This window comes from Nonomuraea sp. NPDC050547, assembly GCF_044457345.1.
In the GTDB taxonomy this organism is placed as follows: Bacteria; Actinomycetota; Actinomycetes; order Streptosporangiales; family Streptosporangiaceae; genus Nonomuraea.
The window spans coordinates 108557-221889 of sequence record NZ_JBITGW010000007.1 but is presented as its reverse complement, the minus strand read 5'-3'; the positions used below and the strand labels follow the sequence as shown (position 1 = coordinate 221889).

Here is a 113333-nt window from a genome sequence, read left to right as displayed (position 1 = left end):
ACCAGGACGAACAGGGCCTCGGCTACCTCAACGGCATCACCGTGGGAGTCTCCGACACCGACGACGACGGCCGCTACGACACGGGGGTCTCCCCGTACTTCGACACCGTACTGAACAGCGTCTACCGCGCCGCAGCCTCCTACTGGACCGGCCGCATCACCTGAAACGCCCGGCTACCGGCCGCGGGTTGAGTGGGCCGGTCGGCTCCGCGTGCCCTGCGGGGGCAGTCGTACTTGACCGGCTGCACCGGGGATGCTGTCCGAGTTTGCGGCCCGTTCTTGTGGGCGCGCCACGTGGGGTGAACATGAGTCTCCGATCCAAGCCCCGCAACAGTCGCTACCCGCCCGGTGCCGCCATCAGTACCACCCGGTCAACCTCGACATCGAACCCAAGATCCGGATGACCGGGAGAGCCTTCCGCAGACATCCATACGGACTTCCCGAGACGCTGTCCGATCAGCCGGAACACGTCCACCAGGACGTCCAGCCGCTCCTGTCCATGCAGCTCTCTGAGATCAACATCGAAGTCGATGGACTCAACCTGATACATCCGGAAGATCAGGAGTACCTCGGGGATCGGCCAGACCCTCAGCTCGGGCGTTGCGCTGAACTCGGATGCGCCACCCGCGGCCATATCGGCAGCCGAAACCTGCTCGGTCGGCTCGCCATCCAGCGAGTAGGCGTGCTGCCAACCCTGCGTCTGAACGAGGTCCAGCAGCATCTGCCAGTCCTCGACAGACGTCCCTTCTACGACCACATCAGGCAACGCTCCGCTGATTTCGGGGTCGAAGAGAACCTTCACGTCATCCCACAACAGGTCGGGCACAGCATTCATCATCTCTTGAGGTTTTGCCTATGGCACGTCAGGTGGGGTCCGGCGACGTTCGGGTGAGGAGGCTTATGTCGATGGGAAGTAGTAGGCCGTCGAGGTAGGGCCTCGCCCAGCGGGGCAGCGCCGCGAGTATCCGTTCGAGGTGTCCGCGCGGATCTTCCCAAGAGCATCCATCGCATGAGCACGTTGGTGGAAGTTCGGTGGCGGTGCCTGGGATTACGTCCTGTGTCCAGGCGAGAAGCGCAGCTGCCACCTCACCAGGTCTCAAGGTGGTGTGTTCCAGAGCGATCACCGCGGCCATGGGCCGGCGTGTTAGACCGGGGACCTGATGTATGGAGGGCCTGTGGGTTCCGCACGGCAACCTTCGTTGGGGTCTCGGTCGCGTTGTCGTTTGCCTTGCCCCGCCACAAGGACTTGCCTTCAGGGTCGGAGCGCTCGGCTTCGCGGACATGTCGTACGGCGAGGCCACCGACTCGATCCCATGATGGTCGCCGACCTCGCCCTCTGAAATGGCCTTGCCCTCTGAAGTGACTGATGGCACGGTGGCCGACTATGAGCAGGAGACGCTACGTCGCTAGAGGCGTTTCCGGCGGCTATCGGATCTGGGACAACAAGGGGCGCCGCTGGTGGGGTGACCTCTATGAGCTATGTCCTGATGATCTGCTCGGCGAGCTTAACGGCGCCCGGGACCACGACAGGATCACAGCGCTTCTCAAGCGCTACCGGGCTGAGAAGCGGTAGTCGCAGGCGATGGGAAGGTGCTGATCGCGGCTGCCTTTGGCTGATCCCGGGTGTAGCTCGAGCGCCGGCGCCCCTAGCCATGGCTGCCGAAGGCGGCTATGGCGTCTGCTGTCGTGTCGTACAGCACGAACGGGAGTGCCGCCTCGTGGAAACGTTCGGCCAGGTCCGGTGGTGCGGCGGCGACTACCAGCCATCCGGCCCCGGACCAGGCTTGCTTTCCGGCGGAGATGAGGGCGCTGACTGTCGTCTCGTCCCATTTCGTCATGTCGGTTACGTCGAGCACCACGCATGCGGGAGGGGGAAGCAGGTCCATTACTTCTTGAAGCCGCATCGTCGGCTCAGCTTCTCTGCCGAACGCGCCGACGAGTCGCAGGACGGTGCAAGTGCCGTGATCAACTCGCTGGACATCGGACATCGACAACTGCCTTCCGCTCGGCCGCCTTTGCGTTTCATTGTGCCGCCACTGGGGCCTCCTTGACTGCTGGATGATCGATGGCGTTGAGGACTCAAGCGGAAAAGGCTGATTCCTTGTCGCCGTCGCCCCGGAATTGGCCGAGTAGCGCAGGGTTTGCGGTGTCATGTTCTTAATGTCCGGGATGCTTTATTCGTGAGTGGCTTTCGGTTCGGCGCGGAATTTCGGGGGAGGACGCGCCGTCGTCAGCTGGCGTCCGTGCCCGAGCCGATGCGTCTCCTGCGGACAACTGGCCCCGATTTGCCTCATCGGTGGCGGGTGCCCGCGGACCGTGCCAATGCAGAGTCGGTTGCGCGGGCTGTGGGCATTATCCAGAAGTGTTGTCCACAGGGTGTGGAAAGTGTCTGTTGTTGAGCCCGCTGTCAGTGGATGGGGTGGCGTCCTGGTCTTGAGGCTGGTCAGGCGGTGCCGGGGTGACCTGTTTTTCCGGGCAGGCCGAAGTGCTTGATGGTGTGGATCGCGACCGCTTCTGCCGACAGGGCGGTGTTGTCGATGCGCAGGTAGTCGTCTCGGCCGTCGAACTCGCCGTTGGAGTTGAGGCGGTATTGGGCGTCGGCGTCCAGCAGGTGCTGTCTTGAGCGGGCGAGGTCGCGTTTGGAGGGCTTTTCGGCCAGGCGGAGTTCTCCTTGGTTTCGCTCCAGGCGCGCTTCTTGGGTGGCGGAGAGTTCCAGGTAGAGAATTCGGCTGCCGTTGTCGCGGAATGGAGCGGTGTAACCTTCCAGTTCGGCTTGGTCTTCTGGGACGTCGAAGGCCCAGGCATAGGTGAAGATCAGGCCGGGTATGCTACTGGCGGCCACCTCCTCGAATATTCGCCTGCGGAACTCTCCTACGAGTCTTCCGAAGGGCTCTGTGCCGAAATCGAAGAAGCGCAGCACCGGCTCGATGGACAGGTGGTTGTGGAACAGCTTGTAGCCGGTCCGGCCGGCGATTTCAATGCCGACGGTCATCTTGCCGACCGCGGGTGGTCCGACAATGCACAGCAGAGTGGGGCCGCTCGATTCACTGGTTTCTCTCATCGCCGCCACGGTAGGCAGGGCAACCGGTGTTCAGCAACAAGAATTCTCGGGGAAGGCTGTTGAGCCTCCATGGTCAGTCGATCCAGTGGAACCAGGCATCGAGCACCGTTTCCACCCGGAGGCGCGGGTCCAGGGGAAGGGCGAGTATCCGTGAGCCGAGCAAGGCGATGCCGTGCCGATTCAGCACGTGCCGGAGTTCCCGGCATTCCTCTTCCATCCGGGGAGGTCGCCATCCGCGACCTGCGGCAGTTGGGGCGGCTGCTCCACCGGCCCAGGCTCCTGCCGTGCTCGCCAGCTCATCCTTCACGGCCCGTTGAAGAGCTGAAAGATCAGTCGGTTCTGTACTCATGCCCAGAGGTGACGGTCTCCGGTGCTGTCCAGCTCTTACGGCATCGTGCCAAGCCGTACCCACGCGGGAAGGAGTCGCGCGAGGCCGGAGACCGTACCCATGAAGGTCAGCCTCTGGTCTCAACCCAGACGCTGATCGTGGTGTGGGGGGTGATCCGGGTGAAGGAGACGGATCCCACGGGGGCCCACGGGCCCTCGATCGCGATGAGGCCCACCTCTGGGGAGAAGTGTCGCTGGACGACGTGGATGCGGTGTTCGCCGGTGCCGCCGGTGCAGGTGCTGGACGCCGAGGCTGAGCTGAGCTGGTACGTGCATCCGGTGGGGGTGGCCATGGCCGGTGTGGCCAGGCCCACGATCAGGGCTGCGGACAGCCCGGCCGTGGTTGCGACCCATTTTCGTAGATTCATGCATGGCTCCTCTGGGCCTGCTGAATGTTGGCGTCCAGGATTCGCCTGGGGACCTCTCTGAGATTTCTTTAAGGAAAGTTTCCTAAGAGGTCAGGAGGGGCAGATGTATTTCTTGATCGCGTTGTTGATGCGGTTCCCCTTCGCCGCGCCGAACCCCTTCGGGTGATCAGGGGAGGTGAAGCGCTTGTCCACCTGGATGAGCGCGTCCATCCGCACCTTCGGCCACTGCTGAAGCCACGGGCACTGGTTGCGCGCCCGGTCCACGGCCTTCTGCTCGTCGCCGTGCACGATGTCCCGGTCGATCGTGTCCAGTTCGCGGATGTAGCCGGCCCATGCCTCCGGGCCCGGAACCGGCGGGATACGAACGTTTTGAGAAGCACGGGGAGGAGCCGGGGCACCGGCGCAACCTGAGATGAGCGCCGCGATGGCGATCGTGGCAACGGCCAGGCGCATGGAAGGCTCCTTAGGCGGGGCGTTCTATCCTGGCAGCTTGGTAACGTCGCCGACCATGCGGATCCTTGTTCTTGGCGGCACGTCCTTCGTCGGCCGGGCCATCGTGGAGGACGCCCTGCGGACGGGTGCCGAGGTGAGCCTGTTCGGGAGGGGGAAGACCGGGCAGGAGTTGTTCCCGTCGGCGATCCGGTACAGAGGGGACCGGGACGTCGGCGACTACGCCGCGTTGCGCGACGGGACGTGGGACGCGGTGGTGGACGTCAGCGGCTACTTCCCGCGCCACGTGGAACAGGCGATGGAAGCGCTGGAAGATCGGGTAGGCCGGTATCTGTTCATCTCCAGCCATGCCGTCTACCAGCGCACGGGCGTGGGACCTGGCTCGGATGAGGACACTCCGAGAAGGCCGCCGTTGCGCGAGGCCGAGGAGATCGACGACGACACCTACGGCCCGCTCAAGGTCGCGTGCGAGGACGCCGTCATGGCCAGGTACGGCTCGCGCGCCACGATCGTGCGACCGGGCAAGGTGGCCGGGCCGTACGACCCGTCGGACATGTTCACCTATTGGGTACGGCGGGCCGCGCAAGGCGGCCGGGTGGCGCTCCCCGCGGACCCCGGGCAGCCGATCCAGATCGTCGACTCGCGCGACCTGGCCCGCCTGGTGGTGCGGTTGCTCGCCGACGAACGACCGGGCGCGTTCCACGCGGTGGGTCCGGCCGAGCCGACCACGCTCGGCGGGCTCATCGAGACCTGCGCGCGGGTGGCGGGCAGCGAGGTGGAGATCGTCCCGGTTTCGCCCGAGTCGGTGCCGCCGTTCTTCCCCCTCGTACGCCCGAACCGGGCCTCACAGCAACGCAGCCCGGCCAAGGCCCGAGCGGCGGGCCTGCCCGCGACCCCGCTGGAGACGACGGCGGCCGACGTCCTGGCGTGGGATCGCGAGCGCGGCGAGCCGCCGCTGCGCAGCGGGTTCACGGCGGCCGAGGAACAGGCCGTGCTGGCGGAGGCCACTCCCCGGTGACCCGGGCAGCGGCCTCCCGAAAGCCCACTCCGAAAGAAGACCGCTCCGGAGAAAGCCGCTCCGGAGAAAGGCCGCTCCGAAGGGTCAGCCGCAGTGCTCGAACGGGCTGGTGTACGCGCTGCTGCCGACCGAGCCACCCCACCTGACGCACTGCTTGGCCGCGTTCGACCGGACCGGACCGGCGTAGTAGCCGTAGTTGCCCGAGTCGGCGGCACGGCGTTCGCCCTGCGGTTCGAGGAAGGCCGACACCGCCGACGCCGTGCCGAGGCTCGTCGACTTCATCGTCACGACGCAGTTGTTGCCGTTGCCCGCGTTGTAGAGCAGGTAGGTACGGCCGCCGGTGAGCGCGGCGGAGTCGATGACCGCGTAGCCGCTGCCGCAGGCCTTCTCGGGGGTGTACGGGTTGGTCGGGTTGGGCGGGTTGCCGCCGCCACCGCAGCCGTTGGTGCTGCTGACGGGCCTCCTCTGGCCCAGCGACACGGTCACGCCCTCCACGGTGGGGCTGGTGTCCATCGCACCGCCGGAGGTCCGCTGCTCGTAGTGGAGGTGCGGACCCTTGGAGCCGCCGGTCGAGCCGACCGCCCCGATGACGGCGCCCTGGCCGACGCTCATCGAGCCCCCGGCGCCCCGGACCATACTCGACAGGTGCGCGTACCGGGTCCTGCTGCCGTCACCGTGGCGGATTTCGACCCACTTTCCGTAACTGACGCCGCCCGCGTCGTGGAAGTACGCGGTCCCGGCGGCGGTGGCGCGCACGGTTTCACCGTTGATGTCGTCGCCGTTGTGGTTCTGCCAGTCGATGGAGCCCCCGGGGTTGTGGTTCGGGGTCCAGTTATTGGCGCTGAAGGTCTTCCCGCAGTTGAACGGGCTCTTGTGGGACACGGCCAGGACACTCGCGTCCTGTGCCGAGGCAACCTGGGGGATCGTCGCGACAGCGAGCGCGCATAACGCGGTGACGGTCGCGGACTTGAGGAGCTTCGGCCAGGTGGTGGGCATGCTCACCTCTCTGAAGGCGCATTTCGGGGGGTGCGGTCCCCCGATATAGATCATGAAGATAGTGGCGAAGGTTGTCTTCATTCAATCTTTGTCGAATGAAATTTTGCGGCTCTTAATCTTGGTGTCGTACGCCATAAACACCTGGAGAGATTGACCAGCTACGGACGGTCTCGTACGTTCCATTCAGCGCGTTGGACGTATCGCCAGGAGGCGACCTCAATGGAACAGTCCAGCACCACATGGCCCTGGCCGGACCTGCCGCCCGGCCCCCTCGGCTCACCTTCGCCCGACCTGCCCCGCCGGCACGCCGAGGCTCCCCTGGAGCCGACGACGATGCCCAGTGGCGACAAGATCGTGATGGCCGTCCGGTACGAGGACGTCCGTACCCTGATGACCTCGCCGTCGTGCAGCCGGAACCTGCGGACCCCCGGCCTGCCCAGGATGGTCAGCGGCACCAGCGTGGACGACGACCCCGCCGCCCTCATCAACCAGGACCCGCCGGAGCACACCCGGTACCGGCGCATCATGCAGGGCACGTTCACGCCCCGGCACATCGAGCGCTGGCGTCCGCGCGCCGCGGCCATCGCGAACGAACTGCTCGACCGGGCGGGCGCGGACTTCGACGTGGTGACCGGCTTCGCGCTGCCGCTGCCCGCCCGGGTGATCTGCGAGATGCTCGGCGTCCCCATGGACCGCTTCGAGCAGTTCCGCGGCTGGACCGAGACGTTCCTGTCCACCTCCGACGCCGACGCCGAGGCCAGGGGCGTGGAGTTCGCGGCGTTCCTGGACTATGCCCGCGAGCTCATCGCCGCCCACCGGGCCGAGCCCGGCGACGATCTGCTCGACCTGCTCATCGAGGCCCGCGACGAGGGCGACCGGCTGAGCGAGGACGAGCTGACCAACATGGTGTTCACGCTGATCCTGGCCGGGCACGAGACCACCGCCTCGATCATCATCAGGGGCGTGTTCCGCCTGCTGAGCCATCCCGAGCAGTACGGGCACCTGGTGGCGTACCCCGGACTGCTGGAACCCGCGGTGGAGGAGATCCTCCGCTACGAGGGGTCGGGCGGCAACGGGCTCCTGCGGCTGGTGACCAGGGACCTGGAGCTGTCCGGCGGGGTCGTGCCCGGCGGTTCGGTCGTGCTGCCCAACCCGTCGGCCGCCAACCACGACCCGTCCGTGTACGCCGATCCCGGCCGGTTCGACATCCGGCGCTTCGCCACGTCCCCGCCTCATCCGCATCTGTCCTTCGGGCATGGGACGCACTACTGCCTGGGCGCGAACCTGGCTCGGATGGAACTCCAGGAGGCCTTCCGCGCGCTGACCGGGCGGCTGCCCGGGTTGCGGGCGACGGAGGATCTGGCGTCGGTCCGGTGGAGCTCCGACGGGCTGATCTACCGGCCGCTGCGGCTGGGGGTGAGCGCTTGAGCAGGTGGCCCCAGATCCACCCAGAGGGAACGCAGCCCCCGAAGGCGGTCGCTTCGTGTCCAGACCGGAGGGCGTCCGGGGGCGCGGGAGAAGGAGGGGAAGCGGGCCAGCAGCGCGCTGAAGGCGATCTCCGCCTCCATCCTGGCCAGCGGCGCGCCGAGACAGTGGTGGATGCCGTGGCCGAACCCCAGGTGGCCGGAGGCGGGCCGCCTGACGTCGAGCAGGCCGGCCTCGGTGAAACGGGCCGGATCCCGGTTGGCGGCCAGCAAGGACACGTGGACGACCTCGCCGGCCGGGATCTTGACGCCGCCATAGGACACCGGCGCGGTCGTCACCCGGAGGCTCGCCTGGCCGACCGGGCCGTCGAAGCGCAGGAACTCCTCGACCGCGCCCGGGACCAGGGACGGGTCCGCGCGTAGCGCGGCAAGCTGGTCGGGATGGTCGAACAGGGCGTTGAGGGCGTTGCAGATCAGGTTGACGGTGGTCTCGTACCCGGCGACGAGCAGCAGGAACGCCGTGGCGATCAGCTCCCGCTCGGTGAGGGCGTCGCCCTCGTCGCGGGCCTGGACCAGCGTCGACAGCATGTCCTCGCCCGGGTCGGCCCGCTTGGCGGCGACCAGTGCCGACAGGTAGCCGACCATCGCGGCGGTCGCCGCCGCCTTCTCCTCGGCGGGCGCGTGGCCGATCAGCGCGTCGGTCCAGGCCTCGAAGTCGCCGCGCTCGCCGGGGACGATGCCGAGAATCTCGCAGATCACCGTGATCGGCAGGGGCCCCGCGAAGCGGGCCATGAGATCGACCACCCCGCCGTCCCGGGCGAGGCCGTCCAGAAGCGATTCGGTGATCTCGACGATCCGGGGGCGGAGCGCGTCGATCGCCTTCGGGCTGAACGCCTTGGCCGCCAGGCGGCGGAGCCTGGTGTGGTCGGGCGGATCGCAGTTGATCATGTTCTGCGTGAGCCACTGACCGCTGATCATCGCACGCGCGCCGTGCCGGGCGAGCGCGGCCTCGACGTTCGCGTTGGCCTTGGACAGCGCGGGATCGGCCAGCGCGGCCCGCCCCTCGGCATAGCCGGTGATCAGCCAGCCCGGCGTGCCGCCCGGCGCCTGATCCATCCAGAGCACCGGGGACTCGCTCCGCCAGGCGAGGTAGCGGGAGTGCGGATCGTCGTAGAACGCCTCGTCCATCACGGCAGGACCTGGGTGGTCAGGGGCGCCTTGAAGGGGAGGACGAAGAGAGGGCCGGTGACCACCGCCTGTTCGCTTCCCGGTCCGAAGGGGAGGTCGGCGATCTGGCGGCAGGTGCCCCGGTCCTCGATTCCGAAGATCGGGCGGCCGTCGCGGCCGATGTTGAAGCGGCCGGTCAGGGAGATGCGGTCGCGGACCCTTCCTCGCTCGTCCACGAAGAAGCCGTGGATGGGAGCGGTCGCGGAGAAACCACGCCGGCCCTGGACCTCCTGGACCAGGTCGGAGATCAGGAAGCGCAGGGTGCGGCCTTCCGCGTCGGTGACCGTGCCTTCCAGTTCGCCCAGGAACGGGGTGAAGAGGCCGGGGGCGGCCGTGGCGAAGCCGTCCGGGTACGGCTGGGGCCGCTTGGCGAGCTGGGAGATCCGCCACATGCGTTTGAAGGTGCCGGTCCGGATGGTGTACGTGCCGTGCTCGCACACGAACGGGCGCAGGGTGCGGCCGGTCAGGTCGATGGTCTCGCGGACGATCGGGTTACCGGTGCCGGGGTCGCCGAACCGGTCCTCGTCCACGCGTACCGACAGTCTGTGGGGCGTGAGTTTCAGGACGAAGCCGGGGCCTACGGCTCTGACCTGGTGGGCGTTCTCCTTGATGGTCAACCCCGGGGCGCCCGGCTGAGCGGGGAGCGCCAGTGCAGTGAGCAGGGTGACGGTGATCCGTAAGACCATGGGTCCTCCCTCGCGACCGCGCGATCACTTCAGCGTACTAGTCGCCGCCCGGCAGGACGAGGCCGTTGTCGTAGGCGAAGATCGTGGCGTGCAGGCGGTCGCGGACGCCGAGCTTGGCCAGGATGGCGGCGACGTGGTCCTTGACGGTGGCGGCGCTGATGCCGAGCTTCGCGCCGATCTCGGCGTTGCTGTGGCCTCGGGCCACCTCTGCGAGGACGTCGTTCTCCCGGGGGGTCAGCGCGGCGAGCGCCTCGGAACGGCTGGGCGGGCGGTGGCGGGCGAACTGCTGGATCAGGCGGCCCGTGACGGCGGGGTCGAGGAACGACTGGCCGGTGGCGGTCAACCTGACGACCTCGATGACGCGGCCGGGCTCGGCGTCCTTCAGCAGGAAGCCGCAGGCGCCGGCGCGCAGGGCGGAATACACGTATTCGTCGAGGCCGAACGTGGTCAGGACGACGACGCGGGAGCCGGGCAGCGCGGTGGTGATCGTCCGGGTGGCGGACAGGCCGTCGGTGCCGGGCATCTTGATGTCCATCAGGATGACGTCGGGACGCAGGTCCTCTGCCAGGGCGATCGCGGCGGCGCCGTCGGCGGCCTGGGCCACGACAGTGATGTCGGATTCGGCGGACAGGACGGCCGCGATGCCGGCGCGTACCATCGCGTGGTCGTCGGCGAGCAGGACGCTGATCATGACGGCAGCCAGACGCGGACCTGGGCGCCCCTGGCGGACACGGCGCCGCCGGCGGCTTCGGCGACCATGCGCAGGCGGCGGGTGGCGCGGCCGGCCGGGGCGGACAGCTCTACGCCTTCGGGCAGGTAGGTGACGGTGAGCGGGGCGTCGTGACCGAGGAGTTCGCGGGCCGCCCAGAACGCCGTCGCCTCGACCGCGCCGTGCATCTGACGCCGTTCGCCGACGCTGGTGACGAGCACGCCCCGCCGTACGGCGAGGGCGTCGATGCCGGCCAGGCACGGCGGCGGGTCGTCGTCGGCGGGACGGCGGAGTTCGCCGAGCAGGTCCCGCAGCGCGTTGAGCGCGGCCCGCGACCGCGCGGCGACGACGGGCAGGTCGTCGCCCGCGGCCACGAGCGCTTCGGCGTGCCGCAGCGCGGTCGCGCGCAGCCGGGCGGCGACACGGGCGCGCTCGGCCAGCGCCGCCCGCTCGCGCAGCCGGCCGTGACGGGCGGCGGCCCCGTCGCGGCGGCGCGCCCTCCCGGCGGCGAGCAGCACACCGGCCGCCCAGGCGATCCCCACCGGGACCAGCACGAACGCGCTCAGCAACACCCACGCGGCGAACCGGTTCCCGACGATCCCCGGCCCCCAGGCCAGCGCGGCGCCCATCGCGGAGCCCACGGCCAGCGGCGCGAGCACGCCGCGCGGGCCGCGGGCCACGCCGATGCCGTAAACCATGATCAACTCGATCCAGCCGCACCACAGCACGAGGTCCCCGCCCGGGGTGATCGGCCAGCCGGCGACCCGCGCCAGCTCGATCAGCGGGTACAGGGACAGGGTCACGGCGAGCGCGGGTATCGGGCGCGCGAGGTGCCAGCGCAGGGGGAGCGCGTGCAGGATCAGCAGGGGTACGAGCAGCGCCAGTTCCTCGGCCAGCAGCGGAACGTCCCCCGGATCGGGCACCAGCAGCCCGCCCACCGGGATCCCGACGCCCAGGACCACCGGCGCCCAGTTCCGGACATGCTCGCTCCACCACCGCCCCCGCCGGAGGCCGCCGCCGCCGAGCGGCAGCACGGCACGCACCCGCCAGCCGCGCGCCATGGGACCCGCTGCGGGACCTGCTGTGGGGCCCGCTGTGGGGCCCGCCTCCAGCGATCCGCCCGCGGCCGCGGCCTCCGAGCGCAGAACCGCCAGGCCGCAGCCGCTCCCCGCGTCGAACGCGCCGCCTCTCCCCTGGTCGGTGACGGTGACGACCAGCCGCCCGCCGTACCCTCTGACCAGCACCTCGACCGGGACGCCTGGCGCGTGACGCCGGCTGTTGGTCAGCGCCTCGCGGACGATCCGCACCGCCAGCGCCGCGATCGGCGGCGGCGCGTCCTCGGCGTCCCTGCGGTAGGAGACCCCGCGCTCCGGCCATTCGGCGACGAGCGCGTCCAGGTCGGCCAGACGCGCGTGGTCCGCGCGGGCGTCGAGCGCGGCCAGCCTGGTCAGCTCCGCGACGACAAGCCGCCCTTCCCGTACGGCATGCGCCCCCGCCTCAGCCGTCATCCGGTCATCGCGCACATGCAGCGCGGACGAGGCGCCGATCATGATGCCGGTCAGCCGGTGGGCGGCGGTGTCGTGAAGGTCGGCGGCCAGCCGGTGCCGCTCGGCCTCGGCCGCCAGACCGGGCACCGCCGCGGCGCCCGAGGCGTACGCGGCGAACGCGCGCCTCCTGGCTCCGTGCGTCCGTGCCGACCTGCCCAGCGCCCAGCCGGCGGCGCTGAGACCGGCGGCCAGGAAGGCCACCCCGGCGACCTGGTCGGGAGTGCCGCCCTTGGCCAGGGTCACGGTTGTCGCGCTCGCCGCGGCCAGGGCTACGAACCAGAGGACGACGCGGGCCGTACAGGAAAAGGACAGTCCCGCCACCACCGCGACGGCCGCGAACGAGCCTGCCCACCACACCGTTCCAGGATAGGGATATCTTGGCGGGCCATGTCGCCAAGATCGTGGTTATGGTGGGGCGTCGCCGTTGTGCTCACGCACACGCACCTGATCTTCGCCACCCCCTCCGGCGGCATCGGGTGTGCCGGGATCGGCCTGTATCAGGTGGTCGCCGCCGAGCTGTGGTCGATCGCGGACTGGGTTCCGCTGGTCTGGTACTCGGGGATACCGGCGGTCGGACTGGTCGTGGTGACGTGCTGGCTGTGGGAGCCGTGGACCGCCCGGCAGATCGTGCGGTGGCTGGCGGCGTCGCTGCTGCTCTTCTTCGGCCTTGAGCAGTTCGGCTTCCTCGTGGATCTGTTCTTGAGCCCGGGATGTCTGGACATGTGGGGCTGGTCGGCGTTCACCCGCCTCGACCTGCTTCCGCCGCTGGCGGCGTTGTGCATGATCGCGGCGGTCCGCGCCCCCGGGCGGAGGCTCCTGAACGTCCGGCGGTTGACGCTCCTGGCGGTGGTAGGGGTGTTGGCCCTGGTGCCCACGGGCGACCTGGGGCCCGGGCGGATCACCACCGACCGCGAGGGAGCCGAGGACGAGCGGGATCGGGAGTTCGAGCGATGGGAGGCCGACAGCCGGCGGGCCTGCGACCGGGGCAGGCACCGGCCGAAGGTCAAGCCGGTGGTCGCGGGCCGGCAATGGATCCTGTCGGAAGCCGGGCTCGCGGTGTTCGAGGAATCCGCGGATGAGGGCCTGGCGTTCGAGGTGGCCGGGGACTATCCGGTCTGCGTCACCACCGAGGCGTATCGCCAGGCTCCTCCGCGGGAGTCGCGTGGGTGGGAGCGGGTCAAGGAGGTCGCCTACGTGAGCCCGAACGGCGCGATCGTGGTGCACGATCCCTTGGCGGGGCCGTCGGGGCTGCCGAACCTGGCGATCGCCGGGCCTGGACGTTACCGGGTGCGGACGCACTACCGGATCGCGCACGACGACGGGGTGGGGCATCTGCTGGTGATCGTGTTCCCTGAGCGGCGGTGAGCCCCGGGGCGGGTGCCTCGGGGCTCACCAGGTGGGACCGTTATCGCTCGTAGTGCTCGTGCAGGGTGACCGAGCGGTACTCGTGGGTCCTGTTGATCCTGGCGTCGACCAGCCAGACCTTCGCGTACACGTCGTCCTTGTTGTCGGTCCAGGAGTTGTCCTCGTCGAGGCGGCTGCCGCCGACGCGGATGTCGAACTCGGCGCTGAGGCCGCCGGACCAGGCGGAGACCCAGCTGACGGGGACGGAGAAGAGCGCGTTGTCGAAGGCGGGGTCCTCGCCGAACGTCTTGGCCGAGAACGGCTCGCCCGGCGCGTCGATGATGGCCTGGGCGTCGCTCTGGCTCATGGTGACGTCGATGCCGATGTGCACGTCGTAGATGCCGGGACCGGCTTTGGTGATGCCCAGGCAGATGACGGCGTTCTTGTCGGTCCTGCAGGACTGGGCGTTGGCCGGGGGTGCGACGAACAACATCAGCGTGGCGATCGTGGCTGTCAGGACGCTGATCGCGGCGACCAACCGGCGGCTCATGGTGGTGATCAAGGGTTCTCCTCGGGATGGTGCGCCCCGCTCTCGTGGCGGCGCGCTCATCCCGTAGGGCGTGACATCGCCGTTCCATCGGGGTGGAACGGCGCATGGCACACGCCGGACGTCAGCTGACGAGCAGCAGCGACTTGCCGACCGTGACGCGTTCGGCGAGGGAGGCGTGGGCGTCGGCGGCGCGTTCCAGCGGGAACGTGGCGCCGATCCGTGGCGTGATGACGCCCTTCGCGGCGAGGTCGAGCGCCTGGGCCAGCACGTCGCGGACCTCGTCCTGCTCGGGCGGGCCCGCCTCCAGCGCGTTGTGGACACGGACCTTGCGCCGCTCGGCGAGTTCCGGGTCGATCGTGGTGAACTCCCCGCCGGAGGTGCCGTAGGTGACGAACCGCCCGCCCTCGGCGGCCGTCTCGAACGCCGCGAGCCCGAGCGCCCCGCCCACGCCGTCGAAGACGAGGTCGACGCCGCCGGTGGCCGCGCGTACGCGCTGCCGCCAGTCCTCGGCCGAGTAGTCCACGACGAACTCGGCGCCCAGCTCGCGGGCCAGGTCCAGCTTCTTCTCGCCCCGCGCGGCCGCGGCCACCCGGGCCCCGGCGTCGCGGGCGAGCTGCACCAGGAGCGACCCGGCCCCGCCCGCCGCCGCGGTGACCAGAACCCACTCCCCCTTCACGACCGCCCCGTCACGGGCGAGCAGCAGCGCCGTCACCCCGTCATGCAGTACGGCCGCCGCCTCCCGGAAACCCAGCCCGTCCGGGATCTCGACCACCTCGCCCGCGGCGGCGGCGATCCGCTCGGCGTACCCGGTGGACGACCTGGCCACCACCCGCCGCCCTGTCCACGACGGGTCGACGCCCGCGCCCACGGCCGACACCACGCCCGCTCCGCCGCCGCCGGGCACGTAGGGAAGGTCGCGGGGGAAGAAGTCCGCGCCCCAACCGGCCCGCAGCAGGGTGTCCAGATAGATGACGTCGGCGACGGCCAGGTCGACGACCACCTCGCCCGCGCCGGGGACCGGGTCGGGCGCCTCGACGGGCGTCAGGACTTCGGGGCCGCCGAACTCTCGCACATGAATGGCTCTCATGCCCCTACCCTTCAACCTCCAGCATGATTGAGGTCAAGTCAGGCGCGTGAAGAGGCCGTCCAGCAGCGACGAGAGGCCGAACTCGAAGGCGTCGCCGCCGGTGGGGTAGTCGGGCTCCAGGCGGGCCCGCAGGCGGGGGAAGCGCTGGGCGGTCTCGACCATTTCCGTCATCGCCTCGTCCATCCGCTTCTCCTCGTCGGCGCCCGCGCGGCGCACCTTCGCGCGCAGGGCCGACTCGGCCGCCTCTCCCTGCGCGGCGCCGATCACGAACATCAGGATCGACGCGGCGACCCGGTCGGCGTCGGGCGCGGCGAAACCGGCCGATTCGTGGACGGTCAGGCAGTGCTCGTCGTAGCGGGCCTTGTTGGGGCCGTAGATGACGTGGGTGCTCATGGCCGGGATCAGCCAGAAGTGGCGGACGATCATCTCGTGGGCGCCGCGGGCGAGTTCGGCGGCGGCCTCGCGCCAGCCCATGGCGGCCGGGTCGGGCAGCCCGATCTCGCCGAAGACGTGGTCGGCGGCCAGCTCGACGAGCCGGTCCTTGCTCTTGACGTGGTAGTACATGGCGGTCGCGGCCGAGTCGAGCTGGGCGCCGAGCCGCCGCATGTTCAGGCCGGCCACGCCCTCGGCGTCCAGGACCTCGACGGCGGCCAGGACGATCTGCTCTTTGGTCAGCGACATACCGCCATCATATTGCACTTAGTTCAACAACGCCTTAGGGTTTTACTAAGTTCAAAATGAGGAGACTTCCATGAACGCCCGTATCGCCGCAGCGGTGATCCAGCTACTGACCGTGGTCCCGTTCCTGCTGGGGATCTACTCCGTGACCTTCTACGGCGCCGCCGCCCAGCGAGCCGCCGAGACCGAGATGGCCCGCCAGAACCAGCCCCTGGAGCTGCTGACCCGGAACGGCATCAGCTTCGCCGGCAGCGAGGGCCTGGCGATCGTGATCATCGTCATCCTGGTGGCCCTGGCGCTGCTCAACCTGACCGGCAGGCGGATCGGCCGGATCCTGTCCTGGATCTTCCAGCCGATCCTGCTCGTGCTCGGCGTCGTCATCATTCCCGGTCAGGTGTTCACGGCCCGCTTCCTGGAGCCGGTGCTGCCCGGCGTGGACACGCACGCGCTGGTCGCCGCGGCCCTGGACGCCATGCCCGCATGGGCGACGGCCGCGAGCTGGGCCAAGCTCGTGCTCACCACCGCCGGCTCGATCGCCGTCGTGGTGCTGCTGATCCGGGCGGCTAAAGCCACTTCGCGGTAGGCCAGGACTCCAGTTGCCAGGCGCTGTCCCAGAACATCCACTCGAACTCCGCCGCCTTCACGAAGGCCGCCCGCATCTGCTCCAGGAGCGCCGGGTCGGCCTCGGCGGCGAGGCGGTCGGTGATCTGCTTGGCACGGGTGACCGACGCGGCGTACTCGGGGTCGGCGTAGGTGGCGATCCAGGCGCGGTACGGATGGGTCTCGGAGCTGCGGCCCACCAGCGCGGTGCCGACGTCCTCGTAGATCCAGAAGCAGGGCAGCACCGCCGCCGCCAGCACCGGGTACGGCGCCGACAGCGCGGTGGCCTGCAGCCAGGAGGAGTAGCCGAGGGCCGTCGGCGAGGTGGGCACGCCGGTCAGGTCGGCGGCCGTCAGGCCGTACTGCTCGATGTAGCCCTCGTGAAGGGTGCGCTCGGCGGCGATGGCGTCGTGGGCGGCCTGCGACCAGAAGGCCATCTCGTCCGGGTCCGCCGCCCTGACGGCCGCGGTGGCCAGGGCCTTGGCGAACGCCTCCAGGTAGCGGGCGTCCTGGACGATGTAGAAGGCGAAGCGCTCACGGGAGAGCGTGCCGTCGCCCAGGGCGGTGTTGAACGGGTGCTCGTGGATGGCCCGCAGCAGGCCGGCGGTTTGGTTCCAGGCGTCGTCGGTGAACACGACAGTCCCTTCGCTAGTCCGAACTAGATCAGGTTCGACGGGTTTGGATCTCAGCCCTTGGCGGGCACCCCGCGTCGCGCGCTCACAGTAACAGCCGCCAGTGCGGTGAGGCCCATCAGGAGGGCGCCGAACCACAGGGCGCCGGTGATGGCCAGGTTGTCGGCCACGATCCCGCCGAACGCGGCGCCGAAGGCGATGGCCAGGTTGAAGACGGTGGTGTTCAGCGCGGTCGCCGCCTCGGCCGAGGGTCCGGCGCCCTTCAGGATCCAGGTCTGCACGGCCACGGGGGCGCCGCCGTAGGCCAGGCCCCAGATCAGCAGCAGGATCGAGCCGGTCACCGGCGTGGTCCCGGCCAGCGGGAAGATCACCATGATCACGGCCAGGGTCACGCTCAGCGTGACGACCCGGCGCCGGACGTCCCAGGAGGAGCCGACGAAGGTGCCGACGACTCCGGCGACGCCGAAGCCGAGCAGGACCGGGCCGATCAGGTCGGCGGGCACGCCGGAGACGTTCTGCAGGATCGGGCTGATGAAGGTGAAGGCGGCGTACTGGCCGCTGACCACGAGGAACGTGGAGATGACGGCGGCGCGTACGACCGGGTTGCGGAACTGGCGTGGCAGTTCGCGCAGGCGGACGGGGGCGGTGGCGGGAATCCTCGGCAGCAGCCACAGCAGCGCGCCGACCACCAGGAGGGCCAGCACGCCGACGGCGGCGAAGGCGACCCGCCAGTCGGTGAGCCCGCCGATGAGCGTCCCGGCCGGGACGCCGAGCACGTTCGCCGCGGTCGCGCCGCCGAAGGCCAGCGAGGTGGCCCGCGCGACATGACGTTCCGGCACCAGCCGTACGGCGATGCCCGCCGCGAGCGCCCAGAACCCGCCGATCCCGATGCCGACCAGGAACCGGGAGGCCAGCATGACGCCGAAGTTGGGCGCCACCACGGAGACCGCGTTGGCCACCACCATCAGGCTGAGCAACCCGATCAGCACGGTACGCCGGTCCAGCCGCCCGATCGCCACGGGCAGCAGGGGCGCGGTGGCGGAGGCGACCAGGCCGGGCACGGTCACCATGAGCCCGGCGGCGCCCTCGGAGATGTCCAAGGAGCCGCCGATGGCGGTGAGCAGGCCCACGGGCAGCTGCTCCACGGTGACCATGGCGAACGTGCCCACGGCCACGGCAGCCACGGCCAGCCATTCCTTCAGTGAGACCTCTTCTTGCGTGACGATGGACACGCTGATCACCTCTCATTGATAATCTCAACGTTGAGATATCATCACTTTATTGTGTGAACGTCAAGTCTATGAACGCTAAGAGGTTTCGCATGAGTGACGCGGTGGACATGCTGCTGGCCCAGTGGAAGAGGGAACGCCCCGACATCGACCCCTCCCCGATGGGGGTCATCGGCCGAGTCTCCCGGCTCAGCCTGCTGTTCGGCGGCGAGCTCAAGGCGTTCTTCCAGGAGCACGGGCTGGAGCGGTGGGAGTTCGACGTGCTGGCCACGCTGCGCAGGTCCGGCGCGCCGTACGAGCTGAGCGCGGGGGAACTGCTCAAGGCGGCCATGGTCACCTCGGGCGCGATCACCAACCGGATCGACCGCATGGAGGCCAAGGACCTCGTCGAACGCGTCAGGGCCAGCGGCGACCGCAGGTCGGTGCGGATCCGGCTCACGCCGCAGGGTCTTGAGCTGGTCGACCGGCTCGTCGGGGCGCACGTGGACAACGAGGACCGCCTGCTGGCCGCCCTCGGTCCCGCCGAGCGCGATCAGCTGGCGGGGCTGCTGCGCACCTTGCTGGAGTCGCTGGGAGACACCAGCCTGGTAGAATGAAGATGGAGAAGGCCGCTTCCCGTGATCACGGGGGCGGCCATGCTGCGTTCATGACCTTTCTCAGCCAGCTCGCGCGCACCGAGCGGTTCACGCTCGGCCGGCCGTCCTCCTTCACCGTCTCCGCCGACGGGCGTACCGTCTTCTTCCTGCGTGACAGCAGTCTGTGGGCGCATGCCCAGGGCGAGGAACGCCTGGTGGCGGGGCCCGGCATCACCGCGTACGCGGCCGACGACGACGGCCGGGTCCTGGCCTTCGAGCGCGACGGGCAGCTGTGCACGGCCGAGGGCGCGCTGCCCTCCGCGGAACCGGTGCGCGCCCCCCGGCCCGACCCCACGGGCGAGCGCGTCGCCTACGTCAGCGCGGGCGCGCTCCGGGTCATCGGCGTGGACGGCGACGGCGACCGGGCCGTGGCCGAGCCCGACGGGCCCGAGGTGACGTGGGGGCTGCCCGAGTACGTCGCACCCGAGTCGATGGGGCGGCGCGAGGGCTTCTGGTGGGCGCCCGACGGGCGGCGGTTGCTGGTGGCGCGGGTGGACACCGCGCCCGTCCAGCGCTGGCATCTCGCCGATCCGTCCGACCCGTCCCGGCCGTCGCGCTCCTTCCCCTATCCGGCCGTGGGGACCGCCAACGCCGACGTGACGTTGTGGATCGTCGATCTCGACGGCACACGGATCCGCGTCGAGGCCGACGACGAGTACCTGACCGCCGCGGGCTGGGACGCGCACGGGCCCTACGCCGCCGTGCAGAGCCGCGACCAGCGCCGGGTCCGGATTCTCGCCGTCGATCCCGCCACCGGGCGGACGGAACTGCTGGCCGAGCAGCGTGACGCCGCCTGGGTGACGCTGGTGCCGGGTCTGCCGCGCCGTACCGGGAAGGGGGTGTGGCTCACGAGCGACGACCGCGACGACACCCGCACCCTCCTGTACGGCGGGCGGCCCGTCACCCCGCCCGGCCTGAACCTGCTGGCGGTGCGGTCCGTGGACGGCGAGAGCGTGCTGTTCACCGCCACCGACGAGCCCACCGAGACCCAGCTGTGGTCTTACCACCCGGACGCCGGCCTGGAGAAGCTCGGCCCGGCCGGACTCGACGACACCGCGCGCGGCGGCACCACGGTGATCGGCGCCAGGATCCGCGCCAGCGGCGAGGAGATCGTCTCCCACGCCGAGAAGCCGGTGCTCGACCTCCGGATGCGCCTGCTCAGGCTGGGCCCGCGCGAACTGCGGGCGGCGCTGTTCCTGCCGTCGTGGCACCGGGAGGAGGACGGGCCGCTGCCGGTCCTGGTGGACCCGTACGGCGGACCGGCCATGCGCAAGGTGACCGCCGAGCCGTTCTGGGCCACCTACGTCTCGCAGTGGTTCGCCGAGCAGGGCTACGCGGTGCTCGCGGTGGACGGCAGGGGCACGCCGGGCCGCGGCCCCGCCTGGGAGCGCGCGATCCACCTCGACATCGCCCAGCCGGTGCTCGACGACCAGGTCGAGGGCCTGCACGAGGCGGCGAAGCTGGAGCCGGCGCTCGACCTGGGCCGGGTGGCGATCCGCGGCTGGTCGTTCGGCGGCTTCCTGTCGCTGGTCGCGGTGCTGCGCCGGCCGGACGTCTTCCACGCGGCGATCGCCGGCGCGCCCGTCACCGACCAGCGCATGTACGACACCCACTGGCGCGAACGGCACCTCGGGCAGCCGCACGAGCACCCGGAGGCCTACGACCGGTGCTCGCCGCTGCTGGAGGCCGACCGGCTGACCAGGCCGCTGCTGCTGATCCACGGGCTGGCCGACGACAACGTGGTGGCCGCGCACACGCTGCGCCTCTCGGCCGCGCTGCTGGAGGCCGGGCGCCCGCATGAGGTGCTGCCGCTGACCCGTGCGGGGCACCGGCCGACGGCCGAGTTCCTGCTCGCGCACCAGCTCGACTTCCTGCGCCGCGCGCTGCCCGCCGAAGGTTTTCGTTGATCGGAAATTGTCGGACTGGTCGGGTAAATTCCCGTTCACTGATCGACCGATACCAATCTTGGAGGTCGTCCTTTGAACGCGGACAGACCCGCGTGGGAGCAGCTCAGCGCGTTGCGGGTGGTATCACCCATTCAACCGCGCAAGCTGGCTAAAGTGCCCTTCGTCGAGATGGCGGAGGGCCGGCTGCAAGGTGTGGTGTCCAGCGGTTCCGACATCGAGCGGGTGTACGTCTCCTCGATCACCGCCGGAACCCACGGCTACAACTGCAGCACCAACAACAACCGGCCCTGCGGCGGGCTGCGCGGCGCGCCGTGCAAGCACCTGCACTCGCTGGTCGACGAGGCCGTCCTGCAGTACGGCCTCGATCAGGTGGCCCGCTACCTGCGCGTCGAGGGCGAGCGCGCGGGCGACCTGGTGCGCAACCTGGACGGCGGGCACGAGTCCATCCCCGCCGCCGTGGTCTTCAGCCGCTTCCTGCGGCACCTGGCCTACCTCGAACTGCCCGCCACCGGCGAACCGGTCGCCGAGATGCACTGGTTCCCCTCGCTCGGGGCGGTGAGCTGATGCTCGCCACGCAGCTCGCGGCCCTGCGCGAAGGCCCGCAGCCCGGACTCGACGAGGCGCTCGGCCTGGTGGCCGGCTTCGACGACGCGCTGGCCAACGGCTTCGCCCGCCTGGGTGAGGAGCGCGCGGAAGCGCTGACCGCGCTCGCCGGCGCGGTCGCCGCCACTCCCCTCGGCCCCCTGGCCGCGGACGCCGCCGGGAAGCTCACCGCGGGCTCGATCGCGGAGGAGCACCTGACGGCGCTGGCCGGAGCGCGCACCACGCTGCTCGGCGCGGTGCACGACGCGCTGCTCGCCCGGCTCGACACCGCGCTCGGCCGTACCCGCGCGCCCTGGAGCGGTGCCCAGCCCCCCGCCGCCGACCCGCTCACCAGCGCCTGCCGCTCCTGGCTGGCCGAGCTGGCCATCACCGGCTGGCGCGGCGTCGACCACGAACTCGCCTCCTCCGCCGACCAGGCGATCCAGGGCATGCTGGCCGAACCGCGGCTGCGCCGGGCGGGCGTCCTGCTCGACGGCCTCGCCGCGGAGCTGCGCGCCTCCTCCCCGGTCGGCGCGATGGAGCATCTGCCCGTGCGCCGCTGGGCCGACCTGTGGGCGCGCGCCCTGCTGCTCACCCAGACGGGCGCGGTGGAGGGCGCCGAAGAGGTCTCCGGCCGGCTGCTGCCACTCGGTGTCGACATCCACGAGCACGGTACGGCCGCGCAGATCCAGCTCCACGCGATCCTGGAGCCGCACGGCCGCCTGGTGCGCACCAGCGTGTCCGCGGCCAAGGTCGACACGATCGCCGGGCCGTTCGTGTGGCAGCTGTTCCAGGACTACCCCGTGCTGACCGGCGCGCTGGCCAAGCACCTCAGCCTGGAGATCACCGGCATGACCCTGCTGCCCAGCGGCGACCTGCTCTGGCAGGAGGCCAAGGCCGGCGCGGGCGCCTACAGCGACCCGTTCGCCACCGCCCGGGTCCAGCTCGGCGGAGCGAGCGCGCCGGCGGTGCCGCCGCTGGACCGCCACCCGGTCCGCGTCGCCGAGCCGGTGTTCGTCGAGGGCTACAAGAGCGACGGGGCCGTGATCCGGCTCGACGGCGCCGAGCTGCCCTTCGACCTCGACCGGCTGCCGCAGTCGGGGCCGCTGACGCCCCAGCTGCTCAAGGCGTCCACCGCGTGCATCGGGCTGATGCGCTGGGACGGCGGGGGATGGCGGCTGCAACCGCTGGCCGTACAGGCGAGTGTGAAGAAGGAGCCGGTGGCCGCGCACAACGGCGACTGGGCGCAGGGACCCACCGACCAGAAGGTGCTCAAGAGCGGCGCCAAGGCCGGCGACCCCGTCTCGGTGCTCAAGGAGCGAGCGGGACGGTTGTTGCGCAAATGAGCGAAACCCGACGTCAGATCCTTTACTGGCGCCTGCTGGCACGCGTGTTCGAGGGCGAGGAGCAGCCGTCTCTGGAGAAGGCCAGCGTCGCCATCGTCGACGACCTCGGGCTGCCGCCCGCGCTGCTCGACCCGGGCGTGTCCATCGACAACCTGGTGCAGCGCCATCCCGAGCTGGCCGACAGGCTGCGCAAGCTGGACGGCGACGAGGTGACCAACGCGGCGCTGGTGTCGAAGCTGCTGCTCAACACGTTCGCCATCGGCAACGGCACGGTCAGCGCCACCCAGCTGGCCGGGTGGAAGCAGGACGCCGGATGGCTGCAGGAGGCGTTCGGCGGCGAGGCGGCGGGCGAGCTCGGCAAGGTCGAGGCCGACCTGGTCAGGCGCATGCACCTGCGCGAGGTGCTGGCCGACCCGCAGCTGGCCAAGCAGCTCACGCCCAGCATGTCGCTGATCGAGCAGCTGCTGCGCGACAAGGCGAACCTCTCCGGCGTGGCGCTGGCCAACGCCAAGGCGCTGATCCGCCGGTTCGTCGACGAGGTCGCCCAGGTGCTGCGTACACAGGTGGAGAAGACCAGCGCGGGCACGATCGACCGGTCGGTGCCGCCGAAGCGCGTCTACCGCAACCTCGACCTTGAGCGCACGATCTGGAAGAACCTCACCAACTGGAGCCCCGAGGACGAACGGCTCTACGTCGACAAGCTCTTCTACAAGCAGACCGCCAAGCGCACCACCCCGGCCAAGATGATCGTGGTCGTCGACCAGTCGGGCTCGATGGTGGACGCGATGGTCAACTGCACGATCCTGGCCTCGATCTTCTCCGGGCTGCCGAAGGTGGACGTGCACCTGGTCGCGTACGACACCCGGGCGCTCGATCTGACCCCGTGGGTGAACGACCCGTTCGAGGTGTTGCTGCGCACCACGCTCGGCGGCGGCACCAACGGCACGGTCGCGATGGCGCTGGCCCGCCCGAAGATCACCGATCCGCGCAACACCGTCATGGTGTGGATCTCCGACTTCTACGACAACCGGTCGCTGATCACGGACTTCGAGGCGCTGCACAAGTCGGGCGTCAAGTTCATCCCGGTGGGCTCGGTGAACAGCTCGGGCCACGCCAGCGTGGACCCGTGGTACCGCCAGAAGCTCAAAGCCCTCGGCACACCGGTCATCTCCGGACACATCCGCAAGCTCGTCAACGAGCTCAAGACTTTCCTGAACACCTAGGAGCCTCCGTTGCTGCGTGCCCCCGCAGAGATCAAGTTCGCCGAAGAGCTCGACTACCTCGAGTCGATCGACACCTCCCCGAAGCCGTTCTCCTGGCGGCTCAGCCCGCGCATGGTGCGCATCTTCGTGCTCGGCTCCGACCGCGCCGACGGACTCGACCGCGACATCCCGCAGAAGTGGTTCGGCGACCGCAGCTTCGTCGAGCGCAGCGTCGTCACGCTCGCCTCCGACCGCGGCCTGCTGCTCATCGGCGACCCCGGCACGGGCAAGAGCTGGCTGGCCGAGCTCCTGTCCGCGGCGATCTCGCGCAACTCCACACTGGTCGTCCAGGGTACGGCCGGCACCACGGAAGACCACATCAAGTACTCCTGGAACGTCTCCATGGTCATCGCCAAGGGCCAGTCCAAGGAGTCGATGATCCCCTCGCCCATCATGACCGCGATGGAACGCGGCGTGATCGGCCGCTTCGAGGAGCTGACCCGCTCCACCAGCGACGTGCAGGACGCGCTGATCTCGATCCTTTCGGAGAAGTACGTCTCCATCCCCGAGCTGCCCGATGACGACAACATCGTCTTCGCCCAGCCCGGCTTCTCCATCATCGCCACCGCCAACAGCCGTGACCGGGGCGTCAACGACCTGTCCTCGGCCCTGAAGCGCCGGTTCAACTTCGTGCGCATCCCCGTGGTGACGAACAAGAAGAGCGAGGCGGAGATCGTCCGCTTCCGTACCGAGGAGCTGCTGCGCAGGCACCAGATCGAGCTGGAGCTGCCGCCGACGCTGCTGGACATCCTGCTGCAGAGCTTCGCCGACCTGCGCGCCGCCGCCGCCTCGGCCACCAGCGACGACGAGAAGCTGGAGTCGGCGCTGTCCACCGCCGAGCAGATCGGCGTGCTGGAGGACGCCATCCTGCACAGCCAGTTCTTCGGCGACAACACGCTGAAGGCGGCGACCCTGGCCAGTTCGCTGGTCGGCTCTCTGGCCCGGCGCAGCCCCGAGGATCTGGCGATTCTCAACAAGTACCTGCACGGCGTCATCGAGCCGCGCAGTAAGAAGGACGAGGGCGGGCCGTGGAAGGAATTCCTCGACGGCGGCCGTGAGGCGATCTCCACCCTGTCATGAACCCCTTCGACCCCCTGCGCGAGCAGCTCGCGAGCGCCGCGGAGACGTTCGGCGCCGGTCTGATCGACGACGTCGAGCAGGCGCTGCGGACCGATGTGGAGATCTTCCCGGTCTGCCACCACTCGCCGGCCTCCGGGCTGGCGATGGTCCGGCGGCTGAGGGAGAAGCAGCCCAAGGTCATCTACCTGGAGTTGTGCGAAGACCTGCGACCCGTCCTGGACGAGCTGCACAACTGCAAGCTCCCGGTCGCGCTGCAGGCCTTCGCCACCGACATCGACGGCTTCCCGAAGGAGTGGGCGCCGCTGAGCGTGGTCGCGCCCATCACCGAGTCGTCCGCGGAGTACCAGGCCATCGCCTACGCCCTGGACACCCCGGGCGTGGAGATCGTCCTGGTGGACCGGTCGGTCGACCACGTGTTCCAGTGGGAGCCGCGGGCGGAGTCGGCCGACGTCGGCATCGAGATCGGCGACCTGCGGCCCGGCTTCGCCGCCCTGGAGGAGCACCTGCTCCACCACGGCAAGGTGCGCCACTGGTCGGAGTGGTGGGACCAGTACGTCGAGCAGCCGCTGTCCGGCGCGGACTACGAGACCTACCGCCAGGTCATGGTGCTCATCGGCAGCCTGTTCCGCCGCATCAAGCCCGGCGGCAACGAGGTGGACGAGGACCGCGAGCGCTACATGTGGACCAGGATGCGCGAGCACCTGGCCGCGACCGGCGCCGACCCCGCCGACTGCCTGTACGTGTGCGGTGCCTTCCACGCCGCCAGCCCGGTCATGGACGAGCACCTCGACATCAGCCCGCGCACCAAGACGAGCTGGCTCTACGGGCTCATCCCCTCCAGCCACTCGGCCATCGAGAACCAGTTCGGCCTCGCGCCGGGCTCGGTCTCGATCGCGGCCGCGACCTGGGACAAGTCGCTTAAACGGCACGGCCTGGCCTCCTACCAGCTCGGCTCCAAGCGCAAGGGCAAGGCGCCCGCCCCGGTCGAGTCGCAAGGGCTGCACGCCTTCCTCACCCAGCCGCCCGTCCTCGACGGCTTCGACGAGGCGGAGCTGCTCGGGTGGTGCGTCGAGATCGTCCGGCTGGCCAGGCGCAACGGCTACCTGGCCAGCACCGCCGACGCCATCGCGGTGTTCGAGACGTCGATCCTGCTCGCGGGCATGCGCAACAGGAAGCGGCCTACGCCGTACGACTTCCAGGACGCCGCGGTCACCTGCATCGAGAAGGACGTCGTGCCCGGCCGCAGGGACGTACGGCGGCTGGTCGGGATCATGCTCGGCGGCGACAAGGTCGGGCAGGTCGGCTACGACTCGCTGCCGCCCCTGGCCAGAGACGTCCTCGACCGGCTCAAGCCGCTCGGGCTCGACCTGGAGAAGCGGACCATCCAACGGGCCCTGATCGACCTCGACGCCCAGCCCGAGCTCGAACCCTGCTCCCACCTGCTGTGGATCCTGCGCAGGCTCCTGCCCGACGACGCCGTCCGGCCCATCATGGGCTCGCGCCGGCTCGGCGAGCGCTCCCACCAGGAGAGCTGGGACCTGTCGATCGGCCGCAACCAGCGCTCGATCATCGAGCTGGGCTACGAGGGCGTCACCATCGAACAGGTCCTTGAACAGCGGCTACGGCGCGCGGTCTGGGACCCGAAGGCGACCGCGTCGGCGGCGCTGGACGCGGTCGAGGACTCCATCCTCTACCTGGGCAGCAGGCGGTTCACCGACGAGCTCGGGGCCCGCGCCATCCAGTTGCTGTCCGGCGAGCGCACCGTCGACGACGCCCCCGACGTGCTACGGCGCATCCGCCGCCTGCTGGCCCACTACCGGGCCACGGAGCCGGAGCTGCCGGAGTGGGCCAAGGCGTTCGTGACCACCGGGTACGCGCACTACTGCACGTTGCTGCCCACGGCCTTCGTCGAGGAGGAGACCGGGGTCCGCCAGGTGGGCGCGATGCTCGGGTTCCTGTTCACGATGGAGAGCCTGGCGTTGTCGCTGGGCTGCGACCGGGCTCAGCTTGAGCTGGCCGTACAGCAGTCGCACCCCACGGTGCCGGCGAAGGTGGCGCTGCTGTGGACGGCGCGCTACCAGCTCGGGCTGCTCAGCATGGCCGAGCTGCGGGAGCTGGTCGGTGAGCTGCTCGGCAGCCCGCTGGTGGTGCCGTCGGTGCCGCAGTACGTGAGCGGGTTCGTGCAGGCGCTGGAGTCGGCGCCCGCGCTGGCGCCGTTCGTGGTGGAAGTGTTGTCCAGGGCGTTCGGGCAGTTGCCCGACGACGTGCTGCTGCCCTGGCTGCCCAAGCTGATCACCGCCCTGCGGGAGCAGGCGCCCGAGCTGGTGCCGGTGCTGGTTCGTGAGGCCGAGCGGACGTTCCCCGCCCGGCTGGGCGAGGTGGACTCGTTCACGCCGCCGTGGCTGGCCAAGCCTTCGTCGCGCAAGGCCGTGGCGGCTTCCGGGCCGGTCAGTGAGTTGCTGGCCGCGCATCCGGCGACCGGGGCGGCGGTCGGGGAGCTGCTGGGATGTGAGCCGGTCGCCGACCTGAACGCCGAGATCGGCGCTCTGCTGGCGGCGTACCCGGAGACCGGGGTGGCTGTCGCGGGCGTTCTGACCTGACCACCCGCGCGGAAGCGGCCGGGCTTCGGCCGGCCGCTTCCGTCAGTCGTCCGCCGCCGGCCCCCGGCCGGGCAGGTCGGCGCCCGCGACCGTGCAGGTCAGCGCGGCCACCTCGGCGGCGAAGGCGGCGGCCGCGCGGGCGGTCTCCAGGTCGAGCCGGTCCAGGCGGCCGCCGAGATGTCCGTGCAACCGGTGCAGCAGCCCGGCGGTGAACGCGTCCCCCGCGCCCACCGTGTCCACCACCTCGACCGGTACGCCGGGCACCACGACCCGCTCGCCGTCCAGTGACACCATCGCCCCGGCGGCGCCCCGGGTCACCACGACCAGGCGTACGCCCTGCCCGTGCCATCGGTCGCAGGCGGCCTCCTGGGAGGTTCCCGGCAGCAGGAAGGCCAGATCCTCTTCGCTGAGCCGCAGAATGTCGGCGCCGCCGGGCAGTCGCTTCAGGTAGGCCTCTCGACCGGCGAGGCCGGGCCGTACGTTGGGATCGATGGAGATCGTCGCGTACGGCGCCGCGGCCGCCACGAAGTGGGCCACAGCCTCGCCCCCAGGCTCCTTGACCAGCGCCAGCGACCCCGTGTGCAAGCACGACGCTTCGCCGAGCCGATCGAGCCCGAGCTCGGCCCTGCTCCATTGAAAATCCGCCGCCCCGTCGGCGTGGAAGGAGTAGACGGCCCGCCCGGCCGCATCGAGCGTGGCGACGGCCAGCGTGCTCGGCTCGGCGGCGTCCACCACCCCGGAGACATCGACCCCGGCCCCGACCAGCCGCTCCCTGAACAGCCGCCCGAACACATCACCAGAAATCCGCCCCAGAAACCGAGTGGGCGTCCCCAGTCTCCCCAGCGCCACCGCCGTGTTGGCCGGACCGCCCCCCGGCAGCACCCGAAGCGCCGGCTCCCCGCGGACCGCCTCACCAGAGAACGCGTCCGCCACACACTCCCCCAGCACCGCGATCACCGAACCTCCCAGGACCGTCAGAGCGAAACTACTGCCTGTTGGAGAAGACGAGCACGGCCACGACCGCCGCGAGCACCACGAGCAGCACCAGCGCGCTCTGGGCCGCCGCCGTCCAGCCCCGGTCGGCGGCGGCCAGGAAGACGGCGCCGGTCAGCGTTCCGCCCAGGACGCCGCCGGTCTCCTGGGCGGTGCCCAGCACTCCGGCCGCGGCGCCGGCCCGCTCCCTGCGTACTCTCGCCAGGACGGCCGAGATCAGCGGGGACATCAGCAGGCCCATCCCTGCCCCGACCACTCCGAGCGCCGCCGCTATCAGGTACGGCTCGCCCGCGCCGACCGCCCCGCGCACCAGTACCAGACCGGCCACGATGGCCAGTGCTCCGGCCACCGGGCGGCCCCGGCGCAGGGAGGCCACGAAGAAGCCCGCGTTGAGCGCGGTGAAGACCATCCCGGCGGCCAGCGGCCCGAGACCCAGGCCGTCCTGCAGGTAGACGGCCAGGACGAACGACAACCCCGCCGACCCGCCGAACAGCAGGGCCACGGCCACCAGCCCGCGCGCGAAGCCCGGCTCTCCGAACACGCGCAGGTCCAGCAGGGGTTCGGGGCGCGTACGCTGGCGGGCCACGAACGCCGTGAGCAGGGGCGCGGAAAGGGCGAGCAGCAGCCAGGTCCACGGCGGCCAGCCCAGTTCCGGCCCCTGCACCAGCGGCAGCACGATCGCCGCCAGCCCACCCGCGACCAGCAGCGCTCCCGGCACGTCCAACGTCCGCCCCGCAACCGCCGGAGCGGAGGCCGGGAGCTCGGGGAGGACGATCCTGGCCGCCAGCAGGGCGGCGACGCCGATGGGCAGGTTGATGAGGAAGACCGCGCGCCAGCCCAGCCCGCCGAGGTCCGCCGCCATCAGCAGTCCGCCGACCACCTGCCCGCTGACGCCGGCCACGCCGGTGGCGGTGCCGTACCAGCCGAAGGCCCGAGCGCGGTCGGCGCCGGGGTAGAGGGCGCCGATCAGCGTGAGGACCTGCGGCGCCAGGAGAGCGGCCGCGCTCCCCTGCACGACCCGGGCCACGATCAGCGCGAGGATGCCCGGTGCCGTACCGGCGGCCACGGAGGCCAGCGTGAACAGCGCGAGCCCGGCCATGAAGATCCTGCGCGCCCCGTAAAGGTCCCCGAGGCGGCCGGAGATGATCAGCCCGGCGGCGTAGGCCAGGCCGTACCCGCCGAACACGAGCTGCGTCGCGGCGGGACCGGCGGCGAGGTCGGTGCGGATGGAGGGGATGGCGACGTTGGCGATGAAGAAGTCGAGCGTGGTCACGAACACCGCGACCAGCACGACGGGCAGGGGCAGCCAGCGGCTGGGGCTGCGCACGGCTGGGCTGGCGAGGACCACGACGGCTCCTGGGGCGAGAGGGATGAGCGGTGGTTGAACACCAGCCCGGTCGAACCGGTTTCACCCTGCTCCCAGCCGGTTCCGATCCCCTGCCGATCCGCTACGGATGCCGCATAATCTCCCCGTAATGCCGAATCTTCACCTCTTCGCCGCCCGTATCGCGCCGGTCATCGACGCCGCCCACGTCAACCTTCACGCCGCCGCCCGCCCCGGCTTCGAGCACCCGGCGTTCACCCCGGGCTTCCTGGTCGACCTGCGCTCCACGCTCCCCCTCCGTCCCCTGACCCGTGCCGGCCTGTCCACGATCTACCGCTACACGAAGCCCGCGGACCTGGCGGAAGAAGTGGCCGTCCACCTGGCCCAAGGCACACTCAAAGAAACGGACGCCCTCCACCCGACCCCCAAGACCACCGCGTTCATCAGGGCCCTGTACGCCCACCACGAAGCCACCGCCGCCAGGATCTGGCCCGACGTGACGCGCCTGGCCGCCCAGGTGGCCCGCGTGCTGGCCGCCGCCCCCAGGCGACCGGGCGGCGCGCTGGAACTGATGGCCCCGCCCTACGAACCACCCGGCGCCGCACCGGGTCTCCTGCTGTTCAACCGCCTGGCCGTGCTCCGCTACAGCCGGGCCGACGCCCACGCCGCCGCCTGGCGGGCAGCGGGCCTCACCGCCGGGGAGGTGGTGAACCTGCGGGAAGGCCCCCTGCACGCCGAGATCGAACACGCCACCAACGTGGCGGCGGCCGAGCCGTACAAGGTCCTCACGGACGGGGAGCGCGACGAACTCCACACCGGTCTGAGCGCGCTGATCTGACTCAGTGCAGCCCTTTCTTCCCGAGGGCCCAGAAAGGCTTGACCTTGATCGAGGTACGGGCCCAGTTCCGCTCGCGCACCAGAAAATCGCGGACCATCTGGCAGGTCTTCGCCTCACCCGCCACGTAGGCGGCGCCGGTGTTGCCGGGCAGTTCCAGCTCGGCCAGCCCGGCCAGCAGCACGGTCGAGGACACGGCGGGGACACCGCGCCGGTGAACGCGCCGCAGCGGGTGCTCGCCGGGCATCGGCAGGTCGTGCTCGGCGCTCTCGCTCTCCAGCACCCCGTACACCTCCGCCGCCGGCCCGAGCTCGCGGATCATCGGCCCGAACGCGGCGCTCGCCGTCTCCTCGCCGACGAACACGTGGAACGGCGCCTCGCGGGTGAAGAAGTCGCCCTGCGGCCACCACAGCGTGACGGCCGAGCCGGGCTTGGTCTCGCGGGCCCAGACCAGGCCGATGCCGTCACCGGGATAGTCGTGCACGCGCAGCTCGATGGCGAGCCCGTCGAGCTCCCAGATGGTGTACGTGCGCAGCGTCTCACCGGGCCGCAGGATTCCGGGGACCGACAGCGGGTCGGTGATCTGGACCCTGACGTGCTGGCCCGGCCGGTACGGCAGGCCGATCGGCGCGCTCGCCACCAGCCGGATCCGCCGCATCGTGGGCGTGACCAGCTCGTTGTGGGTGACGGTCGCCTCGACCGTGTAACGGGCGAAGTATTTCCGCATCACGCCTCCTTAATAGCGATAGGCTAACTTAGAGCTATTAAGCAAACATAGATGCTCTAGGATGTCAATGTGGCAACGACAAGGCGGGACAGACTCCGGCAGGCGACACTGGCCGAGATTCACGCGGCGGCGCGGCGGCTGCTGGTCGAACAGGGATCGGGCGCGGTCACGATCAACGCCGTCGCAAGGGAGGTGGGGATGAGCGGCCCCGCGCTCTACCACTACTACTCCGGGCACGACGAGCTGGTCGGCGCCGTCACCGCGGGCTTCTTCCGCGAGGTGGCCGAGGTGATGGAGACCACCCGCGACCGGCACTCGGGCGAGCCGCTGGAGACGCGCATCCTGGAGACGTGCCACGCCATGCGCACGTGGGCGATCACGCACCCGGCCGAGTTCGGCTGGATCTTCGCCAGCCCGCCGAGCCCGCCCAACAAGCTGCCGGAATCACCCCGATACCAGGCCGCCCACCGCTTCGAACAGATCTTCAGCGGCCTGGTCACGGAGTTGTGGCAGACCAGGCCCTTCCCCGTGCCCAACCTGGCCGACCTGCCGCCCTCCCTGCAGGAGCAGCTACGCGACTACTCGGCCGCCATCGGCGGCGCGCTGCCGCCCGAGGCCGCGCACGTCTTCCTGTCCTGCTGGATCCGCCTGTACGGCCTGCTGTGCATGGAGGTCCTTCACCAGCTCGACTTCGCCTTCACCGACCTGTCCCCGGTCTACGAGGAGTGCCTGCGCGAGCTGGGCGAGAGGCTCGGCTTCCGCTAGCCGAACACCTCGTCACGGGCCAGGTCCAGCGCGGTCAGCACGGCGCCCTGCAAGACGGCGTTGCCCTCGACCGTGCTCGGCCGCACCCGGGTGGGCGCCGGCGAGCGCAACGCGACCTGCTCCTCGACCAGCGCGGCCAGCTCCTCGCCGCCCTCCCGGCCGATGCGTCCGCCGAGCACGACCAGTCCGGGGTCGAGCACGGCGACGACCGCGAACACGCCCCTCGCGACGCGCTCGGCCAGGCCCGTGCCGTCCTCCAGCGCGACCTCGACCGCACGGCAGAGGGTCGGGTCGTGCATGCCCAGGTCGAGCGTGCCGATCTCGCCGGCGCCGCCGGACATGCCCCTGCGCAGCTTGCCGCCCAGGACGATCGCGCCGCCGACGCCGTCGTCCAGCCACATGAGCACGAAGTCGGCGACGCCGCGAGCCGAGCCCTGCCGGTGCTCGGCGATGGCCGCCAGGTTGGTCTCGTTCTCCAGGACGACCTGGACGCCCAGGCTCCGCCGTAGCTCGCCGAGCAGGCCGGGATGCCAGCCGCGCACGCGGTAGTCGCTGGTCAGCGCGCTGGTCTCCGGGTGGACGAGGCCGGGCGAGCCGATCACGACCGCCTGCAGCCGCCGCCCGCCCGCGGCCTGCGCGACCGCTCCGGTGATCGCCTCGTACAGGTCTTCAGAAGGCTCCCGTACGGCGGTGCCGACCTCACGCCCGGTCAGGTCGGCCACGGTCACGCGCAGGCCGGTCCAGCGGATGTCCACCCCGGCGACGTGCGCGCGATCGGCCACCAGCCCGTAGACCCGGGCGTTCGGCCCGCGCCGGTCCTCGCCCGACTCGCCGGTGACCTCGATCAGTCCGGCCGAGCGCAGCCGTTCGACCAGGTCGGAGACCGTGGGCCGGGACAGGCCGGTGATCTCGCGCAGCTGTGGAGCGGTCAGCGGGCCGCGTTCGAGCAGCAGGTCGAGGGCGAGCCGATCGTTGATGGCGCGCGCCATGGCCGGGGTCGCGGTCTTCACGGGCCCATGATAGCCACGCGCTCTTTTCATCAGGAAGGCTAACTGTTAATTTCTCGTCTGTGACCAACCATCGCGCCATCGCTCTCGTGTTCGCCACCCACGGGGCCGTCGCGGGCAGCCTGTCCACGCGGATCCCCTGGCTGCAGGACCACTTCGCGCTCACTCCCGGCATGCTCGGGCTCGTGCTGCTCTGCCAGCCCATCGGAGCCTTCATCGGGATGCCGATGGCCGGCCGGTTGGCGTACCGGATCGGCGGGCGGCGGGCCACGCGCATCCTCATCGCGCTGTGGTGCGTCCTGGTCCTGGCGCCCGTGATCGCGCCGGGGCCCGGGTGGTTGTTCGGGGCGTTCCTGCTGCTCGGCGCCGCCGCGGGCACCAGCGACGTGGTCATGAACGCGCACGCCGTCGTCCTGGAGCGCAGGCTCGGCCGCTCCATCATCGCCGGGCTGCACGGCCTGTGGAGCGTCGGCAGCCTCGCCGCGGGCGGGCTCGGCGTGCTCGCCGCCCACCTGGGCATCGACGCCCGGCTGCATCTGGCGGCCGTCGCCGTCCTGCTGCTCGGGCTGAGCACCGTCGCCGGGCGCGGACTGCTGGCCGACGAACCCGCCGCCGCCGGCGAGCCGGCGCCGCGCAGGTTCGCGCTGCCCACGCGGGCCATCGCGGCGATCGGGCTGGTCGGCTTCTGCGGCACCTTCGCCGAAGGCGCCTCCGCCAACTGGGCCGCCGTCTACGTCACCCAGGTCACCGCCGCCGCACCCGCCGCGGCGGCCGCCACCTACACGGTCTTCATGCTCTTCATGGCCGGGACCCGGCTGCTCGGCGACCGGATCGTCGGCCGGTTCGGCGCGGTCGGCGTCGTCCGCGCGGGCGGGATCGTCGCCGCCGTCGGCGGGGTCCTGGTCGTCGCCGGTCGCACGACCTGGGTGTGCGCCGTGGGCTTCGCGCTGATCGGGATCGGGGTCGCGGTCAGCGCACCGCTGGCCTACGCGGCGGCCGGCCGTACCGGGAGCTCGCCGGGCGAGGGCGTGGCGGGCGTGACCACGATCACCTACCTGTCCAGCCTGATCGCGCCCGCCGTGATCGGCGGGGCCGCGGACGTCCTGTCCTATCCCGCGGCCTTCGCCCTGATCATCGTGGCCGTGCTCCTCATGGGCGTCCTGGCCGGCGCGCTGCGCCCCGCCCCCGCGCGGGAGCCGTGCCCGTCCTAGCCGAGCACGGGGAAGTTGGAGCGGAAGACGCCCTCGGGGTCGCGGGCCCGCTTGATCGCCCGCAGCCGCTGGAGCGTCTGCGCGGAGAACGCCGCCGCCGCGCTCTCCCCCGACGCCACGAAGGTGAACGGCTTGCGCCCCGGCACCCGCTCGCCCAGCGCCGCCACGAGGCGCTCCTGCTTGTCCCGCGACGCCGCGGAGAGCTGCGGGTCGATCGCCAGACCGAGCAGATAGAGCAGGTACGGCTCCGCCACCCCGCCACTCGCGCCTTCCCCGCCCCTGGCCAGTGCCCCGCCCAGCTGCCTGACCTGAACGTTGATCAGCGGGTCGATCGGCTCGGCGAGCAGGATCGCCACGGCCTCGTCGTCGAGCCCGGTCAGCAGCTCGCCCCGCGAGACGCCGGGCGACGGGTTCGTCGGCTCGTTGGTGATGGAGCCCAGCTCCGCGGTCGGCAGCGGCCCCCGGCTGTCGGACAGCATCCCGCCGATCTCCTCGAACCTGCGCAGCAGCCGCCGCCCCTCCTCCGCCGAGCCCAGGAAGGCGGTGCTGATCCCGGCCATGGGCGGCGCCGAGGGGAACTGCACCCGGTTCAGCCAGATCGACAGCTCGTCGGGCGCGTAGGTCACGACCTCGCGCAGGGCGGCGAACACCTCGGGCGCGCGCTCGTCCGGCCACATCATGCTGCCGCCGTAGAGCTCCGGCTCCGGGTAGAGCGCGAACTCGACCGCCGTGACCAGCGCGAAGTCCCCGCCGCCGCCGCGCAGCGCCCAGAACAGGTCCTGGTCGGAGTCGGCGGTGACCCGGGCCGGCGCGCCGTCGGCGGTCACCACGTCGAAGGCCAGGACGGCGTCGGCGGCCAGGCCGTACTTCCTGCTGAACCAGCTGAGGCCACCGCCAAGCGTGTAGCCGGTGACGCTGACCAGCGGCATGCTGCCCGCGAGGCCGGTCAGGCCGTACTCGCCCGCCGCCGCCTGCACCTGGCCCCATCGCGTGCCCGCGCCCACGCGGGCCAGGCGGCGCTCCGGGTCGATCTCCACCCGGTCGAGCGCGGCGGTGCGCAGCAGGATCACGCCGTCGGTGTTGCCGGACGCGCCGTGGCCGCTCGGCTGGGTGGAGATGGTCAGGCCGGCCTGGGCGGCATGCCGTACCAGGGAGGCGACGTCGTCGGCGTCGGCGGCGTGCGCCACAGCGGCGACCGGCTGGTCCACTGCGGAGTTCCAGGGCTTGCGGGCCTCGTCGAAGTCCTCGTCGCCGGGGAGCAGCACCTGGCCCTTGATCACGTCACGCAGATTGCTCTTCATAGTCTCTATGACGTAACCAGCGGGGTAATAGTGACCGTCTGGACCTAAGATTTACCCATGTCGGCTGGCGAGCACGTCCCGGGCATCGATCCACACACGCCGAGCGTCGCGCGAATGTACGACTATTTCCTCGGCGGGAAGGACAACTTCGCCGCCGACCGCCAGGCCGCCGAGAAGATCGTGCGGCTGGTCCCCGAGATCACCGAGATCGCCCGCGCCAACCGCGACTTCCTCATCCGGGTGGTCCGCGTGCTGGTCGAGGCGGGGGTGCGGCAGTTCGTCGACATCGGCGCCGGTCTGCCCACGCAGCAGAACGTGCACGAGGTCGCGCTCGGCGCCGCCCCCGACTGCCGCATCGCCTATGTGGACAACGACCCCATCGTCCTCACCCACGCGCGCGCCCTGCTGGCCGACAACACGCGGACCATCGTCATCGACGCCGACCTCAGGCGGCCCGAGACGATCACCGGCCATCCGGAGATCCGCGCCCACCTCGACTTCGAGCGGCCGGTCGCGGTGCTGCTGTTCGCGATCCTGCACTTCGTCCCGTCCGACCTGGAGGCGGCCTCGATCGTGACCCATCTGCGCGCGTCGATGGCGGCCGGCAGCTATCTCGCCATGTCGCACGGCTATGCCGGTGACCTGGCCACCGAGACCGTCCGCGCCGGGCAGGCCGTCTACCGGTCGTCCTCGACGGGCTCCGTGGTCCCGCGCGGCGCCGACACGTTCGGCTCCTACTTCGACGGCCTTGACCTGCTGGATCCCGGCGTGGTCCCGGTCGACGCCTGGCGTCCCGAGTGGGAGGAGCACAAACCCGACTTCGGCAAGCCGGGCCTGCTCGGCGGCGTGGCCCGCGTGCCCTCAGCCGGATAGCCGCACCAGCACCGCGCTCACGGCGGCGAGCAGCACGGCGGCGACCGCCAGCGCGGCGGCGTCACCCACGCGCAGGTGCAGGAATCCGCCGATCAGCGCGCCGGTGAACATGGCCAGGATCGAGACCGCCCGCCGCCGGTTGGCGGTGCCGGGCGAGTCGGCGACCAGGCCGGTCAGCGTGGTGGTCAGCACCGTGGTGGTCATGTCGGGGATGCCGGTGTGGCGTACGGAGGCGTTCTGGATGCCCATGCCCAGTGCCAGCAGCACGATCACCACCGCGTCCGCCCCGGGCCCGGCCAGCACGAGAACGGCCGCGACGAGCAGTCCGAGATGCACCAGCGTGAACGCCGCGAACGACACCCCGCGCGCCACCCGCCCCGTCGCCCACGCCCCGAGCGCGAACGACGCGATGGCCAGCGGCGAGGCCCACAGGCTCGGTTCCGTGACCCCCGCCAGCGCGAACCCGACGAACACCACGTTGCCCGTCATGTTGGCCACGAACACGTTGCCCAGGCCGAGAAAGCTGACCGAGTCCACGATCCCCGTCACCACGGTGAGGACGACGAGCATGGCGGGCAGGACTCCGCGCTCCTCGCCGGGGAGCAGCCAGGCGGCGGCACTCTTCATCGCACCGCAGGCTAACCCCGCGCCACCGCCCGCCCGCGCCCCGACACGCGCTTGACCCCGGCCTGGTCGAGGCCGGGGTCAAGGATTCATCCTCAGTGGGTGGGCGTCAGCTCCCGCTCGGGAGCGGCGGGAGCTTCGGGAGCGGCGGCGGGCTTGCGGTCCCGGATGACCAGGACGGCGAGCAGGGCGGCCGCCGCGACACCGATCGCGCTCAGCGTGAAGGCGCTGGACATCGCGGTGGTGAAGGCGTCCCGGGCGGCGGTGGCCAGACCGGCGTCGCCGATGGCCAGGGCGTCGCCGATGGAGCTCTTGGCCGCGGCGGGGGCGCCGGCGGGCAGCGCGCCGGTGTAGCCGGAGGTGAGGATGCTGCCCAGGACGGCGATGCCGAGCGCGGCGCCGGCCTGCTGGATGGTGTCGTTGAGCGCGGAGCCGACGCCGGCCTGCTCCGGCGGGACGGTGCCCATCAGCGCGGCGATCGCGGCCGGCATGGCCAGCCCGCCACCGGCGCCCAGGACGAACAGCGCGACCGCCGTCAGCACGAAACCGGAGCCGGAGCCCAGGGAGGCCAGCAGGACGAAGCCGCCGGCCATGACCAGCATGCCCCCCGCGATCAGCGGCCGGTTGCCGATCTTGGCGCCCAGCCCGGCGCCGAGCCCGTTGAACACCAGCGAGGCGATGGCCATCGGGATGAAGGCCATACCGGCCTCGGTGGGCGTGTAGCCGAGCACGTACTGCAGGAACTGGGTCAGCACGAGCAGCAGCCCGCCGTTGCCGACCTGGACGAGGGTGAGGGAGAAGCTGGCGCCGGAGAAGGTGCGGTTGCGGAACAGAGCGAGCGGGACCATCGGGTACGGCGTCCGCAGTTCCCAGATCACGAAGGCGGCGAGCGAGACGACGGAGGTCACGAGGCTGACCCAGTTGAGGCCGTGCGGGAGGTCGATGATGGTCCAGACCAGGGTGACCATGCCGACGGCCGACAGGATCGCGCCGAGCGGGTCGGCCTTGGTGGCCGGGCCGCGGGACTCGGGCATGAGGACGAGCGCGGCGACGATGGCGATGGCGGCGATGGGGACGTTGATGAGGAAGACCGCACCCCACCAGAACCAGGCGATCAGCGCGCCGCCCAGGACGGGGCCGCCGACCAGGCCGAGCATGGCCACGGCCGACCAGGCGCCCATGGCCTTGCGCCGCTCCTCCTCGTCGAAGACGACGATCAGGATGGACAGCGTGCTCGGCATGATGAGCGCGCCGCCGATGCCCATGACGGCGCGGGCGGCGATCAGCGTGCCCGGGTCGGTCGCGAAGGTGGCGGCCAAGGAGGACAGCCCGAACAGGGCCAGTCCGATGATCATCACCCGGCGGCGGCCGAACCGGTCGGACAGACTGCCCGCGGTGAGCAGGAGACCGGCGAAGACCAGGATGTAGGAGTCCAGGATCCACTGGGCGTCCTGCGCGGTGGCGCCGAGGTCGACGGCCAGCGGCGGGATGGCCACCGTGAGGACCATGTTGTCGATGACGAGCACGAGTGTGCTCAGGCACAACACGATGAGGATGAGCCACCTGCGGGGGTTGCGGGCGTCCATGGGGTTGCCTCCAGCTGCGAAGTACGTCGTTCCCGTATGCGAACACTGTACCCACAGAGAACGGTGTGCGCAACAGGCGTCAGCCTTGGGCTTTGATCCGGCGCCAGCCTCCGGCCCGGTTGTTGGCGATGATCTGCCGGAGCATGGCCAGCAGGGCGGGCCTGTTGATCGGCTCGCCCTGCCGTACCGAGATCATCCTGGCGGTCTTGTTGCCGTGGCCCGCGGTGATGATGCCTTCGGGGTCGGGCACGATCGCGCCGTCGTACAGGAACACGTTGACGTGGTTCTTGGCCGCCAGCAGCGCGCAGACGTTGCCCTGCAGCACGAAGTACGGCAGGACGGTGCGCTTGACCGTCTCACTCAGCTCCGGGTCGGCGGCGTGGGCGAGGTCGCGCACCTCCTGGCAGATGGCCTGCTGCCACTCGGGCAGGTCATCGATGTAGGCGTCGACTCGCGGGTCACGGGTGTAGGACATCGTTCCTCCTCAGGTACGTCTTCACCCGGGACGTAGAAGCCGACGCCCCGTTCTCGACATGCTTCAGGCAAGCTCTTCGCGCAGGATCGCCAGCGCCCGCTCGACACCGGAGACGTCACGGCCACCGGCCACCGCGCGGCGTGGGTCCTTGCCGCCCGCGCCGCCGCCCACCGCACCGGCCGCCCGCCGGGCGATCTCCGGCGCGCCGGAGCCGCCCTCGGCCAGGTCGACCGAGAGCGCGACCGTCCTGCCGTCAGGCGAGCCGACCAGGCCGACCGCGCGAACGCCTGCCGCCAGCACCTCGCCGGCCAGGTGCCGCAGCGCCGCCTGGTCGCGCCCGTCACACCGGCGCACCACGACGCCGCCCTCGGCCCCGCGCGCCATGGCCGTCGCCAGCTCCCTGTCCAGCTCGGCCGCCAGCCTCCGGCGCTCGCGCTCGGCGCCGCGCGCGGACTCCCGCAGGCGCTCGATGCCGTCCGGCACCTCGCCCGGCTCGCTCTTGAGCAGGCGCGCGGCCGTACGCAGCAGCGCGCGCTGCCCGCTGGCCTCCTCGAACGCCGCCAGGCCCACCCGCGCCTCCACGCGCCGCAGGTTGGCGCCGATGGACGACTCGGCGGTGATGAGCACCTGGCCGATGTCGCCCAGCCGGGAGACATGGGTGCCGCCGCACAGCTCCATGGAGTGCTCTCCGGCCTTGACCACGCGCACGACGTCGCCGTACTTCTCGCCGAAGAAGGAGATCGCGCCCGCCCGCTTGGCTTCCTCGTAGCCGACTCTGGTGACCTCGACCGTCTGGTTGCCGAGGACCTCGGCCGCGATCAGCGCCTCGACCTCGTGGATCTGGTCGTCGGTGAGCGGCGCGTGGTGGTTGAAGTCGAAGCGCAGGTAGTCGGGGGCGACCAGCGAGCCCTGCTGCCGCACGTGCCCGCCGACGACCTCGTTGAGCGCCCAGTGCAGCAGATGGGTGCCGGTGTGGCTGCGCCGCAGCGCCGCGCGCCGGTCCCGGTCGACCTCCAGGCGCACCCGCTGGCCCGGCTCGAACGTGCCCTCCGCCACCTCGACCAGGTGGCGGATGACGCCGGGGACGGGCGCGTCGGTGTCGAGCACCCGGCCCCGGCCGGTCGGCCCTCGGACCTGGCCGGTGTCGCCGATCTGGCCGCCGCCCTCCGGGTAGAAGGGGGTGGCGTCGGCGTACAGCTCGGCGCGGCCCCTCTCGATCATGGTGACGCGCAGCAGGGTGGTGTCGGCCTCGGTGACCTCGTAGCCCAGGAATTCCGTGGTGCCGGACTCGTCCAGGACCTCCCGGCCGGTGCCGCTCGTGGTCGCGGCCTTCACGACTCTCGCGCCGGCCCGCTGGCGTTCCATGGCCGCGGCGAAGCCGTCCTCGTCCAGGGTCAGCCCGCGCTCGGCCGCGACCTCCCTCGTGAGCTCGATCGGGAAGCCGTGGGTGTCGTGCAGCAGGAAGGCGACCTCGCCGGAGATCTCCTCCCGCCCGGCCAGGCCGTCGAGCAGCCCGAGCCCCTGGGTGAGCGTCTCGTGGAAGCGGTGCTCCTCACGCTCCAGCGTCTCCTTGACCCGGTCGATCGTGCCGGCGAGCTCCGGATATCCCTGGCCCATGACCTGCGCGACCGCTCCGGCCATCCGCGGCAGCACTCCGGAGCGCGCCCCGGCTCGGCGCGCGTGCAGGGCCGCCCGCCTGATGATGCGGCGCAGCACGTACCCGCGCTCCCCGTTGCTCGGGACGACGCCGTCGGCCAGCAGAAACGTCATCGACCGCGCGTGGTCGGCGACGATGCGCAGGCTCACGTCACGCCCCTCGTCCATCCCGTACGGCCGGCCGCACGCCTCCTCCGCCGCCGAGATCAACCGCCGCAGCACATCGGTCTCGAACACCGACGAGCCGCCCCGCAGGATCGGCAGGATGCGCTCAAGCCCCGCGCCGGTGTCGATGTTGACCTGCGGCAAGGGCCGCAGAGAACCGTCGTCGAGCCGGTTGTAGGTCATGAAGACGAGATTCCAGATCTCCACGAACCGATCCTCGCCGCCGTGCGCGGGCCCGCCATCGGGTCCGAGCTCGGCGCCCATGTCGTAGAAGATCTCCGAGGAGGGCCCGCACGGTCCGGTGGGCCCCATCTCCCAGAAGTTGTCGCCGGTGAGCCGCTGGATCCGCGCGAAGGGCACCCCCGCGACCTCCCGCCACAGCTCGGCCGCCTCGCCGTCGCTCTCGTGCACGGTCACCCACAGCCGGTCGGGATCGATGCCGAGCACCTCGGTGAGGAAATCCCATCCGTATTCGATGGCCGTGCGCTTGAAATAGTCGCCGAAGCTGAAATTGCCGAGCATCTCGAAGAACGTGAGATGGCGCCTGCTGATGCCGATCACGTCGATGTCGTCGTGCTTGCCGCGGACGCGCACGCATTTCTGCGCGGTGGTCACCCGGCTGAAGCCGGGCCGTTCCTCGCCCAGGAAGTACGGCAGGAAGGGCACCATGCCCGCGTTGACGAAGAGCGGGGCGGCCGCGTGTGCCGGGATGAGACCTGCCGACGACCGGCGCTCGTGGGCGCGCGCGGTGAAATAGTCCAGGAACGCTGACCTGAGCCGGTCGGCGGTCATCGGCATTTCCGATCTCCCTTTTCGCTCGCTGATTTTCCGCCGAAGGTAGCAAGGCGAAGCCCGGGAACTCCTCTGGTTTTCCGGCTGTCGACGCCCATGCCTTGACGCCCTAGGGTTGATCCGTTGACAACCCCTGTGGAGGACAGATGTCGCTGGCACGACTCGCCTTAACCGCAGCGGCGACGGGCTCGCTGGTCGCGCTCGTGGCCACCCCCGCCTCGGCTGCCTCGGCCGACCGGCCGCCGAAGACGACCAAGGGCCCGTGCGCCTACACCCAGACGCCCGACGAGCCGCCGGCCCGCCGGGTGCACCTGCCGCCGGACCCGCGCCGTACCCCCACCCGGCCGGTCTCCGCCGTCCTGGAGACCAACCACGGCGACATCCGCCTCACACTCGACCCGGTCAAGGCGCCGTGCACCGTCCAGAGTTTCGTGCACCTGGTCAGGCACCGCTTCTACGACCGCACCTCCTGCCACCGCCTGACCGCCTACGACCGGCTGAAGGTGCTGCAGTGCGGCGACCCGAGCTTCACCGGCGAGGGCGGACCCGGCTACAAGTACAAGGACGAACTGCCGACCGACCTGCCGCCGTGGCCCGGCGATCCGACGGGGGTGCGCAAGACGTACGCGCGCGGCCTGCTGGCCATGGCCAACGCCGGGCCCAGCACCAACGGCAGCCAGTTCTTCCTGGTCATCGGCGACTCCGGGCTGGCGCCCAACTACACGGTCTTCGGAACCGTCGACGGCCCCGGCCTGGCCGCCCTCGACAGGATCGCGGCCGGCGGCATCCAGCCCACCCCGGGCGGCCCGACCCCGCCCGTGGACGGCAAGCCTGTCCTCCCCGCGGACATCAGGGACGCGAGGATCAGCCGCCGCTGACACCGGTCCTGCCGCGTTGGGGCTGCACCGGTACAGCCCCAACGCCGAGCTCTACCTGCGGACGTAGACGGTCTCCAGGGCCAGGAAGAGCTCGGCCGCCTGCCGCGGATGGTCGACCGAGCGGCCGGTGAGCTCCTTCACCCGGCCCAGCCGGTAGCGGACGGTGTTGCGGTGGCAGAAGAGCGCCTGCGCGGTACGCGCCGTCGAGCCGCCCTCCGCGAACCACGTGTAGGCGGTGGCCAGGAGGGCGTCCCGGTCATCGGCGGGCAGGTCGAGCAGCCTGCCGAGCACCCTGTGCGCCAGGTCGTCGGCGGTCTCCAGGCTGCTGGCCACCAGCGTGGCCACGGGGCGGTCGCCGTAGTGGGAGACGCCTTCGGCGCCCGCCGCCAGCGCCAGCCTGGCCAGCCGCAGCGCCGCCGCGGTCTGCGAGATCTGCTCGTAGGCGGGGCTCACCCCGTAACGTCCTCCCGTCAGCACGGGAAACGCCGCGTTCTCCGGCAGCGGCAGTACGGCCAGCCGCTCCGTCGGCAGGTGCCGCCACACCGCGGCGACCGGCATCCCCGCGGTGACCTCGGCGGCGATCACGTGGAAGCGCCCCCGGTGCGGCAGCCCGAGCGCGTCGGCGCTCTGCCGGATCCGCACCGGGTCGGTGCCCAGCAGGGCGTCGAAGAGCACGTCCCGATCCCGCCTGGCCCGCTGGTCGCGCTCGGCCTCCACCTCGCGGTAGGCGGTCCTGATGGCCTCCGACATGAGGTCGAGCCCGAGCCACATCTCACTCGCGCTGGCGATGAGGATCGCGTGCTCGTCGTCGCCCGCCTCGGCGACGAAGCTCTCCCACAGGAACTGGGTGCCCACCCGGTAGCTGTGCAGCAGCGCGGCGAGCGGCACGCCCCGCTCGGCGCGGCGGCGGGCGTTGGCCTCGGTGGAGGCGGTCGAGATCACCGCGCCCCCCGACAGGTGCGTGAGCGAGAGCCGCAACTGCTCGGCGCAGACCGCGGCCAGGTCGTCCGGCGGCACCACGGCCAGTTCGGCCTCCGCGGCGCGCACCCGTCTGGCCAGCTCGCCGCCCAGTTCCTCCACCCGCTCCAGCAGCCGCGCGCTCAGCGCCGCGAACCTGGGATCCACTCGCTCATTGTGCCACGACACAATCTGCCGAACCGGATTCGCGACCGGTGAACGTTGCCCGCCGGTGATCGGCGAGACAGGCTGGTCGGGTGGCCTATTCCGACTTTCAGCTCGAGATCTACCTCAACGGCCTGACCGGCGCGCTCCCGCCGTACTCGGTGGACCCGGCCAAGCTCCAGGAGGCCGCCCGCAGTCTGCTGGAGGAGGGCCCCTACTGGTACGTGGCCGGCTCGGCCGGCAGCGGCGAGACCGACGCGGCCAACCGGGCGGCGTTCGTGCGGCGCGCGATCGTGCCCAGGATGCTGCGCGAGACCACCGAGCGGGACCTGAGCACCGAACTGTTCGGCCGTACCTATCCCGCGCCGCTCGCGCTGGCGCCGATCGGCGTGCAGTCGATTGTGCACCCGCACGGTGAGCTGGCGACCGCTCGCGCCGCGGCCTCGCTGGGGCTGCCGACCATCCTGAGCACCGCCTCCTCGCACACGCTGGAGGAAGTGGCCGAGGCGGGCGGGCCGCGCTGGTACCAGCTGTACTGGCCGCACGACGACGAGGTCACGCTCAGCCTGCTGGATCGGGCCCGCAAGAACGGCTACGACACGCTCGTGGTCACCCTCGACACCTTCACGCTGGCCTGGCGGCCCAACGACCTCGACCGCGCCTACCTGCCGTTCCTGCGCGGGACCGGGCTCGCGATCCCGCTGTCCGATCCGGTCTTCCGGTCCCGGCTGGAGCGGCCCGTCGAGGAGGACCTCAACGCCGCGATCATGACGTGGGCGCCCATGTTCAACGGCCGCGCCCACACCTGGGACCAGCTCCCGCTCCTGCGCGACAACTGGGACGGGCCGATCGTCCTCAAGGGCGTCCAGCATCCGGACGACGCCCGGCGCGCCGCCGACGCGGGCATGGACGGTGTCGTCGTCTCCAACCACGGCGGCCGCCAGGTGGACGGCGCGCTCGGCTCGCTCGACGCGCTGCCCGGGGTCGTCGCGGCGGCCGGCGACGGGCTGACCGTGTTGTTCGACTCCGGGATCCGGTCCGGGGCGGACGTGGTCAAGGCGCTCGCGCTCGGGGCGCGGGCCGTACTCCTTGGCCGCCCTTACGTCTGGGGGCTGGCGTGCGGCGGCGAGGACGGCGTGCGGCACGTCGTGCGCGCGCTGCTCGCCGACCTCGACCTCACTCTTGGCCTGGCGGGCTTCCGCACACCGGCCGAACTCGACCCGTCGATCCTGGAGGAACGATGAACCTGGAGCCCATCCCGACCGACCAGTTGTCCTTCCCCCTGCCGGCGAAGTTCGACGACGTGGCCGACGAGCGGCGCCACCGACAGGAACGCCTGGTCGCCGCGCTGCGGCTGTTCGGCCGCTTCGGCTTCGAGGAGGGCGTCGCCGGGCACATCACCGCCCGCGACCCGGAGCACACCGACCATTTCTGGGTCAACCCGTTCGGCATGACCTTCAAGCACATCAAGGTCAGCGACCTCATCCTGGTCAACCACGAGGGCCAGGTCGTCCACGGCCGCCATCACGTCAACCAGGCCGCGTTCGCCATCCACGCGATGGTCCACCAGGCCCGCCCCGACGCCGTCGCCGCCGCGCACTCACATTCCGTGTACGGCAAGGCCCTGTCCTCACTCGGCGCCATGCTGGAACCGCTCACCCAGGACGCCTGCGCCTTCTACGAGGACCACGGCCTGTTCGACGACTACACCGGCGTCGTGGTGGAGACCGAGGAGGGCCGCAGGATCGCGACGGCGCTCGGCTCCCACAAGGCCGTCATCCTGCGCAACCACGGCCTGCTGACCGTGGGCGACTCGGTGGACGCCGCCGCCTGGTGGTTCATCACGATGGAGCGCTCGTGCCAGGCGCAGCTGCTGGCGAAGGCCGCGGGCCCGACCGTGCAGATCGACCACGACCAGGCCAAGCTCACCCACGGCCAGATCGGCAACGACTTCGTCGGCTGGCTCAACTTCCAGCCTCTCTACGAGCAGATCATCCGCACCGATCCCGACCTTTTCGACTGATTTTTCGCCTTAAGATCACCACATCGTCACTCGCCTCCGGGCCGCCGTCGGCCGATACCGCTTCGGCCGGACGGCGGCCGTCATCGTCACCCTCTACCTGACCGCCGCGACCGCCGCCGGGGTGCACGCCGTCGTGTCCGGCGACCTTCGGGTGCTGTCGATGGCCACGCTCTGGGTCGGCCCCTTCGCGGTGGCAGACTGGCTGGGGCCCGTGCTCGCCGGGATCTGCGGACTCAACGCCTGGGCGCTGTGGCAGGTCCTGCGCGGTCCGGCGCTGCCGCGCGCGGCGAACCTGCCGCCGAGCGTGGTCTGGCTCCGGCGCCTGATCTACGCGGGCATCGTCGGCGACCTGGGCCTCTGGGAGCTCGTCGAAGAGCTGTCCGACACCGTGGAGGACTTCGCGAACGCGGGCCTGTGGGCCGCCACGGTGATCCTGCTACTCCACGTCATCTCCGGGATTCCGGTGTGGTTCCGTGCCGTCGCCATCGCGCTCTGCCTGGTCGACCTGGTGCCGCTCCCCCTCGGGAACGAGCCCGCCGGAGTGATCGACCTGCTCGCGGCGCCGGGTTTCGCCTGCATGGTGATGATCCTCATCGGGCAGCGCCGCGACAGTCGCTGGAGCGGCGCCACGATCGGCATCGGGCAGCTCAGCCTCGTCGCCCGGCTGGGCCTGCCCGTGCTCACCCTTCTCCCCCGCTCCGAGAACCTGCTGTTCGGCGGCGTCGGACTCCTGTTCAGCGCGCTCTACGTTCTCTCCACGGTGTGGCTGGCGCGTACCGCGCACGAGCTCGCCCGTCCCGCCGCCGTGAGGCCGGCGACCGGCCGCCCCTCACGGCTGGCCGTGGCGCTCGCGCTCGCCCTGCCGCTCGTCGTGGTCGGCACCGAGGAAAGTGCCAGGTTCAGCTTCACCGCCGCGCAAGAGCCCTGCCCCTCGTACGCGAGCACCCGTCCGGAGGACCGGCGGCGCGCCTTCCTCTGCCTGGCCAGGACCGGCGACATGTTCCCCGCGGACCAGCCCGACCAGCGCGTCCTCGCGCACGGAACGGACATGTGCGCGTTGCCCCAAGCCAAGGACCGCGCCGAGCGGCTCCGGCTGGCAGGCGGTGCGGCCGAGCCGCACGACCTCGCCGCCGCCCTGAACTTCCTGTGCCCGGCCGTCGTCCTCCGGCAGAAGGCCGACGAGGTACTCGAACAGGCCGAGCAGCTCAGGCAATACCAGGTCCGGGAGGCCGCGTGGCAGGCCGAGATGGCCAGGATGAACGCCCACTGCTCCGACCCCTGGCCGAAGGTGCGGGCCGAACGGCAGGGCACCGCCGCGTACATGCTGTTCGAAGGCGGCGGCTACGACGTCTACGACGAGATCGAAGCCCCGGGCGGCGACTTCTTCAAGGCCGTCGACGACGGCTTCATCGACGCCGTGGGCAGCAGTGCCGCCATCACGACGTTCGGCGAGAACGAGCCGATGTGCCTCACGCTCAAGGCCTTCGGCAAGGCGCCGCCGCTCCGGCTCAAGGGCTGGGACAGGGTGGTCGAGGTGGGGATCGCCAGCCGTACCGGCCGGTTGGGGGTGGCGCGATACTCCGAGGGCGGCGACAGCGGCGCGCTCGGCCCGCTCCCGGACCTGGCCGCGGGTCCGGGCCGGTACCGGATGCGCGTGTACGCCCGCGAGCTCGCATGGGAGGGGAAGGAAGCCGACGCCCCCGACGAGGAACACCTGATCGTCGTCTACCCCGGCAGCTCCATCAAGAAGATCGCCCACGTCCCCTGGTCATGACGGGGTGCGCAGGCTGGTCATGATGCGGTCGAGGGCGGCCAGGTCGCCGGGGTCCAGGGCGAGCATGGAGCGTGGCGGGCGGGCCAGGATGCGCTCGGCCGCCTCTGCGGCGGCCGTCCCCTCCGGGGTGAGAGTGACGATCTTGCTGCGCCGGTCGTCGGGAGAGACGCTGCGGGTCACGTAGCCGCGCTGCTCCAGATCGTCCACCATCAGCGTGGTGTACGGCTTGTCGGTCGACAGGTCGGCGGTCAGCTCCCGCATGGTCTTCGGCCCGGCCAGCAGCCGGCGCAGCGCCTTGACCCGGAAGAAGCTCACGCCGAGCGTCTCGGCCACCTCCTTGCGACGGTCCTCCTGCCGCAGGACGAGGTCGTACATGGCGGCCCAGACGCGGGCCACCGCCTCCTGGTCGGGGGTGTCGTTCATGGGGCGTCCGCCGTTCTGTCGGGAGCTTGGGCGAGCCGTTCGGCGGTACGGGCGGCGCTGCGGCGGGCCCAGCCGGTCGTGGTCAGGATACCGAGCAGCACGATGGCCGCCCCGCAGCCGACGATGACCCACCAGCCGATACGGCTGGCCGCCGGGAACCCGGCCGCGAACGGTCCGGCCACCGCCGACGTGACCAGGGAGCCGATGACCGCGACACCGAGCGACTGGCCGATCTGGCGGCTCGTGGACGCCACGGCCGCGGCCACACCGGCCTGGGTACGCGGCATGCCGGACACGGCGGTGTTCGTGATCGGCGCGTTCAGCATGCCGAAACCCACCCCGAACAGCACGTACGCGGCCATGAGCCGCCAGGTCGGCGTGTCCGCCGCCAGCCCCGTCATGATCAGGCCGCTGGCCCCCATGGTGGCCCCCGCCACCAGCAGCGGGACGCGGGTCCCGGCGTTCCCGACGATCCGGCCCGACAGCGGCGAGCAGACCAGGGTCAGCCCGGCCATGGGCAGCGTGTAGAGGCCGGCCTGCAGCGCGGACAGGCCCAGCACGTCCTGCAGATAGAGCGTGTTCACGAACAGGAAGCCGGCGAAGGCGGCGAACCCGCACACCGCGATCACCGTGGCCCCCGCGAACGGCGCACTCCGGAAGAAGCGCAGGTCGATCAGGGGTTCGGTTCGGCGCAGCTCGTACGGCACCAGACAGGCCAGCGCCAGCGCCGCGACCGCGAACCCACCGAGCGTCCGCGGCGACCCCCACCCGGCCGCCGGCGCCTCGATGAGGGTGTACGTCAGGACGGCCAGCATCACGATGACCAGCACCTGCCCGACCGGGTCCACCCGGCGCGGGCGCGGCGCCCGCGACTCCGGCACGAACCGCGCGCACAGGAAGAACGCGGCCACCCCCACCGGGATGTTGATCCAGAAGATCGCCCGCCACCCGGCCGAGTCCACCAGCGCGCCGCCGACCAGCGGCCCCAGCGCCATGCTGATACCGACCACGCCGCCCCACACGCCGATGGCCCGCGCCCGCTCGCGCGGCTCGGTGAAGGTGTTCGTGATGATCGACATGGCCACCGGGTTGAGCATGGAACCACCGACGGCCTGCAGCGCCCGAGCCGCGATCAACCAGCCGAGGCCGGGCGCGAGCGAGCACATGAGCGAGCCGAGCGTGAACAACGCCAGCCCCATCTGGAACGTACGGCGCCGGCCGACCCGGTCACCGGTCGAGCCGGCCAGCATGAGCAGGCTCGCCAGCACCACGGTGTAGGCGTCGATGATCCACTGCAGACCGGAGACGGAGGCGTTCAGGTCGCGGCGGATGGCGGGCAGCGCGACGTTCACGATCGTGTTGTCCAGGCCGACGATGAACAGACTCATACAGCAGATCGCCAGGACGAGCATCCGCTGACGGGGGCTCAGCGCGAGGGCGACGGGCGTCCTACTGGTTATAGGCATACAACGATTATATTCGCATAACTAAATATCCGGCTCACCGGACCCGCCAGTCCTCCCTCCGCGGCGGATAGGCGAAGGTCTGGACGTCGGCCCAGTCCTCCCCGACGACGCGGTAGTCGTGGGCGGCCTCGCCGGCGGCGTGGCCGCGGCCGACGTCGAGCCGGTCGGCGACCGTCCAGACACCGTCGACCTCGTGCTCCACGGTGTAGAAGAACTCGTTGAAGCCCGAGGCCGACACGGACGTGTTGACGATGGTGAGCGAGTCCCGGCCCGTGGTCAGATGCGGCGGGAGCGTGACGATCTGGTCGCGCCACTTGTAGACGGCGTCTTCGAGCAGCGGCCGCCACTCCGCGGCCGGGGTGCCGTTGACGGTGATCGTGGCATGTTGCAGGCCGACGCCCACGTCCAGCCGGCGGACCAGCCGCACCCCCGTGCTGGCCGGGTCGACGCGCACGGTGAACCGGCTCGACCCGCCACGGGGGAACGAACGGCCGTCGTCACTGACGATGTGGGAGACGCCCACGAAGTGGCCGGGCACCCCTCCGGACGAGCCGCGCTGGGGAGTCCCCCGCTGAGCCATGACGCCGAGGCTGATCGCCACCGTCGCCACGGCCATCGCGGCCAGCAGCCCGGCGCGCCGCCACCGCCGGGCCGTCCCCACACGCACAGGTGAGACCGGCGGCTCGGCGTTCGCCCCCGGGGGCAGCCGGCCGACCCGCACCCGGTCCCACGCCTGTTCCCACGCCGGAAGCTGGGAATCGGGAACCCGGCACCCCCGCAGGAACGCCACCATCACCGCCTTCTTGGGGAAACGCCGGCCGGCCAGCATGTCGGCGCACGTGGTGCGCGGCAGCCGCGCACCACCCGCCCTGTCCGCCCGCGTCTCCAGCTCCCGAAGGGACATGTCGGCCCGCGCGAACTGCTCGGCCAGCAGCTTCACCAGGTCCTCGTGACAAGTCACCGACTCCGGCCCGCTCATCGTCCCCGACCCTCTCCCCATCGCCAGCAACCACAGAAAGTGTACGAGCGATCGCCGAACGTGTCCGGCGTCTCGGGTGCGACGCGGCATGGGCGGAGGTCGTCCGGCGGTGTCCCACCGAAGCTCGACCCGTCAGGTGAGTCCTGCGGCCTATGTGAGCCCTACCGCCGGGGCCGCGGAGTCCGGCACCCCCGCGTAGTCGGGCAGCTCGACGCCGTTGATCGCGCGCCCGACCAGCTCGGCGAACCATTCACCGGCGAAATCGGGACCCGGCTCGGCGTCCGGCCCGGGTACCTCGCGGCTGCGGGCGTTCAACCGGGCGATCTCCTGGTTGGCCTCGACGAACGAGCGCATCCGCGCCTCGTAGCGGGCGAACCCGGTGGCGGGATCCCACCCGGCGGCGGCCAGCTCGCCAGCCAGCACGTAGGCGCCGACCAGCGCCACCCCGGTGCCCTGCCCCGACATCGGCGAGGAGCTGAACGCCGCGTCCCCGAGCAGCCCCACCCGTCCACTCGACCAGCCGTCCATCACCACCTGGGCGACCTGGTCGAGGTAGAAGTCCGGGGTGTCGTCCAGGTGCGCGAGGATGTCCGGGGTCAACCAGCCCAGGCCCGCCATCCGCTCACGCAGCAGGGTCTTCTGGGCCGCGACGTCACGGTGGTCGACGTCGAAGCCGGCCGAGGCGAAGTAGAACATGGCCATCGCCCGGGTGGCGTCCTGGATGGGCCGCAGGAGGGCGGAGCGCCCGGACTCCTGATCCTGGTACTCGAGCAGCCAGCGGTCCAGCCCGAACTCGTTGGGCACGCTGTAGAAGGCCAGCACGTGCCCGAGATGGCGGAGGAACCGCTCATGCGGCCCGAAGACCATCGCTCGCAGCGCCGAGTGCAGCCCGTCGGCCCCGACCACCAGGTCGAAGCGCCGCCGGTCGCCGCCCGCGAAGACCACGTCGACCCCGTCCGCGTCCTGGGCGAGCTCCGTGATCCGGTCGCCGAAGACGTACTCGACGCCGTCGCGGGTGTCGTCGTAGAGCACCCGGGACAGGTCCCCGCGCAGGATCTCGATGTCCGCGATGAACCCGTCGCCACCGTGGTCGTCGGCGCGGAAGGTCTCCAGCACGTGCCCGTCCGCGTCCACGGTGTGCGCGCCGGCGGTGTCGGTGCACGCCGCGCGCACCGCCGCGTCCAGCCCCATACGCTCGATGACCTCCCTGGCGATCCCGCGCGCGTCCACCGCCTGCCCGCCGGGACGCAGCTCGGGAGCCCACTCCACCACGGTCACCTCGGCCCCCCGCCGGCGCAGCCAGTGGGCCAGCGCGGGCCCCGCGATGCTCGCCCCCGCCACCAACACCCTGGGACCGGAGTCGTCGACGCTCATCACTGCCTCCATGCTGTCGGTGTGTCCAGCCGTATAGACCACGGACCCGCACAAAACTCATCGGCACGCCCGAAATCCCGCGCCCAGAAGTGCGCGATACGGCTCAGTTCTGCCAGCGGTAGAGGTCGCGCAACAGGGAGATCTCGCCGCCGTGATGGATGAGCTCCCTGTTGACGTGCAGGACGATGCCCTCCATGGGACGCCGCTCGGGACCCACCGGGGGCGGAGCGTCCAGGTCGGCGTCCGAGAGTTCGCGGACCCCCGCGTTCCATCTCCCGTACATCTCGTCGAGCTGCTTCAGCGCCTCGTCAGCGGTTCCCGCGTAGGGGAAGGTCTGGGAGTCGACGTCCTGGCCGCCGAAGTGCCATCCGACCCGATAGCCCAGGCACGAGACGATGATGTGCGCCAGCCGCCAGGCGATCGTGGTCACCGGCGCCGGCACCGGGTCAGGGGACCCGAAATCCATGGTCCACCCGCCCGAACCCAGCGGCATCGGTGCGGCCGAACTGCCCTGTGGGCGGATACTCCAGCAGCCGCGCACCGGCTCCCAGAAGTACTCCTCGTCGGTCAGACCGTCCAGCCGCGGCCGCAGGTTCGAGCGCCAGTACCAGTCCAACTGCTCCGCGAGCCGCTCACTCCTTGCCATTTCCGCACCCTACAAGCCACGGAGACCTGGGCTGCGCTGAAAAGTCTTGACGTATCAAATGAACGGTCTTTTAATTCGGACATGGGCCGCATCGCCGGCGTCACCGCCGCCGAGACACGTCAACGGCTGCTGCACGCCGCCGCCGAGGCGTTCGCCGAGCGCGGGTACGACGGGACCCGGGTGGCCGACATCGCCGCCGCCGCCGGGGTCAGCAACGGGGCGCTCTACGCGCACTTCGGTTCCAAGGCCGACCTGCTCGTGGCCGCCCTGCGCGCGCACGGCCCGCGACTGCTGGCCGAGTTGCTCACCGCCGAGCCCGACCGGTCGATCACCGATCTGCTCCTCATCGTCGGCGGCCGCCTGCCCGAGCGGCGCGAGGCCGCGGGCTACCTGATCGTCGAAGCCCTGGTGGCCGCCCGCCGGGACGAGGAGCTGGCCAGGCCCATGCGCGGGTACGTCGGCGAGCGCGCCGACTGGCTGGCCGGGCTGGTGGAGGCCGCCCAGCACGCCGGGGAGATCGGGTCCGACCTGTCGCCGGACGCCCTCGCCCACTTCTGCCTCCTGCTCGCGATGGGCAGCGCCCTGATCACCCCCGACCTGCACGCCGTCGACGCCGGGGAGTGGGCCAAACTGCTCTCCCGCGTCGTGACCGCGCTAGGAGCACAGGAGCACAAGCAGTGAAAGTCCACATCAACGCCGAACGATGTCAGGGTCACGGGCGCTGTTACGACCTGTCGCCCGAGCTGTTCACCGAGGACGACGAGGGTTACGGGCAGGTCGCCGGCGACGGCCTCGTGCGGGGCGCCGACGTGCCCGCCGCCCGGCTGGCCGCGGCCAACTGCCCGGAACGCGCGATAGCCGTACAGGAGGCGTGAGATGACCGTCGACGACCGCTTCACCCCCGCTGCGGACGACCGGCAGGACGCCCCGCTCGAAGGCACCCGCAACGAGATCATCACCGGCCCCGTCGCCGACTGGGCGACCGATTTCTCCCACACTGAGGGGGAATGGGCGGCTGATCCGTACCCCATCCAGGATGATCTGCGGCAGCGGTGTCCCATCGCGCACACCGAGCGGTTCGGCGGCGGATGGCTGCCCACCCGCTACGAGGACGTCGCCGCGATCGCCTACGACACCGAGAGCTTCTCCTCGCGCTCGATCATCATGAGCAATTTCCGCCCGCCCAAGGAGATCGCGCCCGTGGGCGGCGTGCCGCCGATCTCCTCCGACCCGCCCTTCCATCACGACGCGCGCAAACTGCTGCTGCCCGCCTTCACCAAGACCGAGGTGGGCAAGAGGGAGGCGGCGACCAGGGCGTTCTGTCATTCGCTGATCGACGCCATGGAGGGCCGGGAGGTCGTGGACGTCGCCCGCGACTACGCCCAGCACATCCCGGTACGCGTCATCGCCGACATGCTCGGTTTCCCGGTGGAGGACGGGCCCAGGTTCCGCGAGTTCATCGAAAGCGCGCTGGAAGGCGTCAACCTGCCGCCGGACGAGCGCGTCGCCAACATGGGCCGGCTCTTCGACTATCTGCTGGTCCAGATCCGCGACCACGTCGACCGCCCGCGTGAGGACCTGACCACCTTCCTCATCGACGCCGAGCTGTACGGCCAGAAGCTCTCCCCCGACCACGTCGCCGGCACCATGGCCCTGCTGCTCATCGCCGGCATCGACACGACGTGGAGCGCGATCGGCGCCTCCCTATGGCACTTGGCCAAGACCCCAGCCGACCGCGAACGCCTGGTCGCCGAGCCGGAGCTGCTGCCGACCGCCATGGAGGAGTTCCTGCGCGCCTACGCGCCGGTGACCATGGCCCGGCTGGTGAAGGAGGACCTGAGCTGGAACGGCGTGGAGATGAAGGCGGAGGACTGGATCCTGCTGTCGTTCCCCGCCGCCAACCGCGACCCCGCCTACTTCGAGCGCGCCGACGAGGTCGTGATCGACCGCGAGGTCAACCGGCACGTCGCCTTCGGCCTCGGCATCCACCGCTGCGTCGGCTCGCACCTGGCCCGCATGGAGCTGCGGATCGCGCTTGAGGTGTGGCTGGAGCGCGTCCCGTCCTTCACGCTGGCCGATCCGGAAGCGGTCACCTGGGCCACCGGCCAGGTCCGCGGCCCCAGAACCCTTCCGATCCGGCGCCTCTGATCACGGGCGCCGCGGCCGGAGTGTGCTCTCGACGAAGTCGTGGACCAGGTGGGCCATGCGCTCGTAGGACATCCACTGCCGGTCCAGGACGGCGGCCTGCCCAAGCCCGTCGAGCAGCCCGATCAGCTGCTCGGCGATGGCGTTCACGTCGCGGGCCGGCCTGAACTCGCCGGACCGGACTCCCTCCTCGATCACGTCGAAGAAGTACTGCCGGAACCGGGTGGCCATCGGCAGGTCCGCACCGGGCAGCCTGCCGCGCATGGCCACGTGGAAGTACTCCAGCCACAGGACGAACTCGTCCCGCTCGGCCCCGTTGGTGGGGATGGCCAGCGCGATCAGGCCGGCGAGCTTCTCGGCGCAGCTCGCCGGCTCCGCCATGATCGCGTCGCGCAGCCCCGACGCCTTCTCATGGGCCTGCCGCAACGCTTTGAGCAGGATCTGGTCCTTGTTCGCGAAGTAGTAGTGGACGACGCCGGTGGAGACGCCCGCCCGCGCCGCCACGGCCCGCACGGTCGTGGCCTCAAGCCCCTCCTCCACCACCACGTCGCGCGCCGCCGCGAGCAACTGCTGCTCCCGCGACGGCGCGGCCGTTTCCGTCCTGGGCTCGGGCGGCTCCTCGCCGGTGTTCCAGACCTCGCCGAGCGCGTCCAGCCCCGCACGCTCCTGGCGCACCTTCTTCAACAACCTCCAGGCCGTGGCGTACGGCAGGCCGAGCTCGCGGGCCAGATCGGCGGCCCCGACACCCCGCCTGGCCCGTTCGCGCCTGATGACCGCGAACCAGGTGGCGAGGGGTGTGGACGAACCGTGAAAGACCGTGCCCGCGGTCGGGCTGACCTGGTGCCCGCAGGTGGCGCAGCTGTAGGTCCGGCGCCCGTGGAGCCGGTGGAATCCCCGTAGTTCACCGCAGACCGGGCACTCGGCGTGCTTGCCGTCCGGGCTGAAGCGGGCCCGCCAGAGCCGGTCGAGGATCTCGTCCTCGGACATCCGTCACTCCCTGAAGATATGAATCCGCGCTGACTACTTGTCCAAGATATTCCTTGACAAGCACCGCAGGCGTATTTAAGTTCCTGGACACATAGTCAAGCAGGTTATTCATTTATGCACGTATACCTGCTCAGGTGAAGGAAGCCAACCATGCAAAAGGTGAACTGCGCGGTCGTCGGACTGGGCTGGATGGGCAGGATCAGGGTCGCCGCCCTGCACGCCAGCGGAGCCGCACGGATCGTCGCCTGTTGCGACCTCGACCCCGAGACGGCCGCGGGACTGCCGGAGGGCGTGCGCTTCTCGACCGACGCCATCGAGACCGTCACCTCCGGCGACGTCGACGCGGTCTTCGTCAGCACGCCCGACGGCCGGCACCGGGAGCCGGTGATCGCGGCACTGCGCGCCGGCAAGCACGTGTTCTGCGAAAAGCCGGTGGCGACCACGCTCGCCGACGCCGACGCGATGGTGGCCGCCGACCCCGGAGGGCGCCTGGTCGTCGGGCACTCCCTGCGGGCCGACAGCCGGTATCTGGCCGTGCGGGCGGCGACGGACGCGCTCGGGCCCGCCGTACACACGGTGACCAGGCGGAACTGGCCCGCGTCAGAGGGGCGGCGGCAGCAGGGACAGACGTCACTGGCCCTCTACCTCGCGGTGCACGACTTCGACGTGCTGCAGTGGATCGTGGGATCGCCGATCGTCGAGGTCAGCGGGGTCGCCTCGCGCACGCCCGTCCCCGGCCTGGACGAAGGCGGCGCGCACTCCATCGTCGCCACGCTGCGCTTCGCCAACGGCTGCGTCGGCGCCCACGAGACCTCCTGGGCACTGCCCGACCAGGCCGGCCTGGACCAGGGTGACCACGCCCTGTCCTACGTGGGCGTGAACGGCAACGCGTACCTGACCGAGCGAGACCACGGCGTCGTGGTCCACGGCGACGCCGCCCAGTTCCCCGACGCGCTGAACGGCGAGGTCTTCGGCGTCCAGACCGGGATGTACGTCAACGAGGTCGAGCGGTTCCTCGCCACCGTCCGCGAGGGCCGCCCGCCCCTGGTCACCGGGGAGGAAGCGCGCGGCGCCCTGGCCGCGGCGCTCGCCCTGGAGCAGTCCCTGCGCACGGGCCGCCCGGCCGGGGTCGCGGCATGAGCGCCGACGTCCGGCACCTGATCGGCGGGCGGAGCGTGGCCTCCGCCGACGGGGCCACGTTCGAGACCGTCGATCCGGCCACCGGGTCCAGGCTGGCCACGGTGGCGCTCGGCGGCGTACCCGAGGTGGACGCCGCCGTGAGCGCGGCCGGAGCGGCGGGCGAGCGGGACGACTGGCGGCGGCTGCCGCCCGCCGAGCGGGCGCGGCTGCTGCGCGCCCTGGCGGAGGTCGTGCGGAGCGAGGCGGAGTCCATCGCCGTCACCGAGTCCCGCGACAGCGGCCACCCCATCGAGGACGCCCGCGCGGACGTCGCGGTCTGCGCCGAGATCCTCGAGTACTACGCCACGCTGCCGGAGAACGTCCGCGGGACCAGCTATGCCGAGCAGCCCGGCTTCCTCACCACCTCCCGCCGGGAACCGTACGGAGTCGTCGCGGCGATCGCGCCCTGGAACTTCCCGTTCTTCTTCGCCGTCACCAAGACCGGCCCCGCCCTGGCCACCGGCAACACCGTCGTGCTGAAGATGGCCGAGCAGACGCCGCTGACCGCCGCCATGTTCGGCGAGCTGTGCTCGCGCGCCGGGTTCCCGCCCGGCGTCGTCAACGTCGTCAACGGCGACGCATCGACCGGCGCCGCGCTGGTCGCGCACCCCGGCGTCAGCAAGATCACGTTCACCGGCTCGACCGAGGTCGGCACGCTGATCCAGCGGTCCGGGGTGAGCTGCCACCTGGAGCTCGGCGGAAAGACGGCCAACATCGTCACCGCCCACGCCGACCTGGAGACCGCCGCCGCGGCCTCGGTGTTCCATGCCTTCTTCAACGCCGGGCAGGTGTGCACGGCCGGGTCCCGGCTGCTGCTCGCCGAGGAGATCGCGGAGGAGTTCCTGGAACTGTTCCTTCGCGCCACCGCGAAGGTCGTGGTCGGCGACCCGATGGATCCCGCCACCCAGATGGGCCCGCTGGTCAGCCGCGAGCACCGCGACGGCGTCGAGCGGGCCGTCGACGCCGCGCTCGCCGAGGGCGCCTCGATCGCCTACGGCGGCGGCCGTCCCCGCCAGGAGGGCGCGTTCCTCCAGCCCACCGTGCTCGACGGCGTCACCCCGTCCATGGCGGCGGCGCGGGAGGAGATCTTCGGCCCCGTCGTGTCGGTCCTCAGGTATCGCGACCTGGACGAGGCGGTACGCGTCGCCAACGACACCGTGTACGGCCTGGCCGCCACCGTCTGGACCGACCGCCTCGACGAGGCCGTCGAGCTCACCGACCGGCTCCAGGCCGGCATCGTCTGGACCAACGCCCCCTTCCGCGACCACGCCCACGTCCCCTACGAAGGCCACAAGGCCTCCGGCCGCGGCGAGGAGGGCGGACTGGAGACCATCCGCGAGTTCACCAAGCTCAAGGTCAACTACCTGGCCCACCGGGCCCAGCCCTCGCCCTGGGAAGCACCATGACGCTGGAACGACGCAGCATCGACATCATCCCCGCCGACGAGCGGACCGGCCGGCCGCGCGACCTGTTCAGCATCTGGTTCGCCGCCAACATCGGCCCGCTGACGTTCGTCACCGGCGGCATCGCGCCCCTGGTCTACGGGCTCGACTTCTGGTGGAGCCTGATCGCGCTGCTCGTCGGCCTGCTGCTGGGCGGGCTGGCCATGTCGCTGCACAGCGCCCAGGGGCCTCAACTCGGGGTGCCGCAGATGATCCAGAGCCGCGGCCAGTTCGGGGTCCGCGGGTCGCTCATCGTCCTGGTCGTCGTCCTGATCATGTACGTCGGCATCTACGCGGCCAACATCGTCTCCGGCGCCCAGTCCGTCAACGCCGTCCTGCCCGCGGTGCCGATCTGGCTGCTCTCCGCGCTGTTCGCGGTCGTCGGCCTGGTCGTGTGCGTGGTCGGCTACCAGCTGATCCACCTCATCGGCCGCGTCATCACCGCGGTGTCGGTCGCGACCGTGGGCGTGCTGGTCGTCGGCATGGCCGTCATGGGCAACGTCCCGGCGACCGTCTTCCAGATCGGCCAGCCGACCCTGCGCGGCTTCCTGGGCACGATGGCCGTCGGCGCGCTGTGGCTGATCGCGTTCGCGCCCTACGTGTCGGACTACTCCCGCTACATGCCCGCGCGGACCGCCAGCCTCCGCTCCACCTTCTGGTGGACGTACGCCGGCGCCGTCCTGGGCGGCATCGTCCCGATGGCCGTCGGCGTCATCGTCTCCATCGCGGTCCGCGGCGACGTCCTGACCGGGATGCCACAGGTGCTCGGCGGCCCGTTGAGCACGGTCGCGCTGCTGAGCTTCGCCGCGGTGATCATGCACTTCAACGCGATGAACCTGTACGGCGCCGTGCTCGCGGTCGTCACCATCGTGCAGACCTTCCGCTCCCGCTGGCTGCCCGGCACCCGCGAGCGGGCGGCGATCGGCGCGGCGATGGTCGCGGTGGCCTCGTTCGTCGCCCTGCTGATGTCGGACGACTTCGTCACCGGCTTCACCAACCTGATCATCCTGCTGCAGTACGTGTTCATCCCCTGGACCGCGGTCAACCTGGTCGACTTCTACCTGGTCCGCAAGGGCCGGTACGCCGTCGAGGACTTCTTCCTGCCCGACGGCGGCCGGTACGGCATGTACGACAAGCCCGCCCTGATCGCCTACACGGTCGGGATCCTGGTGGAGATCCCGTTCATGAGCACCATCCTCTACACCGGCCCTGTCGCCGCGGCCCTGTCCGGCGCCGACATCAGCTGGATCGTCAGCCTCGCCGTCACGATCCCGCTCTATCTCCTGCTGGCCCGCACCCGATCGGCCGACCTCGCACCGGCGGTCTAACGGCCGGTGGTTTCGCGCGTGAGCCAGCTGCCGACGGCGGCCATCGCCGTACCCCCGCTGTCGGCGTCGATGCGCTCGGCGAGGTCCGCGATCGTGACCTCGCCGAGCGCCCGCGCCCAGGCTTCCTCGGCGGCCGCCATCGCGCGGGCGATCGCGCAGGGCCGCTCACACCGCTCGGCCGGAAGGGCCAGCGGCCCGCGCTGACGGATCTCGGTGCACCGGTAGGCGGGCTCGGTGCCGTCGATGGCTCGCACCACCTCCAGCGCCGAGATCTCAGCCGCTGGCCTGGTCAGGGAGTACCCGCCGACCTGGCCCGCCGTGGAGCGCACGATGCCCGCCCGCGACAGCGCCTGCAGATGCTTGGCGAGGTAGGCGGGCGGGGTGCCGTGCAGTTCCGCGAGCCGGGCGGCGGGCACGGGCTCGCGGCTCTGGCTGAGCGTGACGCAGCTGTGCAGCGCCCACTCCACCCCGTTGGACAACTTCATGGTCCCCATCTTACGGACATTTTCTGTCCGAGTTGTGTGATAGAACTCGGATAGAAAATATCCGAGATCAATGGAGGCTGGACGATGGGCAAGCAGACGCTCGGCATGGCCGGGCTGGCGATGTTCGTGGCGGCGGCCAACCTGCGGCCGGCGATCGCCGCGGTCTCGCCGCTCGTGGACCGCATCCGCGCCGACCTGGACCTGACCGCGACCGCCGTCGCGCTCCTGACGACCATCCCGACCCTGGCCATGGGCCTGTGCGCGCCACTCGCCGCCCTGGCCGGCCGGCGTCTCGGGCTTCAGCGCGGTGTACTGCTCGGCCTGGCCCTCATCACCCTGGCCACGGCCGCCCGCGCCGCCGGCTCGTCCACCTGGCTGCAGCTGAGCTGCGCGGCGGCGGTCGGAGCCGGGATCGCCATCGCCCAGACACTGCTCCCCGCCGTCGTGAAGACCCGCTTCGCCGACCGCGCCGGCCTCGCCACCGGGGTCTACACCGCCGGGCTCGGCGCGGGCGGCGCCGTCGCGGCCGGGGTCAGCGCTCCCCTGGCCGGCTTCCTGGGCTCCTGGCCGGGCGCGCTCGCGTCCTGGTCCCTGCTCGCCCTCGCCGGCACGGCCGTCTGGACGGCGTCGCGGCGCTCCCTGGCCCTGTCCGACGTGACCGCCCCCGCCGGCCCCGCCACCAGCGGCCTGCCGTGGCGCAGCGCCGTGGCCTGGCGGGTGACCATCCTGTCGGCCGCCAACTCCGCCCTGTACTACTGCGAACTGGCCTGGATCGTGCCCCTCCTGCGGGAGAGCGGCGCCGGTGGCGGGGGCCTGCTGACCGTGATGATCGGCATCCAGGTGGCGGCGATGCTGGCCGTACCCGCACTGCTGGGCGAGCACCGAGACCGGCGCGTAGGACTGGCGCTGACCGCCACCCTCACCGCCATAGGCTTCGCCGGCCTGTCCCTCGCCCCCGCCACGGCGACCTGGCTGTGGATAGCCGCCCTGGGCGTCGGCCACGGCGGCCTGTTCACGCTGATCCTCACGCTCCCCGTGGTCCTGAGCCACGACGCCGCGCAGGCCGGCCGCATCAGCGCGATGGCCTTCTTCATCGGGTACGGCTGCGCCGCCCTCGCCCCCGTCCTCGTCGGCGCCCTGCGCGACACCATGGGCGACTTCCGCCTGGCCTTCGGCGCCCTGGCGGCGGTGACGGCGCTGACCCTCATCCCCGTGGCCAGGTTGAGTAGGGGGATGCTCATGCCGGTAGGAGCCCAGCGCCCACACGATGAGACCTAGAAACCACGAAAGGGACACATCATGACCAGCACCAAAGAACAGACCCGCGTTCCCCTGGGCACGGACGACCGCGCGCGGGTCAAAAGGCTCACCGAAGAGGTCAAGAGCCGCCTCTACGAGGTGAGCCTCATCATGGGCCGCACCCTGGACCGCGACTTCCCCGCCGACTCACTGGTCAAGTACGAGCCCAAGCAGAGCACCCAGGCCGACGACGGCCAGACCATCGAAGTCGTCGTCATCGCCCTGCCCGACGGCACGTTCGCCTGCCTCCAGGACCCACCCGGCATCTCCGTCTACCCCTGCTGAACCCCGCACACGCAAAGAGCCGCCTCGTGATCGAGAGCGGCTCTGTTTGTGCTGATGGGACTGGGTGGGGCTACCAGGACTTGAACCTGGGACCTCTTCCTTATCAGGGAAGCGCTCTAACCGTCTGAGCTATAGCCCCGCGCACACCGAACGTTATCGCATCCGCCGAACGGGTGCGAACCGGTTGTTCGGACGAGGAAAAGCTTACCGTGCCCGGCCCACTGCTTGCGCCGCCCCCATCGACGAATCACGGGGGCGGCGAAGACAAGCGGTGGCTACTCGGCCTCGCTGAAGGTCACCTCGACGCCGCCCACCAGATCGGAGGCGATGTTGTAGATGACCGCGCCCAACGTGGCCAGCGCCGTGATCAGCACGACGTTCACCGCGCCGATCAGCGCCGTGTAGCCCAGGATGCGCACCGGCTCGAACCAGGAGGCGATGTTGATCGGGATGGAGTTCTGGCCCTGCTCGCCCTTGCCGAGCTGGTTGACCAGGTCGACCAGCGAGTCGAACACGCCCAGGGCCGACAGCACGCCGTACAGCACGGCGACCGCCACGAACAGCACCACGAAGCAGACCAGGGACACCACGAAGCTGAACTTCATGGCCGACCAGGGCTCGATCCGGCGCAGGACCAGGTGGGCCTTGCGCGGCAGCCTGGCCCCGGCGGCGCCCCCCGCGGACTTCTTCTTGGTAGGTAGCTCGATCTTGGGCGGCGGAGGGGGAGCCTCGGTGGCGAGGGACGGCCGGATGCGGACCGTGTCATTACCCTCCGCGGGAGCCGGGGCCTCCGGTGCCCTCTGCTCTTCCTTGACCGAGTCAGCGGTCTCCGCCGGCGTGTTCTTCTGAGGCTGCTGCTGCTGGCCGTTCTCGCGAACGACCGGCTTGGTCTTGGCGGGACCACCCTGGGCGGCGCTCATCCGTTACTCTCCTCCCCCGTCTTCCTCTGCCTCGACCGAAGCCTCCAACGACTCGGCGTTTCGGGCGAGAGCCACCACGCTGTCGCCTTCGGCGAGATTCATCAAGCGCACTCCCATGGTCTGGCGGCCGGACTGCTTGATCTGCCCGGCACTCGTCCGGATCACCCCGCCCGCTGACGTGATCGCGAAGACCTCGTCCTCCGGGTTGACCATGACGGCTCCAACCAGCTTGCCACGTGCGCTGACAATTTTCGCCGTCAGCACGCCCTTACCGCCACGGCCCTGAACTGGATACTGGTCCACGGGCGTCCGCTTCGCGTACCCAGCCTTAGTGGCAATAAGCACATCTTGACCGTCTGCGATGCGATTCATGGCGAGAAGTTCGTCGCCTTCGAGGAACCTCATCCCGATGACACCGCTGGTCGCGCGGCCCATCGGGCGCAGCGCGTCGTCCGAGGCGGTGAACCTGATCGACTGCGCCCCCTTCGACACGAGCAGCAGATCATCCTCCTCCGACACCAGCCGGGCGGCGATGACCTCGTCGTCGTCGCGCAGGTTGATCGCGATGAGGCCGCCGGTCCTGGGGGAGTCGTACTCCTCCAGGCGGGTCTTCTTCACCAGGCCGCTGCGTGTTGCCAGCACCAGGTACTGCGCGACGTCGTAGTCACGCAAATCCAGAACTTCCATGACTGTTTCGTCGGGCTGCATGGCAAGAAGGTTCGCAAGATGCATGCCCCGCGCGTCCCGTGCCACGTCAGGCAGCTCGTACGCCTTGACCCGGTACACGCGCCCCTTGTTCGTGAAGAACAGCAGCCAGTGGTGCGTCGTGGTGACGAAGAAGTGGTCGACGATGTCGTCCTGGCGCAGCTGCGCGCCGCGCACGCCCTTGCCGCCGCGCTTCTGCTGGCGGTACAGGTCGGTCTTGGTGCGCTTGGCGTAGCCGTCGCGCGTGATCGAGACGACCACGCCCTCCTCGGCGATGAGGTCCTCGATCGACATGTCGCCGTCATAGGCGATGATCTCGGTACGCCGCTCGTCGCCGAACTTGTTGACGATCTCCGTCAGCTCTTCGTTGACGATCTCCCGCTGCCGTGCCTCGCTGGCCAGGATCGCGTTGTACTCGGCGATCATGGTCATCAGCTGGTCGTACTCGTCCTGGATCGACCGGCGCTCCAGGGCGGCGAGCTTGCGCAGCTGCATGTCGAGGATGGCCTGCGCCTGCACCTCGTCGATGTCCAGCAGCGACATCAGGCCCTGCTGGGCGTGCGAGGCCGACTCGGACGCGCGGATGAGGGCGATGACCTCGTCCAGCCGGTCGAGCGCCTTCAGCAGCGCGCGCAGGATGTGCGCGCGCTCCTCGGCCTTGCGCAGCAGGTAGCGCGTCCGGCGGACGATGACCTCGATCTGGTGGGCCACGTAGTGCCGGACGAACTGGTCGAGCCGCAGCGTACGCGGCACGCCGTCGACCAGGGCCAGCATGTTGGCCCCGAAGGTGTCCTGCAGCTGGGTGTGCTTGTAGAGGTTGTTCAGCACGACCTTGGCGACCGCGTCGCGCTTGAGCACGATCACCAGACGCTGCCCGACCCGCGAAGAGCTCTCATCGCGTACGTCGGCGATCCCCGTCAGCTTGCCTTCCCGGACCAGCTCGGCGATCTTCAGCGCCAGGTTGTCCGGGTTGACCTGATAGGGCAGCTCGGTGACGACCAGCGCCTGGCGGCCCTTGCCGTCCTCCTCGACCTCGACCACCGCGCGCATGGTGATCGAACCGCGGCCGGTGCGGTAGGCGTCCTCGATGCCCCGGCGGCCCACGATGAGCGCGCGGGTCGGGAAGTCGGGCCCCTTGACCAGCCCGATCGCCGCTTCGAGCAGCTCCTCGTCGGGGGCGTCGGGGTTCTCCAGGTACCACCTGACCGCGGCCGCCACCTCGCGCAGGTTGTGCGGCGGGATGTTGGTGGCCATGCCGACGGCGATGCCGCCCGAGCCGTTGACCAGCAGCTGCGGGAACCGCGCCGGCAGGACGTCCGGCTCCTGCGACTTGCCGTCGTAGTTGGGGCGGAAGTCGACGGTGTCCTTGTCGATGTCGCGCAGCATCTCCATGGCGATGGGCGCGAGCTTGCACTCGGTGTAGCGCATCGCCGCCGCCGGGTCGTTGCCCGGCGAGCCGAAGTTGCCCTGGCCGTCGACCAGCGGGTAGCGCAGCGACCAGGGCTGCGCCAGCCGTACCAGCGCGTCGTAGATCGACGTGTCGCCGTGGGGATGGTAGGTGCCCATCACGTCACCGACGACGCGCGCGCACTTGAAGTAGCCGCGATCGGGACGGTAGCCGCCGTCGTACATCGCGTAGAGGACCCGGCGGTGCACCGGCTTGAGGCCGTCGCGGACGTCAGGCAGCGCACGGGACACGATGACGGACATCGCGTAGTCCATGTAGCTGCGCTGCATCTCGGACTGGATGTCCACCGGCTCGATGCGCTCAGCCGGGAAACTGGTGTTCACTTCCGTCACAGGTGGTGATCCTTATTCTGGCTAAACGTCGAGGAAGCGGACGTCGCGGGCGTTACGGATGATGAAGTCGCGCCTTGCTTCGACGTCCTCGCCCATCAGCACGCTGAACAGGTCGTCGGCCTGCGCGGCGTCGTCGAGCGTGACCAGGCGAAGCAGCCGGGTCTCCGGGTTCATCGTGGTCTCCCAGAGCTGGCCGGCGTTCATCTCGCCGAGACCCTTGAAGCGCTGGACGTTGTCGCGCGGCCGCGGGTCGGGCTTGCCCGCGTCGATGCCGGCCTGGATGACCGCGTCGCGCTCGGTGTCGGAGTAGGCGTACGAGGCGTCGTCACCGCTGCGGTTCCACTTGATCTTGTACAGCGGCGGGCAGGACAGGTAGACGTGCCCGGCCTCGATCAGCGGCCGCATGAAGCGGAACAGCAACGTCAGCAGCAGCGTGTTGATGTGCTGACCGTCGACGTCGGCGTCGGCCATCAGGATCACCTTGTGGTAGCGCAGCTTCGAGATGTCGAACTCGTCGTGCACACCCGTGCCGAGCGCGGTGATGAGCGCCTGGACCTCGTTGTTCTTGAGTACCTTGTCGATCCGGGCCTTCTCCACGTTGAGGATCTTGCCGCGGATCGGGAGGATCGCCTGGTAGCGCGAGTCGCGCCCGCCCTTGGCGGAACCGCCGGCCGAGTCGCCCTCGACGATGTAGAGCTCGCACTTCTCCGGGTCGTTCCACTGGCAGTCGGCCAGCTTGCCCGGCAGGCCGCTGCCGGACTCCAGCAGCGACTTGCGCCGGGTCAGGTCGCGGGCCTGGCGGGCGGCGACGCGGGCGCGCGCGGCCTGCAGCGACTTGTTGATGACGTCCTTGGCCTCGCCCGGGTTGCGCTCGAACCAGTCGCGCAGGTGGTCGTTGCAGGCCTTCTGCACGAACGACTTGGCCTCGGTGTTGCCCAGCTTGGTCTTGGTCTGGCCCTCGAACTGCGGGTCGGCCAGCTTCACCGAGATGATCGCGGTCAGGCCCTCGCGGACGTCCTCGCCGGAGAGGTTCTCGTCCTTGCCCTCCTTGAGGAACTTCTGCTCGCGCGCGTAGCGGTTGACGATCGACGTCAGCGCCGCGCGGAAGCCCTCCTCGTGGGTGCCGCCCTCGGCGGTGTTGATGACGTTGGCGAAGGAGTAGACCGACTCCGAGTAGGAGTTGTTCCACTGCATCGCGATCTCGACCGAGATGCCGTCGCCCTCTTCCTCGAACGCGATGATCGAGGCGTGGGCCGGCTCCTTCTTGCCGTTGAGGTGCTTGACGAAGTCGGACAGGCCGCCCTCGTAGAGGTACTCGACCTGGTGCACCTCACCGTTGATGTGGTCCGGCCGCTCGTCGGTGAGCGTGATCGTCAGGCCCTTGTTGAGGAAGGCCATCTCCTGGAAGCGGCGCGAGAGCAGCTCGAAGTTCCACGTGGTGGTCTCGAAGATCGTGCCGTCAGCCCAGAAGGTGATCTCGGTGCCGGTGTCGTCGGTCGGCTCGCCCTGCTGGAGCGGCGCCAGCGGCTTGGAGTTCTCCAGGCGCAGGTGGTGGTAGTAGCCGTTCTGCTTGACCACCACGTCCATGGCTGTGGACAACGCGTTGACCACGGCGGAACCCACGCCGTGCAGACCGCCGGAGACGGCGTACGAGCTGCCGTCGAACTTGCCGCCGGCGTGCAGCGTGGTCAGGACGACCTCGACCGCGGAACGCTTCTCGACGGGGTGGATGCCCGTCGGGATGCCGCGGCCGTCGTCCACGACGCGCACGCCGTTGTCGGCGAGCAGGGTGACGTCGATGTGTTTGGCATAACCCGCGAGGGCCTCGTCCACAGCGTTGTCCACGATCTCCTGGACAAGGTGGTGCAGGCCGCGCTCGCCGGTGGAGCCGATATACATACCCGGGCGCTTGCGGACCGCCTCAAGCCCTTCGAGTACGGTGATTGAGCTAGCGTCGTAGGACAAGTGCGAAATCCTCCTGCCGCGGACACGCGGCTGGGTAAGCAGTCAACTGCGAGCTGCCCCTGCCGTGCCCGTCACCGTCGTGAGTGCCCCGATGCGCGGTCACCCGGGGGAGTCGGCTTGCTGCCGGGGTGACACGCAAGCGGACGTGTCCGGAATCCGCTTTCATTCTACCGGCTCGGAGCGCCGAAGGTGGCATTGAACGCGCCTGTGATGCTCTCTAGCTCGTTTTCCCCCCGCTTAAGCATCCCCCCTTTGCGTGGGGGGCTCATCGCGTCTGTGGCTCTCTGATCGCCCGGAGCGGGCTAGCCATAGGTGTCTCCGGGGCCCCGGCTGCCGGTCACGCGCAGGCCGCCGCTGGGACGTGGCGCGTTCTGCGGACCCCTGACCTTCACTTTTGTGACCGTGTTGTCACCGAGCTCCTCGTTCAGCCTGCGTACGAGGGTGCGCGCGAGCATCCTGACCTGCGTCGCCCACGCTGTGGAGTCGGCCACGACGAGCACCTCGCCGTCCTCGAAGGACTCCGGTTTGGTGTGCGCGGCGAGATCGGTGCCGACGATGTCCGCCCAGCGACCGAAAACCCCGCCGACCGCCGCGGAGCGCTCCCAGCCGCGGTCGGACAGCAGATCCATGATGGCCCGGCCGAAAAGCTGGGGATCGCCTGCTCCACGCGACGGCCCCGCGGCCCTGCGGCGCGGCTCGCGCCGGGGGAGCTGGCCGCGCTTGGCCGCGTCCGCCTTGGCCTGGGCCAGCTTCTCCCTGGCCATCGCGGCGCCACGCGCCGCCGGGTTCTCCTCATCGGACACGGCTCACACTCCCCTCGGCGACGTCATAGCGGGCTCCGACCAGCTCGCCGGGCACGTCGTCGTCCACAGCCGCCGTGATCAGGACCTGCTCCGCCGGCGCCACGATCTCGGCCAGCCGGCGCCTGCGCTGGGTGTCGAGCTCGGCGAAGACGTCGTCCAGGATCAGCACCGGATCGCCGCCGTCGGCCTTCAACAGGTCGTAGGCGGCCAGACGCAGCGCCAGCGCGAACGACCACGACTCGCCGTGGCTGGCGTAGCCGCGCGCGGGCAGCTCGCCGAGGCCGAGAACGAGATCATCCCGGTGCGGGCCGACGAGCGTGACCCCCCGTTCCAGCTCCGCGGAGCGCACCTCTTGTAGCCGCTCGCGCAGCCGCTCTTCAAGGGTTTTCCCCAAGTCTGTGGATAACGTCTGTGTATCAGAAGATCCACGTCCGCCGGGCTCTTCGCCCTCAGGATCATCCCCACCTGTGGACAACGTGCTGCGGTACGACAGGGTCGCCGCACCGCTCGCCGGGGCCAGCGCGGCATAGGCTCCGGCCGCCAGCGGCCGCAGCGCCTCCACGAGATCGAGCCGCGCCTGAAGCAACTCGGCGCCGTGCCGCGCGAGATGCGCGTCCCAGACCTCCAGAGTGCTCAGGACGTCCCCGGCGCCCGCCGACGCGAACGCGGTGTCGCTCTCCGCCCGCCGGGCGCTCCTGGAGCCTCTGCGGGCCTGCGCGGCCGTGCGCAGCAGCGCGCCGCGTTGCTTGAGCACCCGGTCGTAGTCGGCCCGCACCGCCGCGAACCGCGGCGCCCTGGACACCAGCAGGTCGTCGAGGAAGCGCCGCCGTTCCGACGGATCGCCCTTGACCAGCGCCAGGTCCTCCGGCGCGAACAGCACCGTGCGCAGCAGCCCGATCACGTCCCTGGGCCGGGAGACGGGGGAGCGGTTCAGCCTGGCCCGGTTGGCCTTGCCCGGGTTGATCTCCAGCTCGACCAGTGCCCGCCGGTCATCCCTGTGTACGGCGCAGCGGACGATGGCCCGCGCGGCGCCCTGCCGTACCAGGGGAGCGTCGTTGGCGACGCGGTGGCTGGAGTGCGTCGCCACATAGCCCAGGGCCTCGACCAGGTTGGTCTTGCCCTGGCCGTTCGGCCCCACGAGGGCGGTGATGCCCGGCTCCAGGCCGAGCTCCACCGACGCGTAGGACCGGAAGTCGGTCAGCGAGAGATGGGCGACATGCACCCAAGGAAGGTTAGTGGGCCACACCGGTCCCTGGGGTCACCGCCGTGCCGCCTGTGGAAAACCTAACCGGCTTCCTTGGGCGGCTTGACATCGGCGCCGGGGGAGTCCGCTCCCTTTTCGTCCGAGCCCGCTGTCCCGGTGACCGCGTGGCCGCCGAACTGGTTGCGGAGGGCCGCCACGACCTTCATCGCCGGAGAGTCGTCCTGGCGGGAGGCGAAGCGGGCGTACAGCGCGGCGGTGATCACCGGCAGCGGCACGGCGTGGTCCACAGCAGCCTGCACCGTCCACCGGCCCTCGCCGGAGTCCTGTGCATAACCCTTGAGCTCGTCCAGGTGCTCGTCGTCGTCGAGCGCGCGGACCATCAGGTCGAGCAGCCACGAGCGGATGACGGTGCCGGTGCGCCAGCTGCTGAAGCTGCCGCGCACGTCCTTGACGACGTCGGAAGCCTCCAGCAGCTCCCAGCCCTCGGCGAAGGCCTGCATCATGCCGTACTCGATGCCGTTGTGGACCATCTTGGCGAAATGACCCGCGCCCACCTCGCCGGCGTGGACGAAGCCGTCCTCGCCCTCCGGCTTGAGCGTCTCGAAGATCGGCATGACCTTGTCCACATGGGACTTCTCACCGCCGCACATGAGGGCGTAACCGTTCTGCAGCCCCCAGACGCCGCCGCTCACGCCGCAGTCGACGAAGCCGACGCCGCGCTTGGCCAGCTCCTCGGCGTGCTTCTGGTCATCCACATAGTGTGAATTCCCGCCGTCGACGACGATGTCGCCCTCGGCCAGCAGTTCGCCCAGCTCGTCGACGGTCTGCTGGGTGGGCGCGCCCGCGGGCACCATGACCCACACCACGCGCGGCGCCTGCAGCCGCTCGACGAGCTCCTTGAGGCTCCCCGCGTCGCTGACGGACGGGTCGCGGTCGTAGCCGACCACGTCGTGGCCACCGCGGCGGAGCCGCTCGGCCATGTTGCCGCCCATCTTGCCGAGTCCGACCATGCCGATCTGCATTGGTTGAATCCCCCTTGTCAGGCTTCCATCATTTCAGCTCGACAAGCGGATGGGCATGATCAGGTATCGGTAGTCGGGCGCCGCATCGCCATCCACAGGCTTGCCGCCGGTGAGGATAGCGGGCTTGGTGGACGTGGTCATCTGGAGCCTGGCCACGTCGGAGTCGATGGCGCCGAGTCCTTCGAGCAGGAACTGGTGGTTGAAGGCGATGTTCATCTCCTCGCCCTCGTAGTCCACGGGAAGGACCTCCACGGCCTGCGCCTCGTCGCCGCTGCCCGCCTCCAGCACGACCTCGCCCTCCCTGAACGCCATACGCACCGGGGTGTTGCGCTCGGCCACCAGGGCCACGCGCTTGACCGCCTCGACGAACGGGCCTGTGGACAACTCGGCCTTGGCCGCGAACTCCGTCGGCAGCAGGGAGCGGTACTTGGGGAACTCGGGGTCGAGCAGCCGCGTCGTGGTCCTGCGCCCGGCGCTGGAGAACCCGATCATGCCCTCGCCGGTGCCGCCGGCCGAGCTTAGCGCGATCTCCACCTCGGCGCCGGTGGAACCGAGAGCCTTGGCCGTGTCGGCGAGCGTCTTGCCGGGGATCATCGCGATCGCCGCGAAGTCCGGCTGCCCCGGCTGCCACCTCAGCTCGCGTACGGCGAGGCGGTAGCGGTCGGTGGCCGCGAGGGTCACGGTGTCGCCCTCGATCTCCATGCGCACGCCCGTGAGCATGGGCAGCGTGTCGTCGCGCCCGGCTGCGACGGCGACCTGGCCGACGGCCGAGGCGAACACGTCGCTGCCCACCCGGCCCGCGGCCGGCGGCATCGTCGGCAGGGACGGGTAGTCCTCCACCGGCATGGTCAACAGGGTGAAGCGCGCGCTGCCGCACGTGACCACGGCCTTCGCGCCATCCACCACGAAGTCCACAGGCTGTGCGGGAAGGGCGCGGGTGATCTCGGCGAGCAGCTTGCCGCTCACCAGGACGACGCCCGCTTCACCGGTCTGTAGTTCGAGCGTCACCTCCGCGGAGACCTCGTAGTCGAAGCCGGACAGCTTGAGCTTCTGCTCCCCGGTGACCTCCAGGCGCATGCCGGCCAGGACGGGCACCGACGGTCGCGCCGGGAGGCTGCGTGCCGTCCATGCCACCGCCTCAGCGAGGACGTCTCGCTCGATTCGGAACATCACGGTGATCAACCTCCTGGTTTCGTCGCTGATTCAAGTGTTCACTCTCCCGCACCTCTGGACGGGCGGAACCCCTCTATGGGTCTTGAGTTTCTTTGTAAGAGAGATAAGAGGTCATCGCACTAGGGGCGGTGGATACTGTGGACAACCCGAGTTTCCGCAGCTCAGCGGCCCGATTTTCATCCACTGCCCGTGTGGGTGACGCCTGGGGGTAACTCGCGAGCCTGGGGATGAACGGTCGTTCCCCACAGGCCGTCCCCAGATCACAGGGTGTTCATCCACGGGTTATCCACTGGGTTTCCACCGGTTATCCACGGGGTAAACGGAGCTCCAGGTGACCCCTGAAACCACTGTGCACAGGCTGTCCCCAAGTCGTCCACCGGTAGTCCCCAAGTTGTCCGCAGGATGTCCCCAGATTTATCCCCAGGCATCTGTCGGACTTTTCACGTTCATTCCGGCGGCGAACCCCGGCTCTCCGGGAGTTTCCGCTGATCCACAGTGTTATCCACAGGGTGTGCATGACGACTAGGACCCGTGCGACGTCTGCTTTATACGCATTGTCAGCTCGTTGACCTGGTTGTACATCGACCTGCGCTCCGCGATGAGCGAGCGAATCTTGCGCTCGGCGTGCATGACCGTGGTGTGGTCGCGGCCGCCGAACTGCTGCCCGATCTTCGGCAGGCTCAGGTCCGTCAGCTCGCGGGCGAGGTACATCGCGATCTGCCTGGCGTTGACGAGCGCGCGGCTGCGCGAGCTTCCGCAGAGGTCGTCGATGCTGATGCCGAAGTACTCGGCGGTCTTGGCCATGATGTTGGCGATCGTGATCTCGGGGCCGGACTCCGAGGTGATGAGGTCCTTGAGCACCACCTCGGCCAGCTGGAGATCCACACCCTGCCGGTTGAGGCTGGCGAACGCCGTGACCCGGATCAGCGCGCCCTCCAGCTCACGGATGTTGGTGGAGATCCGGCTGGCGATGTACTCGAGCACCTCGGGCGGCGCGGCCAGGCCCTCCTGGATGGCCTTCTTCCTGAGGATCGCGATGCGGGTCTCCAGCTCGGGCGGCTGGACGTCGGTGATCAGGCCCCACTCGAACCGGTTGCGCAGCCGGTCCTCCAGGGTGATCAGCTGCTTGGGCGCCCGGTCGCTGGAGATGACGATCTGCTTGTTGGCGTTGTGGAGCGTGTTGAAGGTGTGGAAGAACTCCTCCTGCGTCTGCTCCTTGCCCTCCAAGAACTGGATGTCGTCCACGAGCAGGATGTCGATCGCGCGGTAGCGGCTGCGGAACCCGTCGGCCTTGTGGTCGCGGATGCTGTTGATGAAGTCGTTGGTGAACTCCTCGGAGCTCACGTATCTGACCCGCGCGCCGTCGTACAGGGATTGCGCGTAATGCCCGATGGCGTGGAGAAGGTGGGTTTTCCCCAGGCCCGAGTCGCCGTAGATGAACAGCGGGTTGTACGCCTTGGCCGGAGACTCGGCCACCGCCACGGCGGCCGCGTGGGCGAACCGGTTGCTGGCGCCGATAACAAATGTCTCAAAGGTGTACTTCTGATTGAGTCTGGCCGGTTCGCTGGGTTTGCTGCTTTTCGCTTCCCAACGGGGCTGGGCCGGCTCCGGTGCCTTCTCCTGTTCATAACCGAACTGGCGCTGTGGATAATCGGTGGATACCGGCTGTGCCTCAGGCTGTGGGGAATAGAACTGGGGCGGCTCCGAGACCTGGTAACTCGGGGTTTGCGGAGGCTGTGGAAAGTGATCCACACTCTGGGGATAACTCTGAGTCACAGGCTGGGGATGAGCCTCGGGCACCGGCCGTGCCGGCGCCGTGGTGTCGATCATCACCGCCAGCCGCATCGCCCGGCCGAGCTCCTGCGACAGCGCGTGGGCCACCAGCGGCCGCAACTTGCCCTCGATGAGGTCCTTCAGGAAGTCATTGGGCACACCGAGCACGATCGTGTCGTCCGCCAGGGCGATCGGCCGGACCATGGACAGCCAGGTTCGCTGCTGGACCGGCACGCTCTCGTTGAGGAAGTTGTCCAGTGCCTTCGCCCATACGCCGCCGAGGTCCATAGTCCGGCTGCTCCTCCCTGTCGCGGCCCCCCGCGATCGTTTATCCACACACGATGGCCGCTCGCTCGGTGATCAGCCTCACCGTCCACAACAGGGTGGCCGTGTGTTGTCCGCACAGTCTCCACAAGTGATCCACAAGCTGTGCACAGGCTCACGGCGGGCCTAGAAGGGCCGACAGTATCGATGTGCACAGCTGTGTTCAAGACGTTGTCCACAGCCTAGTGGTACCTCGGTGCACATACTGTGGACGTGGCCGAGGCGGTGGAAAACCCACTTGTGGATACGTGGATAACCGGTGCTGGTTTGACCTGGGCCATACATGACCCGTAACGTACGACGGTCGGCTTGCCACACGACGGCGCTTCTGCATGCCCGTGGCGGGCCCGTCCATGAGTGTTAGGCGCCCAGCTCGGGCGCATCATCAAGCCTGGAGCCCACCCGTGAGCAAGCGTACTTTCCAGCCGAACAACCGCCGCCGCGCGAAGACCCACGGCTTCCGGCTGCGCATGCGTACGCGCGCCGGCCGCGCCATCCTTGCCGCCCGGCGTCGCAAGGGCCGCGAGAAGCTGTCGGCCTGACGGCTCGCTGCGCCCGATTCGTCCGCCCGCCGGTGACCTTCGCCGGCGGGCGATAGGCGTCTTCAGTGCTATCCCCAAGCTCCCGGATGCGGCGGGGCGAGGATTTCGCCGCTGCGGTCAAGCGCGGCCAGCGTGCCGGTCGCCCCACTTTGGTGGCTCATCTGAGGGTTTCTGGTGAAGAAGAACCTCTGGTGGGTTTCGTGGTCAGTCGTGCGGTCGGCGGGGCTGTCGTGCGCAACAGGGTCAAGCGCCGCCTTCGACACCTGATGCGCGAGCGTCTCGACCGCCTTCCGCGAGGTAGCCTGCTGGTGATACGCGCCAACCCACCGGCGGCGTCAGCGCCAAGCGAGGTTCTCGCCGGAGAACTCGACACCGCGCTGAATCGTCTGCTGAAGAGGCGCGAGTCCGCGACGGATGGACACAGATGACGGAGCAGCCGCAGGGCGAGCCGAGCCTCCCGGCCCGGGTTCTCATCGCCCCGATCCGGTTCTATCGGGCCTTCATCAGCCCGATGCTGGGTCCGCGCTGCCGTTTCTACCCCTCATGCAGTGCCTATGGACTCGAGGCGATAGCCGTACATGGTGCTCTTCGGGGCATCTGGCTGACCGTCCGGCGCATCGGGCGTTGTCATCCGTTCAACCCCGGAGGACTGGATCCGGTCCCTCCACGCCCGGTCCGGTCACACGAAACGCAAGGGAGCTAGCTCGGTGGATTTCGCCTGGCTGAACTGGCTGTACACAGCCATCGCGCAAGTCATCACCTGGATTCACCAGGCTTACAGCACCTTCATCAACCCCGCAAGCGGCTTGAACTGGGCGCTGACCATCATCACGCTCACCGTCATCATGCGGATCCTGATCTTCCCGCTCTTCCTCAAGCAGATGCGCTCGTCGAAGAAGATGCAGGAGCTCGCGCCGAAGGTGCAGGAGCTGCGCAAGCGCTACAAGAACGACAAGCAGCGCATGAACCAGGAAGTCATGGCGCTGTACCAGGGAGCGGGCGCCAACCCCCTCGGCGGCTGTCTGCCGATCGTGGCCCAGTTCCCGATCTTCATCTCGATGTTCACGGTGCTTCAGGCGATCGCCAACGGCACGGCGACCAAGTACGGCATGACCCAGGCCGTCGTCGACAGCGCCAAGCAGGCGCACATCTTCAGCGCCGGCATCTCGGAGACCTTCTTCTCCGCCCAGGCTGTCACGAGCAAGGTCATCATCGGCGTCTTCGTCGCGGTCAGCTCGCTGACCACCTTCCTCACCGTCCGGCAGAGCGTCACCCGCTCCATGCAGCAGATGCCGGACAACCCCATGGCGCAGCAGCAGAAGATCCTGATGTACATCTCGCCGCTGTTCGCCTTCTTCAGCCTGAACTTCCCCCTCGGTCTGATCCTCTACTGGGTCACCACCAACCTGTGGACGCTCGGTCAGCAGCACTGGTTCTACAGCCGGCACCCGATGCCGCAGTTCGATGCCAAGGGCAACGTGATCCCCGAGAAGGCCAAGCCCGGACTGCTCGCCAGGTTCCGGAAGACCCCTCCCGTGGAGGAGGCTCCCGAACCGGAGCCCGAGCAGCCTAAGATCGTGCGGAACCAGCCCAGCCGGCAGTCTCGCAGCAAGCGCACCGGCAGCAAGAAGTCTTGATCATAAAGGAGACGCTCGCCATGACCGAGGCTGAGCAGGAGAAGGCGGCACCCGACATCAACGCCCTGGAGCAGGAGGGCGAGATCGCCGCCGACTATGTCGAGGGGCTGCTGGACATCGCCGACATCGACGGCGACATCGACATGGACGTCGAGGGCGACCGCGCACTCGTCTCCGTCGTCGGGGTCAAGGGCGATGACTTGGTCGGGCCCGGGGGAGAGGTCCTGGAGGCCCTGCAGGAGCTGACCCGGCTGGCGGTGCATCGGCAGACGGGGGAGCGGTCGCGGCTGATGCTGGACGTCGCCGGGTACCGCGAGAAGCGCCGGGCGGAGCTCAGCAAGCTTGGCAACGAGATCGCGGCCCAGGTCAAGCGGAATGGCGAGCCTAAGTCGCTGCAGCCTATGACGCCGTTCGAGCGGAAGATCGTGCATGACGCGGTGGCGGCGGCCGGGCTGCGCAGCGAGTCCGAGGGGGAGGAGCCGCTGCGTTTCGTAGTGGTTCTACCCGTTTAACCGGTTTCCACCCTTAAAGGCCGTCTGTCCCGCCGTGGACACGACGGCCTTTCCCTTGCCCGACCTCCTTCTTGCGGATACGGCACCGCCTTCTCTGGGGTACGGCACCGCCTTCTCTCAGGCACAACACCGCCATCTCTGGGGTACGGCGCCGCCACGCCATACCCCCCCGAGCGGTGACCCCCGCCACCCGTCACCCGCGACTTGGCACCCGGACCTCCACCCGCGACCTGACCCCAGCACCAGTTCCTCGGCCTGCCACCGCTCCTCGGCCCAGCACCCGGCGCCCGCCTCACTTGGTCACCCGCCCCACTCGGTCACCCGCCCCACTCGTCATCTGGCGCTCGGCACCGGCCGCCCTCACCACTCGTCACCCGCCGAGTCGGCACCCGCGCTCGGCGCGGTGCCCGCCACCTCGGCTAGCTGCATGCGGCCCGGTCCCGCAACCACGATCCCCAGCGCCCCACACCCTCGTGATCCCGTGGCTCCCGACGGGAGCCCGGGGGCGGGGAGGTGAGAACGCCGGGTGGTGCTGGGCTGTCCGCGACGTCGCACCCCTCTGTGACCCCTAGCCTTGTATCCATCGACATCGGCGTTATTGGAAGGGCCACCAACCAGTGAGCGAAGAGCTACCGGCTCCGCCCGACATCGCACGGGAAGTCTTCACCGGAGAGGCATGGGATCGGGCGAGTGCTTTCGCCGAGATTCTGGCCGGGCCCGGTGTGGTGCGTGGGCTGCTCGGTCCGCGGGAGGTGCCGCGGATCTGGGATCGGCACCTGCTGAACTGCGCGGTGGTGGCGGAAGCCGTACCGGAGGATGTCAGGTTGGTGGACATCGGGTCGGGGGCGGGATTGCCCGGTTTGGTGCTGGCTATCGTGCGGCCGGACATCCGGGTGACGCTGCTGGAGCCGCTGCTGCGCCGTACCGTCTTCCTGGAGGAGAGCGTCGAGGCGCTCAAGCTGGACAACGTCGAGGTCTTGCGCGGGCGGGCGGAGGAGCTGGCCGGCAAGCGGGAGTTCGACGTGGCGAGCGCGCGGGCGGTGGCGCCGCTTGATCGGCTCTTGAAGTGGGCGATGCCGCTTCTTCGTGAAGGCGGCGAGCTCATTGCCATGAAGGGGGAGCGCGCGGCCGAGGAGCTTGCCGAAGCCAACGCGCAGTTGCAGGCGAGCGGGGCCCGAACGGCTGAGCTTGTGACCGTTGGGCACGGTAAGGTCGAGCCGCCTGCAACATTGGTTCGGGTGGTAGCAGGTCGTACGCCGGAACGTGGTAGGCGTCGACGAAGGAGGTGACCGTTGTGCCAGTGGCCGCATGTGGCCTTGGCTGGCCCGCCGTCCCTTCTTCGGACAGCCCAGCGGGGGTTGGTTGGCCCAAAATGGGCGTGTCGCGACAGCGAATTCCCGACACGACCGTGCCTCTGGTTGAAAGGATGGCCATCGTGACCCAGACCCCCCTTAACCCCGGTGATTCGCCGTTGGTACGAGAGGCGCTCAGCTCAGTGGTTTCACGTGAAACATCTGCTGTCCAATCGGCCCCCGCCGCGGGTGAGGCGCCCGGCGATGCCCGAGGCGCCTGGCCAAGACCGTCCAAAACCCGCGTGATCGCCGTGGCCAACCAGAAGGGCGGAGTCGGCAAAACGACCACATCGGTCAACATCGCCGCCGCCCTTTCGATGAACGGCCAGCGCGTCCTCGTCGTCGACCTCGACCCCCAGGGCAACGCCTCCACGGCCCTGGCCACCGAACACCGAGGCGACATCCCCGACGTGTACCAGGTCCTGGTGGACGACCTCCCGATGGCGGACATCGTCAAGGAAGTGCCGGAAATGCCCGGCCTATACTGCGCCCCCGCCACCATCGACCTCGCCGGCGCCGAGATCGAACTCGTCTCACTCGTCGCCCGCGAGGCCCGCCTCCGCCGCGCACTGGCCGCGTACGACGCCCTCGAGTTCGACTACATCATCATCGACTGCCCGCCGTCGCTCGGCCTCCTGACCGTCAACGCGCTCGTGGCGGCGGACGAGGTGATGATCCCGATCCAGTGCGAGTACTACGCCCTGGAGGGCCTCGGCCAGTTGCTCCGCAACGTCGACCTCATCAAGGCCCACCTCAACCCGACGCTCAACCTCTCCACCATCCTGCTGACGATGTACGACGGCCGCACCCGCCTGGCTTCACAGGTGGCGGACGAGGTCCGCGCCCACTTCGGCGAAACGGTCCTCAACACCGTCATCCCGCGCAGCGTCCGACTGTCCGAGGCGCCCAGCTATGGCCAGTCCGTCATGACGTACGACCCGGGCTCCAGCGGCGCGATGGCCTACATGGACGCCAGCCGCGAGATCGCCTACCGCGCCAGCAAGGTCTAAACCCCCAAGCCCCGCCTTCGCCCCACGCCCGCACCCCCCACCCGCGAGCCTCGCGAACCCGCCACCCCACGCCCCGCCACGCCGTCACCCCACCCCCGCGGCCCCGCCACGCCGTCACCCCATCAGCCACTGCACCTCCGCCCGCAGTCGCACCCGGCGCACCCCCACCACGCGTCCCATCCCCGCACCCCCAACCCGTGATCGCTTTCACCCCCCGGCACCTCCCACTCCGTGGTCGCTTCCAGTCGCGCACTGCCCACCCTGCGGCCGCCCTGACGCTCGCCGCTCTTCGGGAGCCGGTGTCCACTCACCCACGGCGACCCCCCGCCACGCAGCTCGTCCTGTCATGCGCGCTTCGCCCGTCGTGCATGCCCTATCCAGGGGTGCGCTTCACTCCGCTATGGGTGGCTTCGCTGTCTCAAGAGCGCCCACAGGAGACCGCGAGGCGCATGCAGAGGGCCGACACGCGCAAACGGGCAACCGTGGGTGCAGGGGAGCGAATGAGATGCGTGAAGGGGACTGTAGAGACGCATGGGGCTACAGGCGCACGGCGACCAGCCGTCTAGATGCTGGACGCCCGGCACGAGTAAGGCGCGAGCGTCAGTGGAGGGGGAGCAAGAGGTGGGCAGGCGGGTGGGAAGGAGGAGCAGGGGCGGACAAGAGAGCGGTGGAGGGAAATCTGGGGGCTTCGGGAGTAAATGCGGTGAAGCGCGTGTGGCGACAGGACACCGTGCGGCGTTCGCACCGGTAACCTCTCGTGGTGTGACCGGAAACGGCCGGGACGGTGAGGAGACGCAGTGAGTCAGCAGCGGCGGGGATTGGGCAAGGGGCTCGGGGCGCTGATCCCGACCGGTCCCATCGTTGACGGCACCGGAGCTGTGGCGGCCGACAACGGGACGGCTCCGGAGTCCGGTCCGAGGCCGATCGCGGGCGCGTACTTCAAGGAGATCGCTCTTACCGCCATCGTCCGCAACCCGCGTCAGCCGCGTGAGGTCTTCGACGAGGAACGTCTGGAAGAGCTGGCCGCCTCCATCAAAGAGGTCGGACTGCTCCAGCCGATCGTGGTCCGTTCGGTCGGTGGTGGCCGCTACGAGCTGATCATGGGAGAACGGCGCTGGCGCGCATCCAAGCTGGCCGGTTTGGAGCTCGTCCCCGCCATCGTCCGGAACACCCAGGACAACGAGCTCCTCCGTGACGCCCTCATCGAGAACCTTCAGCGCGAGCAGCTGAACGCTCTCGAAGAGGCCGCCGCCTACCAACAGCTCCTGGACGACTTCCAGGCCACGCACGAACAACTGGCCCAGAAAGTCGGCCGCTCCCGCTCCCACATCACCAACACCCTGCGCCTCCTGAACCTCCCGCCGGACGTTCAGCTGAAGGTCGCCGCCGGCACGGTCAGCGCGGGCCACGCACGCGCGCTTCTCGGCCTCGACAGCGCCGACGAGCAGATCCAGCTGGCCAAGCGAATCGTGGCGGAGCTCCTGTCGGTCCGCGCGGTCGAAGAGATCGTCGCCCTGGGCGGCTCCAAGGGATCCGGCAAGGCTCCCCGCGAACGCCAGCCCAACAAGCCGACCGCCCCCGGCCTGACGCATCTGGCCGACCGCCTCTCCGACCACTTCGAGACCAAGGTCAAGGTCGACCTGGGGCGTCGGAAGGGGCGCATCGTGGTCGAGTTCGCCACGATCGACGACCTGGAGCGCATCATCGGCACGATGGCACCAGAAGCCGCTCGCGCCATCCGCGACCACGAGTCCTAACAGCCCACTCACAACTCCCAGCCTCCACGAGCGCTGCCGCGAACCAGCGAACCAGCGAACCAGCGCTGCCCCGAACCAGCGCTGCCCCGAACCAGCGCTGCCCCGAACCAGCGCTGCCCCGAACCAGCGCTGCCCCGAACCAGCGCTGCCCCGAACCAGCGCTAGCCGCTGCTAGACGCGCTGTTCGGCTACGTGCGTCGACGGCCATGAGGATCTCGCCGCCGCCTGAGTGCCGTCACCGATGGACGCCTGACAGGAATCGCGAGTCTTGGTCTCCGCTATCTCGCGTATGCAGAGAGCGTCTGCGGGAGGCAGCTCGTTGTGTTGATGCGCTGTTTCACGTGAAACCACGAGCGAGGCCGGCACTGAGGGAGCCGATTCCGACGAGGGTGTTCCTACGATGCCCTTGTGGCTGAACCTCGCCAGAGGGCCGCCATGGCTCCGCGCTGGGGCTTGGTTTCACGTGAAACAGGGCGAGTGACTGGCGCATTGCGGGGGTCGTTTCACGTGAAACATGGAGTGGAGGACCGGCGCTGTTTCACGTGAAACGGGGAGCGGTGGGCGCGGCGCGGTGGCTGGGGAGCTGTCCGGGGATTAACGGGCGACGGCTTTGCGGATGGCTGCTAGGAAGTCGTCCACGTGATCTGGGGTCGTGTCGAAGGCGGTCATCCAGCGGACGAGGTTGAGGTTCTCGTCCCAGTACTCGAAGCGGAAGCGCTCCTTGAGTGTCCGTACGGCGTCGCGGGGGAGTGTGGCGAAGACGGCGTTCGACTCTACGGGGAAGGCGATGCCGATCTCCGGGAGGTCCCTTACGCCGTCGGCCAGGCGGTGGGCCATAGTGTTCGCGTGGGTGGCGTTCCGGTGCCAGAGGTCGTCGGTCAAGAGAGCGGTTAGCTGGGCGGAGATGAAGCGCATCTTCGAGGCCAGTTGCAGGGACTGCCTTCGGAGGTATGGGACGGCGTTGTTCAGTGAGGGGTCGAGAAGGATGATCGCCTCGGCGGCCATCGCGCCGTTCTTGGTGCCGCCGAAGCTGAAGATGTCCACACCGGCGTCCGTGGTGATCGTGCGAAGGTCGCAGCCGAGGTGGGCGGCCGCGTTGGACAGGCGGGCGCCGTCTACGTGGAGGCGCAGGTTCGCGCTGTGTGCGGCTTCGGCCAGGGCGGCGATTTCGTCGGGGGTGTAGCACGTGCCCAGTTCGGTCACCTGGGAGATGGAGACGACTGTCGGTTGGACCTCGTGGTGGGCGCCGAGTACGTGGAGGCGGTCGGTGATGTCGTTCGGGCGGAGCTTGCCGTCGGCGGTGGGTGCGGGGGTTAGCTTGACGCCCAGGAGACGTTCGGCGGCGCCGGTCTCGTGGGTGGCGATGTGGGCGCTCTCAGGACAGATGATGCTGTCGTATCGGCCCAGGGACAGCGCCAGGCCGATCAGGTTGGCGCCCGCTCCGTTCAGCACGGCGAAGCCGTTCGCCTGCTCGCCGAAGATGTGTTTGATCTGACGCTCGAAGGCGGAGGTCCAGTCGTCGCCACCGTAGGCGGGGGCGTCGCCCGTGTTGGCGGATGCCATCGCCTCCAGGACGGCCGGGTGGACGCCCGCGTGGTTGTCGCTGGCGAAACTCTTGGGGTAGGTCGTGTCGATCAGCACACGGCAAGGCTACTCAGACGGTCCTGGTGAACTCGGCACGCGCAGCCGCGCGCGAAGGTCGACACTCTGCGCCGTGGGGGCGGCGCTTGTTCTCACCGCTCCGGGGAGGTCCGCGTGGATTCACCTAGCTACGGTCGCTGGGGCTGAGTGGGGGGAAGGAGGAGAGAGCGAGAGCGGGCAGAAGGGCGAGCAGAGGAGGACAGGGCGAGTATGCCGGGGAGGCGTCGCGCGGGGTGAGGGAGCGCGGTGAGCAAGTTTGCCCGGGAGAGGTGGGGTGCGAGGTCAAGGGAGGTGGGTTGGGGCCCGGCGGGAGATGGAGTGCGAGGATCAGGGGGAGGTGGGGTGCGAGGGTCAGGGGGAGGTGGGGTGCGAGGGTCAGGGGGATCGTAGGGGGCAGGGGGAGGTGGGGTGCCAGGGTCAGGAAGAGGTGTGGCGGGTGGCGGCTATTTCCAGGAGGCCGCGGCATAGGGTGCCGAGGTCGCGGCCGGCGGATTCGACGGCCATCGGGAGGAGGGAGGTCTCGGTCATGCCGGGGGCGACGTTCACTTCGAGGAAGTGGGGGGCGCCGGTGGCGTCGACGATCAGGTCGGTGCGGGAGATGTCGCGCAGGCCCAGGGCGGTGTGGGCGGTGACGGCGGTCTTCGCGCAGGCGGTGGCCGCCGCTTCTGACAGGCGGGCCGGGGCGAAGAACTCGGTGTGGCCGGCGGTGTAGCGGGCGGCGTAGTCGTAGACGCCTTCGTCTGGGACGATCTCCACGGCGGGCAGCGCCACCGGGCCGTCGCCCAGGTCCACCACTGAGACGGCCACCTCGACGCCTTCGATGCAGCGCTCGATGAGCGCGGTGTCGCCGTAGGCGAAGCAGCCGACCATCGCCGCCGGCAGTTCCTCGGCGGTACGCACGATCGAGGCGCCCAGCGCGGAACCGCCCCTCGCGGGCTTGACGAACAGGGGCAGGCCGAGGCGGTCGACGATGCGTCCCAGGACCACGGTGGCGCCCAGGTCGTGGAAGGTCTCCTTGGGCAGCGTGATGGAGTCGGGGGTGCGCAGGCCGACGGAACGTACCACGGCTTTGGCCGTCGGCTTGTCGAACGCCACCCGGCACGCGTCAGGATCGGCGCCTACGTAGGGGACGTTCAGCAGTTCCAGGACAGAACGGATCGCGCCGTCCTCGCCGGCTCCGCCATGCAGGGTGACGAACACGGCGTCCGGCCGGTCCGCCAGCACGGTCGGCACCAGGGAGGAATCGGTGTCACGGGTCTCGACGTCGACACCCGCCGCCCGCAGCACCTCACTCACCCGGCGACCGGAGCGCAGGGACACCTCCCGCTCATAGGAGAGTCCACCGGCCAGCACGAGCACGTGACCCAGTTCGCCCATCTCTTTCCCCTCTGCCGAAAAGCACGCCGTCCAACCGTACCGGTTCGGCTCCGCCATTCGTTTCCCTCGCGACGGCGGGCCATCCGCTCATTTCTGACGCTCGGTGGCTCGATCTCGTGTCAGCAGCACGCGCGAGGGCTCGCCGAGGCAGGGAAGGGCGGGGAGATGCGGCGCCAGGAGCGGGCACGAGCGGGCAGCGAGCAAATCGACGGGACAGCGAGCGCTGAGGCAGAGGCGCTCACGAAAGCGGTGGGGTGGAGCATCGCGGAGCGCTGGCACGGACGCGCGCAGGGAGGATGGCGACGGCGAGGGGAGGGGAAGCGGGGGAGCGCGCCGGCGCTGAGGTGGGTGGGCAGAAAGAAGGTGGGGCCGAGGTACCGGGAAACGGGTGGCTCGGCCCCGGTGAGGAACGGGTGAGGTCAGGCGAGGTCCGGGCCCGGGGTGTCCACTCCGGGGTGGCCGGGTGGTGAGGTGGTGCCGAAGGTGTCGCGGAGCTGGAGTTCGTCTTCGATGACGCCGGCCAGCCGTCGCACCCCTTCCCGGATCCGGTCCGGTTCCGGATAGCAGTACGACAGACGCATCTGACGGCTGCCGCTGCCGTCGGAGAAGAAGCCGGTGCCGGGGACGAACGCCACCCGCTCAGCCACCGCCCGAGGCAGAATCGCCTTCGAGTCGAGGCCTTCGGGAAGGCTGGCCCAGACGAAGAAGCCGCCCGCGGGCCGGGTCCAGGTGACGCCGGAGGGCATGAGGTCGGTCAGCGCGTTCAGGAGGGCGTCGCGGCGTTCGCGATAGAGCTCCTTGAACGTCTTGATCTGCTCACGCCACGGCTGCGTGGCCAGGTACTGGCCCACGGCAAGCTGGGTGAAGGACGAGTGGGAGAGCACGGCCGACTCCATGGCGAGGACCAGTTTGTCGCGGATGGCGTGCGGGGCCAGGGCCCAGCCCACGCGAAAGCCCGGAGCCAGAGTCTTGGAGAACGAGCCCAGATACACGACCCCGTCGGGGTTGTCGGCACGCAGGGCGCGCATGGGCTCGCCGTCGAAGCCGAGCAGTCCGTACGGGTTGTCCTCGACGATCAGTACCCCGGCGCGCTGGCAGATGTCGAGCACCTGCTGGCGGCGGGCGGCGTTGAGTGTGACGCCGCCGGGGTTGTGGAAGGTTGGGATCGTGTAGAGGAATTTGATCGTGTTGCCGGCGGCCTGCAGCGCGTAGATGGTCTGGGCCAGGGATTCGGGCACGAGACCCTGATCGTCCATGGTGATATGGACGACTTTCGCCTGGTACGCGCTGAATGTCCCCAGAGCGCCCACATACGAGGGTCCCTCGGCCAGCACCACGTCACCCGGGTCGATGAAGATGCGGGTGATCAGATCGAGGGCCTGCTGGGAACCGACCGTGACGACCACGTCGTCCGCACCGGCCTCGATTCCCTCCAGGCGCATGACCTCGCAGATCTGCTCGCGCAGATGCGGGTCGCCCTGGCCGGAGCCGTACTGGAGCGCGACCGGGCCACGCCTGGTGACCAGATCGGAGACCAGCTCGCCGACCATGTCGAGCGGGAGGGCCGTGACGTACGGCATGCCGCCGGCCAGCGAGACCACCTCGGGCCTCGATGCGACGGCGAAAAGAGCTCGGATCTCGGAGGCGACCATCCCGGTAGCTCGCGCGGCGTACCGATCGACGTAGGCGTCGATACGCGACCCTTGGGTCGCGGGCGTCTGACCGTGATCCGTCTCTTCTGTCACGGTCCACCTCCTAGGTGTCAAATGGAGCCGAGAGACCAGAGTACGTGACGGGCCACGATCGCCGTGCACCCGCTCCCCGCTTCGTCACTGGGCTACGATGCCAGCTGGGGACGCGGATTTCGCGCGTTTTTCCGGGTCAACGATTGGGGCCGTAGTTGTCGCGTCGGCTGGTCAACATCACCCTGGACAATCTCGACGATCTGCCGCGCCGTTGCCGGCGGTGTGTTTTCTGGGAGCTTGACCCGGTCAGCGGGGAGCGCGCGGCCGACGCGGGCGACCCTGGGCTTGAGAAGGAAGCGTGGATCTCCGGAACGCTCCTGGAGTGGGGCAGCTGCGGGAAGATTCTTTATGTCGACGGGGTTCCGGCGGGGTTCGTGCTCTACAGCCCGCCGCTCTACAGCCCGCGCTCCGTGGCCTTCCCCACCTCGCCGGTCAGCGCGGACGCGGTGTTGCTGATGACGGCCCACATCATTCCGGAGTTCTCCGGGGGCGGGCTGGGGCGCATGCTGATCCAGGGCGTGGCCAAGGACCTCACCCGGCGCGGGGTCAAGGCCATCGAGGCGTTCGGCGACCTGAAGTGGGAGAAGCCGGGCTGTGTGGTGCCCGCCGAGTATCTGCTTTCGGTCGGCTTCAAAACGGTGAGGCCGCATCTCCGCTTTCCGCGGCTGCGGCTGGAGCTCAAGACGGCCGTCTCGTGGCGTGAGGACGTCGAGGTGGCGCTGGAGAGGCTCCTCGGGTCAATGAGCCCGGAAAGAGCATTGCGTCCCGTCTGAGGGCGTTCTGGGGGCTCGGCGAAGGCCCGGCCAACGAATGGGCCTTCGCCGTACAGCGGAAGGGGTTAGATGATGCCTTCGAGCTCGCGCATCAGCATCGCCTTGGGCTTGGCGCCGATGATCTGCTTGACCACCTCACCACCCTTGTAGACGTTCAGGGTCGGGATCTGCAGCACGCCGTAGTTGCGCGGGACCTCGGGGTTCTCGTCGATGTTCAGCTTGACGATCTCCAGCTTGTCGCCGTGCTCCTTGGCGATCTCCTCGAGGATGGGCGCGACCTGACGGCAAGGCCCGCACCACTCGGCCCAGAAGTCGACCAGCACCGGCTTGTCGCTCTTGAGGACCTCGGCCTCGAAGGTGGCGTCGGTTACAGCCTTCACGATTGCGCTCCTTAGTTCTCGTGGGTGGCCAGCCAGCGCTCGGAGTCCAGGGACGCCGAGCAACCGGTGCCGGCCGCGGTGATGGCCTGGCGGTAGATGTGGTCGACGACGTCGCCCGCGGCGAAGACGCCGTCGACGTTGGTCTCGGTCGTCGGCGCGGAGACCTGGACGTAACCGTCCTCGTCGAGGTCGATCTGGCCCTTGACCAGGTCGGTGCGCGGGTCGTGGCCGATCGCGAGGAACAGCGCGTCGGTCGCCAGCTCGCTCTCCTCGCCGGTCTTGACGTTGCGCAGCTTGACGGCCTCGACCTTGTCGGCGCCGAGAACGTCCACGACCTCGGTGTCCCAGATGAAGCGGATCTTGTCGTTGGCGAACGCGCGCTCCTGCATGATCTTGCTGGCGCGCAGCTCGTCACGACGGTGGACGACCGTGACCATCCGCCCGAACCGGGTCAGGAACGTGGCCTCCTCCATGGCGGTGTCACCGCCGCCGACGACCACGATGTCCTTCTGCCGGAAGAAGAACCCGTCACAGGTGGCGCACCACGACACGCCGCGTCCGGACAGCCGCTTCTCGTTCTCCAGGCCGAGCTCGCGGTAACCGGAGCCCATCGCCAGGATGACCGACTTGGCGTAGTACGTATCGGTGTAGGTCTTGATGACCTTGGGGTTGGCTTCGAGGTCGACCTCGATCACGTCGTCGGCGACCAACTCAGCGCCGAAGCGCTCGGCCTGCTTGCGCAGGTTGTCCATGAGGTCGGGGCCCATGATGCCGTCCGGGAAGCCCGGGAAGTTCTCCACGTCGGTGGTGTTCATCAGCGCACCGCCCGCGGTGACGGACCCCTCGAAGACCAGCGGCTTGAGTTCGGCGCGTGCGGAGTAGACGGCCGCGGTGTATCCAGCGGGGCCGGACCCGATGATGATCACGTTACGGACGTCGCTCAACGCTCTCACGCCTTCCTCGTCTGCTGTTGCCTGTCGCGTCAACAGATCCTAGGCCCGCGTGATTCCCTTCCCTGCCCACAAAACGAAAGAGCCCACCGAAGTGGGCTCTGACGTGGGGTTTCGCTTACCAGCGGCCGACTGTGGGCTTGCGAAGGTTCTTGCAGTTGAACGGGTCCACAACGTCGAGCCTGAGCTTGTTCTTCGGCTGGTTCTTCCAGGAGGCGACGATCAGCGCCTCCTGACCGTTGTACTGGCCCTGGTCGACCGCGAACGGCTTGAGCTTCGTGCGCGAGGAGACCTGGTTGACGCACTTGGAGACGCCGGTCGGCGTCTCACCGCCGCCCAGTGCCTCGGCGTTGCCCATGAAGCCGACCATCTCCCGGCGCAGGTCCTGGTCACTGTAGTTGTGGTTGCTGTCGGTCAGCGCGTAGCCGCGGCTCTTGACCTCGTTGCGCGTGGCCGTAGGAGGAGAAGGTTGAGCGGCCTGCAGGCCGCCACCGCCGTTCCCGCCCGAAGCCGTGAGCATCCCACTCGACAGTACGGCGGTGCCGACCACCACAGCGGCAGCGGCCGACGCGACCGCGGGCAGAGCCCACCGGCGCCGTCGGGAGGCCCGTGGCCGAGCAGGGACGATCGTGCCGTCATCGGCGACCACCCCGAGGCGAACCGGCGTCTCGGCGGCCGTTTCCCACGGCGCGTCCCGCATGAGCTCGTCCCAGTCGGGCGCTTCCGCCAGGCCGACTCCGCCCCTGGAGGCCTCGGCCGCCAGCGCCTTGTCGATGCGTAGCGCGACTCCCATCGGCATCGCCGGTGTTGGGGTCGCCGCGAGCACCTCGCGAACCGCCGCCAAGTCCGCGAGTCGCGCCCCGCAGGGGGTGCACACCGCGAGGTGTTCGCGTACTTGGCGCGCCGTGCCGACGTCTAGAAGACCCTCGGCCAGCTCGGCCAGGATCTCGAGGTCGTAGTGCGTATCACCCGTCACGAAGTTCTGCTCCCTTCGCGGATGAGACGCGACCGAGGTCCGAACGGTTCCGCAGATGCGAAAGAATTGGGGCAAGTTTCGCGCGTCCCCGCGCACAGCGGCTTTTCACCGTCCCGCTGGGGACTTCGAGCACTTGAGCTGCGTCTTCGACCGAATAGCCCATCATGTCGACCAGCACAAGAGCAGCTCGCTGATCGGCGGGCAGGAGTTTGAGAGCAGCCGAAACCTCCATGGAAACTTCACGTTCGAGGGTCTGGTCGGGCATCGGTGTGTCACGTTCGGCGGCTTCGATGAGCTCGTCGTCGGCGACCGGCCGGACCGACTTGCGGCGCATCCGGTCGAGGCACGCGTTGACCACGATGCGGTGGAGCCAGGTGGTGACCGCGGCCTCGCCGCGGAAGGTGGCGGCCTTGCGGTATGCGGAGACGAAGGCGTCCTGGACGGCGTCGGCCGCTTCGTCCGGGTCGCCCAGGGTGCGGAGGGCAACCGCCCACATGCGGTCCCGGTGCCTCTTGACTATCTCGCTGAACGCATGTGGATCCCCGTTGATGTGCGCGGCGAGCAGCTCCGCATCGGAATGCTCTGCGCCTGAGGGTGTCTCGGGTGGGGAGTTCACAAGGGGGTTCCTGATTATGCTGATCCGGGAGAATGCACTACTACGTCATAGATGGTGCCATGAAACCCGCCATCGTCCGCAGGAAGACGCGTAAACCAGATCAAAACGTACTGGCCGCTTGCGGGCTGCTCAGGCGTCAGAGTGATCTTTCCCGAGCCGTCCTTGTGACGCGCCACCGTCTTCAGCGAACCCAGCTCGCGTGAGTCGCCCACCTTCAACTCGACGTCGGCGCCCGAGGCCCCGGACAGCGTGGCCACCACGTCGCTCACCTGGACCGGCTTGCCCATGTCGAGCAGCAGGCCGACGCCGTCCTTGAGCCCGCCGAGGTCGGCGTCGTTGTAGTTCTCGGTCTTCCAGAACGTGCTGGGCTTGCCGTCGATGGCCGCCGAGGCCCGGTCCGGCTTCTCCGAGCCGTCGCCGAGCGGGTCGAAGCCGTCGGCCTTGGCCGGCTTGACCGGCTGGATCTCGGCCGCGGCCGTCTTCGACGTGCTCGGCTCGCCGCCGCCCGCCTCGGGCGCCGACGGGCTGCCGAGGCTGCGGCCGATCGTCCACGCGCCCACGCCGACGGCGGCGATGACCAGGAGGACGACCACGGTCATCAGCAGCCGGTTGAGCATGCTGCCGCCGCTGTTCTGCGGGCGGTTGGAGATCACGGTCTGCTGGGGCGGAGGTTCGCGCCGCGTGTCGAGGCCCTCGGAGCGGGAGGTCGTGGTGACCGACGGCGCGGGCGAGGCGTAGGAGATGGAGATGGGCATGGGCCGCGGGACGCCGGACAACTCCTCGGCGACCTCGGCCGGTGTGGTCAGCGCCGGATGGCCCTTGCGCGACTCGGGCAGCACCGCCCGGACGGTGATCATGTCGAGGTAGCCGGGCAGGCCCGCGGTGACCTGCCGGGGCGTGGCGAAGTGGCCGTCGATCATGGGCGCGGCGGGCAGCCCGCCCTCGTCCTCGTCGCCCGGCCAGTGCCCGGTCAGACCGGCGTACAGCAGCCGGCCGAGACCCTCGGCGTCCTCGTGGGCCGGGTGGTCGGCGGTGAGCCCGGCCAGCGCGGCGTCGACCGCCACGCCCAGCACCTTGACCGTGCTGCCGGTGGTCCACACCAGGTGGGCGGGGCGCAGGCAGAGGTGGTAGAGGTCGGCCTCGTGCGCGTGGGCCAGGGCCTCGGCCGCCTCGGCGACCAGGCCGGCGGCGCGCTCCGGGTCCAGCGGCCCGGCGGCCAGCAGGTCCGACAGCGACTCGCCGGTCACCCACTCGCTCACGACGTACGCGTGGTCGTCGTCCTGGGCGGCGTCGAAGACCTGTGTCAGCCGGGGATCGGTGAGGCGGCTGGCGGCGCGGGCGGCGGTGACGACCTCGTGGACACGCGGGAAGTCGGGGGCGAAGGTCAGAACGGCCACGGGACGGGCGAGGATCTCGTCGATGGCTTTCCACAAGGTGGCACCGTCGGACTCGCTCACGCGGTCCTCCAGCCGGAAACGCTCAGCGAGGCGCGTGCCCGGTTCGACCGCCGACGTGCTCACTGACCTTCTCCGCTCAGCCGATCGGGCGAGTCCGTGCCTCGACACACCTTCGTGGAGGAATCCCACGTAGGCACGCTATGTCGGGTGGATCCGCCCACGCCCCTCCTGCTGCCATTCGCGCGTGTCCGCACCATCGTAGTGCCGCGCCGTGTACGCCCGCGTTCTTTACCGGCCTACCCGTCCCGCGACCATTCCAACGATTGAGTTGACCTCGGGGATGCGCATCTTATGGGCAATGGCCAAATAGAGCAGCCCGCCGAGACCGCCGCCGACCGCCAGGATGATCAGCGAGTTGAGGAAGGCGAGCTCGCCGAAGACCTGCTGGCTGACCCAGACCGAGGCCAGCGCCAGCACCGCGGTGGGCATCGCGGCCAGATACATGCGGGTCAGCGCGGTGCCGATGGTCCAGCCGCCCAGCCCGGCCGCGCGCCGCGAGGCCATCATCCAGGCGACCACCGCGCCCAGCGCGTACGCGCACGCGTAGGCGAACGCGAGTCCCATGACCACGTAGGCCGGAGGCAGCAGCGCGTTGGCCACCAGCATCAGCCCGGCGCCCGCGGCGGTGGTCCCGGCCCCGATGAAGACCGGAGTGCGGGTGTCGCCGAAGCTGTAGAAGACCCGGAGCAGGAGCTGGAAGACGGCGAAGGGCATGAGGGCCAGGCCGTACACCTGAAGGACGTTGCCGATGTAGACGGCGTCGGCGACGGCGGTCTCGCCGTGGGCGTAGATCGGCACGGTGATCGCGGGACCGAGCACCATGAGCAGAAGCGAGGCCGGAACCATCACACACGAGATCAGCCGCACCCCGGAGCCGAACTCCGACCGCAGGTCGTCCATGCGCCCGTCGGTGACCGCGCGGCTCATCTTGGGCAGCATCGCGGTGATCACCGAGACGCCGATGATGCCGTAGGGCAGCTGGAAGAGCTGGAAGGCGTAGGTGTACGGGCTGACGCCGTGGTTCGGCACCGCGTCGCCGGCGGCGCTGGCCAGATTGGTGATCAGCATGAAGCCGAGCTGGGTGATGACGACGTAGCCGATCGTCCAGCCACCGGCCTTGGCCATCTCGCCGAGCCGGGCGTTGCGCACGTCGAGGCGGGGACGGAACTGGAAGCGCGCCCGCTTGAGCGCGGTGACCAGGACGGTGGCCTGCGCGACGATGCCGGCGGTGGTGCCCAGGCCGAGCAGCGCGAGCTGGCCGTCGCTGACGGTCGCCAGGTTGTCGCCGCCGGAGTAGGCGAGGAACACGCCGATGACCACGATGTTGTTGAGCACCGGCGCCCACATCGGGGCGGCGAAGCGGTCGCGGGTGTTGAGGATGGCGCCGGCCACCGCGCCGAGGCCGAAGAAGGCGAGCTGCGGCAGGATCAGCCGGGCCAGCAGGACCGCTACCTCGTACTGCCGCGATCCGGGCCGCCAGTTGGTGTAGAGGTCGATGAGCAGGGGGGCGGCGAGCACCGCGAGCGCCGCCACCACGATGAGCGCGAGCGTGGCCAGCGTCAGCAGCCGTTGCTCGAAGGCCCGGCCGCCGTCGGCGTCGCGCTGCTGCGCCTGCACGATCATCGGCACGATGACGCTGCTCAGCACGCCCAGCAGGAGCAGGTCGAGGATGGAGTACGGGATGGCGTAGGCGACGTTGTAGGCGTCGCCGAGCAGCGCGGTGCCGACCGCCGACGCCAGCACCATCGTGCGTACGAAGCCGGTGACGCGCGAGACCATCGTGCCGGCGGCCATGATCGCGCTCGCCCTCATCAGGCGGCTCATACCTTCTCACTCTCCCGGGCCTGCGCCGCTCGCGCCGGACGCTTCTGCGAGCGCCGCCGCAGGATGCGGGTGACCACGGCGGCGAGCATGACCGACAACGCGCCGCCCACGATGACGAGGGCGATGCCGGTGTAGCCGGTGGTCCTGATGGTCAGCTTGACGGGATCACCGTACGCCACGCCGTCGGCCGTCTCCAGCTGAACGGTGATGGTCGCGTCGCCGCTGGTCTTGACCGTCATCGGCACCGGGACGGTGCCGATCTCGCCCTTGCCTATCGTCATGCGTTTCTTGACGTACTTGGAGTCGATCTGCAGCAGCTCGCGGTTGTTGGAGGACACGTCGACCATCAAGGTGACGGACGTGCTCAGCCCGTTGCGCACACTGATGGGCACCTGGCCGTCGACGCCGGCCAGCGTGCGCGGCTGGTCGCGGCTGGCCCCGCTGATCGTGATGAGGCCGAGCCGCTTGCCCAGCGCGGCGTCGATCTGCTTGGTGGCCGAGCGCCCGGCCCGCGTGCTGTTGCGCCAGGCGGAGGAGGTCAGGCGGAGCACGGCGTTCTCGAAGCCGGCCGAGCGCTTGTCGGTGGTGATCCGCGTGGCCAGATCGGCCTCGGCGGCGGCCTCCTTGACCGGTTCGAGGTACTTCGCGCTGAGCTCTTCCTTGCGGTCCTGCTCGGTGTAGACCAGTCCGGTACGCGGCGTCTGCACCTTGGCCGGCTTGATCGAGCCGAGCTCACCGGAGGCCAGCCACGGCAGCCGGGCCGCGGTCTTGAGCAGCGCCGAGACGAACGCCGGGTCCGGGTCCCAGCGCCGCGACGGCGCCACGACCAGGTTCCTCGGCCTCACCTGGCCCGGCTCGGCGGCGATCATCGCCGTCTCGGCGATGAAACGCTGCTTGTTGAGTACGGCGGTGCGCCCCGCGGCCGAGTCGAGCTCGAACATGCGGCTCAGCTCCTCGTCCGGCAGGAGCGCGGTGACCGGCCCCGAGACGCTGTCGAGCGTGGTGGCCGCGTCGAGCGTGGTCGTGGCCGGCGTCTGGGGCGGAACGTTGGCCGGGTTGAGCAGCACGGTGCCGACCTTGCCGACCGACAGCAGGTCGAGGGCGTCGTCGTCGAGCTTGCCCGCCACCGGCCAGTTGACCGTGGTGGGGATGTCGCGCTTGAAGTGCCGGGCGGCGGCCACGTCGGCGGCCGCGATCGCCGTTTTCACGCCGTTGTCGAGACCTTGGTGGGCCAGGGCGGCCACGTCGGGGTCGCCGTAGGGGATCGCCACCACGGGCGCGCCGGTCAGCGAGGTGCGCAGGGAGTCCAGCCACGGCGCGGCGGCCGGGTCGGCGGGCTGCTTCTTGCCGTTTCTGAGCGTGTAGCCCTTGGCCATCGCCTGCACGTCGTCGAGCAGGCCGGGCTCGACGAACCAGGTGACGTTCTTCGGCGCCGTCTTGGCGAGGGCGGCGAGGTCGGCCAGGCGCCCGCCGGGCTTGAGCGCGGCGGCGAGCTTGTCGTCGACGAACGTGACGTCGTCGGAGCGGTGCGGCGCGTCGACGATCGGCAGCGCCACCGACAGCCGGTTGCGCGGCAGCTTGGGCGTGGCCGGCGGCATGTAGGTGAGGAAGGTGTGGGCCTTGGCCAGCGGCTGCCAGGACGCCGCGACCGGGACGACCTCGACCGTGATCGGGTAGACGCCGAAGGCGTTCATGCCGAGCTGCATGGGGGTGACGGTGAGCGTCCAGTCGGTGTTGGCGCCGTTGTTGACCAGCGGAAAATCCATGAACGACGAGTTGGACGCCTGAGGGAGTTGTGCGGCCTGGTCCTCGGCGAAGGCCTTCATGGCGGCGCGGTCGGTCATGCGCTGGAAGCCGTAGCGCACCCGCACGCGCACGCCGGTCAGCGGCGTCCCCGTGCCGTTGCGGAAGGTGCCCGACAGCTTGATCTGGTCGGTGGGCTTGGTCGGCAGCTCAGGGGTGATCGCCTTGACGGTGAGGGTCAGCTCCTGCTTGGCCGTCATGGCGGCAGCCGTACCCGGCGTTGTCGCGACCACGGGGGCGAGCAACGCGGCGGAGAGGACTGCGAGAAGCGTGGCCTTTCCGATCACGCGTCAGTCCGGGGTGGAGTACGGCGCACGCCCGCAATGGTACGGGCTCAGTGCCGTAGCGCGACCGTCTGGCGGGAACCTCTGGGCCTTGGCGCCCGAAGGTCCATGGACTTGCCAGACATGAGTGACAGCAGGTCGTACGCGCGTAAGGTGAGGGCCGTGTGGCGTTCACCCGTGGCCAGGAAGACGGACTGATGATCGGGCTTGATGCGGTCGTCGATGAGGACGGCGAGGGTGGGCGGCAGCAGCAGCGGGCAGACCAGGCCTGCGGCGTAGTCGGTAACCTCGTTGACCACGAAGGCCGGGGCAGGGTGTACTTTCCTGGCCCCGAGCAGTCCCCCGACCACTCCAGGCCTGGGCGGTGCGGCGACGGTGGACACGACGGCGACGGCCTCCCGGCCCAGCCTGGTGACCGCCTCGAACATCGTCACGGCCACGCAGCGGGACGGGGCTGCGGAGATCGTCTCGGGCAGCTCGTCCGCGCATGTCATGGGGCGCGGAAGGCGTACGATCTCATGATGGACCTGGTGTGCGAGGAGCCAGCGGTGGATCGCGAGGGCGTCCTTCATAGATGAGCTCCTAGCCTCGTTCCATGGCCCCCGACGGTCTCTGACCGACGGTAACCCGGACCTGGTGTGGCTCGGGGGATATGTTCCGTAATGCGTGAAGGACCTACCCAGCTTGCCGGACTCAAATCAGCACTTTCACAAGATCGCCCCGGTCGCCGACGAGCTCGGCGAGCTGTTCGCCGCCCGAGGGCACGAGCTGGCCCTGGTGGGCGGCTCGGTGCGCGACATCCTCCTCGGACGCATCGGCAACGACCTCGACCTGACGACGGAGGCCCGGCCGGAGCGGGTGCTCGAGATCGTCAAGGACTGGGCCGACTCCGTCTGGACCATCGGGATCGACTTCGGCACGGTCGGCGTCCGCAAGGGCAACTGGCTGCTGGAGATCACCACCTACCGGAGCGAGTCCTACGACCCCAAGTCGCGCAAGCCCGAGGTCGTCTACGGCGACACGCTCGAGGCCGACCTGGAACGCCGTGACTTCGCGATCAACGCGATGGCGGTGCGGCTGCCCGACCACGAGTTCGTCGACCCCTACGGCGGCGTCTCCGACCTGACCGCGAAGCTGCTGCGCACGCCGGGCACACCCGAGCAGTCCTTCGACGACGACCCGCTGCGCATGCTGCGCGCCGCCCGCTTCGCCTCCCAGCTGGGGTTCACGGTGGCGCCCGAGGCGCTCAGGGCGATGACCGAGATGGCCGAGCGGATCGAGATCGTCTCCGCCGAGCGCATCCGCGAAGAGCTCGACAAGCTGGTCTGCGGCACGTACCCGCGTGAGGGGCTGGGGCTTCTGGTCGAGACGGGTCTGGCCGCGCACGTGCTGCCCGAGCTGCCCATGCTCCGCCTGGAGATCGACGAGCACCACCGGCACAAGGACGTCTACGAGCACTCGCTGACCGTCCTCGACCAGGCCATCGCCCAGGAGGAGGACGCCAAGCCCGACCGCATCCTGCGCTGGGCGGCGCTCCTGCACGACGTGGGCAAGCCCAAGACCAGGCGGCACGAGGCCGGCGGCCGGGTCTCCTTCCACCACCACGAGCTCGTCGGCGCGCAGATGACCAAGAAGCGCATGACCGAGCTCAGGTTCCCCAAGGACGTGGTGGCCGACGTGGCCCGCCTGGTCGAGCTCCACCTGCGCTTCCACGGCTACGGCTCGGGGGAGTGGACCGACAGCGCCGTACGCCGCTACGTACGCGACGCCGGTCACCTGCTCGACCGCCTCCACAAGCTGACCAGGGCCGACTGCACGACACGCAACAAGCGGAAGGCGGCCCACCTCTCGCGTACCTATGACCAGCTCGAAGAGCGCATCGCCCGGCTGGCCGACGAGGAGGAGCTGGCCAAGATCCGCCCGGAGCTCGACGGCAACGAGATCCAGCGGGTTCTCGGCATCGGGCCGGGCCCGATGGTGGGCAAGGCCTACAAGTTTCTACTCGACCTCCGCCTCGACCAGGGCGTGCTCGGCAAGGAAGCGGTCACGGAGGCGTTGCTGACGTGGGCTCGGGAGCAGAAGGGCTAGTGCCCGGCGCGTCCTCTCCTCAGCGCGCGGAGGGGACGCGCGACGGCGCCGTGACCAGCCGGTACACCAGCGCGCTGACCAGGTAGCCGCCGGCGATGATGCCGACGGCCAGGTAGGACTTGCCGTTGGCGGGCAGGATCGCCGCCGAGAGCCCGGCGGCCAGCACGAACATGCCGTTGAACAACATGTCGTAGAGGGAGAAGGCCCGGCCCAGGTAGGCGTCCTCGACGTCGCGCTGGACGGAGGTGTCGGCGCAGATCTTGACGCTCTGCCCGGCCAGGCCCAGCACGAAGCCGGAGATCCACAGGCCCCACTCCTGGAAGGGCGTCACCAGGATCGCGGACAGGACGCCGGCCGTGATGAGCATCATCGGCACCCAGCGCTCGACGGGCATGCGTTCGGTGGCCAGGGGCGTGACGATCACCGCCAGGGCGTAGCCGACGGCGGAGGTGGCCACGACCACGCCGATGCCCTTCAGGGCCGCCTCGGAGTCGCCGTTGGTGAAGTAGTAGCGGTAGAGGATGATGCCGAGCGCGGTGGCCATGCCGTACATGAAGCGGTGCGCGGCCATGGCGCCCATCGCCGCGGCGGCCCTACGCCGGCGCGCGAGGTGCTTGGCGCCCTCCACCAGGCCCTTGAGTACGTTGCGCACGGCCTCCTTGACCTGCGGGCGGTTGGGGTCGAAGTCGGGGCCGAGCAGGTCGCGGCGCATGGTCCTGGCGACCAGGGCGCTCAGGCTGAACAGCACGCCCGAGGTGACCAGCACGAGGGCGACGCCGGAGTCGCCCGGTCCGAACACGCCGCGCATCAGCGTGGCGACGCCGACGCCGACGAACGTGATGACCGTGCCGGAGGTCGGCGTGACCGCGTTGGCCGCCATCAGCTGGTCCCTGGGCACCACGTGCGGCAGGGAGGCGCCCAGCGCGGCCAGGAAGAAGCGGTTGACGCCGAGCACGCCCAGCGCGGCCGCGTAGAAGAACTCGTCAGGGGTGTCGAGGGCGACGAGGGCGGCGGCGATCAGCAGCAGCACCCCGCGGACCACCGGCGCGATCACCAGGATCTGGCGGCGCGACCACCTGTCGATGAAGACGCCGACGAACGGCCCCAGGATGCTGTACGGCAGGAACAGGACCGCCATGCCCGCCGCCACCTGCAGCGCGGTGGTCTGCTTCTCGGGGCTGAAGAAGGCGAATCCGGCCACGCCGAACTGGAAGATGCCGTCGGAGAACTGGGAGACCAGGCGGGTGCCGAACAACCGTCGGTAGTCCCGGCCCTGCAGGACCACACGGAGATCGGCGACGAATGACACGCAGCCAGCCTAGCCGCCGCCGGCTGCCGACCTGCTTCTGGTTCTGCCCGTTCTCCGGGGAGAAAGGTTCCCGTACGCTTCGTTCTGTGACGACTGAGGAACACGTGGTGTTGGTCGACGGCGAGGGAAACGCGATCGGCGCCGCCCCCAAAACGTCGGTACACGGCCGGGACACCCCTCTCCACCTGGCCTTCTCCAGCTACGTCTTCGACCCCGCCGGCCGGGTCCTGCTGACCAGGCGGGCCGGGCACAAGCTGACGTGGCCGGGAGTCTGGACCAACAGCTGCTGCGGCCATCCGCTGCCCGGCGAGGCCGTCGAGCACGCGGTGCTGCGCAGGCTCTCCTACGAACTGGGCCTGGACGCCGAGCGGGCCGACCTGATGCTGCCGGCCTTCTCCTACCGGGCGGTCATGCCCAACGGCGTCGTGGAGCACGAGCTGTGCCCGGTCTACCGGGTCACGGTGAAGGGGCCGGTCGACGCCAACCCCGACGAGGTGGGGGAGGTCCTTTGGATGCCGTGGAAGGAGTTCGCCGAGGGCGTGGGCAACGGCCTGCTGGCGATCTCGCCGTGGTGCAGGGAGCAGGTTCCGCTGCTCACGGCCCGGGGTGACGATCCGCTGGCGTGGGAGACGGCGCCGGAGGACGGGCTGCCTCCGGCCGCGCGGCCGGCTGGGCGCCGTCACGGCGCCCAGCCGTGACCTATCGGGACACCTCGCCGCGGATGAACTTCTCGACGTAGTCGCGCGCCTCGTCGTCGCTGTGCTGGACGGGCGGGGACTTCATGAAGTACGAGGAGGCGCTCAGGATCGGGCCGCCGATGCCCCGGTCGAGGGCGATCTTGGCGGCGCGGACGGCGTCGATGATGATGCCGGCCGAGTTGGGGGAGTCCCAGACCTCGAGCTTGTACTCCAGGTTCAGCGGGGTGTCGCCGAACGAGCGGCCCTCCAGGCGGACGTAGGCCCACTTGCGGTCGTCGAGCCACGGCACGTGGTCGGACGGGCCGATGTGCACGTCGGCCTTGCCCATCTCGTGCGGGATCTGCGAGGTGACCGACTGCGTCTTGGAGATCTTCTTGGACTGGAGGCGCTTGCGCTCCAGCATGTTCATGAAGTCCATGTTGCCACCGAAGTTGAGCTGGTACGTGCGCAGCAGCTCGACCCCGCGGTCCTCGAAGAGCTTGGCCATGACGCGGTGCGTGATCGTGGCGCCGACCTGCGACTTGATGTCGTCGCCGATGATCGGGACGCCCGCCTCCTCGAACTTCTCCGCCCACTCGGGGTCGGAGGCGATGAAGACCGGCAGCGCGTTGACGAAGGCGACCTTGGCGTCGATGGCGCACTGCGCGTAGAAGCGGTCGGCCTCCTCCGAGCCGACCGGCAGGTAGGAGACGAGGACGTCCACCCGGTTCTCCTTGAGGACCTTCACGACGTCCACCGGAGCCTCGTCGGACTCCTCGATGATCTCGCGGTAGAACTCGCCGAGACCGTCGAAGGTGTGGCCCCTCTGCACGATCACACCTGTGGGCGGCACATCCGTGATCTTGATCGTGTTGTTCTCACTGGCCACGATCGCCTCGGACAGGTCGCGCCCGACCTTCTTGGCGTCCACGTCGAAGGCGGCGACGAACTCGACGTCACCGACGTGGTACTCGCCGAACTTGACGTGCATCAGGCCGGGGACCCTGGCGTCCGGGTCGGCGTCCTTGTAATAGTGCACGCCCTGGACCAGCGATGCCGCGCAGTTGCCGACACCGACAACGGCCACGCGAACCGAACCCATCGCACTCGCTCCCTTACTCATCTGTGTTATTTCTCGCGGGCTCGGAGGCCCGTCTCTCTGTCGCGATCAGCTCATTCAGCCAACGCACCTCGCGTTCGACCGATTCCAGACCGTGACGCTGCAACTCCAGGGTGTAGGCATCGAGCCGTTCCCTGGTACGTGCGAGCGCGGTGCGGACGGCGTCGAGTCGTTCCTCGAGCCGGCTGCGGCGGCCTTCGAGGATGCGCAGGCGCACCTCGGCCTCGGTATGGCGGAAGAAGGCGAAGTGGATGCCGAAGCTCTCGTCCTCCCACGCGGACGGCCCGGCCTGGGTCAGCAGCTCCTGGAGCCGCTCCTTGCCTTCGGCGGTGAGCTTGTAGACGATCTTCGATCTGCCGCTCACCCGAGTGGGTTGCTCTTCCACGATAAGACCCTGCTCCAGGAGCGACCTCAAGCAGGGGTACAGCGAACCGTAGGAGAACGCACGGAACATGCCGAGCAGCTCGTTGAGCCGTTTGCGCAGCTCGTAGCCATGAAGCGGCGTCTCGTGCAGCGACCCGAGCACGGCGAGTTCCAGCACTCTGCCCTGTCCGCTGACCATTGGAACCGCCCTCCTCTCGCGTCGATGTATCGGCTCGATACATCTTGAGGATACGTCGCTCCGCTATATGGCCGCAATTAATGGATTTCCCAAGGCGTTGGGAGGAATCGGTAAAAAGCCGTAGTCTGGCGCGCATGTGGTCACAGCGAAGGGTGGTGGATTACGGCCTCGCCAAGCGGGCGGTGGTCCGCTCGGTGCGCTCAGGGCGCACTGTGCCCCGTGACGTCTGTGACGCACAGCCGTACCTCCTCCGCGCGGCGCGCCACTTCGGCGAGCCCACCGAGCGCACCTGCCCGGTATGCGAGAGGGAGAACGTCACCAACGTGACCTATGTCTATGGGGATTCCCTGGGTCGCCATGCTGGTCAAGCAAAGGCCACGTCAGAACTCGTCGACATGGCCCATGATTACGACGAGTTCAGGGTGTACGTCGTCGAGGTCTGCCAAGGTTGTTCCTGGAACCACCTGGCGGTCTCGTACGTCCTCGGCAACGGACCGCCTGACCTCGTCGGCCAACCGTGAGACCGAGGGCGGCGAGCAGCCTCACGCCCACCCGCCGTGCCATCCGACGACGATGCGAGGACGTGTGAGTTACAGCAGCAACGAGGGGACGGGACGCCAAGGAAGGCGCCGTCGCTCAAGCTCACCCCGTTCAGCTGCCTCTCAGGGGCAGACCCCCCAGACCGGTTCCTGGGGTACGGCGCAGCCGCCACGTCGTCCGGAGGCAGCCTACGAGCAGACCGGCGCGATGGCCGCGCAGCAGGGGCAGGGACCGGGCTTCGACCCGCCGCAGCCCCACCGCGCCCAGCCCGGTCAGCCGGGCCAGCAGGGCCCGCCCGGTCAGCCGGGCCAACCGGGTCAGCAGGGCCGGCCCGGCCCGCGCCCCGGTCAGCCTGGACAACCCGGGCAACCGGGCCAGCCCGGGGCGTACCCCGGACAGCCCGGCGCGCACCCCGAGCAGCCCGGAACGGGCCCGCAGCGCACCTCGCGCCGTCGCCCGCAGGAGCAGCAGGACACCGTCGGGAGCCAGGCGCCACCCCGCCGCGGACGCGGACGCGGCGGCCCGGAAGGCCCGCCGCCCCCCGCGGGTCCCGGCAGGGACGACGGCGAGGGCCGCAACTGGCGCCGGTTCCTGCCCAGCTGGAAGATCCTCGTGGTCGGCGTCGTGGTCGTGGCCGCCGGCGTGTTCGGCATGATCATGGTGGGCTACTCCGTCACGCCCATGCCCACCGAGGCGCAGGCGAAGGCCGACGCGGACGACCAGGGCAGCGTGATCCGCTACGCGAACGGCAAGGTGCTCGCGCGGATCGGCACCAAGCGCAAGCCGATCAGCAACATGTCCGAGATCCCCAAGCACGTCCAGGACGCGGTGATCGCCGCCGAGAACAGCTCCTTCCGCGAGGACTCCGGCATCTCCTTCTCCGGCATGGTCCGTTCGCTGTGGAGCACCGCCACCGGCCAGCAGGTCCAGGGCGCCTCGACCATCACCCAGCAGATGGCGCGCAACTACTACGACGGCCTGTCCCAGGAGCGCTCGCTCCAGCGCAAGGTCAAGGAGATCTTCGTCGCCGTCAAGCTGAACAAGTCGCTGGCCAAGGACCAGATCCTCCTGCAGTACCTCAACACCATCTACTTCGGCCGCGGCACCTACGGGATCGGCGCGGCGGCGGAGGCCTTCTTCGGCAAGAAGAAGGTGAGCGACCTCACCCCGGAGCAGGGCGCCTACCTCGCCGGCCGTATCCAGAACCCCTCCGCCTTCGACGCCGCGGAGAAGTCGGGCAACCTGGGGGCCACCCAGTTCCGCTACGCGTACGTGCTCGACCAGATGGCCAAGCTCAACCCCAAGGACTACGGGAACCTGAAGGCGAAGACGCCCGAGGCGCCCAAGCGCACCAAAGACCGCCAGATCGACTACTTCAACGGCGTCGACGGCTACATGATCATGACGGCCATCAACGAAATGGAGCGCAAGACCCGCATCGACCTCGACGAGCTCAAGACCGGCGGCTACGACATCAGGACCACCTTCGACAAGGACCTCATGGAGGCCGCGAAGCGGGCGGTCAACCAGCACACCCGCAACGCCCCCGACGAGGTCATGGCCACGCTGGCCGCGGTCAACCCCACCAACGGGCGGGTCATCGCCTTCTACGGCGGCGACGACTACCAGTACGACGCGTGGAACGACGCCTTCCAGTCGGTGAAGCAGGCCGCCTCCGCCTTCAAGCCCTACGTGCTCGCGGCCTGGCTCGAACAGGGCTACAGCCTGCGCAGCTACCTGCCGGCCAAGGGGCCGATCAAGCTGGAGGGCACCACCCCGATCGACAACGACCACGCCTCGGGCGCCTCCTCCGTCGACGTGGTCAAGGCCACGGCCAGCTCGGTCAACACCGCCTTCGCGAAGATGGGGGAGAAGGTCGGCCTCGACAGCGTGGTGGACATCGCGGCCCGCGCGGGCATCAACAGGGAGAGGCTGGAGGCGGTGAAGGCGGAGCAGAAGTACCTGCTCACCATCGGCTCCAGCGGCGTGACCGCGGTCGAGCAGGCGGGCGGCTACTCGATCTTCGCCAACGCCGGCAAGCACATCGAGAACCACGTGATCATCAAGGCCACCAAGAGGGGCGGCCAGGTCGTCCTCGACGAGCGGCAGTACCCCTCGGTCAGGGTGATCTCCGAAGAGGCCGCGGCCGACGCCACCGTCGCACTGCAGGCCGTGGTCAAGAGCGGCACCGGCAGGAACGCCGCCCTGTACAACCGCCCGGTGGCCGGCAAGACCGGTACCAACAACAACAACAAGGACGTCTGGTTCGTCGGCTTCACCCCGCAGGTCTCCACCGCGGTCGGCATGTACCGCCAGCAGTGCAAGACCAACGGCGGCAAGGGCAAGGTCGTGCGGCCCGTGCACGACAACTGCCCCTGGTACCGGGGCAAGGACCCGGCCAAGGAGAAGAAGTACACGCCGCAGAAGCCGTACTCCTCGCCCTTCGAGGCCCCGCTGCCCGGCGGCTACCAGGGCGCCACCTACCCGGCGGCGATCTGGAAGACCTTCATGCTGGAAGCCACCAAGAACGACAAGGTCGAGCAGTTCCCGCCGCGCGCCGACTACGGCGTGCCGGAGAACCTGGCGCCCAAGCCCACCCCGACGCCCACGCGCACGATCGACCCGGAGAACCCGTTCGAGGACCCGACCGACTGCCCGCTCCTCGACCCGGCCTGTGAGGACGACGGCAACGTCAACGTCGACCCCGACGAGCAGGGCTTCCCCGAGGGTGACGACGGCATGATGGGCGGCGGCGCGACGGTTCCCGATCCGATGCCGAGCCGCCGCGAGGACGGATGAAGCCGCCTGTCCACATAAGGGCGGCTTCGTATCTGCCCCTGGGGCTGTTCGCCGCCCTGGGGGCGACGCTGGCGTACCTGTTCAGGCTGCCGTGCCGTACCGGCGGGTGGAACGACCAGGTCACCACCTACACCAGCTTCTGCTACACCGACATCTACCCGCTCTACTTCGACCGGCAGTTGTCGACCGAGAACCCCTACTTCGCCCAGGTCCCGTTCGACAAGCAGGTCGAGTACCCGGTCGTGCTGGGCGAGGTCATGCAGGCCATCGCCTGGCTGGTCAGGTCCGCGGGCGACGTGGCCGCGCAGGGCGTGCGCTTCTACGACATCACCGTCGTCCTGCTCGGCGTCTGCCTGGTGATCGGCGTGCTGCTGATGGCCGCGGTGGCCGGCCCGACCCGCCGCTGGGACGCCCTCTGGTACGCGCTCGCGCCGTCGGTGATCCTGGCCGCCTACATCAACTGGGACCTGGTGGCCGGCGCGCTGTCGATGGGCATGCTGCTGGCCTGGGCCAGGAAACGGCAGGTTCTGGCCGGAGTCCTGCTCGGGCTGGCGATCGCGACCAAGTTCTACCCGCTGATGTTCCTGGGCGCGCTCTTCCTGCTCACGGTGCGCACCGCGCGATGGCGGCCGTTCATCGTCACGGTGGCCGCGGCGGTGACCGCCTGGCTCCTGGTCAACCTGCCGTTCATGATCTTCGCCTGGGACGGCTGGCGCCGCTTCTACGTCTTCTCCCAGGAACGCGGCGTCGACTGGGGCTCACCCTGGCTGTTCTTCCAGAACAAGGGCTGGCCCGTGCTCGGCACCGCCGACGTGAGCCTGCTCGGCACCGCCTCTCTGGCCGTGCTCTGCCTCGGCATCGCCGTGCTCACGCTGGCCGCCCCGCGCCGTCCCCGGCTGGCGCAGATCTGCTTCCTGGCGCTGGCCGCGTTCATGATGACGAACAAGGTGTGGTCGCCGCAGTTCGTGCTGTGGCTGGTGCCGTTCGCCGTGCTGGCCAGGCCCAACTGGAAGCCGCTGGCCCTGTGGCAGGTGGCCGAGGTCTGGTACTTCTTCGCCATCTGGCTCTACCTGCTCACCCAGCCGCCGCTGGACCGGGCCGACCTGGGCATCGGTGACGACACGTACTTCACCGCGGTGTGGGGCCGTGTGATCACCATCGGCATCATGATGGCCTTCGTCGTGCGCGACATCCTCCGTCCCGACAAGGACGTGGTACGGCAGGGCGGCGTCGACGACCAGATCGGTGGCGTCTTCGACGAGGCCCGCGACCGCTACACCCTGCTGCCCGCCTCTCGATGATCACTCGTTCGGCCGATCGTGACGCGCTGCTGCTCTGGCTCGGCTCGCGCGCCGGACTGCTCGTGGCGACGCTGCTCGGCATCTCGCTTCAGGACTATCTGGGCAAGTGGCGGGCCTGGGACGCCGGGTTGTTCGTCATCATCGCCGAGCATGGCTACGACGGCGTACCCGGCCGGCCGCCGGACGCGGGGCTGCCCGCGTTCTTCCCCGGGCTGCCGATGGCGCTTCGGCTGGTGCACCTGGTCGTACCCGACTGGGCGCTGGCCGGGCTGCTGATCTCGCTGGTCGCGGGGGCGGTGGCGACGATCTTCCTGGCCCGGCTGGCCGTCTTCGAGGGCGGTGCCGGCTGGGTGGCCGTGCTCGCGCTGCTGCTCTTTCCCACCGCCGTCTTCCTGGCCGCCGGCTACAGCGAGTCGCTCTTCCTGGCCTTCGCGGTGCCGGCGTGGCTGGCCGCCAGGCAGCGGCGCTGGCCGCTGGCCGTCGTGCTGGCGGCGGGCGCCTCGTGTGTGCGGATCACCGGGTTGTTCCTGGCGCTCGCCCTGTGGGTGGAGTTCGCCTCGTCGCGGCCCTCGCTCCGGATGGCGCCTTGGCTGGCCGTACCGTTTCTGCCGTTGGTGGGGTATTCGTATTTCCACTACACGCGCTCGGGCGACTGGTTCGCGTGGAAGCACGCGCAGGAGGCCGGCTGGGGCCGGGAGATGGTGTGGCCCTGGGAGTCGTTCGCCAAGACGTGGGCCGCGGCCCTGGGCGAGGACGAGTTCGCGGTCGCGTTCCGGATGGAGATCGCCGGGGTCGCCGTGGCCGTGCTGGGGCTGGTGTGGCTGCTCGCCCTGCGGCGCTGGAGCGAGGTCGTCTACTGCGGGTTGCAGGCCGGGGCGCTGATGACCTCGGCCTACTACCTGTCGATCCCGCGCTCGTTGCTGCTGTGGTTTCCCCTGTGGGTGGCGATCGCCCGGTTGCGGCACCGGTGGGTGATCGCCGCGTACGCCATGGTGTCGGGGCCTCTGATGGTGCTGAACGCCGTGCGGTTCCTCACGGGCGCGTGGGCGGGCTGATCCCCTTACCCACTTCCGCGGCTCGGTAATCCAGGGAAGTTATCCACAGGCTGTGTATCAGAGGTTCTTGCGGAGGAAGGCGATGTCCTCCGCCTGGCCCGCCGCGGGGGTCTCGACGATGACGGGGGCACCGGCGGCCCGGCAGACCGCGAGGATCAGCTCAGGGTCGATCTTCCCCTCGCCGAGGTTGGCGTGCCGGTCGGCGCCGGAGTCGAAGTCGTCGCGCGAGTCGTTGCAGTGGACCAGGTCGATGCGGCCGGTGATGGCCTTGACCCGGTCGACCAGGTCGACGAGCTCCTCGCCGCCGGCGTGGGCGTGGCAGGTGTCGAGGCAGAAGCCCACGTCGAAGCCGTCGAGCGCCTCCCACAGCCGGGCGATGCGCTCCAGCTTGCGGGCCATCGCGTTGCCGCCGCCCGCGGTGTTCTCGATGAGGACGGGGATGCGGCGCTCCTCCAGGCGCTCGAACACCTTGCGCCAGTTGTCGAAGCCGACCTGGGGGTCGTCGCTGTTGCCGACGTGGCCGCCGTGCACGATCAGGCCCTTGGCGCCCAGGTCGGCGGCGGCCGTCAGATGCTGGGTGAGCAGCTTGCGGCTGGGAATCCTGATCTTGTTGTTGGTGGTGGCCACGTTGACCAGGTACGGGGCGTGGATGTAGATCTCCACTCCCTCGACCGGCTTGTCCGGCAGCACCGGGCCCTTGTAGCCCTGGGGATCACCGAGGAAGAACTGCACCACCTCGGCGCCGACCTCGGCGGCGTGGGCGGCGGGATCGTCCTGGTCGACATGAGCACCGATGAGCACCATGGCTTCGAGGGTAGCCGTTTGGTCCGACGTTCTCAGGGCAGTCGCCAGGAGCCCCCCGACCACCTGAGGAGCGTGATGGCGCTGTATCGCAGAGGCGTGAGCCTGATATTCCTGATCTACGTGCTCGTCGGCATCTACGTCGCGTGGATCCACGACTACATCACCCCGGCCCTGCTCAAAGACCTGGCCGAGGCGCTGCTGGCCGTATTCCTGTGGTTCCTGATCCTGCTCGGTGTCGATCTGCACCTGGGCGGGTGAGTCTGCGGGGCCTTCGCGGCCCCTCAGACCTTTCTACGGAAGGAAGCCGCCCCGGGCGATGCCGAGCGCCACGCCGACGAACGCCGCGACGATGCCGATGATGTTGAGAACCCGCTCGCCCGTGGTCACCGAGACGTACTGCGAGTACAGGCCCATGCCGAAGCCGAGCGCGCCCGCCCACGACGCCACGGCGTGCCCGCCGGTGAAGAACGTCGCCACGAACGCCACGAGGCCGACGACCAGGGTCGCGACGGCCAGGGCGTTCTCACGCGGATGCGCGTGTCCATCGCTGTTGAGGGCGAGCATGGAGCGTTCGCTGTCGGACGGTTCCAGCATGTGTGGCACGGTGACCACCCCCTTGTCCTTACAGGCCTTCCCATCCGTGAGCGGCTGGTAACCTGGTCAGGCTGCGTTGTGATTGACCTTTGGCGCCGAAAGGGGCGCCTGGGCAGAAACGTCAGCGTCCTCCTGTCACGACAGATCGTCGTGACCGCAAGAGTCCAGAGGAGGTTGGAGTCCCGCATGCGTCGTTACGAAGTAATGGTCATCCTGGACCCTTCGCTCGATGAGCGTACTGTGGCACCGTCCCTCGACCAGTTCCTCACCGTCGTCCGCAACGACGGCGGCACCGTGGAGAAGGTCGACGTCTGGGGCCGTCGTCGCCTCGCCTACGACATCGACAAGAAGTCGGAAGGCATCTACGCCGTCATCGACCTGTCCGCGGAGCCCGCGACGGTCAAGGAGCTCGACCGGCAGATGAACCTCAACGAGGGCATCATGCGCACCAAGGTTCTCCGCCCCGACGTGCACTAACCAAGCTTGTCTCCCGGCTTTTGTCGGGCGGCGGCCGTACTCTGAGCCGGTAACCCAAGAAGTTCAGGAAGGCTCCTAGCCATGGCAGCAGGCGACACCGTCATCACCATCGTCGGCAACCTTGTCGACGACCCGGAGCTGCGCTTCACCCCTACGGGTCAAGCCGTGGCTCGTTTCCGAGTCGCGTCCACTCCGCGGTTCATGGACCGCCAGACCAATGAGTGGAAGGACGGCGAAAGCCTCTTCCTGACCTGCAACGTGTGGCGTCAGGCGGCCGAGAACGCCGCCGAGTCGCTGCAGCGCGGCATGCGGGTCATCGTTCAGGGGCGGCTCAAGCAGCGGTCTTACGAGACCAAGGAAGGCGAGAAGCGCACGGTTTACGAGGTCGAGGTCGACGAGGTCGGCCCGTCCCTGCGCAACGCGACCGCCAAGGTCAACCGCACCTCCCGTCAGGGTGGCGGCGGTGGCGGCGGCGGCTTCGGCGGCGGTCCCGCCGACGACCCGTGGGCCTCCGCGTCCCCGGCCCCGTCCCAGGGCGGCGGTTTCGGTGGCGGCGGTGGCGGCGGCCAGCAGCAGCAGGGCGGCGGCGGCTTCGGCGGCGGCGGCAACGACTTCAGCGACGAACCGCCTTTCTAATCACCAGTCCACAAGCCCGAGTCCATTCCCGCATCACTGCGGGGCTCTGAAAGGAGCACCACGATGGCTAAGCCGGCACTGCGCAAGCCCAAGAAGAAGGTTTGCCTGTTCTGCCACGACAAGATCTCCTACGTCGACTACAAGGACACGGCTCTGCTGCGGAAGTTCATCTCCGACCGCGGCAAGATCCGTGCCCGCCGGGTGACGGGCAACTGCACCCAGCACCAGCGCGACGTGGCGACCGCGATCAAGAACGCGCGTGAGGTGGCTCTGCTGCCTTACACGAGCACCGCGCGCTAAGGGAGGTTTCGTCGATATGAAGCTCATCCTCACCAACGAGGTCTCCGGCCTCGGCGCCCCCGGCGACGTCGTCGAGGTCAAGGACGGCTACGGCCGTAACTACCTGATCCCGCGCGGCTTCGCGATCCGCTGGTCGCGTGGCGGCGAGAAGCAGATCGAGTCCATCAAGAAGGCTCGTGACGCCCGCGAGATCCGCGACCTCGGCACCGCCAAGGAGGTCGCCGGCCAGCTCGGCGCCCTCAAGGTCAAGCTGGCCACCCGCGCCGGCGACAGCGGCCGCCTGTTCGGCTCGGTCACCACGGGCGACGTCGCCGACGCGGTCAAGGCCGCCGGCGGCCCGATCCTCGACCGCCGCCGCATCGAGATCGTCAACCCGATCAAGAGCCTCGGCAGCCACAAGGTCAGCGTCAAGCTGCACCCGGAGGTCTCCGCCTCCATCGACGTGGAGGTCATCGCCGGCTGACGGCGGATCTGTCGCGTTCCCCAGGCCCTCCTCCGCTCCGCGGTCGAGGGCCTTCGGCGTGTTAACGCGCCTCCATCCGTTACGGCTCCGCCCTCCCCACGCCACCCGCCGACGCCGGCGAGCGCCGATCGTGGGGGTCGCTTCTCACGTCGGACGTGGTCCCCACCGCAACGGCCCACCCTGCCCACGCATCCGGCCACCCTGACGTCACACACCCTCAAGCCTCCACGCCCGGCGCCCGCTCGGTCACTGCCCTCCGCCGTCGGCCACGTGGCGTCTGTCCGGGTCCCGTGCTTCCGCGGGGGCGTGAGCGCGCTCTGGGGCGCTTTGAGCTGGGCTCAGGGCGATGGTGATCGGGGCGGGCTATCGGGGGTCGTTGGGTTACGGGGTGTAAGGGCTGGTCGTGGCTTATTTCCTAGCTGGCCTTAGTAGAATGTGGAACGTTCTTCCCCGTGTGTTCCCTGGAGGCTCAGCCATGGTCCGTCCCTCGATGCTGTTCGCGCTCGGAGCGCTCGCGGCCGCCGTAGTCGCCTGTGCCCCGGCAGACAACACCACGGGCGCCTCCGCTGCCCCCTCGGCCTCCACCGCCTGCACCAAGGACCAGCTCAAGCTCACCACCGCCGGCAAGCTGACCATCGGCACCGACAAGCCCGCCTACGACCCGTGGTTCAAGGACGACGACCCGGCCAACGGGCAGGGGTTCGAGAGTGCGGTGGCGTTCGCCGTAGCCGGTGAGCTGGGGTTCGACCGTGACGAGGTGGAGTGGAGCACGGTGAAGTTCGACTCGGCGTTCGCTCCGGGGCCGAAGAAGTTCGACTTCGACGTCAACCAGGTCTCCATCACGCCCGACCGCGCGAACGTCGTCGACTTCTCCAAGGGCTACTACACGGTCAAGCAGGCGATCGTGGCCGTCGAGGGCGGCAAGTACGCCGGGGCGAAGAGCCTGGCCGAGCTCAAGGACGCCAAGATCGGCGTCCAGGTCGGCACCACCTCGCTGGACGCGGTGAAGGACGTCATCCAGCCCGCCGACGACCCCAACGTCTACAACGAGCAGATCGACGCGGTCAACGCGCTGAAGAACAAGCAGGTCGACGCCCTCGTGGTGGACCTGCCGACCGCCTTTTACGTGACCGCCGCCCAGGTCGAGAAGTCCAAGATCGTCGGCCAGTTCAGCTCGACCGGGGGCACTCCGGAGGAGTTCGGGCTGGTCATGCAGAAGGGCAGCGCGCTGAAGCCCTGCGTGGACAAGGCCGTGGAGACGCTGAAGTCCAAGGGTGAGCTGGCCAAGATCGAGCAGCAGTGGCTCGGCTCGGCCGCCGGGGCCCCGGAACTGAAGTGACCACCGCCTGGGTCAAGAGCGGTCGGCAGGTCGAGCGCGAGCGGGTCCGCAAGTCGCGGGCCCGCCGTTCGGCGTCCGTGGCCACGGCCTCGACGATCATCGTCCTGCTGCTGATCGCGGGAGTGGTGGTCAACGCGCCGGGGTGGCCGCGGGTCCAGGAGACCTTCTTCAGCCCCGAGCACTTCCTCAGGGCGCTGCCGGACGTGCTCGAAGGCTTCCTGCTCAACGTGAAGATCTTCCTGATCGCCGAGCCGCTGATCCTGGTGATCGGTCTGCTGCTGGCGCTGGTGCGGGGGTTGAAGGCCCCGGTCTTCTTTCCGTTGCGGGCACTGGCGGTCTTCTACGTCGACTTCTTCCGCGGCATCCCCACGCTGCTGCTGATCTACCTGGTCGGGTTCGGTCTGCCCGCGCTCAACCTGCAGGGGATTCCCTCCGACCCGACGACGCTGGGCATCATCGCGCTGACGCTGTCCTACAGCGCGTACGTGGCCGAGGTGTTCCGGTCGGGCATCGAGTCCATCCATCCGAGCCAGGTGGCCTCGGCCAGGTCGCTGGGCCTGAGCCACGCGAAGACGATGCGGTTCGTGGTGATTCCGCAGGCCACCCGGCGGGTCGTCCCGCCCCTGCTGAACGACTTCATCTCCCTGCAGAAGGACACGGCGCTGGTCGCGACCATCGGCGCGGTCGAGGCGCTGCGCGCCGCGCAGATCCACGCGGCCAAGACGTTCAACTACACCTCCTACCTGGTGGCGGCGCTGCTGTTCATCCTGCTGACCATCCCGATGGCCAGGTACACCGACTACCTGGCCGCCCGAACCCAGAGGCGGCGTGGGGCATGAGCGTGCTGACGATCGAGGGCGTCTGGAAGAACTTCGACGGCCACCACGTGCTGCGCGGCATCGACCTGGAGGTCCACTCCCACGAGGTGGTCTGCCTGATCGGGGCGTCGGGTTCCGGCAAGTCGACCCTGCTGCGCTGCGTCAACCTGCTGGAAACGGTCGACGACGGCGCCGTGTACCTGGAGGGGCAGGAGATCACCGATCCGCGCGTGGACGTCGACGACGTGCGTAAGCGGATCGGGACGGTGTTCCAGGCGTACAACCTGTTCCCGCACATGAGCGTGCTCGACAACATCACGCTCGCGCCCCGGCAGGTCCACGGGGTCGGCAGGGGGGAGGCGGAGGAGCAGGCGCGGGGGCTGCTGGGCAGGTTCGGGCTGGCGGACAAGGCCGAGGCCTACCCCGACCGGCTCTCCGGCGGCCAGCAGCAGCGCGTGGCGATCATCCGGGCGCTGGCCACGCAGCCACGGCTGATGCTGCTGGACGAGGTGACCTCGGCGCTGGACCCGGCCCTGGTCCGCGAGGTGCTGGGGGTCATCAGGGAGCTCAAGGACACGGGCATGACGATGATCCTCACCACGCACGAGATGGGTTTCTGCCGCGACATCGCCGACACGGTCTGCTTCCTGGACGACGGCGTGCTGGTGGAGAAGGGCCCGCCGGAGAAGATCTTCACCGATCCCGGCCATCCGCGCACCCGTGAGTTTCTCAGCACCGTGCTGGAGCCGGGGCGGTTCTGAGCCGGTCTAGCGTCTGTGGCGGCCCCGGCCGACCTTGGCGTGGTTGGCCGCCAGGAGGCTGTGGCGCTTGCCGTACAGGAGATAGGCCACGAGGCCGAAGGCCATCCACAGCGCGAACCACCCCCAGGTGAGCACCTGGAGGTTCACCATCAGCCAGATGGTCGCCACGATCGACAGGCCCGGCAGCCACGGCGAGAGCGGAACCGTGAAACCGCGCTCCAGGTCGGGCAGGCGGCGGCGCATCACGATCACGCCCACCGCCACGAACAGGTAGGCGAACAGCGCGCCCAGCACCACGAGTTCCTGCAGCGTGAACACCGGCACGAACTGGGTGAGCAGCATCGCGATCACGCCGATCACCCACGTCACCCGCGACGGGGTGTGGAAGCGGCGGCTGATCGTGGCCAGCCCGCGGGGGAGCAGGCCGTCGCGGGCCATGGAGAACATCACGCGCGTCTGCCCGACCAGCAGGACCAGGATGACCGTCGTCAGCCCGAGCACCGCGCCGATGTCGATGACGTGCACCATCCAGTCGACGCCCGCGATCTTGAACGCTCCGGAGAGCGGCGCGTCGACGTCGATCTGCGCGTACGGCACCATGCCGATCATCACGATCGCGACGCCGAGATAGATGACGGTGGCGATCACCAGGCTCCTGATGACGCCTTTCGGTACGGCCCGCCGCGCGTTGACCGTCTCCTCCGCGGCCGTGGTCACCAGATCGAAGCCGATGTAGGCGAAGGCGATCGCGGAGGCGGCGGCGAACACCCCGAACCAGCCGAACGTCTGGCTCTGCCCGAACACCACTTCCAGCACCGTGTCCGGCGGCGTCGGCGAGGGCTTGGCCTCGACGAAGAAGTCGCCGAAGTTGGCCACGTCGATGTGCAGCGCGCCCACGACCAGCACCGCCGCGATGGCGAGCAGTTTGGCGCTGACGATCACCCACAAGGCCCGCAGCCCGACGTGCGCGCCCAGCGAGACGATGCCGGTCAGCAGCAGCAGGATGAACAGGGCGAACCCGTTGGAGAACGCCTCCGGGTACGGCAGGCGGATCCCGAAGTCCGTCAGCAGCTGCGCCGCGTACAGGGACCAGGCCTTGGCCACGACCGCCGAGGCGAGCTGCAGCTCCAGGATGAGCGCCCACCCGATGACCCACGCCCAGACCTCGCCGAAGATGACGTAGGCGAAGGTGTAGGCGGTGCCCGAGGTCGGCATCGTGGACGACAGCTCGGCGTAGCACAGGGCCGCCAGCAGGCAGGCGATGCCGGCGATCATGAAGGACAGCAGGACGCCCGGCCCGGCGGCGGTCGCCGCCTGAACGCCGGCGACGCTGAAGATGCCGGCTCCGATCGTCGCGCCCAGGCCGAGGACCACGAGGTCGGCGGGGCGGTAAAGTTGCGCGAGGCGGTGCCGGGCACCGGTGCGTAACCCGGTGGCCTCGGACGGTGGTAAACGGCGCATGATCGTGGACAAAGGCAACCCACTCAGCTCTGTGAACCCGCTCACAGTGCCTCACCGCTCATCCGACGACAAGCACGGGACGGTTACGCCCCGGTCACCAGCCAGGCAGTGCCCGAGGCCCGCCGTACCAGCGTGATCAGTCGTGCAACCATCCACACCCCTAGCGCGCACCAAAGTGCAACAATGCCCCATCCGGCGGCGAACAGCGCGGCCGGAAGGTAGGCGAGCGTCGTCCACACCCCCGCCCACGCCAGGTACTTCTGGTCGCCCGCGCCGATGAGCACGCCGTCGAGGACGAACACGATCCCGCAGATCGGCTGGAAGAGCGCGA

The 113333-nt window shown here is 69.7% G+C and carries 110 protein-coding genes, 1 tRNA gene and 1 riboswitch (2 of these 112 running past the window's edge); of the genes, 51 read left to right on the top strand and 60 right to left on the bottom strand.

Annotated elements, in window-relative coordinates; translation table 11 throughout:
- Positions 1–164, top strand: partial view of a trypsin-like serine peptidase gene (locus ACIBHY_RS19475; RefSeq protein WP_397307356.1) — the 3' end only. It extends 886 nt beyond the left edge of the window; 164 of the gene's 1050 nt are visible here — the last part of the coding sequence; its start codon lies beyond the left edge, outside the window; its stop codon occupies positions 162–164.
- Between the two features lie 172 nt (positions 165–336).
- On the opposite strand, the gene ACIBHY_RS19470 is transcribed toward ACIBHY_RS19475, so the two are convergent.
- From ACIBHY_RS19470 to ACIBHY_RS19450, 5 genes are all read right to left on the bottom strand, one after another.
- Positions 337–825, bottom strand: a complete 489-nt coding sequence (locus ACIBHY_RS19470) for a hypothetical protein (protein WP_397307355.1) — start codon at positions 823–825, stop codon at positions 337–339.
- An 820-nt stretch (positions 826–1645) separates the two neighbouring features.
- A complete protein-coding gene (locus ACIBHY_RS19465; RefSeq protein ID WP_397246934.1) occupies positions 1646–1987 on the bottom strand; it encodes an STAS domain-containing protein in 342 nt (113 codons plus the stop codon).
- A gap of 455 nt (positions 1988–2442) precedes the next feature.
- Complete coding sequence (locus ACIBHY_RS19460) at positions 2443–3060, bottom strand: hypothetical protein (RefSeq protein ID WP_397307354.1); 618 nt, start codon at positions 3058–3060, stop codon at positions 2443–2445.
- Between the two features lie 455 nt (positions 3061–3515).
- On the bottom strand, positions 3516–3815 hold the full coding sequence (locus ACIBHY_RS19455) for a hypothetical protein (protein WP_397246931.1): 300 nt from the start codon (positions 3813–3815) through the stop codon (positions 3516–3518).
- A gap of 90 nt (positions 3816–3905) precedes the next feature.
- Complete coding sequence (locus tag ACIBHY_RS19450; protein WP_397246929.1) at positions 3906–4268, bottom strand: hypothetical protein; 363 nt, start codon at positions 4266–4268, stop codon at positions 3906–3908.
- Between the two features lie 55 nt (positions 4269–4323).
- Between ACIBHY_RS19450 and ACIBHY_RS19445 the strand changes: the two genes are divergently transcribed.
- Positions 4324–5283, top strand: coding sequence for an NAD-dependent epimerase/dehydratase family protein (locus ACIBHY_RS19445; protein ID WP_397307353.1), 960 nt, complete (start codon positions 4324–4326; stop codon positions 5281–5283).
- A gap of 84 nt (positions 5284–5367) precedes the next feature.
- On the opposite strand, the gene ACIBHY_RS19440 is transcribed toward ACIBHY_RS19445, so the two are convergent.
- Positions 5368–6279: a M23 family metallopeptidase gene (locus tag ACIBHY_RS19440; protein WP_397246925.1), complete on the bottom strand. Its 912-nt coding sequence runs from the start codon at positions 6277–6279 to the stop codon at positions 5368–5370.
- 219 nt (positions 6280–6498) lie between these two features.
- Between ACIBHY_RS19440 and ACIBHY_RS19435 the strand changes: the two genes are divergently transcribed.
- The gene (locus tag ACIBHY_RS19435) at positions 6499–7707 is read left to right on the top strand and encodes a cytochrome P450 (protein ID WP_397246924.1); all 1209 of its coding nucleotides are present in this window, start codon (positions 6499–6501) and stop codon (positions 7705–7707) included.
- Here ACIBHY_RS19435 and ACIBHY_RS19430 read toward each other — a convergent pair.
- From ACIBHY_RS19430 to ACIBHY_RS19415, 4 genes are read right to left on the bottom strand one after another with little or no spacing between them, the layout of a single operon-like run.
- Positions 7674–8891, bottom strand: coding sequence for a cytochrome P450 (locus ACIBHY_RS19430; RefSeq protein ID WP_397307457.1), 1218 nt, complete (start codon positions 8889–8891; stop codon positions 7674–7676). The genes ACIBHY_RS19435 and ACIBHY_RS19430 overlap by 34 nt on opposite strands.
- Entirely contained in the window at positions 8891–9616 is a 726-nt protein-coding gene (locus tag ACIBHY_RS19425) for a hypothetical protein (RefSeq protein ID WP_397246920.1), read from the bottom strand. Before ACIBHY_RS19425 ends, ACIBHY_RS19430 begins: the two co-directional genes overlap by 1 nt.
- 37 nt (positions 9617–9653) lie before the next feature.
- Complete coding sequence (locus ACIBHY_RS19420; protein WP_397246919.1) at positions 9654–10307, bottom strand: response regulator; 654 nt, start codon at positions 10305–10307, stop codon at positions 9654–9656.
- Positions 10304–12229, bottom strand: a complete 1926-nt coding sequence (locus tag ACIBHY_RS19415) for a sensor histidine kinase (RefSeq protein WP_397307352.1) — start codon at positions 12227–12229, stop codon at positions 10304–10306. Before ACIBHY_RS19415 ends, ACIBHY_RS19420 begins: the two co-directional genes overlap by 4 nt.
- Before the next feature lie 69 nt (positions 12230–12298).
- Between ACIBHY_RS19415 and ACIBHY_RS19410 the strand changes: the two genes are divergently transcribed.
- The gene (locus tag ACIBHY_RS19410) at positions 12299–13237 is read left to right on the top strand and encodes a hypothetical protein (protein ID WP_397307351.1); all 939 of its coding nucleotides are present in this window, start codon (positions 12299–12301) and stop codon (positions 13235–13237) included.
- 40 nt (positions 13238–13277) lie between these two features.
- Here the strand turns inward: ACIBHY_RS19410 and ACIBHY_RS19405 are convergent, their stop codons facing one another.
- From ACIBHY_RS19405 to ACIBHY_RS19395, 3 genes are all read right to left on the bottom strand, one after another.
- On the bottom strand, positions 13278–13778 hold the full coding sequence (locus ACIBHY_RS19405; protein WP_397246913.1) for a hypothetical protein: 501 nt from the start codon (positions 13776–13778) through the stop codon (positions 13278–13280).
- Between the two features lie 109 nt (positions 13779–13887).
- Positions 13888–14853 (bottom strand): zinc-binding dehydrogenase, encoded by a 966-nt coding sequence (locus ACIBHY_RS19400; RefSeq protein ID WP_397307350.1) that lies wholly within the window; start codon positions 14851–14853, stop codon positions 13888–13890.
- Positions 14854–14886: 33 nt separating this feature from the next.
- Entirely contained in the window at positions 14887–15534 is a 648-nt protein-coding gene (locus tag ACIBHY_RS19395; protein WP_397246909.1) for a TetR/AcrR family transcriptional regulator C-terminal domain-containing protein, read from the bottom strand.
- A gap of 70 nt (positions 15535–15604) precedes the next feature.
- Between ACIBHY_RS19395 and ACIBHY_RS19390 the strand changes: the two genes are divergently transcribed.
- Positions 15605–16114: a hypothetical protein gene (locus ACIBHY_RS19390; RefSeq protein ID WP_397246907.1), complete on the top strand. Its 510-nt coding sequence runs from the start codon at positions 15605–15607 to the stop codon at positions 16112–16114.
- On the opposite strand, the gene tenA is transcribed toward ACIBHY_RS19390, so the two are convergent.
- Together tenA and ACIBHY_RS19380 are read right to left on the bottom strand one after the other, a co-directional pair.
- On the bottom strand, positions 16095–16766 hold the full coding sequence (tenA, locus tag ACIBHY_RS19385) for a thiaminase II (RefSeq protein ID WP_397246906.1): 672 nt from the start codon (positions 16764–16766) through the stop codon (positions 16095–16097). The two genes, ACIBHY_RS19390 and tenA, sit on opposite strands and share 20 nt — an antisense overlap.
- Positions 16754–16848: riboswitch (TPP riboswitch) on the bottom strand. (Overlaps the previous gene by 13 nt.)
- Entirely contained in the window at positions 16817–17995 is a 1179-nt protein-coding gene (locus tag ACIBHY_RS19380; RefSeq protein ID WP_397246904.1) for an MFS transporter, read from the bottom strand. (Overlaps the previous riboswitch by 32 nt.)
- Before the next feature lie 89 nt (positions 17996–18084).
- Here ACIBHY_RS19380 and ACIBHY_RS19375 point away from each other — a divergent pair, with 89 nt between their 5' ends.
- From ACIBHY_RS19375 to ACIBHY_RS19345, 7 genes are all read left to right on the top strand, one after another.
- On the top strand, positions 18085–18588 hold the full coding sequence (locus ACIBHY_RS19375; RefSeq protein WP_397246902.1) for a MarR family winged helix-turn-helix transcriptional regulator: 504 nt from the start codon (positions 18085–18087) through the stop codon (positions 18586–18588).
- 50 nt (positions 18589–18638) lie between these two features.
- Entirely contained in the window at positions 18639–20534 is a 1896-nt protein-coding gene (locus ACIBHY_RS19370; RefSeq protein WP_397246900.1) for a prolyl oligopeptidase family serine peptidase, read from the top strand.
- 153 nt (positions 20535–20687) lie between these two features.
- Complete coding sequence (locus ACIBHY_RS19365) at positions 20688–21098, top strand: hypothetical protein (RefSeq protein WP_397246898.1); 411 nt, start codon at positions 20688–20690, stop codon at positions 21096–21098.
- On the top strand, positions 21098–22462 hold the full coding sequence (locus ACIBHY_RS19360) for a hypothetical protein (RefSeq protein WP_397307349.1): 1365 nt from the start codon (positions 21098–21100) through the stop codon (positions 22460–22462). The genes ACIBHY_RS19365 and ACIBHY_RS19360 overlap by 1 nt, the downstream gene beginning before the upstream one ends.
- Positions 22459–23685 carry a VWA domain-containing protein gene (locus tag ACIBHY_RS19355; RefSeq protein ID WP_397307348.1) on the top strand — a complete coding sequence of 409 codons (1227 nt, stop codon included), beginning with the start codon at positions 22459–22461 and terminating at the stop codon, positions 23683–23685. Before ACIBHY_RS19360 ends, ACIBHY_RS19355 begins: the two co-directional genes overlap by 4 nt.
- A gap of 9 nt (positions 23686–23694) precedes the next feature.
- On the top strand, positions 23695–24804 hold the full coding sequence (locus tag ACIBHY_RS19350; RefSeq protein ID WP_397246892.1) for an AAA family ATPase: 1110 nt from the start codon (positions 23695–23697) through the stop codon (positions 24802–24804).
- Positions 24801–27404, top strand: coding sequence for a DUF5682 family protein (locus ACIBHY_RS19345; RefSeq protein ID WP_397307347.1), 2604 nt, complete (start codon positions 24801–24803; stop codon positions 27402–27404). Before ACIBHY_RS19350 ends, ACIBHY_RS19345 begins: the two co-directional genes overlap by 4 nt.
- Before the next feature lie 42 nt (positions 27405–27446).
- Here the strand turns inward: ACIBHY_RS19345 and ACIBHY_RS19340 are convergent, their stop codons facing one another.
- Positions 27447–28361: a carbohydrate kinase gene (locus tag ACIBHY_RS19340; protein WP_397307346.1), complete on the bottom strand. Its 915-nt coding sequence runs from the start codon at positions 28359–28361 to the stop codon at positions 27447–27449.
- Positions 28362–28389: 28 nt separating this feature from the next.
- On the bottom strand, positions 28390–29745 hold the full coding sequence (locus ACIBHY_RS19335; RefSeq protein ID WP_397246888.1) for an MFS transporter: 1356 nt from the start codon (positions 29743–29745) through the stop codon (positions 28390–28392).
- Between the two features lie 127 nt (positions 29746–29872).
- Between ACIBHY_RS19335 and ACIBHY_RS19330 the strand changes: the two genes are divergently transcribed.
- Complete coding sequence (locus ACIBHY_RS19330) at positions 29873–30559, top strand: hypothetical protein (protein ID WP_397307345.1); 687 nt, start codon at positions 29873–29875, stop codon at positions 30557–30559.
- Between the two features lies 1 nt (position 30560).
- Here ACIBHY_RS19330 and ACIBHY_RS19325 read toward each other — a convergent pair whose 3' ends face one another.
- Positions 30561–31283 carry a siderophore-interacting protein gene (locus tag ACIBHY_RS19325; protein WP_397246884.1) on the bottom strand — a complete coding sequence of 241 codons (723 nt, stop codon included), beginning with the start codon at positions 31281–31283 and terminating at the stop codon, positions 30561–30563.
- 69 nt (positions 31284–31352) lie between these two features.
- On the opposite strand from ACIBHY_RS19325, the gene ACIBHY_RS19320 reads away from it, so the two are divergent.
- Positions 31353–32048: a TetR/AcrR family transcriptional regulator gene (locus tag ACIBHY_RS19320; RefSeq protein WP_397246882.1), complete on the top strand. Its 696-nt coding sequence runs from the start codon at positions 31353–31355 to the stop codon at positions 32046–32048.
- On the opposite strand, the gene ACIBHY_RS19315 is transcribed toward ACIBHY_RS19320, so the two are convergent.
- A complete protein-coding gene (locus tag ACIBHY_RS19315) occupies positions 32045–33058 on the bottom strand; it encodes an ROK family transcriptional regulator (protein WP_397246880.1) in 1014 nt (337 codons plus the stop codon). The two genes, ACIBHY_RS19320 and ACIBHY_RS19315, sit on opposite strands and share 4 nt — an antisense overlap.
- Before the next feature lie 59 nt (positions 33059–33117).
- On the opposite strand from ACIBHY_RS19315, the gene ACIBHY_RS19310 reads away from it, so the two are divergent.
- Positions 33118–34266 (top strand): MFS transporter, encoded by a 1149-nt coding sequence (locus tag ACIBHY_RS19310; protein ID WP_397246878.1) that lies wholly within the window; start codon positions 33118–33120, stop codon positions 34264–34266.
- On the opposite strand, the gene ACIBHY_RS19305 is transcribed toward ACIBHY_RS19310, so the two are convergent.
- The gene (locus ACIBHY_RS19305) at positions 34263–35567 is read right to left on the bottom strand and encodes an FAD-binding oxidoreductase (protein WP_397307344.1); all 1305 of its coding nucleotides are present in this window, start codon (positions 35565–35567) and stop codon (positions 34263–34265) included. The genes ACIBHY_RS19310 and ACIBHY_RS19305 overlap by 4 nt on opposite strands.
- A gap of 57 nt (positions 35568–35624) precedes the next feature.
- On the opposite strand from ACIBHY_RS19305, the gene ACIBHY_RS19300 reads away from it, so the two are divergent.
- A complete protein-coding gene (locus ACIBHY_RS19300) occupies positions 35625–36440 on the top strand; it encodes an SAM-dependent methyltransferase (RefSeq protein WP_397246874.1) in 816 nt (271 codons plus the stop codon).
- Here the strand turns inward: ACIBHY_RS19300 and ACIBHY_RS19295 are convergent.
- The 4 genes from ACIBHY_RS19295 to alaS form a co-directional block, all read right to left on the bottom strand.
- The gene (locus ACIBHY_RS19295) at positions 36429–37067 is read right to left on the bottom strand and encodes a YoaK family protein (protein WP_397246872.1); all 639 of its coding nucleotides are present in this window, start codon (positions 37065–37067) and stop codon (positions 36429–36431) included. The genes ACIBHY_RS19300 and ACIBHY_RS19295 overlap by 12 nt on opposite strands.
- Before the next feature lie 92 nt (positions 37068–37159).
- Positions 37160–38650 (bottom strand): MFS transporter, encoded by a 1491-nt coding sequence (locus ACIBHY_RS19290; protein WP_397307343.1) that lies wholly within the window; start codon positions 38648–38650, stop codon positions 37160–37162.
- A gap of 79 nt (positions 38651–38729) precedes the next feature.
- Positions 38730–39125: a DUF1801 domain-containing protein gene (locus ACIBHY_RS19285; protein WP_397307342.1), complete on the bottom strand. Its 396-nt coding sequence runs from the start codon at positions 39123–39125 to the stop codon at positions 38730–38732.
- A gap of 63 nt (positions 39126–39188) precedes the next feature.
- On the bottom strand, positions 39189–41744 hold the full coding sequence (gene alaS, locus ACIBHY_RS19280; RefSeq protein WP_397307341.1) for an alanine--tRNA ligase: 2556 nt from the start codon (positions 41742–41744) through the stop codon (positions 39189–39191).
- 140 nt (positions 41745–41884) lie between these two features.
- Here alaS and ACIBHY_RS19275 point away from each other — a divergent pair, with 140 nt between their 5' ends.
- Positions 41885–42616, top strand: coding sequence for a peptidylprolyl isomerase (locus ACIBHY_RS19275; RefSeq protein ID WP_397246864.1), 732 nt, complete (start codon positions 41885–41887; stop codon positions 42614–42616).
- Between the two features lie 51 nt (positions 42617–42667).
- Here the strand turns inward: ACIBHY_RS19275 and ACIBHY_RS19270 are convergent, their stop codons facing one another.
- On the bottom strand, positions 42668–43741 hold the full coding sequence (locus ACIBHY_RS19270; protein WP_397246862.1) for a PucR family transcriptional regulator: 1074 nt from the start codon (positions 43739–43741) through the stop codon (positions 42668–42670).
- A gap of 89 nt (positions 43742–43830) precedes the next feature.
- On the opposite strand from ACIBHY_RS19270, the gene ACIBHY_RS19265 reads away from it, so the two are divergent.
- The 3 genes from ACIBHY_RS19265 (at position 43831) to ACIBHY_RS19255 (ending at position 47535) form a co-directional block, all read left to right on the top strand.
- Positions 43831–44982: a lactate 2-monooxygenase gene (locus ACIBHY_RS19265; RefSeq protein WP_397246860.1), complete on the top strand. Its 1152-nt coding sequence runs from the start codon at positions 43831–43833 to the stop codon at positions 44980–44982.
- Entirely contained in the window at positions 44979–45761 is a 783-nt protein-coding gene (locus ACIBHY_RS19260; protein ID WP_397307340.1) for a class II aldolase/adducin family protein, read from the top strand. The genes ACIBHY_RS19265 and ACIBHY_RS19260 overlap by 4 nt, the downstream gene beginning before the upstream one ends.
- A 133-nt stretch (positions 45762–45894) precedes the next feature.
- Complete coding sequence (locus ACIBHY_RS19255) at positions 45895–47535, top strand: hypothetical protein (RefSeq protein ID WP_397307339.1); 1641 nt, start codon at positions 45895–45897, stop codon at positions 47533–47535.
- Here ACIBHY_RS19255 and ACIBHY_RS19250 read toward each other — a convergent pair.
- From ACIBHY_RS19250 to ACIBHY_RS19230, 5 genes are all read right to left on the bottom strand, one after another.
- Positions 47530–47958, bottom strand: a complete 429-nt coding sequence (locus ACIBHY_RS19250) for a MarR family winged helix-turn-helix transcriptional regulator (RefSeq protein WP_397246854.1) — start codon at positions 47956–47958, stop codon at positions 47530–47532. The two genes, ACIBHY_RS19255 and ACIBHY_RS19250, sit on opposite strands and share 6 nt — an antisense overlap.
- Positions 47955–49424, bottom strand: a complete 1470-nt coding sequence (locus ACIBHY_RS19245; protein WP_397307338.1) for an MFS transporter — start codon at positions 49422–49424, stop codon at positions 47955–47957. Before ACIBHY_RS19245 ends, ACIBHY_RS19250 begins: the two co-directional genes overlap by 4 nt.
- Before the next feature lie 34 nt (positions 49425–49458).
- Positions 49459–50403, bottom strand: a complete 945-nt coding sequence (locus tag ACIBHY_RS19240) for a hypothetical protein (protein ID WP_397246850.1) — start codon at positions 50401–50403, stop codon at positions 49459–49461.
- A 150-nt stretch (positions 50404–50553) separates the two neighbouring features.
- Positions 50554–51777 (bottom strand): FAD-dependent monooxygenase, encoded by a 1224-nt coding sequence (locus ACIBHY_RS19235; RefSeq protein ID WP_397307337.1) that lies wholly within the window; start codon positions 51775–51777, stop codon positions 50554–50556.
- A gap of 103 nt (positions 51778–51880) precedes the next feature.
- Entirely contained in the window at positions 51881–52423 is a 543-nt protein-coding gene (locus tag ACIBHY_RS19230) for a DinB family protein (protein ID WP_397307336.1), read from the bottom strand.
- 81 nt (positions 52424–52504) lie between these two features.
- Here ACIBHY_RS19230 and ACIBHY_RS19225 point away from each other — a divergent pair, with 81 nt between their 5' ends.
- The 3 genes from ACIBHY_RS19225 to ACIBHY_RS19215 are packed head-to-tail and all read left to right on the top strand — an operon-like array spanning position 52505 to position 54571.
- Positions 52505–53104 carry a TetR family transcriptional regulator gene (locus tag ACIBHY_RS19225; RefSeq protein WP_397246844.1) on the top strand — a complete coding sequence of 200 codons (600 nt, stop codon included), beginning with the start codon at positions 52505–52507 and terminating at the stop codon, positions 53102–53104.
- Positions 53101–53298 (top strand): ferredoxin, encoded by a 198-nt coding sequence (locus ACIBHY_RS19220; protein ID WP_397246842.1) that lies wholly within the window; start codon positions 53101–53103, stop codon positions 53296–53298. Before ACIBHY_RS19225 ends, ACIBHY_RS19220 begins: the two co-directional genes overlap by 4 nt.
- Before the next feature lies 1 nt (position 53299).
- A complete protein-coding gene (locus tag ACIBHY_RS19215) occupies positions 53300–54571 on the top strand; it encodes a cytochrome P450 (RefSeq protein ID WP_397246840.1) in 1272 nt (423 codons plus the stop codon).
- On the opposite strand, the gene ACIBHY_RS19210 is transcribed toward ACIBHY_RS19215, so the two are convergent.
- Entirely contained in the window at positions 54572–55555 is a 984-nt protein-coding gene (locus ACIBHY_RS19210) for a TetR family transcriptional regulator (RefSeq protein ID WP_397246838.1), read from the bottom strand.
- 150 nt (positions 55556–55705) lie between these two features.
- Between ACIBHY_RS19210 and ACIBHY_RS19205 the strand changes: the two genes are divergently transcribed.
- Genes ACIBHY_RS19205 through ACIBHY_RS19195 form a run of 3 tightly spaced genes read left to right on the top strand, consistent with a single transcriptional unit; the run spans position 55706 to position 59504 of the window.
- Entirely contained in the window at positions 55706–56695 is a 990-nt protein-coding gene (locus ACIBHY_RS19205; protein ID WP_397307335.1) for a Gfo/Idh/MocA family protein, read from the top strand.
- A complete protein-coding gene (locus ACIBHY_RS19200) occupies positions 56692–58140 on the top strand; it encodes an aldehyde dehydrogenase family protein (protein ID WP_397307334.1) in 1449 nt (482 codons plus the stop codon). Before ACIBHY_RS19205 ends, ACIBHY_RS19200 begins: the two co-directional genes overlap by 4 nt.
- The gene (locus ACIBHY_RS19195) at positions 58137–59504 is read left to right on the top strand and encodes a purine-cytosine permease family protein (RefSeq protein WP_397246832.1); all 1368 of its coding nucleotides are present in this window, start codon (positions 58137–58139) and stop codon (positions 59502–59504) included. The genes ACIBHY_RS19200 and ACIBHY_RS19195 overlap by 4 nt, the downstream gene beginning before the upstream one ends.
- On the opposite strand, the gene ACIBHY_RS19190 is transcribed toward ACIBHY_RS19195, so the two are convergent.
- Entirely contained in the window at positions 59501–59989 is a 489-nt protein-coding gene (locus tag ACIBHY_RS19190; protein ID WP_397246830.1) for an RrF2 family transcriptional regulator, read from the bottom strand. The two genes, ACIBHY_RS19195 and ACIBHY_RS19190, sit on opposite strands and share 4 nt — an antisense overlap.
- 84 nt (positions 59990–60073) lie before the next feature.
- Here ACIBHY_RS19190 and ACIBHY_RS19185 point away from each other — a divergent pair, with 84 nt between their 5' ends.
- Together ACIBHY_RS19185 and ACIBHY_RS19180 are read left to right on the top strand one after the other, a co-directional pair.
- Positions 60074–61267 (top strand): CynX/NimT family MFS transporter, encoded by a 1194-nt coding sequence (locus ACIBHY_RS19185; RefSeq protein WP_397307333.1) that lies wholly within the window; start codon positions 60074–60076, stop codon positions 61265–61267.
- Between the two features lie 21 nt (positions 61268–61288).
- Positions 61289–61573 carry a hypothetical protein gene (locus tag ACIBHY_RS19180; protein ID WP_397307332.1) on the top strand — a complete coding sequence of 95 codons (285 nt, stop codon included), beginning with the start codon at positions 61289–61291 and terminating at the stop codon, positions 61571–61573.
- A gap of 65 nt (positions 61574–61638) precedes the next feature.
- Here ACIBHY_RS19180 and ACIBHY_RS19175 read toward each other — a convergent pair.
- From ACIBHY_RS19175 to dnaA, 9 genes are all read right to left on the bottom strand, one after another.
- Positions 61639–61712: transfer RNA gene (locus tag ACIBHY_RS19175), tRNA-Ile, on the bottom strand.
- 136 nt (positions 61713–61848) lie between these two features.
- Positions 61849–62493, bottom strand: coding sequence for a DUF3566 domain-containing protein (locus ACIBHY_RS19170; protein ID WP_397257554.1), 645 nt, complete (start codon positions 62491–62493; stop codon positions 61849–61851).
- 3 nt (positions 62494–62496) lie between these two features.
- Positions 62497–64998: a DNA gyrase subunit A gene (gene gyrA / locus ACIBHY_RS19165; protein ID WP_397307331.1), complete on the bottom strand. Its 2502-nt coding sequence runs from the start codon at positions 64996–64998 to the stop codon at positions 62497–62499.
- Between the two features lie 21 nt (positions 64999–65019).
- Complete coding sequence (gyrB, locus tag ACIBHY_RS19160; RefSeq protein ID WP_397257550.1) at positions 65020–66963, bottom strand: DNA topoisomerase (ATP-hydrolyzing) subunit B; 1944 nt, start codon at positions 66961–66963, stop codon at positions 65020–65022.
- A gap of 302 nt (positions 66964–67265) precedes the next feature.
- Positions 67266–67766 carry a DUF721 domain-containing protein gene (locus ACIBHY_RS19155; RefSeq protein ID WP_397257548.1) on the bottom strand — a complete coding sequence of 167 codons (501 nt, stop codon included), beginning with the start codon at positions 67764–67766 and terminating at the stop codon, positions 67266–67268.
- Complete coding sequence (gene recF / locus ACIBHY_RS19150) at positions 67756–68988, bottom strand: DNA replication/repair protein RecF (RefSeq protein ID WP_397307330.1); 1233 nt, start codon at positions 68986–68988, stop codon at positions 67756–67758. Before recF ends, ACIBHY_RS19155 begins: the two co-directional genes overlap by 11 nt.
- 62 nt (positions 68989–69050) lie before the next feature.
- The gene (gene gnd, locus ACIBHY_RS19145) at positions 69051–70013 is read right to left on the bottom strand and encodes a phosphogluconate dehydrogenase (NAD(+)-dependent, decarboxylating) (protein WP_397257571.1); all 963 of its coding nucleotides are present in this window, start codon (positions 70011–70013) and stop codon (positions 69051–69053) included.
- A gap of 12 nt (positions 70014–70025) precedes the next feature.
- On the bottom strand, positions 70026–71165 hold the full coding sequence (gene dnaN, locus ACIBHY_RS19140) for a DNA polymerase III subunit beta (RefSeq protein ID WP_397106275.1): 1140 nt from the start codon (positions 71163–71165) through the stop codon (positions 70026–70028).
- A gap of 522 nt (positions 71166–71687) precedes the next feature.
- The gene (gene dnaA, locus ACIBHY_RS19135; protein ID WP_184959117.1) at positions 71688–73226 is read right to left on the bottom strand and encodes a chromosomal replication initiator protein DnaA; all 1539 of its coding nucleotides are present in this window, start codon (positions 73224–73226) and stop codon (positions 71688–71690) included.
- Between the two features lie 440 nt (positions 73227–73666).
- Between dnaA and rpmH the strand changes: the two genes are divergently transcribed.
- The 8 genes from rpmH to ACIBHY_RS19095 all read left to right on the top strand — a co-directional run bounded on the left by rpmH (position 73667) and on the right by ACIBHY_RS19095 (position 80072).
- Positions 73667–73804, top strand: coding sequence for a 50S ribosomal protein L34 (rpmH, locus tag ACIBHY_RS19130; protein ID WP_043614899.1), 138 nt, complete (start codon positions 73667–73669; stop codon positions 73802–73804).
- A 65-nt stretch (positions 73805–73869) separates the two neighbouring features.
- Positions 73870–74232: a ribonuclease P protein component gene (gene rnpA, locus ACIBHY_RS19125; protein ID WP_184959118.1), complete on the top strand. Its 363-nt coding sequence runs from the start codon at positions 73870–73872 to the stop codon at positions 74230–74232.
- Entirely contained in the window at positions 74229–74507 is a 279-nt protein-coding gene (gene yidD, locus ACIBHY_RS19120) for a membrane protein insertion efficiency factor YidD (RefSeq protein WP_184959119.1), read from the top strand. Before rnpA ends, yidD begins: the two co-directional genes overlap by 4 nt.
- Positions 74508–74511: 4 nt before the next feature.
- Positions 74512–75441: a membrane protein insertase YidC gene (gene yidC / locus ACIBHY_RS19115; protein ID WP_184959120.1), complete on the top strand. Its 930-nt coding sequence runs from the start codon at positions 74512–74514 to the stop codon at positions 75439–75441.
- A gap of 20 nt (positions 75442–75461) precedes the next feature.
- A complete protein-coding gene (locus tag ACIBHY_RS19110) occupies positions 75462–75953 on the top strand; it encodes a protein jag (RefSeq protein ID WP_379613053.1) in 492 nt (163 codons plus the stop codon).
- 617 nt (positions 75954–76570) lie between these two features.
- A complete protein-coding gene (gene rsmG / locus ACIBHY_RS19105; protein ID WP_379613054.1) occupies positions 76571–77242 on the top strand; it encodes a 16S rRNA (guanine(527)-N(7))-methyltransferase RsmG in 672 nt (223 codons plus the stop codon).
- Between the two features lie 137 nt (positions 77243–77379).
- Positions 77380–78315: a ParA family protein gene (locus ACIBHY_RS19100; protein WP_379613251.1), complete on the top strand. Its 936-nt coding sequence runs from the start codon at positions 77380–77382 to the stop codon at positions 78313–78315.
- Positions 78316–79112: 797 nt separating this feature from the next.
- A complete protein-coding gene (locus tag ACIBHY_RS19095) occupies positions 79113–80072 on the top strand; it encodes a ParB/RepB/Spo0J family partition protein (protein ID WP_397307329.1) in 960 nt (319 codons plus the stop codon).
- A gap of 594 nt (positions 80073–80666) precedes the next feature.
- Here ACIBHY_RS19095 and ACIBHY_RS19090 read toward each other — a convergent pair.
- The 3 genes from ACIBHY_RS19090 to ACIBHY_RS19080 form a co-directional block, all read right to left on the bottom strand.
- A complete protein-coding gene (locus ACIBHY_RS19090; RefSeq protein ID WP_397307328.1) occupies positions 80667–81713 on the bottom strand; it encodes a threonine aldolase family protein in 1047 nt (348 codons plus the stop codon).
- Between the two features lie 417 nt (positions 81714–82130).
- The gene (locus ACIBHY_RS19085) at positions 82131–83090 is read right to left on the bottom strand and encodes a D-alanine--D-alanine ligase (RefSeq protein WP_397257538.1); all 960 of its coding nucleotides are present in this window, start codon (positions 83088–83090) and stop codon (positions 82131–82133) included.
- A 419-nt stretch (positions 83091–83509) separates the two neighbouring features.
- The gene (locus ACIBHY_RS19080; RefSeq protein ID WP_397257569.1) at positions 83510–84742 is read right to left on the bottom strand and encodes a PLP-dependent aminotransferase family protein; all 1233 of its coding nucleotides are present in this window, start codon (positions 84740–84742) and stop codon (positions 83510–83512) included.
- 248 nt (positions 84743–84990) lie between these two features.
- On the opposite strand from ACIBHY_RS19080, the gene ACIBHY_RS19075 reads away from it, so the two are divergent.
- Entirely contained in the window at positions 84991–85608 is a 618-nt protein-coding gene (locus ACIBHY_RS19075) for a GNAT family N-acetyltransferase (protein ID WP_379613058.1), read from the top strand.
- Between the two features lie 65 nt (positions 85609–85673).
- Here ACIBHY_RS19075 and trxA read toward each other — a convergent pair whose 3' ends face one another.
- From trxA to ACIBHY_RS19035, 8 genes are all read right to left on the bottom strand, one after another.
- On the bottom strand, positions 85674–85988 hold the full coding sequence (trxA, locus tag ACIBHY_RS19070) for a thioredoxin (protein ID WP_184959129.1): 315 nt from the start codon (positions 85986–85988) through the stop codon (positions 85674–85676).
- Positions 85989–85999: 11 nt separating this feature from the next.
- Positions 86000–86932: a thioredoxin-disulfide reductase gene (gene trxB / locus ACIBHY_RS19065; RefSeq protein WP_397257536.1), complete on the bottom strand. Its 933-nt coding sequence runs from the start codon at positions 86930–86932 to the stop codon at positions 86000–86002.
- Positions 86933–87056: 124 nt separating this feature from the next.
- Entirely contained in the window at positions 87057–87914 is an 858-nt protein-coding gene (locus ACIBHY_RS19060; protein WP_397257534.1) for an anti-sigma factor family protein, read from the bottom strand.
- Positions 87904–88530, bottom strand: a complete 627-nt coding sequence (gene sigM, locus ACIBHY_RS19055; protein WP_397257429.1) for an RNA polymerase sigma factor SigM — start codon at positions 88528–88530, stop codon at positions 87904–87906. The genes ACIBHY_RS19060 and sigM overlap by 11 nt, the downstream gene beginning before the upstream one ends.
- A gap of 14 nt (positions 88531–88544) precedes the next feature.
- Positions 88545–89987: a protein kinase family protein gene (locus tag ACIBHY_RS19050; RefSeq protein WP_397257532.1), complete on the bottom strand. Its 1443-nt coding sequence runs from the start codon at positions 89985–89987 to the stop codon at positions 88545–88547.
- A gap of 228 nt (positions 89988–90215) precedes the next feature.
- The gene (gene murJ / locus ACIBHY_RS19045; protein WP_397307327.1) at positions 90216–91811 is read right to left on the bottom strand and encodes a murein biosynthesis integral membrane protein MurJ; all 1596 of its coding nucleotides are present in this window, start codon (positions 91809–91811) and stop codon (positions 90216–90218) included.
- Entirely contained in the window at positions 91808–93901 is a 2094-nt protein-coding gene (locus tag ACIBHY_RS19040; RefSeq protein WP_397307326.1) for a DUF6049 family protein, read from the bottom strand. The genes murJ and ACIBHY_RS19040 overlap by 4 nt, the downstream gene beginning before the upstream one ends.
- A 47-nt stretch (positions 93902–93948) precedes the next feature.
- Positions 93949–94470 (bottom strand): aminoacyl-tRNA deacylase, encoded by a 522-nt coding sequence (locus ACIBHY_RS19035; RefSeq protein WP_379613066.1) that lies wholly within the window; start codon positions 94468–94470, stop codon positions 93949–93951.
- A 112-nt stretch (positions 94471–94582) separates the two neighbouring features.
- Here ACIBHY_RS19035 and ACIBHY_RS19030 point away from each other — a divergent pair, with 112 nt between their 5' ends.
- Positions 94583–95986 (top strand): CCA tRNA nucleotidyltransferase, encoded by a 1404-nt coding sequence (locus ACIBHY_RS19030; protein ID WP_397257526.1) that lies wholly within the window; start codon positions 94583–94585, stop codon positions 95984–95986.
- Positions 95987–96005: 19 nt separating this feature from the next.
- Here ACIBHY_RS19030 and ACIBHY_RS19025 read toward each other — a convergent pair whose 3' ends face one another.
- On the bottom strand, positions 96006–97295 hold the full coding sequence (locus ACIBHY_RS19025) for an MFS transporter (RefSeq protein ID WP_397257524.1): 1290 nt from the start codon (positions 97293–97295) through the stop codon (positions 96006–96008).
- Positions 97296–97381: 86 nt separating this feature from the next.
- Here ACIBHY_RS19025 and idi point away from each other — a divergent pair, with 86 nt between their 5' ends.
- Complete coding sequence (idi, locus tag ACIBHY_RS19020; protein ID WP_397257522.1) at positions 97382–97993, top strand: isopentenyl-diphosphate Delta-isomerase; 612 nt, start codon at positions 97382–97384, stop codon at positions 97991–97993.
- A gap of 1 nt (position 97994) precedes the next feature.
- On the opposite strand, the gene ACIBHY_RS19015 is transcribed toward idi, so the two are convergent.
- Together ACIBHY_RS19015 and ACIBHY_RS19010 are read right to left on the bottom strand one after the other, a co-directional pair.
- Entirely contained in the window at positions 97995–99074 is a 1080-nt protein-coding gene (locus ACIBHY_RS19015; RefSeq protein ID WP_379613070.1) for an inositol-3-phosphate synthase, read from the bottom strand.
- 13 nt (positions 99075–99087) lie between these two features.
- The gene (locus tag ACIBHY_RS19010) at positions 99088–99654 is read right to left on the bottom strand and encodes a helix-turn-helix transcriptional regulator (protein WP_379613071.1); all 567 of its coding nucleotides are present in this window, start codon (positions 99652–99654) and stop codon (positions 99088–99090) included.
- Positions 99655–99734: 80 nt separating this feature from the next.
- Here ACIBHY_RS19010 and ACIBHY_RS19005 point away from each other — a divergent pair, with 80 nt between their 5' ends.
- Complete coding sequence (locus tag ACIBHY_RS19005) at positions 99735–100175, top strand: DUF5318 family protein (RefSeq protein ID WP_397257519.1); 441 nt, start codon at positions 99735–99737, stop codon at positions 100173–100175.
- 130 nt (positions 100176–100305) lie between these two features.
- Here the strand turns inward: ACIBHY_RS19005 and ACIBHY_RS19000 are convergent, their stop codons facing one another.
- A complete protein-coding gene (locus ACIBHY_RS19000; RefSeq protein ID WP_397307325.1) occupies positions 100306–100605 on the bottom strand; it encodes a hypothetical protein in 300 nt (99 codons plus the stop codon).
- A 201-nt stretch (positions 100606–100806) separates the two neighbouring features.
- Between ACIBHY_RS19000 and ACIBHY_RS18995 the strand changes: the two genes are divergently transcribed.
- From ACIBHY_RS18995 to ACIBHY_RS18985, 3 genes are read left to right on the top strand one after another with little or no spacing between them, the layout of a single operon-like run.
- Entirely contained in the window at positions 100807–102993 is a 2187-nt protein-coding gene (locus ACIBHY_RS18995) for a transglycosylase domain-containing protein (protein WP_397307324.1), read from the top strand.
- Positions 102990–104294: a glycosyltransferase family 87 protein gene (locus ACIBHY_RS18990; RefSeq protein WP_397307323.1), complete on the top strand. Its 1305-nt coding sequence runs from the start codon at positions 102990–102992 to the stop codon at positions 104292–104294. Before ACIBHY_RS18995 ends, ACIBHY_RS18990 begins: the two co-directional genes overlap by 4 nt.
- Entirely contained in the window at positions 104291–105349 is a 1059-nt protein-coding gene (locus tag ACIBHY_RS18985) for a mannosyltransferase family protein (protein ID WP_397257512.1), read from the top strand. Before ACIBHY_RS18990 ends, ACIBHY_RS18985 begins: the two co-directional genes overlap by 4 nt.
- 57 nt (positions 105350–105406) lie before the next feature.
- Here the strand turns inward: ACIBHY_RS18985 and ACIBHY_RS18980 are convergent, their stop codons facing one another.
- Complete coding sequence (locus tag ACIBHY_RS18980) at positions 105407–106153, bottom strand: deoxyribonuclease IV (RefSeq protein WP_184959147.1); 747 nt, start codon at positions 106151–106153, stop codon at positions 105407–105409.
- A 96-nt stretch (positions 106154–106249) separates the two neighbouring features.
- Here ACIBHY_RS18980 and ACIBHY_RS18975 point away from each other — a divergent pair, with 96 nt between their 5' ends.
- The gene (locus ACIBHY_RS18975) at positions 106250–106411 is read left to right on the top strand and encodes a hypothetical protein (RefSeq protein WP_312896221.1); all 162 of its coding nucleotides are present in this window, start codon (positions 106250–106252) and stop codon (positions 106409–106411) included.
- A 33-nt stretch (positions 106412–106444) separates the two neighbouring features.
- Here ACIBHY_RS18975 and ACIBHY_RS18970 read toward each other — a convergent pair whose 3' ends face one another.
- Entirely contained in the window at positions 106445–106747 is a 303-nt protein-coding gene (locus ACIBHY_RS18970; RefSeq protein ID WP_184959148.1) for a hypothetical protein, read from the bottom strand.
- Positions 106748–106933: 186 nt separating this feature from the next.
- Between ACIBHY_RS18970 and rpsF the strand changes: the two genes are divergently transcribed.
- The 7 genes from rpsF to ACIBHY_RS18935 all read left to right on the top strand — a co-directional run bounded on the left by rpsF (position 106934) and on the right by ACIBHY_RS18935 (position 111541).
- Positions 106934–107224, top strand: a complete 291-nt coding sequence (gene rpsF, locus ACIBHY_RS18965) for a 30S ribosomal protein S6 (RefSeq protein WP_184959149.1) — start codon at positions 106934–106936, stop codon at positions 107222–107224.
- An 81-nt stretch (positions 107225–107305) separates the two neighbouring features.
- Positions 107306–107860, top strand: coding sequence for a single-stranded DNA-binding protein (locus ACIBHY_RS18960; RefSeq protein ID WP_397257508.1), 555 nt, complete (start codon positions 107306–107308; stop codon positions 107858–107860).
- Between the two features lie 63 nt (positions 107861–107923).
- The gene (rpsR, locus tag ACIBHY_RS18955; RefSeq protein ID WP_020543048.1) at positions 107924–108160 is read left to right on the top strand and encodes a 30S ribosomal protein S18; all 237 of its coding nucleotides are present in this window, start codon (positions 107924–107926) and stop codon (positions 108158–108160) included.
- A 16-nt stretch (positions 108161–108176) separates the two neighbouring features.
- Positions 108177–108623: a 50S ribosomal protein L9 gene (gene rplI / locus ACIBHY_RS18950; RefSeq protein WP_184959151.1), complete on the top strand. Its 447-nt coding sequence runs from the start codon at positions 108177–108179 to the stop codon at positions 108621–108623.
- 475 nt (positions 108624–109098) lie between these two features.
- The gene (locus tag ACIBHY_RS18945; protein WP_397307322.1) at positions 109099–109962 is read left to right on the top strand and encodes an ABC transporter substrate-binding protein; all 864 of its coding nucleotides are present in this window, start codon (positions 109099–109101) and stop codon (positions 109960–109962) included.
- Positions 109959–110801: an amino acid ABC transporter permease gene (locus tag ACIBHY_RS18940; RefSeq protein WP_397307321.1), complete on the top strand. Its 843-nt coding sequence runs from the start codon at positions 109959–109961 to the stop codon at positions 110799–110801. Before ACIBHY_RS18945 ends, ACIBHY_RS18940 begins: the two co-directional genes overlap by 4 nt.
- Complete coding sequence (locus ACIBHY_RS18935; protein ID WP_397257502.1) at positions 110798–111541, top strand: amino acid ABC transporter ATP-binding protein; 744 nt, start codon at positions 110798–110800, stop codon at positions 111539–111541. The genes ACIBHY_RS18940 and ACIBHY_RS18935 overlap by 4 nt, the downstream gene beginning before the upstream one ends.
- A 6-nt stretch (positions 111542–111547) precedes the next feature.
- On the opposite strand, the gene ACIBHY_RS18930 is transcribed toward ACIBHY_RS18935, so the two are convergent.
- Positions 111548–113002 (bottom strand): APC family permease, encoded by a 1455-nt coding sequence (locus ACIBHY_RS18930; protein ID WP_397257500.1) that lies wholly within the window; start codon positions 113000–113002, stop codon positions 111548–111550.
- Between the two features lie 83 nt (positions 113003–113085).
- Positions 113086–113333 carry the end of an MATE family efflux transporter gene (locus ACIBHY_RS18925; RefSeq protein ID WP_397307320.1) on the bottom strand. 1054 nt of this gene lie beyond the right edge of the window, so only the last 248 of its 1302 coding nucleotides appear in the window; the start codon falls outside the window, past its right edge — the gene reads right to left on this strand; it ends in the stop codon at positions 113086–113088.

Coding starts and splice junctions, on each gene's coding strand:
- ACIBHY_RS19100 (WP_379613251.1), top strand. CDS start 77,380: ATGGCCATCGTGACCCAGACCCCCCTTAACCCCGGTGATTCGCCGTTG.
- ACIBHY_RS19425 (WP_397246920.1), bottom strand. CDS start 9,616: ATGGTCTTACGGATCACCGTCACCCTGCTCACTGCACTGGCGCTCCCC.
- ACIBHY_RS19455 (WP_397246931.1), bottom strand. CDS start 3,815: ATGAATCTACGAAAATGGGTCGCAACCACGGCCGGGCTGTCCGCAGCC.
- ACIBHY_RS18935 (WP_397257502.1), top strand. CDS start 110,798: ATGAGCGTGCTGACGATCGAGGGCGTCTGGAAGAACTTCGACGGCCAC.
- ACIBHY_RS19285 (WP_397307342.1), bottom strand. CDS start 39,125: ATGTCCTACACCCGTGACCCGCGAGTCGACGCCTACATCGATGACCTG.
- ACIBHY_RS19015 (WP_379613070.1), bottom strand. CDS start 99,074: ATGGGTTCGGTTCGCGTGGCCGTTGTCGGTGTCGGCAACTGCGCGGCA.
- rplI (WP_184959151.1), top strand. CDS start 108,177: ATGAAGCTCATCCTCACCAACGAGGTCTCCGGCCTCGGCGCCCCCGGC.
- ACIBHY_RS19245 (WP_397307338.1), bottom strand. CDS start 49,424: ATGCCTATAACCAGTAGGACGCCCGTCGCCCTCGCGCTGAGCCCCCGT.
- ACIBHY_RS19080 (WP_397257569.1), bottom strand. CDS start 84,742: ATGGTCGCCTCCGAGATCCGAGCTCTTTTCGCCGTCGCATCGAGGCCC.
- ACIBHY_RS19180 (WP_397307332.1), top strand. CDS start 61,289: ATGACCAGCACCAAAGAACAGACCCGCGTTCCCCTGGGCACGGACGAC.
- ACIBHY_RS19395 (WP_397246909.1), bottom strand. CDS start 15,534: ATGTCGCTGACCAAAGAGCAGATCGTCCTGGCCGCCGTCGAGGTCCTG.
- alaS (WP_397307341.1), bottom strand. CDS start 41,744: ATGCCGATGACCGCCGACCGGCTCAGGTCAGCGTTCCTGGACTATTTC.
- ACIBHY_RS19435 (WP_397246924.1), top strand. CDS start 6,499: ATGGAACAGTCCAGCACCACATGGCCCTGGCCGGACCTGCCGCCCGGC.
- ACIBHY_RS19360 (WP_397307349.1), top strand. CDS start 21,098: ATGCTCGCCACGCAGCTCGCGGCCCTGCGCGAAGGCCCGCAGCCCGGA.
- murJ (WP_397307327.1), bottom strand. CDS start 91,811: ATGAGCCGCCTGATGAGGGCGAGCGCGATCATGGCCGCCGGCACGATG.
- ACIBHY_RS19420 (WP_397246919.1), bottom strand. CDS start 10,307: ATGATCAGCGTCCTGCTCGCCGACGACCACGCGATGGTACGCGCCGGC.
- ACIBHY_RS19005 (WP_397257519.1), top strand. CDS start 99,735: ATGGATTTCCCAAGGCGTTGGGAGGAATCGGTAAAAAGCCGTAGTCTG.
- ACIBHY_RS19325 (WP_397246884.1), bottom strand. CDS start 31,283: ATGCGGAAATACTTCGCCCGTTACACGGTCGAGGCGACCGTCACCCAC.
- ACIBHY_RS19430 (WP_397307457.1), bottom strand. CDS start 8,891: ATGGACGAGGCGTTCTACGACGATCCGCACTCCCGCTACCTCGCCTGG.
- ACIBHY_RS19240 (WP_397246850.1), bottom strand. CDS start 50,403: ATGAGCGGGCCGGAGTCGGTGACTTGTCACGAGGACCTGGTGAAGCTG.
- ACIBHY_RS18970 (WP_184959148.1), bottom strand. CDS start 106,747: ATGCTGGAACCGTCCGACAGCGAACGCTCCATGCTCGCCCTCAACAGC.
- ACIBHY_RS19400 (WP_397307350.1), bottom strand. CDS start 14,853: ATGAGAGCCATTCATGTGCGAGAGTTCGGCGGCCCCGAAGTCCTGACG.
- ACIBHY_RS18990 (WP_397307323.1), top strand. CDS start 102,990: ATGAAGCCGCCTGTCCACATAAGGGCGGCTTCGTATCTGCCCCTGGGG.
- ACIBHY_RS19290 (WP_397307343.1), bottom strand. CDS start 38,650: ATGGACGCCCGCAACCCCCGCAGGTGGCTCATCCTCATCGTGTTGTGC.
- ACIBHY_RS18930 (WP_397257500.1), bottom strand. CDS start 113,002: ATGCGCCGTTTACCACCGTCCGAGGCCACCGGGTTACGCACCGGTGCC.
- ACIBHY_RS19440 (WP_397246925.1), bottom strand. CDS start 6,279: ATGCCCACCACCTGGCCGAAGCTCCTCAAGTCCGCGACCGTCACCGCG.
- ACIBHY_RS19235 (WP_397307337.1), bottom strand. CDS start 51,777: ATGAGCGTCGACGACTCCGGTCCCAGGGTGTTGGTGGCGGGGGCGAGC.
- ACIBHY_RS19355 (WP_397307348.1), top strand. CDS start 22,459: ATGAGCGAAACCCGACGTCAGATCCTTTACTGGCGCCTGCTGGCACGC.
- ACIBHY_RS19330 (WP_397307345.1), top strand. CDS start 29,873: ATGCCGAATCTTCACCTCTTCGCCGCCCGTATCGCGCCGGTCATCGAC.
- ACIBHY_RS19295 (WP_397246872.1), bottom strand. CDS start 37,067: ATGAAGAGTGCCGCCGCCTGGCTGCTCCCCGGCGAGGAGCGCGGAGTC.
- ACIBHY_RS19225 (WP_397246844.1), top strand. CDS start 52,505: ATGGGCCGCATCGCCGGCGTCACCGCCGCCGAGACACGTCAACGGCTG.
- ACIBHY_RS19375 (WP_397246902.1), top strand. CDS start 18,085: ATGAGTGACGCGGTGGACATGCTGCTGGCCCAGTGGAAGAGGGAACGC.
- ACIBHY_RS18960 (WP_397257508.1), top strand. CDS start 107,306: ATGGCAGCAGGCGACACCGTCATCACCATCGTCGGCAACCTTGTCGAC.
- ACIBHY_RS19250 (WP_397246854.1), bottom strand. CDS start 47,958: ATGAACGACACCCCCGACCAGGAGGCGGTGGCCCGCGTCTGGGCCGCC.
- ACIBHY_RS19185 (WP_397307333.1), top strand. CDS start 60,074: ATGGGCAAGCAGACGCTCGGCATGGCCGGGCTGGCGATGTTCGTGGCG.
- ACIBHY_RS18985 (WP_397257512.1), top strand. CDS start 104,291: ATGATCACTCGTTCGGCCGATCGTGACGCGCTGCTGCTCTGGCTCGGC.
- ACIBHY_RS19205 (WP_397307335.1), top strand. CDS start 55,706: ATGCAAAAGGTGAACTGCGCGGTCGTCGGACTGGGCTGGATGGGCAGG.
- ACIBHY_RS19110 (WP_379613053.1), top strand. CDS start 75,462: ATGACCGAGGCTGAGCAGGAGAAGGCGGCACCCGACATCAACGCCCTG.
- ACIBHY_RS19450 (WP_397246929.1), bottom strand. CDS start 4,268: ATGCGCCTGGCCGTTGCCACGATCGCCATCGCGGCGCTCATCTCAGGT.
- ACIBHY_RS19300 (WP_397246874.1), top strand. CDS start 35,625: ATGTCGGCTGGCGAGCACGTCCCGGGCATCGATCCACACACGCCGAGC.
- ACIBHY_RS19035 (WP_379613066.1), bottom strand. CDS start 94,470: ATGAAGGACGCCCTCGCGATCCACCGCTGGCTCCTCGCACACCAGGTC.
- ACIBHY_RS19230 (WP_397307336.1), bottom strand. CDS start 52,423: ATGGCAAGGAGTGAGCGGCTCGCGGAGCAGTTGGACTGGTACTGGCGC.
- ACIBHY_RS19345 (WP_397307347.1), top strand. CDS start 24,801: ATGAACCCCTTCGACCCCCTGCGCGAGCAGCTCGCGAGCGCCGCGGAG.
- ACIBHY_RS19275 (WP_397246864.1), top strand. CDS start 41,885: ATGTCGCTGGCACGACTCGCCTTAACCGCAGCGGCGACGGGCTCGCTG.
- ACIBHY_RS18945 (WP_397307322.1), top strand. CDS start 109,099: ATGGTCCGTCCCTCGATGCTGTTCGCGCTCGGAGCGCTCGCGGCCGCC.
- ACIBHY_RS19445 (WP_397307353.1), top strand. CDS start 4,324: ATGCGGATCCTTGTTCTTGGCGGCACGTCCTTCGTCGGCCGGGCCATC.
- ACIBHY_RS19460 (WP_397307354.1), bottom strand. CDS start 3,060: ATGAGAGAAACCAGTGAATCGAGCGGCCCCACTCTGCTGTGCATTGTC.
- ACIBHY_RS19215 (WP_397246840.1), top strand. CDS start 53,300: ATGACCGTCGACGACCGCTTCACCCCCGCTGCGGACGACCGGCAGGAC.
- dnaA (WP_184959117.1), bottom strand. CDS start 73,226: ATGGACCTCGGCGGCGTATGGGCGAAGGCACTGGACAACTTCCTCAAC.
- rpsR (WP_020543048.1), top strand. CDS start 107,924: ATGGCTAAGCCGGCACTGCGCAAGCCCAAGAAGAAGGTTTGCCTGTTC.
- ACIBHY_RS19170 (WP_397257554.1), bottom strand. CDS start 62,493: ATGAGCGCCGCCCAGGGTGGTCCCGCCAAGACCAAGCCGGTCGTTCGC.
- ACIBHY_RS19190 (WP_397246830.1), bottom strand. CDS start 59,989: ATGAAGTTGTCCAACGGGGTGGAGTGGGCGCTGCACAGCTGCGTCACG.
- ACIBHY_RS19260 (WP_397307340.1), top strand. CDS start 44,979: ATGAACCTGGAGCCCATCCCGACCGACCAGTTGTCCTTCCCCCTGCCG.
- ACIBHY_RS18980 (WP_184959147.1), bottom strand. CDS start 106,153: ATGGTGCTCATCGGTGCTCATGTCGACCAGGACGATCCCGCCGCCCAC.
- yidD (WP_184959119.1), top strand. CDS start 74,229: ATGACGGAGCAGCCGCAGGGCGAGCCGAGCCTCCCGGCCCGGGTTCTC.
- ACIBHY_RS19210 (WP_397246838.1), bottom strand. CDS start 55,555: ATGTCCGAGGACGAGATCCTCGACCGGCTCTGGCGGGCCCGCTTCAGC.
- ACIBHY_RS19390 (WP_397246907.1), top strand. CDS start 15,605: ATGAACGCCCGTATCGCCGCAGCGGTGATCCAGCTACTGACCGTGGTC.
- ACIBHY_RS19465 (WP_397246934.1), bottom strand. CDS start 1,987: ATGTCCGATGTCCAGCGAGTTGATCACGGCACTTGCACCGTCCTGCGA.
- ACIBHY_RS19370 (WP_397246900.1), top strand. CDS start 18,639: ATGACCTTTCTCAGCCAGCTCGCGCGCACCGAGCGGTTCACGCTCGGC.
- rpsF (WP_184959149.1), top strand. CDS start 106,934: ATGCGTCGTTACGAAGTAATGGTCATCCTGGACCCTTCGCTCGATGAG.
- ACIBHY_RS19305 (WP_397307344.1), bottom strand. CDS start 35,567: ATGAAGAGCAATCTGCGTGACGTGATCAAGGGCCAGGTGCTGCTCCCC.
- ACIBHY_RS19200 (WP_397307334.1), top strand. CDS start 56,692: ATGAGCGCCGACGTCCGGCACCTGATCGGCGGGCGGAGCGTGGCCTCC.
- ACIBHY_RS19195 (WP_397246832.1), top strand. CDS start 58,137: ATGACGCTGGAACGACGCAGCATCGACATCATCCCCGCCGACGAGCGG.
- ACIBHY_RS19085 (WP_397257538.1), bottom strand. CDS start 83,090: ATGGGCGAACTGGGTCACGTGCTCGTGCTGGCCGGTGGACTCTCCTAT.
- ACIBHY_RS19010 (WP_379613071.1), bottom strand. CDS start 99,654: ATGGTCAGCGGACAGGGCAGAGTGCTGGAACTCGCCGTGCTCGGGTCG.